This is a genomic window from Actinoplanes sp. TFC3, from assembly GCF_001553785.1.
In the GTDB taxonomy this organism is placed as follows: Bacteria; Actinomycetota; Actinomycetes; order Mycobacteriales; family Micromonosporaceae; genus Actinoplanes.
In genome coordinates this window covers 2885961-2996632 of record NZ_LOJP01000001.1, presented here as the reverse complement: position 1 = coordinate 2996632, position 110672 = coordinate 2885961, and the positions used below count along the sequence as shown (strand labels likewise).

115 protein-coding genes, 3 pseudogenes and 1 riboswitch (1 of these 119 only partly in view) are annotated in these 110672 nt (G+C 69.7%); of the genes and pseudogenes, 72 read left to right on the top strand and 46 right to left on the bottom strand.

Annotated features, from left to right (window positions below; translation table 11 throughout):
- Nucleotides 1-182, bottom strand: the beginning of a protein-coding gene (locus TFC3_RS13325; protein WP_067499631.1) for an alpha/beta fold hydrolase. The gene continues 619 nt to the left of window position 1, outside the view; the window shows 182 of its 801 coding nt (coding positions 1-182); it begins with the start codon at nt 180-182; the stop codon falls past the left edge of the window.
- 145 nt (nt 183-327) lie between these two features.
- Here TFC3_RS13325 and TFC3_RS13320 point away from each other — a divergent pair, with 145 nt between their 5' ends.
- Nucleotides 328-1419: an AI-2E family transporter gene (locus TFC3_RS13320; protein ID WP_067506580.1), complete on the top strand. Its 1092-nt coding sequence runs from the start codon at nt 328-330 to the stop codon at nt 1417-1419.
- 50 nt (nt 1420-1469) lie between these two features.
- Here TFC3_RS13320 and TFC3_RS13315 read toward each other — a convergent pair whose 3' ends face one another.
- A complete protein-coding gene (locus TFC3_RS13315; RefSeq protein ID WP_067499629.1) occupies nt 1470-2216 on the bottom strand; it encodes a DUF2382 domain-containing protein in 747 nt (248 codons plus the stop codon).
- 96 nt (nt 2217-2312) lie between these two features.
- Between TFC3_RS13315 and TFC3_RS37035 the strand changes: the two genes are divergently transcribed.
- Nucleotides 2313-2528 (top strand): hypothetical protein, encoded by a 216-nt coding sequence (locus TFC3_RS37035; protein ID WP_153040220.1) that lies wholly within the window; start codon nt 2313-2315, stop codon nt 2526-2528.
- Nucleotides 2515-2814, top strand: coding sequence for a hypothetical protein (locus TFC3_RS13310; RefSeq protein ID WP_082772026.1), 300 nt, complete (start codon nt 2515-2517; stop codon nt 2812-2814). The genes TFC3_RS37035 and TFC3_RS13310 overlap by 14 nt, the downstream gene beginning before the upstream one ends.
- Before the next feature lie 65 nt (nt 2815-2879).
- On the opposite strand, the gene TFC3_RS13305 is transcribed toward TFC3_RS13310, so the two are convergent.
- The 3 genes from TFC3_RS13305 to TFC3_RS13295 form a co-directional block, all read right to left on the bottom strand.
- Nucleotides 2880-3623, bottom strand: coding sequence for a PRC and DUF2382 domain-containing protein (locus tag TFC3_RS13305; RefSeq protein WP_067499625.1), 744 nt, complete (start codon nt 3621-3623; stop codon nt 2880-2882).
- A 15-nt stretch (nt 3624-3638) separates the two neighbouring features.
- Nucleotides 3639-4307: a hypothetical protein gene (locus tag TFC3_RS13300; RefSeq protein ID WP_067499623.1), complete on the bottom strand. Its 669-nt coding sequence runs from the start codon at nt 4305-4307 to the stop codon at nt 3639-3641.
- A 226-nt stretch (nt 4308-4533) separates the two neighbouring features.
- Nucleotides 4534-5430, bottom strand: coding sequence for a LysR family transcriptional regulator (locus TFC3_RS13295; protein WP_067499621.1), 897 nt, complete (start codon nt 5428-5430; stop codon nt 4534-4536).
- Between the two features lie 66 nt (nt 5431-5496).
- Between TFC3_RS13295 and TFC3_RS13290 the strand changes: the two genes are divergently transcribed.
- On the top strand, nt 5497-6279 hold the full coding sequence (locus TFC3_RS13290; RefSeq protein WP_067499618.1) for an inositol monophosphatase family protein: 783 nt from the start codon (nt 5497-5499) through the stop codon (nt 6277-6279).
- A gap of 1 nt (nt 6280) precedes the next feature.
- Entirely contained in the window at nt 6281-6913 is a 633-nt protein-coding gene (locus TFC3_RS13285) for an NAD(P)-dependent oxidoreductase (protein WP_067499616.1), read from the top strand.
- Here the strand turns inward: TFC3_RS13285 and TFC3_RS13280 are convergent.
- Complete coding sequence (locus TFC3_RS13280) at nt 6892-8139, bottom strand: Ig-like domain-containing protein (RefSeq protein ID WP_067499614.1); 1248 nt, start codon at nt 8137-8139, stop codon at nt 6892-6894. The two genes, TFC3_RS13285 and TFC3_RS13280, sit on opposite strands and share 22 nt — an antisense overlap.
- 163 nt (nt 8140-8302) lie before the next feature.
- On the opposite strand from TFC3_RS13280, the gene TFC3_RS13275 reads away from it, so the two are divergent.
- Complete coding sequence (locus TFC3_RS13275) at nt 8303-8863, top strand: hypothetical protein (protein ID WP_255363760.1); 561 nt, start codon at nt 8303-8305, stop codon at nt 8861-8863.
- Here TFC3_RS13275 and TFC3_RS13270 read toward each other — a convergent pair.
- Nucleotides 8860-9405: a hypothetical protein gene (locus tag TFC3_RS13270; RefSeq protein ID WP_067499612.1), complete on the bottom strand. Its 546-nt coding sequence runs from the start codon at nt 9403-9405 to the stop codon at nt 8860-8862. The two genes, TFC3_RS13275 and TFC3_RS13270, sit on opposite strands and share 4 nt — an antisense overlap.
- Before the next feature lie 178 nt (nt 9406-9583).
- On the opposite strand from TFC3_RS13270, the gene TFC3_RS13265 reads away from it, so the two are divergent.
- The 5 genes from TFC3_RS13265 (at nt 9584) to TFC3_RS13245 (ending at nt 14421) form a co-directional block, all read left to right on the top strand.
- The gene (locus tag TFC3_RS13265) at nt 9584-10411 is read left to right on the top strand and encodes a transporter substrate-binding domain-containing protein (RefSeq protein WP_067499610.1); all 828 of its coding nucleotides are present in this window, start codon (nt 9584-9586) and stop codon (nt 10409-10411) included.
- A gap of 1 nt (nt 10412) precedes the next feature.
- Nucleotides 10413-11207 carry an amino acid ABC transporter permease gene (locus tag TFC3_RS13260; RefSeq protein WP_067499608.1) on the top strand — a complete coding sequence of 265 codons (795 nt, stop codon included), beginning with the start codon at nt 10413-10415 and terminating at the stop codon, nt 11205-11207.
- 5 nt (nt 11208-11212) lie between these two features.
- Nucleotides 11213-11989 carry an amino acid ABC transporter ATP-binding protein gene (locus TFC3_RS13255; protein WP_067499606.1) on the top strand — a complete coding sequence of 259 codons (777 nt, stop codon included), beginning with the start codon at nt 11213-11215 and terminating at the stop codon, nt 11987-11989.
- 174 nt (nt 11990-12163) lie between these two features.
- Nucleotides 12164-13447, top strand: a complete 1284-nt coding sequence (locus TFC3_RS13250) for a PHB depolymerase family esterase (RefSeq protein ID WP_067499604.1) — start codon at nt 12164-12166, stop codon at nt 13445-13447.
- A gap of 29 nt (nt 13448-13476) precedes the next feature.
- Nucleotides 13477-14421, top strand: a complete 945-nt coding sequence (locus tag TFC3_RS13245; protein ID WP_067506577.1) for an N-acetylglucosamine kinase — start codon at nt 13477-13479, stop codon at nt 14419-14421.
- Here TFC3_RS13245 and TFC3_RS13240 read toward each other — a convergent pair.
- Nucleotides 14407-15294, bottom strand: a complete 888-nt coding sequence (locus TFC3_RS13240; RefSeq protein WP_067499602.1) for a MurR/RpiR family transcriptional regulator — start codon at nt 15292-15294, stop codon at nt 14407-14409. The two genes, TFC3_RS13245 and TFC3_RS13240, sit on opposite strands and share 15 nt — an antisense overlap.
- A 248-nt stretch (nt 15295-15542) precedes the next feature.
- Between TFC3_RS13240 and TFC3_RS13235 the strand changes: the two genes are divergently transcribed.
- From TFC3_RS13235 to TFC3_RS13220, 4 genes are read left to right on the top strand one after another with little or no spacing between them, the layout of a single operon-like run.
- Nucleotides 15543-16451 carry an N-acetylmuramic acid 6-phosphate etherase gene (locus TFC3_RS13235; RefSeq protein ID WP_082772024.1) on the top strand — a complete coding sequence of 303 codons (909 nt, stop codon included), beginning with the start codon at nt 15543-15545 and terminating at the stop codon, nt 16449-16451.
- Between the two features lie 39 nt (nt 16452-16490).
- Complete coding sequence (locus TFC3_RS13230; RefSeq protein ID WP_067499600.1) at nt 16491-17759, top strand: ABC transporter substrate-binding protein; 1269 nt, start codon at nt 16491-16493, stop codon at nt 17757-17759.
- Nucleotides 17756-18664, top strand: a complete 909-nt coding sequence (locus TFC3_RS13225; RefSeq protein WP_067499598.1) for a carbohydrate ABC transporter permease — start codon at nt 17756-17758, stop codon at nt 18662-18664. Before TFC3_RS13230 ends, TFC3_RS13225 begins: the two co-directional genes overlap by 4 nt.
- Nucleotides 18661-19476, top strand: coding sequence for a carbohydrate ABC transporter permease (locus tag TFC3_RS13220; protein WP_067499596.1), 816 nt, complete (start codon nt 18661-18663; stop codon nt 19474-19476). Before TFC3_RS13225 ends, TFC3_RS13220 begins: the two co-directional genes overlap by 4 nt.
- A 3-nt stretch (nt 19477-19479) precedes the next feature.
- On the opposite strand, the gene TFC3_RS37030 is transcribed toward TFC3_RS13220, so the two are convergent.
- Genes TFC3_RS37030 through TFC3_RS13205 form a run of 4 tightly spaced genes read right to left on the bottom strand, consistent with a single transcriptional unit; the run spans nt 19480 to nt 22700 of the window.
- Nucleotides 19480-19704, bottom strand: a complete 225-nt coding sequence (locus tag TFC3_RS37030) for a hypothetical protein (protein ID WP_201787157.1) — start codon at nt 19702-19704, stop codon at nt 19480-19482.
- Entirely contained in the window at nt 19688-20968 is a 1281-nt protein-coding gene (locus tag TFC3_RS13215) for an LLM class flavin-dependent oxidoreductase (RefSeq protein ID WP_067499594.1), read from the bottom strand. The genes TFC3_RS37030 and TFC3_RS13215 overlap by 17 nt, the downstream gene beginning before the upstream one ends.
- A 2-nt stretch (nt 20969-20970) precedes the next feature.
- The gene (locus tag TFC3_RS13210) at nt 20971-21900 is read right to left on the bottom strand and encodes an LLM class flavin-dependent oxidoreductase (protein ID WP_067499592.1); all 930 of its coding nucleotides are present in this window, start codon (nt 21898-21900) and stop codon (nt 20971-20973) included.
- Complete coding sequence (locus TFC3_RS13205; protein ID WP_067499589.1) at nt 21900-22700, bottom strand: DUF1684 domain-containing protein; 801 nt, start codon at nt 22698-22700, stop codon at nt 21900-21902. The genes TFC3_RS13210 and TFC3_RS13205 overlap by 1 nt, the downstream gene beginning before the upstream one ends.
- 249 nt (nt 22701-22949) lie before the next feature.
- Here TFC3_RS13205 and TFC3_RS13200 point away from each other — a divergent pair, with 249 nt between their 5' ends.
- The 5 genes from TFC3_RS13200 (at nt 22950) to TFC3_RS40460 (ending at nt 26043) form a co-directional block, all read left to right on the top strand.
- Complete coding sequence (locus tag TFC3_RS13200; RefSeq protein WP_067499586.1) at nt 22950-23807, top strand: endo alpha-1,4 polygalactosaminidase; 858 nt, start codon at nt 22950-22952, stop codon at nt 23805-23807.
- Nucleotides 23808-23813: 6 nt separating this feature from the next.
- A complete protein-coding gene (locus TFC3_RS13195) occupies nt 23814-24323 on the top strand; it encodes a SigE family RNA polymerase sigma factor (RefSeq protein ID WP_067499584.1) in 510 nt (169 codons plus the stop codon).
- Nucleotides 24316-25257, top strand: coding sequence for a hypothetical protein (locus TFC3_RS13190; RefSeq protein ID WP_067499582.1), 942 nt, complete (start codon nt 24316-24318; stop codon nt 25255-25257). The genes TFC3_RS13195 and TFC3_RS13190 overlap by 8 nt, the downstream gene beginning before the upstream one ends.
- A gap of 141 nt (nt 25258-25398) precedes the next feature.
- Entirely contained in the window at nt 25399-25866 is a 468-nt protein-coding gene (locus TFC3_RS13185; protein ID WP_067499581.1) for a hypothetical protein, read from the top strand.
- Between the two features lie 12 nt (nt 25867-25878).
- Complete coding sequence (locus TFC3_RS40460; RefSeq protein WP_153040219.1) at nt 25879-26043, top strand: BTAD domain-containing putative transcriptional regulator; 165 nt, start codon at nt 25879-25881, stop codon at nt 26041-26043.
- A 3-nt stretch (nt 26044-26046) separates the two neighbouring features.
- On the opposite strand, the gene TFC3_RS13180 is transcribed toward TFC3_RS40460, so the two are convergent.
- The 4 genes and pseudogenes from TFC3_RS13180 to TFC3_RS13170 all read right to left on the bottom strand — a co-directional run bounded on the left by TFC3_RS13180 (nt 26047) and on the right by TFC3_RS13170 (nt 28515).
- Entirely contained in the window at nt 26047-26283 is a 237-nt protein-coding gene (locus TFC3_RS13180; RefSeq protein WP_067499579.1) for a hypothetical protein, read from the bottom strand.
- A 183-nt stretch (nt 26284-26466) separates the two neighbouring features.
- Nucleotides 26467-26568: pseudogene (locus tag TFC3_RS38525) on the bottom strand (AraC family transcriptional regulator); the annotation flags it as partial.
- 68 nt (nt 26569-26636) lie between these two features.
- Nucleotides 26637-27851: an MFS transporter gene (locus TFC3_RS13175; RefSeq protein WP_153040218.1), complete on the bottom strand. Its 1215-nt coding sequence runs from the start codon at nt 27849-27851 to the stop codon at nt 26637-26639.
- Nucleotides 27841-28515: a FadR/GntR family transcriptional regulator gene (locus TFC3_RS13170; protein WP_067506571.1), complete on the bottom strand. Its 675-nt coding sequence runs from the start codon at nt 28513-28515 to the stop codon at nt 27841-27843. The genes TFC3_RS13175 and TFC3_RS13170 overlap by 11 nt, the downstream gene beginning before the upstream one ends.
- A gap of 134 nt (nt 28516-28649) precedes the next feature.
- On the opposite strand from TFC3_RS13170, the gene TFC3_RS13165 reads away from it, so the two are divergent.
- Complete coding sequence (locus TFC3_RS13165; RefSeq protein WP_067499577.1) at nt 28650-29537, top strand: aldo/keto reductase; 888 nt, start codon at nt 28650-28652, stop codon at nt 29535-29537.
- A 73-nt stretch (nt 29538-29610) separates the two neighbouring features.
- On the opposite strand, the gene TFC3_RS13160 is transcribed toward TFC3_RS13165, so the two are convergent.
- Nucleotides 29611-32349, bottom strand: a complete 2739-nt coding sequence (locus tag TFC3_RS13160) for a transglycosylase domain-containing protein (protein ID WP_067499575.1) — start codon at nt 32347-32349, stop codon at nt 29611-29613.
- A 264-nt stretch (nt 32350-32613) separates the two neighbouring features.
- On the opposite strand from TFC3_RS13160, the gene TFC3_RS38710 reads away from it, so the two are divergent.
- The 4 genes from TFC3_RS38710 (at nt 32614) to TFC3_RS13140 (ending at nt 37092) form a co-directional block, all read left to right on the top strand.
- A complete protein-coding gene (locus TFC3_RS38710; RefSeq protein ID WP_201787156.1) occupies nt 32614-32997 on the top strand; it encodes a hypothetical protein in 384 nt (127 codons plus the stop codon).
- Complete coding sequence (locus tag TFC3_RS13150) at nt 32994-34745, top strand: hypothetical protein (RefSeq protein ID WP_067499573.1); 1752 nt, start codon at nt 32994-32996, stop codon at nt 34743-34745. Before TFC3_RS38710 ends, TFC3_RS13150 begins: the two co-directional genes overlap by 4 nt.
- A 47-nt stretch (nt 34746-34792) precedes the next feature.
- The gene (locus TFC3_RS13145) at nt 34793-35890 is read left to right on the top strand and encodes an ADP-ribosylglycohydrolase family protein (RefSeq protein ID WP_082772432.1); all 1098 of its coding nucleotides are present in this window, start codon (nt 34793-34795) and stop codon (nt 35888-35890) included.
- A gap of 131 nt (nt 35891-36021) precedes the next feature.
- Complete coding sequence (locus tag TFC3_RS13140; RefSeq protein WP_067499569.1) at nt 36022-37092, top strand: M15 family metallopeptidase; 1071 nt, start codon at nt 36022-36024, stop codon at nt 37090-37092.
- A gap of 33 nt (nt 37093-37125) precedes the next feature.
- On the opposite strand, the gene TFC3_RS13135 is transcribed toward TFC3_RS13140, so the two are convergent.
- Nucleotides 37126-37716, bottom strand: a complete 591-nt coding sequence (locus TFC3_RS13135) for a glycerophosphodiester phosphodiesterase (protein WP_067499568.1) — start codon at nt 37714-37716, stop codon at nt 37126-37128.
- 82 nt (nt 37717-37798) lie between these two features.
- Between TFC3_RS13135 and TFC3_RS13130 the strand changes: the two genes are divergently transcribed.
- A complete protein-coding gene (locus TFC3_RS13130) occupies nt 37799-39058 on the top strand; it encodes an alkaline phosphatase (RefSeq protein ID WP_067499566.1) in 1260 nt (419 codons plus the stop codon).
- Here the strand turns inward: TFC3_RS13130 and TFC3_RS13125 are convergent.
- Complete coding sequence (locus TFC3_RS13125) at nt 39016-43368, bottom strand: AAA domain-containing protein (protein WP_153040217.1); 4353 nt, start codon at nt 43366-43368, stop codon at nt 39016-39018. The two genes, TFC3_RS13130 and TFC3_RS13125, sit on opposite strands and share 43 nt — an antisense overlap.
- Nucleotides 43369-43570: 202 nt before the next feature.
- On the opposite strand from TFC3_RS13125, the gene TFC3_RS13120 reads away from it, so the two are divergent.
- Nucleotides 43571-45226, top strand: coding sequence for a beta-1,3-glucanase family protein (locus tag TFC3_RS13120; protein ID WP_067499562.1), 1656 nt, complete (start codon nt 43571-43573; stop codon nt 45224-45226).
- 116 nt (nt 45227-45342) lie between these two features.
- Here the strand turns inward: TFC3_RS13120 and TFC3_RS13115 are convergent, their stop codons facing one another.
- Nucleotides 45343-45720, bottom strand: coding sequence for a nitroreductase family deazaflavin-dependent oxidoreductase (locus TFC3_RS13115; RefSeq protein ID WP_067499560.1), 378 nt, complete (start codon nt 45718-45720; stop codon nt 45343-45345).
- A gap of 95 nt (nt 45721-45815) precedes the next feature.
- On the opposite strand from TFC3_RS13115, the gene TFC3_RS39280 reads away from it, so the two are divergent.
- From TFC3_RS39280 to TFC3_RS13095, 4 genes are all read left to right on the top strand, one after another.
- A complete protein-coding gene (locus TFC3_RS39280) occupies nt 45816-46067 on the top strand; it encodes an alpha/beta hydrolase (RefSeq protein ID WP_236718104.1) in 252 nt (83 codons plus the stop codon).
- On the top strand, nt 46064-49936 hold the full coding sequence (locus TFC3_RS13105) for a Pls/PosA family non-ribosomal peptide synthetase (protein ID WP_067499556.1): 3873 nt from the start codon (nt 46064-46066) through the stop codon (nt 49934-49936). The genes TFC3_RS39280 and TFC3_RS13105 overlap by 4 nt, the downstream gene beginning before the upstream one ends.
- Nucleotides 49933-51285, top strand: coding sequence for a M1 family metallopeptidase (locus tag TFC3_RS13100; protein WP_067499554.1), 1353 nt, complete (start codon nt 49933-49935; stop codon nt 51283-51285). The genes TFC3_RS13105 and TFC3_RS13100 overlap by 4 nt, the downstream gene beginning before the upstream one ends.
- An 854-nt stretch (nt 51286-52139) precedes the next feature.
- The gene (locus TFC3_RS13095; RefSeq protein WP_161952588.1) at nt 52140-52997 is read left to right on the top strand and encodes a trypsin-like serine protease; all 858 of its coding nucleotides are present in this window, start codon (nt 52140-52142) and stop codon (nt 52995-52997) included.
- A 37-nt stretch (nt 52998-53034) separates the two neighbouring features.
- Here the strand turns inward: TFC3_RS13095 and TFC3_RS13090 are convergent, their stop codons facing one another.
- Nucleotides 53035-54066, bottom strand: a complete 1032-nt coding sequence (locus TFC3_RS13090; RefSeq protein WP_369819618.1) for a LacI family DNA-binding transcriptional regulator — start codon at nt 54064-54066, stop codon at nt 53035-53037.
- 30 nt (nt 54067-54096) lie between these two features.
- Here TFC3_RS13090 and TFC3_RS13085 point away from each other — a divergent pair, with 30 nt between their 5' ends.
- From TFC3_RS13085 to TFC3_RS13040, 10 genes are all read left to right on the top strand, one after another.
- Nucleotides 54097-54948 (top strand): phytanoyl-CoA dioxygenase family protein, encoded by an 852-nt coding sequence (locus TFC3_RS13085; protein WP_067506565.1) that lies wholly within the window; start codon nt 54097-54099, stop codon nt 54946-54948.
- 183 nt (nt 54949-55131) lie between these two features.
- Entirely contained in the window at nt 55132-56454 is a 1323-nt protein-coding gene (locus TFC3_RS13080) for a radical SAM protein (RefSeq protein WP_067499548.1), read from the top strand.
- 37 nt (nt 56455-56491) lie between these two features.
- Complete coding sequence (locus tag TFC3_RS13075; protein ID WP_067499546.1) at nt 56492-56707, top strand: hypothetical protein; 216 nt, start codon at nt 56492-56494, stop codon at nt 56705-56707.
- Nucleotides 56704-57099: a hypothetical protein gene (locus TFC3_RS13070; RefSeq protein WP_153040215.1), complete on the top strand. Its 396-nt coding sequence runs from the start codon at nt 56704-56706 to the stop codon at nt 57097-57099. The genes TFC3_RS13075 and TFC3_RS13070 overlap by 4 nt, the downstream gene beginning before the upstream one ends.
- 45 nt (nt 57100-57144) lie before the next feature.
- Nucleotides 57145-57585 carry a DUF2243 domain-containing protein gene (locus TFC3_RS13065; RefSeq protein ID WP_067499542.1) on the top strand — a complete coding sequence of 147 codons (441 nt, stop codon included), beginning with the start codon at nt 57145-57147 and terminating at the stop codon, nt 57583-57585.
- Nucleotides 57582-58343 carry a cytochrome c oxidase assembly protein gene (locus tag TFC3_RS13060; RefSeq protein WP_067499540.1) on the top strand — a complete coding sequence of 254 codons (762 nt, stop codon included), beginning with the start codon at nt 57582-57584 and terminating at the stop codon, nt 58341-58343. Before TFC3_RS13065 ends, TFC3_RS13060 begins: the two co-directional genes overlap by 4 nt.
- A 99-nt stretch (nt 58344-58442) precedes the next feature.
- Nucleotides 58443-59486 carry an iron-siderophore ABC transporter substrate-binding protein gene (locus TFC3_RS13055; RefSeq protein ID WP_067499538.1) on the top strand — a complete coding sequence of 348 codons (1044 nt, stop codon included), beginning with the start codon at nt 58443-58445 and terminating at the stop codon, nt 59484-59486.
- Nucleotides 59483-60517: an iron ABC transporter permease gene (locus TFC3_RS13050; protein WP_067499536.1), complete on the top strand. Its 1035-nt coding sequence runs from the start codon at nt 59483-59485 to the stop codon at nt 60515-60517. Before TFC3_RS13055 ends, TFC3_RS13050 begins: the two co-directional genes overlap by 4 nt.
- Before the next feature lie 5 nt (nt 60518-60522).
- A complete protein-coding gene (locus TFC3_RS13045; RefSeq protein WP_236718391.1) occupies nt 60523-61599 on the top strand; it encodes an iron chelate uptake ABC transporter family permease subunit in 1077 nt (358 codons plus the stop codon).
- Nucleotides 61596-62411: an ABC transporter ATP-binding protein gene (locus TFC3_RS13040; RefSeq protein WP_067499534.1), complete on the top strand. Its 816-nt coding sequence runs from the start codon at nt 61596-61598 to the stop codon at nt 62409-62411. Before TFC3_RS13045 ends, TFC3_RS13040 begins: the two co-directional genes overlap by 4 nt.
- A 15-nt stretch (nt 62412-62426) precedes the next feature.
- Here the strand turns inward: TFC3_RS13040 and TFC3_RS13035 are convergent, their stop codons facing one another.
- The 4 genes from TFC3_RS13035 to TFC3_RS13020 are packed head-to-tail and all read right to left on the bottom strand — an operon-like array spanning nt 62427 to nt 66329.
- Complete coding sequence (locus TFC3_RS13035) at nt 62427-62900, bottom strand: inorganic diphosphatase (RefSeq protein WP_067499532.1); 474 nt, start codon at nt 62898-62900, stop codon at nt 62427-62429.
- Between the two features lie 2 nt (nt 62901-62902).
- On the bottom strand, nt 62903-63679 hold the full coding sequence (locus TFC3_RS13030; protein ID WP_067499530.1) for an HlyD family efflux transporter periplasmic adaptor subunit: 777 nt from the start codon (nt 63677-63679) through the stop codon (nt 62903-62905).
- Between the two features lie 4 nt (nt 63680-63683).
- Nucleotides 63684-65330, bottom strand: a complete 1647-nt coding sequence (locus tag TFC3_RS13025) for a glycosyltransferase family 2 protein (protein WP_067499528.1) — start codon at nt 65328-65330, stop codon at nt 63684-63686.
- 54 nt (nt 65331-65384) lie between these two features.
- Entirely contained in the window at nt 65385-66329 is a 945-nt protein-coding gene (locus TFC3_RS13020) for a glycoside hydrolase family 16 protein (RefSeq protein ID WP_082772022.1), read from the bottom strand.
- A 140-nt stretch (nt 66330-66469) separates the two neighbouring features.
- Between TFC3_RS13020 and TFC3_RS13015 the strand changes: the two genes are divergently transcribed.
- On the top strand, nt 66470-67759 hold the full coding sequence (locus TFC3_RS13015; protein WP_067499526.1) for an alpha-hydroxy-acid oxidizing protein: 1290 nt from the start codon (nt 66470-66472) through the stop codon (nt 67757-67759).
- On the opposite strand, the gene TFC3_RS13010 is transcribed toward TFC3_RS13015, so the two are convergent.
- From TFC3_RS13010 to TFC3_RS13005, 3 genes are all read right to left on the bottom strand, one after another.
- A complete protein-coding gene (locus TFC3_RS13010; protein ID WP_201787155.1) occupies nt 67729-71085 on the bottom strand; it encodes a family 16 glycoside hydrolase in 3357 nt (1118 codons plus the stop codon). The genes TFC3_RS13015 and TFC3_RS13010 overlap by 31 nt on opposite strands.
- 89 nt (nt 71086-71174) lie before the next feature.
- Nucleotides 71175-71360 carry a hypothetical protein gene (locus TFC3_RS37015; protein ID WP_153040214.1) on the bottom strand — a complete coding sequence of 62 codons (186 nt, stop codon included), beginning with the start codon at nt 71358-71360 and terminating at the stop codon, nt 71175-71177.
- Between the two features lie 67 nt (nt 71361-71427).
- Nucleotides 71428-71877, bottom strand: a complete 450-nt coding sequence (locus tag TFC3_RS13005; protein WP_067499524.1) for a nuclear transport factor 2 family protein — start codon at nt 71875-71877, stop codon at nt 71428-71430.
- 225 nt (nt 71878-72102) lie between these two features.
- Here TFC3_RS13005 and TFC3_RS13000 point away from each other — a divergent pair, with 225 nt between their 5' ends.
- The 8 genes from TFC3_RS13000 (at nt 72103) to TFC3_RS12965 (ending at nt 77759) form a co-directional block, all read left to right on the top strand.
- On the top strand, nt 72103-73344 hold the full coding sequence (locus TFC3_RS13000) for a glycoside hydrolase family protein (protein ID WP_067499522.1): 1242 nt from the start codon (nt 72103-72105) through the stop codon (nt 73342-73344).
- A gap of 76 nt (nt 73345-73420) precedes the next feature.
- On the top strand, nt 73421-74116 hold the full coding sequence (locus TFC3_RS12995) for a TetR/AcrR family transcriptional regulator (RefSeq protein WP_201787154.1): 696 nt from the start codon (nt 73421-73423) through the stop codon (nt 74114-74116).
- A 63-nt stretch (nt 74117-74179) separates the two neighbouring features.
- The gene (locus tag TFC3_RS12990; protein ID WP_067499520.1) at nt 74180-75328 is read left to right on the top strand and encodes an NAD(P)/FAD-dependent oxidoreductase; all 1149 of its coding nucleotides are present in this window, start codon (nt 74180-74182) and stop codon (nt 75326-75328) included.
- 27 nt (nt 75329-75355) lie between these two features.
- Nucleotides 75356-75535 carry a hypothetical protein gene (locus TFC3_RS12985; RefSeq protein ID WP_067499518.1) on the top strand — a complete coding sequence of 60 codons (180 nt, stop codon included), beginning with the start codon at nt 75356-75358 and terminating at the stop codon, nt 75533-75535.
- Nucleotides 75536-75595: 60 nt separating this feature from the next.
- On the top strand, nt 75596-75907 hold the full coding sequence (locus TFC3_RS12980; protein WP_067499516.1) for a type VII secretion target: 312 nt from the start codon (nt 75596-75598) through the stop codon (nt 75905-75907).
- A complete protein-coding gene (locus TFC3_RS12975) occupies nt 75904-76605 on the top strand; it encodes a hypothetical protein (RefSeq protein WP_067499514.1) in 702 nt (233 codons plus the stop codon). The genes TFC3_RS12980 and TFC3_RS12975 overlap by 4 nt, the downstream gene beginning before the upstream one ends.
- 9 nt (nt 76606-76614) lie before the next feature.
- Nucleotides 76615-77286, top strand: coding sequence for a hypothetical protein (locus TFC3_RS12970; RefSeq protein WP_153040213.1), 672 nt, complete (start codon nt 76615-76617; stop codon nt 77284-77286).
- Nucleotides 77287-77297: 11 nt separating this feature from the next.
- Complete coding sequence (locus TFC3_RS12965; protein WP_082772020.1) at nt 77298-77759, top strand: hypothetical protein; 462 nt, start codon at nt 77298-77300, stop codon at nt 77757-77759.
- A 47-nt stretch (nt 77760-77806) separates the two neighbouring features.
- Here TFC3_RS12965 and TFC3_RS12960 read toward each other — a convergent pair whose 3' ends face one another.
- The gene (locus TFC3_RS12960) at nt 77807-77995 is read right to left on the bottom strand and encodes a DUF1918 domain-containing protein (RefSeq protein WP_067499510.1); all 189 of its coding nucleotides are present in this window, start codon (nt 77993-77995) and stop codon (nt 77807-77809) included.
- Between the two features lie 71 nt (nt 77996-78066).
- Here TFC3_RS12960 and TFC3_RS12955 point away from each other — a divergent pair, with 71 nt between their 5' ends.
- Together TFC3_RS12955 and TFC3_RS12950 are read left to right on the top strand one after the other, a co-directional pair.
- A complete protein-coding gene (locus tag TFC3_RS12955; RefSeq protein ID WP_067499508.1) occupies nt 78067-79212 on the top strand; it encodes an MFS transporter in 1146 nt (381 codons plus the stop codon).
- A gap of 39 nt (nt 79213-79251) precedes the next feature.
- Nucleotides 79252-79314, top strand: a riboswitch (guanidine-III (ykkC-III) riboswitch).
- Nucleotides 79315-79324: 10 nt separating this feature from the next.
- Nucleotides 79325-79639, top strand: coding sequence for a multidrug efflux SMR transporter (locus TFC3_RS12950; RefSeq protein ID WP_067499506.1), 315 nt, complete (start codon nt 79325-79327; stop codon nt 79637-79639).
- 7 nt (nt 79640-79646) lie between these two features.
- Here the strand turns inward: TFC3_RS12950 and TFC3_RS39275 are convergent, their stop codons facing one another.
- From TFC3_RS39275 to pcaH, 10 genes and pseudogenes are all read right to left on the bottom strand, one after another.
- On the bottom strand, nt 79647-79949 hold the full coding sequence (locus TFC3_RS39275) for an RICIN domain-containing protein (protein WP_067499504.1): 303 nt from the start codon (nt 79947-79949) through the stop codon (nt 79647-79649).
- Between the two features lie 292 nt (nt 79950-80241).
- A pseudogene (locus TFC3_RS39980) lies at nt 80242-80415 on the bottom strand (hypothetical protein); the annotation flags it as partial.
- Between the two features lie 871 nt (nt 80416-81286).
- On the bottom strand, nt 81287-81652 hold the full coding sequence (locus TFC3_RS39265; RefSeq protein ID WP_067499500.1) for a hypothetical protein: 366 nt from the start codon (nt 81650-81652) through the stop codon (nt 81287-81289).
- A 220-nt stretch (nt 81653-81872) separates the two neighbouring features.
- Complete coding sequence (locus TFC3_RS12930) at nt 81873-82883, bottom strand: LacI family DNA-binding transcriptional regulator (protein ID WP_067499498.1); 1011 nt, start codon at nt 82881-82883, stop codon at nt 81873-81875.
- Entirely contained in the window at nt 82880-83671 is a 792-nt protein-coding gene (locus TFC3_RS12925; protein WP_067499496.1) for a DeoR/GlpR family DNA-binding transcription regulator, read from the bottom strand. The genes TFC3_RS12930 and TFC3_RS12925 overlap by 4 nt, the downstream gene beginning before the upstream one ends.
- 100 nt (nt 83672-83771) lie before the next feature.
- Nucleotides 83772-84152, bottom strand: coding sequence for a 4-carboxymuconolactone decarboxylase (gene pcaC, locus TFC3_RS40455; protein ID WP_369819672.1), 381 nt, complete (start codon nt 84150-84152; stop codon nt 83772-83774).
- A 30-nt stretch (nt 84153-84182) separates the two neighbouring features.
- Nucleotides 84183-84764 (bottom strand): annotated as a pseudogene (locus TFC3_RS40450) (alpha/beta fold hydrolase); the annotation flags it as partial.
- 125 nt (nt 84765-84889) lie between these two features.
- Nucleotides 84890-86050 (bottom strand): lyase family protein, encoded by a 1161-nt coding sequence (locus TFC3_RS12915; protein ID WP_067499492.1) that lies wholly within the window; start codon nt 86048-86050, stop codon nt 84890-84892.
- Nucleotides 86043-86564: a protocatechuate 3,4-dioxygenase subunit alpha gene (gene pcaG / locus TFC3_RS12910; RefSeq protein WP_067499490.1), complete on the bottom strand. Its 522-nt coding sequence runs from the start codon at nt 86562-86564 to the stop codon at nt 86043-86045. Before pcaG ends, TFC3_RS12915 begins: the two co-directional genes overlap by 8 nt.
- The gene (gene pcaH / locus TFC3_RS12905; RefSeq protein ID WP_067499488.1) at nt 86561-87295 is read right to left on the bottom strand and encodes a protocatechuate 3,4-dioxygenase subunit beta; all 735 of its coding nucleotides are present in this window, start codon (nt 87293-87295) and stop codon (nt 86561-86563) included. Before pcaH ends, pcaG begins: the two co-directional genes overlap by 4 nt.
- A 68-nt stretch (nt 87296-87363) precedes the next feature.
- On the opposite strand from pcaH, the gene TFC3_RS12900 reads away from it, so the two are divergent.
- The 7 genes from TFC3_RS12900 to iolD all read left to right on the top strand — a co-directional run bounded on the left by TFC3_RS12900 (nt 87364) and on the right by iolD (nt 93552).
- Complete coding sequence (locus TFC3_RS12900; RefSeq protein WP_067499486.1) at nt 87364-88110, top strand: IclR family transcriptional regulator; 747 nt, start codon at nt 87364-87366, stop codon at nt 88108-88110.
- Nucleotides 88111-88154: 44 nt separating this feature from the next.
- On the top strand, nt 88155-89297 hold the full coding sequence (locus tag TFC3_RS12895; RefSeq protein WP_067499484.1) for a 4-hydroxybenzoate 3-monooxygenase: 1143 nt from the start codon (nt 88155-88157) through the stop codon (nt 89295-89297).
- A gap of 8 nt (nt 89298-89305) precedes the next feature.
- Nucleotides 89306-89860, top strand: a complete 555-nt coding sequence (locus tag TFC3_RS12890) for a nuclear transport factor 2 family protein (protein ID WP_236718103.1) — start codon at nt 89306-89308, stop codon at nt 89858-89860.
- Between the two features lie 224 nt (nt 89861-90084).
- Nucleotides 90085-90327, top strand: a complete 243-nt coding sequence (locus TFC3_RS12885) for an MFS transporter (RefSeq protein WP_067499481.1) — start codon at nt 90085-90087, stop codon at nt 90325-90327.
- Entirely contained in the window at nt 90324-91277 is a 954-nt protein-coding gene (iolC, locus tag TFC3_RS12880; RefSeq protein WP_067506551.1) for a 5-dehydro-2-deoxygluconokinase, read from the top strand. Before TFC3_RS12885 ends, iolC begins: the two co-directional genes overlap by 4 nt.
- Nucleotides 91274-91657 (top strand): aldehyde dehydrogenase family protein, encoded by a 384-nt coding sequence (locus tag TFC3_RS37010; RefSeq protein ID WP_067499479.1) that lies wholly within the window; start codon nt 91274-91276, stop codon nt 91655-91657. Before iolC ends, TFC3_RS37010 begins: the two co-directional genes overlap by 4 nt.
- A 2-nt stretch (nt 91658-91659) precedes the next feature.
- Entirely contained in the window at nt 91660-93552 is a 1893-nt protein-coding gene (iolD, locus tag TFC3_RS12870) for a 3D-(3,5/4)-trihydroxycyclohexane-1,2-dione acylhydrolase (decyclizing) (protein ID WP_067499477.1), read from the top strand.
- A 117-nt stretch (nt 93553-93669) separates the two neighbouring features.
- Here iolD and TFC3_RS12865 read toward each other — a convergent pair whose 3' ends face one another.
- Nucleotides 93670-94524, bottom strand: a complete 855-nt coding sequence (locus TFC3_RS12865; RefSeq protein WP_067499475.1) for a hypothetical protein — start codon at nt 94522-94524, stop codon at nt 93670-93672.
- A gap of 91 nt (nt 94525-94615) precedes the next feature.
- Between TFC3_RS12865 and TFC3_RS12860 the strand changes: the two genes are divergently transcribed.
- Nucleotides 94616-95770, top strand: coding sequence for an endonuclease (locus TFC3_RS12860; RefSeq protein ID WP_201787153.1), 1155 nt, complete (start codon nt 94616-94618; stop codon nt 95768-95770).
- Nucleotides 95771-95805: 35 nt separating this feature from the next.
- Here TFC3_RS12860 and TFC3_RS12855 read toward each other — a convergent pair whose 3' ends face one another.
- On the bottom strand, nt 95806-96222 hold the full coding sequence (locus TFC3_RS12855) for a DUF2255 family protein (RefSeq protein WP_082772019.1): 417 nt from the start codon (nt 96220-96222) through the stop codon (nt 95806-95808).
- Between the two features lie 107 nt (nt 96223-96329).
- On the opposite strand from TFC3_RS12855, the gene TFC3_RS12850 reads away from it, so the two are divergent.
- Complete coding sequence (locus TFC3_RS12850; protein WP_067499471.1) at nt 96330-98159, top strand: arabinofuranosidase catalytic domain-containing protein; 1830 nt, start codon at nt 96330-96332, stop codon at nt 98157-98159.
- Between the two features lie 252 nt (nt 98160-98411).
- Here TFC3_RS12850 and TFC3_RS12845 read toward each other — a convergent pair whose 3' ends face one another.
- Complete coding sequence (locus TFC3_RS12845) at nt 98412-98603, bottom strand: hypothetical protein (RefSeq protein ID WP_067499469.1); 192 nt, start codon at nt 98601-98603, stop codon at nt 98412-98414.
- 94 nt (nt 98604-98697) lie between these two features.
- Here TFC3_RS12845 and TFC3_RS12840 point away from each other — a divergent pair, with 94 nt between their 5' ends.
- A complete protein-coding gene (locus tag TFC3_RS12840) occupies nt 98698-99144 on the top strand; it encodes a DUF4383 domain-containing protein (RefSeq protein ID WP_067499468.1) in 447 nt (148 codons plus the stop codon).
- Between the two features lie 69 nt (nt 99145-99213).
- Here the strand turns inward: TFC3_RS12840 and TFC3_RS12835 are convergent, their stop codons facing one another.
- Together TFC3_RS12835 and manD are read right to left on the bottom strand one after the other, a co-directional pair.
- Nucleotides 99214-100551: a mannitol dehydrogenase family protein gene (locus tag TFC3_RS12835; RefSeq protein WP_082772018.1), complete on the bottom strand. Its 1338-nt coding sequence runs from the start codon at nt 100549-100551 to the stop codon at nt 99214-99216.
- Between the two features lie 5 nt (nt 100552-100556).
- Nucleotides 100557-101804: a D-mannonate dehydratase ManD gene (gene manD, locus TFC3_RS12830; RefSeq protein ID WP_067499466.1), complete on the bottom strand. Its 1248-nt coding sequence runs from the start codon at nt 101802-101804 to the stop codon at nt 100557-100559.
- Nucleotides 101805-101867: 63 nt separating this feature from the next.
- On the opposite strand from manD, the gene TFC3_RS12825 reads away from it, so the two are divergent.
- On the top strand, nt 101868-102581 hold the full coding sequence (locus TFC3_RS12825) for a GntR family transcriptional regulator (RefSeq protein ID WP_067499464.1): 714 nt from the start codon (nt 101868-101870) through the stop codon (nt 102579-102581).
- Nucleotides 102582-102593: 12 nt separating this feature from the next.
- Here the strand turns inward: TFC3_RS12825 and TFC3_RS12820 are convergent, their stop codons facing one another.
- The gene (locus TFC3_RS12820; protein WP_067499462.1) at nt 102594-103178 is read right to left on the bottom strand and encodes a DoxX family membrane protein; all 585 of its coding nucleotides are present in this window, start codon (nt 103176-103178) and stop codon (nt 102594-102596) included.
- Between the two features lie 187 nt (nt 103179-103365).
- On the opposite strand from TFC3_RS12820, the gene TFC3_RS12815 reads away from it, so the two are divergent.
- From TFC3_RS12815 to TFC3_RS40445, 4 genes are read left to right on the top strand one after another with little or no spacing between them, the layout of a single operon-like run.
- A complete protein-coding gene (locus TFC3_RS12815) occupies nt 103366-105774 on the top strand; it encodes a phosphoketolase (RefSeq protein WP_067499459.1) in 2409 nt (802 codons plus the stop codon).
- Nucleotides 105775-105813: 39 nt separating this feature from the next.
- Nucleotides 105814-105984: a hypothetical protein gene (locus tag TFC3_RS38705; protein ID WP_201787152.1), complete on the top strand. Its 171-nt coding sequence runs from the start codon at nt 105814-105816 to the stop codon at nt 105982-105984.
- Nucleotides 105985-106025: 41 nt separating this feature from the next.
- A complete protein-coding gene (locus tag TFC3_RS12810; protein ID WP_067499458.1) occupies nt 106026-106295 on the top strand; it encodes a hypothetical protein in 270 nt (89 codons plus the stop codon).
- A 43-nt stretch (nt 106296-106338) separates the two neighbouring features.
- A complete protein-coding gene (locus TFC3_RS40445; RefSeq protein WP_067499456.1) occupies nt 106339-106962 on the top strand; it encodes a metalloregulator ArsR/SmtB family transcription factor in 624 nt (207 codons plus the stop codon).
- A gap of 19 nt (nt 106963-106981) precedes the next feature.
- On the opposite strand, the gene TFC3_RS12800 is transcribed toward TFC3_RS40445, so the two are convergent.
- Complete coding sequence (locus TFC3_RS12800) at nt 106982-107200, bottom strand: hypothetical protein (RefSeq protein WP_153040212.1); 219 nt, start codon at nt 107198-107200, stop codon at nt 106982-106984.
- 173 nt (nt 107201-107373) lie between these two features.
- Here TFC3_RS12800 and TFC3_RS12795 point away from each other — a divergent pair, with 173 nt between their 5' ends.
- From TFC3_RS12795 to TFC3_RS12775, 5 genes are read left to right on the top strand one after another with little or no spacing between them, the layout of a single operon-like run.
- Nucleotides 107374-108417 (top strand): NAD(P)-dependent alcohol dehydrogenase, encoded by a 1044-nt coding sequence (locus TFC3_RS12795; RefSeq protein WP_067499452.1) that lies wholly within the window; start codon nt 107374-107376, stop codon nt 108415-108417.
- Between the two features lie 2 nt (nt 108418-108419).
- Complete coding sequence (locus TFC3_RS36995) at nt 108420-108998, top strand: HD domain-containing protein (protein ID WP_067499451.1); 579 nt, start codon at nt 108420-108422, stop codon at nt 108996-108998.
- An 18-nt stretch (nt 108999-109016) separates the two neighbouring features.
- On the top strand, nt 109017-109451 hold the full coding sequence (locus TFC3_RS12785; protein ID WP_369819617.1) for a helix-turn-helix transcriptional regulator: 435 nt from the start codon (nt 109017-109019) through the stop codon (nt 109449-109451).
- Nucleotides 109452-109460: 9 nt separating this feature from the next.
- Entirely contained in the window at nt 109461-109871 is a 411-nt protein-coding gene (locus TFC3_RS12780; protein WP_067499446.1) for a VOC family protein, read from the top strand.
- A 9-nt stretch (nt 109872-109880) separates the two neighbouring features.
- Nucleotides 109881-110666: a M15 family metallopeptidase gene (locus tag TFC3_RS12775; RefSeq protein WP_067499445.1), complete on the top strand. Its 786-nt coding sequence runs from the start codon at nt 109881-109883 to the stop codon at nt 110664-110666.
- Nucleotides 110667-110672: the final 6 nt, after the last annotated feature.

Below are 110672 nucleotides of genomic sequence, written 5' to 3'. Positions count from 1 at the left end.
GAGCGCAGGTCCGACTTGCCCACGCCGACATGGTCGAAGAGCACCACCCGGTGGGTGGCCGTGAATGCGGGGGCGACCAGGCGCCACATGTTCTGGTCGCAGCCGTAGCCATGCGCGAACAGCATCGGCTGGCCCTGCGCAAGGCCGCCGACGTGGATGGCGTGTTTGTCTACCGTGTTCATCCGCGGATCACCATCACGCCACCATAGAAGCACGCTTCGTGAAAAGCCCACACATTCTGGCCGTCATCGGTTGCCGCCTTCGCTTGCGTTTGGTGCAGGTACCAGCGGGTAGCTCTGCGCGGTGAACAACCGTGACAATGCCGTCGTGGCCCGGCGGACCTTGATCGTGATAGGTCTGGTCCTCGCCACGATGCTTCTTCTCCTGCTGATCCGCGCCACCAGTCAGGTTCTGACGTGGATTGTGGTGGCGGCCTTCTTCGCCGTGGCGTTGCACCCCGCGGTCAACTGGGTGGAGCGCCGTGCCGCCTTCGGTAAGCGCTGGCTGGCTACCCTGCTGGTCTTCCTCCTGGCGCTGGTCCTGCTCGGTGGCCTGGCAACATTGTTCATCGTGCCGCTGATCCACGAGGGATCCCAGGTCATTGCCGATTTCCCGAAGATCGTCCAGGATGCCCGCTCCGGACGCGGTCCGGTCGGCGGCCTGATCGAGCGCTACAACCTGCTCGAGTACGCCCAGAACAACGCCGACCGCTTCCGTCAGTACGCCTCCGGGCTTGGCGGCTCGACCCTGTCGCTGTTGCGCGGGGCCGCAACCAGCGTGGCCGGGGTGGTCACGATCTTCGTGCTGGCGTACCTCATGGTTCTGGAAGCCCCCAAGGTGGTGCACGGTTTCCTCGCTCTGTTCGACGAGCAGCGTGCCGAGCGCATCCGCCGAGTCGGTCACGACTGCGCCAAGACCATCACCGGCTACATCACCGGCAACCTGCTGATCAGCGTCATCTGCGGGGCGCTAACCTACGCCGTGCTGGCGATTCTGGGCGTGCCGTACGCCGGTCTGATTGCCTTGTTCGTCGGGCTCGTCGACCTCATTCCCCTGGTCGGAGCCACGCTGGGAGCCGTGGTCGCCACGCTCGCGGCGTTCGTCGAATCCACCACGGCCGGCATCGTCGTCATCATCTTCTTCGTGCTGTACCAGCAACTGGAGAACCACCTGCTGCAGCCGTTGATCTTCGCGCGTACGGTCAAGGTGAACCCGCTGACCGTGCTGATTGCCATCCTGATCGCCGTGGAGGTGGCCGGCATCCTCGGCGCGCTGCTCGCGATCCCCGTGGCCGGCATCCTGCAGATCATCGCCCGCGACATCTGGGACACCCGGCGCGGCCGGTTGAAGAAGGAGCCGACGGTGGGCGAGGACCGGACCCCGGTCGACGGCCGCCCGGCTGCCTCCACCGGCCTCTGACGACCCCTCGGGGAGGCTGCCGCGGGGTGCGGAGCCTCCCTGGTGGGGGGTCAGCGGGTTCGGTCGTCGAACTCGATCTGCTCCTTGCGCACTTCGCCGCTGACCGTCTCCTGCTCGGTGACGGTTTGCTTGTTGAGCCGCACGCGCTCGACCGGCACGGCCTCGGTGTCCACGACGGGCCGCTCTGCGTGCAAGGTGAGTTCGTGCTCCTCCTCGGAGATCTCCGGGCCGTCCAGTGCCTTGCCGATGGTGGCGTCGGTGATCGGCTCACGCTCCAAGGTCGCCTCTTCGTGCATGACCGGTACGGTGGCCGACTGCTGCTCGGTGACTACGTACTTACGCAACCGGGCCTTGCCGGCCTGCTCGGAGCGGGTGCCCGCGACAAGGTGCTCCTCCGAGCGGGTCATCGCGGTGTCGGTCGAGGGCCCCGAGGTGTCGTGCCCGGTGCCGGTGCTGCTGAAGTCCTGCCGGCCGGACGTGGAACCGGAGTTCTCGCCGTAGTACGTGTACAGCTCCTGCTCCTGGGCCGGGCTCAGGTCGCCATCCACGTCGATTCGCGGTGCGTCCTTCACCTGCGCCTTGCTGAACGGCACATCGAGCCGGTCGCCCGAGAGGCTGGCCCGCTGCAGGGGCGCGAAGGACTCCTTGGTTCCGAACAGGCCGGTCCTGATCGAGACCCAGGCGGGGGAGTTGTCCTGGCTGTCCAGGTAGACCTGGCCAACAGAGCCGATCTTGTCGCCGTCGTTGTCGTACGCGTCGGCGTTGAAGATCCGCTGAAGGTCGTTCTGGGTGATCATGAGGTCTTCCTTCGTGGCTGCGTCCGGCCGCTGCGGGCAGGTGACGGCACCGCCGGCCAGACGTGGAAAGGGGGAGTGGACCGTTTCTTGATCCGGATGACGCATGTTGTCGTCAGCGTGCCCGGACGTTTAGCTCATAAACGTGAGGCGCCGAATATCGGGGTGAAAACCGATAAACAAGCGCCGGAAATCACGCGAAGTGGCGATATCCAGTCTATTCATGATTGGCTCCTGCCGGACTGGAAACACATTCCCCGACAGGTTGTCCCAGCGATGATGACGATGTGGAGCTATTCCGATGCGTATTCGTAAGAGCATGGCCGCCCTGACCCTGACCGCCGCGGCTGCCCTTGGTGGTTTGACGCTTGCCGGGCCTGCCGCGGCGACGACCCCGCAGGGTGGACTGGTCAACGTGTACGCCCAGGACGTCCTGAGCGGCAACCAGATCATTCTGCTGCAGAACGTCCCGGTCAGCGCGGCCGCCACCGTGTGCGGCCTGACGACCAATGTGCTGAGCAACGAAGTGCTTTCCGGCAACCACGCCGTTTGCCTTGCGAAGAACACCCCGGTCACGACGTCGTGGGTGTCCTTCAGCTGATCACCGGCACCGGATTGCACCGGCAGGCCCGCTCACCGATGAGGTGGCGGGCCTGCCGGTGCAATTTATTTGGTGTCGTCCTGCAACTCGATGCGTTCCTGGCGCACCGGGCGGCTTACCGTTTCCTCGCCGGAAACGGTTTCCTTGCGCATCCGCACCCGTTCCACGGGGACGGACCTGGTTGTCACCACGGGCTCCTCGGCCCACAGAATCATTGCGGAATCGTCGTCGTCGTCGGCTGGGCGGCGATCGTCGGTGGCGGCGACGCGGTTCTCGCCATCGTGCGCGGGCTCGTGCTCCAGCCGTACCTCTTCACGGGTGACCGGAACGGTGACCTGCTTCTCCTCGGTGACCACATACTTGCGCAGCCGCGCCTTGCCGATCTCCTCGGTGCGGGTGCCGCGCGGCACCAGCCTTTCCTCCGAGCGGGTCATGGCGTCGTGGTCGTGTTCGTCGTCGTGGTCCTCCGAGCCTGAGCCCGAGCCGGCCGCTGTGTCGGAGCCGGGGCGGTAGTAGCGGTACAGCTCGTCCTCGTCGGCCGGGCTGAGTTCGCCGTCCTGGTCGATGCGCGGGGCTTGCTTGACCTTGTCCTTGGCGAAGGGCACTTCGAGCCGATCGCCGTCCAGGGTGGCATCCTGCAGCGGCACGAACGATTCCTTCTTGCCGAACAGCCCGGTGCGCACGGCCACCCACGCCGGGGCGCCGGTGTCGTTGTCGAGATACACCTGCCCGGCCGAGCCGATCTTGTCGCCGTCAGTGCTGTAGACGTCGGTGCCGTACACGTGGCGCACGGAATCTCGGTTGATCATGGGTTTGCCTCCTCCTCAGCGTCCGAGCCCGGCCTGGTCGACCCGGCGGTGGTAGCGCATGCCGGCCAGCCCGCCCAGGATCGCGCCCACCAGCGCGGCGATCAGGGCGATGATCACGGCCACGACACTGCCGGTGGTGACGTTGCCGCCGCCGATCGGCAACCGCGGGAACCCGCCGATGCGGTCCAGCAGGTCGTACTTGTCGCCCAGGGCAGCCCCGGCGACGGCCACGATCACTGCGATCACGATCGCCCAGATCCAGACGGCGATGCCCTGCTTGACGCCGCTGAAGCGGGCCATGCGCCCGGCGACGTAGCCGCCGCAGAAGTAGGCCACCAGGATCACCGCCAACAGCGTGAGCCCACCGGCGATGCCGATGGTTTTGGCATTGTTCTGCGCATCGCTGCTGTCGGCGCCGGTGGCGATGCCCACGGTGGCGCCGGCCGCCACGAGCACGGCGGTGAGGATGACGGCGGTGCCGGTGGCGGTCAGCCAGCCGAAGAACGCCGAACCCCACTTGATGCCGCCGAAGCGGTCCTTCTCGCGAGCCAGCACCTCACGGCGGTCACTGGAGGCGACGCTCGCGCCGCTGCGCTGCGCCGGGGCTGGCTGGTCGGCCGCCCGGGCCCCAGGAGCCTCGGGAGCCGTGGTCGCGGGATCCTTGCGCGCTGGCGATGTACTCATGACAACTCCGACCCGGTCGTAGCGCCGGCTCGCGTGAGCCGTGTGGCTGACAAGGTGCCCGGTGCCTATGCCGGTAAACGCCCCGATCGTCGCGGCCGCCGGGCTGGCCCCGCGGGGCCACAGGCCCGGGTGAAGCCAAGGTGCGGCAGAAAAGTTCGTGCAAGGGTGTAACAGCTTCCCGTCTTCGTACAGGTAGAGGATCTGAGCCCCGCCGGACAACGCACGCTCAGGTCAGGGTTGCTTGCAGGGCGGCCCCGACCTGGCTGCGCAGCCACGCGTGGGCGGTGTCGGTGTCGTAGCGCTGGTGCCAGCTGCACACGATCGGCGGCTGCGGGACCTCGACCGGCAGCGGCTCGGTGACCAGGCCGAACGCGTCGATCAGCGGTCGCCAGGTGGCCTGCGGCACGGTCAGCAGGCTGTCGCTGCGGTTGATCAGGTGCATGGCGGTGGCGGCGGTGGCCACGGCGGCGAGGACCCGGCGGCGCAGGCCGTGCGCGGCGAGGATGTCATCGACGGCGTCGGTCAGCCGGCCGCGACGCGAGACCAGGACGTGCGGATGCGCTGCGTAGGCGGCGAGATCGAGCTTCCCGCCGTACGGATGATTGCCGCGCCGGACCACGACGACGCGATCGCGGCCCACGGTCTCGGTCCGGAACTCCGGCTGGCTGGGCCCCGAGGCGCCAATCTCCAGGTCGGTGCGGCCGTGGCGCAGGTCGTCGGTGTCGAACGCCGGCTCGGCCAGGAACCGCACCCGCACCCCGGGCGCCACCCGCATGATCGTGGCCAGCAGCGGCGGGGCGAGCGACGTGGCGAGCGCGTCGTGGCACTGCAGCGTGAAGGTGCGTTCGAGATCGGCCAGGTTCAGCTCCCGGCTGGGGGCGAGCACCGTGGCGGCCTGCCGGACGAGATCACCCACCTGCTCCCGGACGGCCAGCGCGTACGGCGTGGGGGTCATCGTCCGCCCGGTGCGCACCAGGATGTCGTCGCCGGTGAGCCGCCTGATGCGCCCGAGCGAGCGGCTCACCGCGGGCGAGGACAGCCGCAACCGGTCCGCAGCACCCTGCACGCTGCCCTCTTCCAGCAGCGCGTCGAGTACGGTCAGCAGGTTCAAGTCCAGTTGCATGTCAGTAAATTGTAGCCTGACAAGGATGCACTGGACTTAGTCGCCGGGCGGCTCGAAGCTTGGTTCATGAGCAACAAAATCCTCGACACCGTGACCGAAGCAGTACGCCAGGCGGCGCTGCGCGTCGTGCAGAACACCCGGCCAACCACCGCGGCCGCTCTGATGTCCGCGCTGCAGGCCAACGACCGGGCCGTTGCCGATGTGCTGCGGTCCGCGCTGAGCGCCGCGCTGCCCGGCGCCGGCTGGACCACCGACGAGCACGCGAGCGGCCCGATGCCCGCCGGCGACTGGTGGGTCATCGACCCGGTCGGCGGCAACCTCAACGCGGTGCACGGGATGCCCGACTGGAACATCGGGGTCAGCCTGGTCCGCGACGGCCGTCCCACGCTCGCCGTGGTGCATGCCCCGGCCGCGGGCGAAGTGTTCACGGCGGTTGCCGGCGGTGGCGCGTTCCTCAACGGCGTACCCGTGCACGTGTCGGGCAAGACCGACCTGACCGTCGCGCTGACCGGCACCGGCCAGGCCAAGCCCAACCGCGACGCCACGCACGCCCACCACGTCGGCGCGGCCATCGCGGCGATGATGGAGAACGCCCTCTACGTACGCCAGTCCGTGCCGGTCAGCCACCAGCTGACCCAGGTCGCCGCCGGGCGCATGGACCTGCACTGGCAGTTCGAAAACCTGCGCTCGCACATCGCCCCCATCCTCATCGCCCAAGAGGCGGGCGCCACGGTCACCGACCTCGACGGCAAGCCGTGGCAGGTCGCCAGCGACGGGTACCTGGCCGCTGCCCCGGGCCTGCACGCCGCCGCGCTGGCCGTGCTCTCCTGCGCCGCTGGGGAGCGCTGACATGCAAATCACTGTGCTGGCCGCCTCGGGGGCGACCGGGCTGGAACTGACCCGTGAGGCGCTGCGGCGCGGGCACACCGTCGCCGCAGTCGCCCGCACGCCCGAGCGCATCACCGTTCCCGACTCGCCGCGGCTGATCCGGGTGGCCGCCGACGTGCGCGATCGCGGTGCCATCGCCGAGGCGCTGGACGCTCAGGAGGTGGTGCTGTCCGGGCTGGGCAACGTGCGGGGAGCCGCGCCCGGCGTGCTGACGGCCGGCGCGCGGGCGGTGATCGCGGCCAAGCCGCAGCGCATCATCTGGCTCGGCGCGTTCGGGACCGGACCGTCGGCGGCAGCCGCCGGAGCCGTCACCCGGCTGCTGCTGAAGATGCTGGGCGACGAGGTGGCGGACAAGGTCGCCGCGGATCGGGCGGTGCTGGACGCCGGGGGCACGGTGTTCCACGCCGGGCCGCTGTTCAACGGGCCGCTCAGTTCCACCGTGCACACGGTCGGGTTGGCCGCCGCCCCCAAGCGGCTGATCCCGGCGCGGATCAGCCGGGCCAGCGTGGCGGCGGCGATGCTTACCGAAGCCGAGGAACCGGCGTTTGCGGGTGCTGTGGCCGTACCGGTGAATCAGCTTCCGTATTTGTCGTAGGAGACGGTCCAGTCGCCCAGGCCGTTGTCGATGGACAGCGATTTGGGGGTGTTGCGCACGTCGACGACGTCGCCGAGAATGACGTTGTCGTAGACCCACTGCGCGTCGGCGTTGCTCAGGTTGATGCAGCCGTGCGACAGGTTGGCCCGGCCGAGCGAGTTGTTCCAGGGCGCCGCGTGCAGGAATTCCCCGGAGTAGCTGATCCGGGTGCACAGCTTGACTTCCTCGGGGTCGTAGTAGTTGGGGTCGTTCTTGTCGGTCAGGCCGTAGCTGGCCGAGCTCATGGTGTGCGTGGCTTCCTTGCTCAGCACCACGTGCGGGCCCTCGTTGGTCCAGAAGTGCAGCTGCCGGCCGTCCTTGTCCCGGCTGTAGCCGCCGCGGCCGTTGCTGCACGCCATGTCACGCACCAGCTTGCCGTCGATGTACACCCTGGTGCGGTGGGCGGCGTTGTCGGAGACCGCGAGCAGCTGACGACCGATGGTGAAGTGGGTCTTCTCGGCCACCGCACCGTAGACGCCGTTGCCGAGGTGCACCCCAAAGGCATCGACGCTCACCGAGATCTTGGTGCCCTTCTTCCAGTACCTGGCCGGGCGCCAGTGCACGATCGAGTCGCTCACCCAGTGGAACTTGCCCTCCACCGCGGGGGTCGTCTCGATGGTGATCGCCTTCTCCGCCGCGGCCTTCTTGCTGATCGAGCGGCCGAAGGCCACGATGACCGGCTGGCCCATGCCGTACGTGCCGCCGGTGCGCAGCGCCACCATCCCGTTGGCCTGGAACGTGGTCCCCGCGACCCGCTCCGGCTTGAGGGTGCTGAACGTGGAGGTCTTCTTGACCTCCGCACCCAGGCTGTCCACGACCGTCGCGGTCACCGTGTACTTCTTGCTGTAGGCGAGCTGCCCGGTCGAGCGCCACGAGGTCCCGTCGGCCTGCACCTCGCCGATGACCTTCTTGCCGCCGGTGGTCACGGCAACCGACGTGAGCTTGCCGCCGCCGACGGCCACCGTGACCGGCTCCGTCGGCGACACCTTCGTGGTGCCCGCCTTGGGGCTCACGGTCAGGCTGATCGGCTCGGGGGCGGCCGAGGGCGAACTCCACGTGCCAAGTGCGGCGTCGTCGCTGACCGGCTGGGGGCTGTTACCGGGGCTGCTGGGTGAGGAGCAAGCCGCGCTCGCCAGGCCGGCCGCTGCACCGAACGCGCCGAGAATGACGCTACGTCGCTGAACCATGACTCGCTCTCCGGCTGGGGGATGGGATCCGCTACCAAGACGCTTGCGGGGGCCGAGCGGTTGCACGCGATACCAGGCTTTCTCGGCTCACTAGTCTCTATGCATGGCGCTTCTTCACAAGGCACACATCACCCCGACCAAGCTCGAACTGCTCGCCGCCTAGTTGCCCACCCGTAGCTGGTACGACGGACCGGACGACGTGGCCCCGGTGCGCGTCGCGGCGGGCCGGTTCGACGACCCGGCCGGGGCTGTCGGCATCGAAACCATGCTGGTGAGCGTGGGCGACGGGCCGGTGTGGCACGTACCGCTCACCTACCGTGACGCCCCACTTGACGGTGCGCAGGAGTGGCTCATCGGCACCACCGAGCACTCGGTGCTCGGCCGGCGCTGGGTGTACGACGCCATCGGCGACCCGGTGTACGCCGCCCAGGTGACCGCGGTGATTCGCGAGGCCGGTCACGAGGCCGACGAGGAATTCGAGATCGACGGGCAGCGGGTTCCCCGGGAGAGCGACCTCAAGCTGTCCGGCAGCGGCGCCGAAGTGCCCGCCTTCGCCACGATCACCGAGGTGCGCGACGGCGACCCGGCGGTCATCGGCACCGACACCGTGACCATCACCGTCAACCGGGTGCCCACGGTGGCCGTCGACCCGGCCGACGCCGGGGTGCTGACCGCCTGCTGGTCCGGCCAGGAGACCCCGGTCGTCGCCGCGCGCCTGCGTTAGCTCAGCTGCATCCGCACATCGTCCACATCGAACGCGGTGACGCCGCCGCCGGCCGTTTCACTGGCGGCGAAGCTGACGGTGGCGGTGCGGGACGTGCCGGCCGCGGCGGCCGAGTTGCTGTGCTCGGTCCACTGCTGCGGGTGATCGAACGCGAAGGAGAACACGGTCTTCGGGGGAGTGCCGTCGACGTACAACCCGACGTTGAGGTAGTCGCCGCGGGCGGTCGCGGTGCTGGTTGCGCGCGCCCAGAAGCTGACAGTGAGCTTGCAGCCGGCCGGCACCGTGACGCTGGCGCGCAGCAGGTCGGTGTGGTCGAGGTCCAGCCCGGCGAACGTGGCGTAGGCGCGGCCGGTGTGCGCGGGCCGGGCCTGGTCGCCGAGCACGACGATGCGGGGCCCGGCGGTCCAGCCCGCGGTGCCGCGTTCGAAGCTGGGATTGGGGTGCAGTTGCCCGGTGCAGGGCGCTGCGGCTGAGGCTTGATCGGCGACCAGCACTGCGCCCGCGGACAACGCCAGCGCGGCTACGGCAATGGCAACTCTCATGATTCTCCCCGTTTCTTGGCGTGAACCGTATTAAACACCATCGATGCCTACCGGAATCCCGCACGGCGTCAGGTCACGATCCGCTGCCGCATCGCATGGCGCTTCAACGATGTCGTTGACGTGCAAGTACGCTGTTCTGGCCCGCGGTGAGTGCGGGCGAGAGGGCAGGGAGAGGCACATGGTCGCGCGGCGACGTACCCGGAAGGCGGCTGCGCTGGCGGCTGCCGCAGTGATGATGATCGGCGGCGTGACCGGCTGCGCCAAGAAGGACACCGGTGGCACCACGGCGAGCGGCGTGGCGCTGGTGAAGTCCGGGGTGCTGACCACGTGCACGCACCTGCCCTACGCGCCGTTCCAGTCCAAGGACCAGACCGGCAAGGTGGTTGGCTTCGACGTCGCGCTGATCGACCTGGTCGCCACCAAGCTGGGCGTGACCCAGGCTATCGTCGACACCCCGTTCGAGGGCATCAAGTCCGGCTCCGACCTCAACTCCGGCAAGTGCGACGTGGCCGCGGCCGGCATGACCATCACCGACGAGCGCAAGAAGGTGCTCGACTTCTCCGAGCCGTACTTCGACGCCACCCAGGCGCTGTCGGTGGTCACCGGGCACGAGGTCAAGACCCTCGAGGAGCTCAAGGGTAAGCGCCTGGGCGTGCAGGGCGGCACGACCGGCGAGGAGTACATCAACGCGCAGGTCAAGGAGAAGAACCTCGGCATCACGGTGGTCTCGTACAAGGACCTGGCCGCGGTGCAGCAGGCGCTGTCGACCAACCAGATCGCCGCCGCCGTGGGTGACCTGCCGGTCTGGAACGAGTACGTGAAGGCCAACCCCGGCAAGATCGTCGTCGCGGCCGGCTTCAACACCGGCGAGCAGTACGGCTTCGCGGTCAAGAAGGGCAACGCCGAGCTGCAGAAGGCCATCAACGAGGCCATCGCCGCCGCGCGCACCGACGGCACCTACGACAAGCTGTACTCGACCTGGATCGGCGAGAAGCCGGCCAGCTGAGATGAAGCTGAGCCGCCGCCGGCGACAGCGGATCCTGCGCGTCGCCGGCTACGTCGTCTTCGGCCTGCTGATCCTGGCCGTGGCTGGTGCCGCGGACTGGGGTCAGCTCTCCGACGCGTTCTTCCGCACCGATGTTGCCGGGAGCATGTTCCCCGAGGCGATCACCGTCGCGCTGCGCAACACGATCCTGTACACCCTGCTGGCGTTCGTCTTCGGGCTGACGCTGGGGCTCATCCTGGCGCTGATGCGGCTGTCGTCGATCCTGCCGTACCGGTGGTTCGCCACGGGCTACATCGAGCTGTTCCGCGGTCTGCCCGCGCTGCTGGTGCTGTTCATGGTCGGCTATGGCGTGCCGCTGGCGTTCCCGGCCCGTGAGATCCCCGGCGGGCTGTACGGCTCGGTCACCGTGGGTCTCGGCCTGACGGCGGCGGCCTACATGGCGGAGACCATCCGGGCCGGCATCCAGGCGGTGCCCAAGGGCCAGCTCGAGGCGGCCCGCACGCTGGGCATGTCGCACCTCCGGGCGATGATCTCCATCGTGCTGCCCCAGGCGTTCCGGATCGTGATCCCGCCGCTGACCAACGAGATCATCCTGCTGACCAAGGACACCTCGCTGGTGTACGTGCTCGGCGTGACCCCGGCGACCATCGAGCTGACCAAGTTCGCCGGCGATGCGCTCAACCAGCGGGTCAACCCGACGCCGCTGGTCGTGGCCGGGCTGCTCTACCTGGTGATCACCCTGCCGCTGTCGCAGGTGGTCCGCCGGCTGGAGCACCGCGCGGCGAGGGAGAGGTGACCGGGATGGCGAGCATCGAGATCGCCGGCTTGCACAAGAGCTTCGGCGAGCTGGAAGTGTTGCGCGGCATCGACCTGGCGGTGGAACCCGGCGAGGTCGTCTGCGTGATCGGCCCCTCCGGCTCCGGCAAGTCCACCCTGCTGCGCTGCGTCAACCTGCTGGAACAACCGGCCTCGGGCACGATCCGGGTGGCCGGCGTCGAGGTCACCGATCCGGACTGCGACATCGACGCCGTACGCCGGGGCATCGGCATGGTGTTCCAGCAGTTCAACCTGTTCGGCCACCTGAGCGTGCGTGACAACATCACCATCGCCCAGCGCCGCGTCCTCAAGCGCAGCCGTGCCGAAGCGAACCGGGTCGCCTCGGAGAACCTCGACCGGGTGGGCCTGGCCGGCAAGGCGAACTCCTATCCCGCGCAGCTGTCCGGCGGTCAGCAGCAGCGTGTCGCCATCGCCCGCGCTCTGGCGATGGACCCGCAGCTGATGCTCTTCGACGAGCCGACCAGCGCGCTGGACCCCGAGCTGGTCGGCGAGGTCCTCGCGGTCATGCGGCGGCTGGCCGCCGAGGGCATGACCATGCTGGTGGTCACGCACGAGATGGCCTTCGCCCGCGAGGTGGCTTCCCGGGTGGTGTTCATGGACGGCGGCACCATCGTCGAGCAGGGCTCACCGGCCGAGGTCTTCGGTAACCCGCGCGAGGCCCGCACCCGCGAGTTCCTGCACCGGGTCCTGGAACCCACCCGCGTCGACGAGTCCGAGATCGGCGCTCACCCCGGCGAGTAATCGTTCCGCGACGCGTCTGTGTCCGTCTGGACAACGATGGCGCTCGCCGTGGGGCGGCGCCGCGACTTTACCGGGAAACGCCGGGCTCTGGGCGCACCTCTTGACGTTGCGCTTATGTTGCCGCGACGTTACGTTACCTCTGCATCGATATCCTTCTCTTCTTGAGGTGGCCTGATGTCAGTCCCGGTCAGTCGTCGCAGCGTTCTGGTTGCCGGTACGGGTGCCGCCGCCGGCTTGGCCGTGCCCGGTGTGGCCGGCGCGCATCAGGGCGTGAGCGAAAGGGCGAGCAGCGGCGGCGGGCAGCACGACACCACCGTGCGGTTTGTCCTCAACGCCGTCACCCTCGACGGCGGCGAGCAGGTCGTCTCGCTCACCCTGGACACCAGCAGGCTCGGCCACCTCGACCCGGCCGGGCTGACCCCGGGCACGTTCAGCGTGCACGCCAAGGCCACCAGCCCGATACCCCTGGCACCCGGCGATCAGATCTTCAGCGAGTACGACCTCGACCGCGTGGTCACCGGCGTGCGGCTCGACCGGCACGGCGACATCGTGGTCGACCTGCAGCACGGCGAGGGCCAGGCCGGCGCGGCCACCCTGGGTTACATCGCCGGCCGCGGCCGCAACGTCCGGCTCGATCTGGTCTACACCCTTACGCAGAACACGCCGATCCGGCTGCGTAACGGCCGTCCGGTGACGATCACCGATTTCCGGCAGGGGAGGCTGCGCAACCCCGAGGTGGACGCGTTCAGCTACCACGAATCGGGCTCGGGGCTGAAATATCGGCTGTACTCTCCCGAGCGCTCGCGCCGGGGACGTCCGCTTGTCGTCTGGTTGCACGGCGGGGGCGAGGGGGCCTCGCTGCCGGACAACTACTACGACAACGAGACCACGTTGCGCGCCAACCGGGGCGCGCTGGGCTTTGCCACGGCCGAGGCTCAGCGCATCTTCGGAGGCGCATACGTGGTGGCGCCGCAGAGCACCTCCTTCTGGATCGAGGACGGACCCCGGTTCGCCCCGCTGATCCGCGAGATCGTGCGCGATCTGGTTCGCAAGCACCACATCGACACCGACCGGATCTACGTGGCCGGGGCCAGCAACGGTGGCTACATGAGCCTGGAGCTGACGGTCACGTACCCGCGCCTGTTCGCCGCGTCGGTGCCCATCTGCGGGGTCGTCGAGGGCACGCCGCCGCTGATCACCGACGCCGAGCTGACCCGCATCAGCACCCCGACCTGGCTGGTTGCCTCCCGCGACGATGACACGGTGGACCCGCTGGCCAACACGGAACACGCCCACGACCTCATTCCACGATCCCTTCTCAGCCTGTACGACCAGGTGATCTGGAACGGCTACCAGTTCCCGGGCCACTGGTCCTGGATCTACGTGGCCCGCAACGACCCCAGCTACCGTGGCACCCACATCTGGCAGTGGATGTCACGGCAGCATCGCCGGACCTGAACGGCCTACCGGCGGTGATGTGGCGGCAGATGGCCGGCCTCGTCCTCGGCGCCGACTTGGGCGCCACGTCGACGCGGATCCTGGTGGCGACGGTGGCTGGGCGGCGCCTTGCCTCGGTGACGGGCGGCGGTGGCAACCCGACCACCCATGGCGTGCAGCGGGCTGCCGTCGAGCTGGGTGCCACGGTTCGGCGGGCTCTGGACGGACTCCCGGCGGATGAGGTCCGGGCGGTCGTGATCGGGGCGGCGGGACGGGCCACTCTGGATGATCCCCGGGCCTCGCGGGCGTTTTCGGACAGCCTCGCCGACGTGGGCATCATGGCCCGGCCGCAGTACGTGGGCGACGCCGAGGTCGCGTTCTGCTCGGCCACCTCCGTGCCGGACGGGACAGTGCTGCTGGCCGGCACCGGCGCGATGGCCGTCCAGATCCGCGACCGGCGCACCGCGAGGGCGTCCGACGGGCTCGGGTGGCTGCTCGGCGACGAGGGATCGTCGTTCTGGATCGGTCGTGAGGCGGTGCGCGCGAGCATCGCGGCGATCACCGGCACGGGACCGGCGACGGTGCTGACCGCCTCGGTGGCCGGGCGGCTGCTGAGCGAACCGGTGCACCGGTCCGCCCTCATCCGCGCTGTTGCCGCCCGGCCGCCGATCGAGCTGGCCGCGCTGGCGCCCCTGGTCACCGAGGCGGAAGCGGCGGGTGACCAGGTCGCAGCGGCCATCTGTGAGGATGCGGCGGATCGGCTTGCCGGCTCGGTGGCTCAGGTGCGAGAGCCCGGGGAGCGGACGCCCCTGGTGTTCAGTGGCAGCTTGGTGCGCACGCCGGTCGGGCGGCGGGTCGTTCAGCGCATCGGCGGCGAGGTGCTGACGCCGGCCGATGGTGTCGTGGGCGCGGCGTGGCTGGCCGTACGGCATCTTCGATCGGGGTGGACCGAGTCCCAGCTGGCGCACGTGCACGCTGTCCTAGCGGCGCGTTGAGGTGTGCCGGGTGCCCACGGCGGTGCGGGTGGCGTCCAGGGCGGCCAGGGTTTTGCCGTACGTCCGCTGGGCCACCCCGACGAACAGGCAGTCGACGACGGTGAGCTGGGCCAGCCGGCTGGCCATGGCGCCGGAGCGGAAGGTGGTTTCGCGCGCCGCGGTGGTCAGCACGTGCTCGGCGGTCAGCGCCAGCGGGGAGAGCGGGAAGTTGGTGAGCGCAACAGTGGTGGCGCCGTGCGAACCGGCCTCGGTCAGGGAGTCGATGGTGTCGGTGGTGGTGCCGGTGTGCGATATGCCGATCGCCACGTCGCCCGGACGCAGCAGGGCGGCGCTGGTCAGCGCGACGTGGGTGTCGGCGGAGTGGAACGTGACGCGCCCGATGCGCAGCAGCTTGTGCTGGAAGTCCAAGGCGACGAAGGCGCTGGCGCCCACGCCGTACAGGTCGACGCGCTGGGCCTGGACCATCGCTTCGATCACCCGGGCCAGCGCGGCCAGGTCGAGCTGGGATCCGGTCTCCTCGACCGCACGCGCGTCGGCGAAGGTGATCTTCTCGACGATGCGGGCCAGGTTGTCGCCGGGCTCGATGTCGCCGGGCACGCTCTTGCGATCGGCGCCCTCGGCCCGGCCCGCCTCGGCGGCCAGCGCCAGGCGCAGCTGGGGGTAGCCGGCGAAGCCGATCGCCTTGCAGAAGCGGATGACCGTGGCCTCGGAGACCCCGGAGGCGACCGCGAGCTCGGTGACCGTCAGGGTGGCGGTGGCGGTGGTGTCGGCCAGCACCTGCTCGGCTACCTGGCGCATCGAGGGTTGCAAGCTCGGCAGCAGCGCGCGGATGTGCACGGCGGTCGCGGTTGCCGCCTTACGGGTTCGTGCCATGGCGCTCAACCTAAGGGATGGCACGGGAGGGCCCACGCGGCTGGGCGCCCTCGGCGTCCCCGTCGAAGACACCCATCCGCGGGCCCCCGTTGCAAGCTGGCGACAGGAAGAAAGCTGGTCGACCGGAAAAAAGATTACCGACCTGGTTTTTACCGAGTCAAGAAGTTTCGTGAAATGATCGACGACAGTCGCTGGATTGGGTTGGTAGACGATTGACGGGATCAGGGCCCAGGTGGAAAGTTCCTTACGTGCTTCCTGAGACGCCGTTCTGGGTGATCGCTCCCACCGAGGAACGCAACGCCACCACCGTGGACATCGACCTGGCCGGGACCCTCGACATGCTGTGCCTGATCAACGACGAGGACGCCAAGGTCGCGCCGGCGGTCCGGGCCGTGCTGCCCGACCTGGCCGCGGCGGTCGACCTGGCCGTCGCTGCGCTGTGCGTCGGTCGTCGCGTGCATTACTTCGGCGCCGGTACGTCGGGACGGCTCGCGCTGATGGACGCGGCTGAGCTGGTTCCCACCTTCGGCACCGACTCGGATCAGGTGGTCGCCCACCATGCCGGTGGCACCGATGCGGTGCGGGCGCCGGTCGAGAACATCGAGGACGACGAGCCTGCCGGGGCAGCCGAGGCGGCGGTGCTGCAAGCCGGTGACGTTGCGGTGGGGCTGGCGGCGAGCGGACGGACGCCGTACGTGGTCGGTGCGCTGCGTGAGGCCCGGGTGCGCGGGGCTCGTACAGTAATGATGTCGGCCAATCCCCAGGCGAGCTTTGGCGCCGAGGTCGATGTGCACGTCGGCGTGGCCACCGGGGCCGAGGTGATCGCCGGATCGACCCGGATGAAGGCCGGGACCGCCCAGAAGATGCTGCTGAACGCGTTCTCGACCGCGCTGATGGTGCGGACGGGACACACCTATTCGAACTTGATGGTGGCCGTGGGCGCCCGCAACGCCAAGCTGCGGGGCCGGGTTGTGCGGATCCTGGTCGAGGCGACCGGGCTCGACCCGCAGGTGTGCGCCGAGGCGGCCGCGCGGGCCGGGGGTGACTGCCGGATCGCGCTGGTGTCGCTGCTGGCCGCGGTGCCGGTCGACGCCGCCCGGCACGCCCTCGCCGAAGCCGGGGGAGCGGTGCGGCAGGCGCTGGCGATCGCTGGCTGAGACGGCTTTTACCACTGGAACGATCGAAGGGGCTCGGATGTGAGACCACACAGGGGTTTCGCGGTTCTCGCGGTCGCGGCGAGCCTGGCTGCCACTGCTGCCTGCACCGCGACGGGATCTTCGGGCACCGGCGATGTCACGCTGTCGCTGTGGTCGTGGCGGCCGGAGGACACGGCCGCGTACCGGCAGATCTTCGCTGCCTTCGAGAAATCGCATCCCGGCATCAAAGTGGACTTCAAGGCGTACAAGTCGACGGAATACAACACTGTTCTGTCCACCGGTCTGACCCAATCGGGCGGTCCGGACGTCATGCAGTTGAGGGCTTACGGCGGGCTGCAACCGCTCATCGAAGCAGGCGAACTCGTGGCGCTGGACGGCAAAGTCGCCGGGCTGTCGAATTTCGAGACCACCTCGCTGGAGGGCGCCCGCGGCAAGAAGGACAGCAAGGTCTACGGCGTCCCCCTGGAAATGTCGACGTTCCAGATCTACTACAACAAGGACCTCTTTTCCCGGTACGGAGTGCAGCCCCCGGTCACGTGGGAGCAAATGCTCACCGGCGCCCGCACCTTGCTGGACAACAACGTCACGCCCTTCGCCACCGCAGGCAAGGACACCTGGCTCCTGCCGCTGTACGACGACACGTTCGCCGCCACCCGGTACGGCGGACCGGCCTTCGAGAAGAAGGTGCTGGCTGGGCAGGCCACGTTCACCGATCCGGACTTCGTGGCGGCTCTGGACGTACTGAATCAACTGAAGCCCTATTTCCCCAAGGACATGATGGGGCTTGGCGAAACCGAAGCGCAGACGCTGTTCGCCACCGGCAAGGCGGCCATGATTCCGGAGGGCTCGTTCGCGCTCGGCCCGCTTCAGGCCATCAATCCGGAGCTTGAGCTGGGGGTGTTCAACGCGCCACCCGCTCCTGGTGCCGTGGTGACCAAGCCGTTGCAGGTCGGCTGGGTGGACGCCTCCTACGGGCTGAATGCCAAGTCCGGGCACCAGAAAGAGGCCCTCGAGTTACTGCAGTGGATGACCACAACGGAATTCGGGCAGTTGGTGGCCGACACCTTGAAACAGGTGTCCTTGGTCAAAGGCGTGCAGCCCGGTGACCCTCTGCTCGGCCAGATGGTGCAGGCCTACCGCAGCAATCCGACGCCCTATCTGATGCTCGTCAACTTCCGGTACGGCACCCCGCTGGGCAGCGATCTGCAAGCGGCCGGTCTGCAGAAGATGTTGCTCGGTCAGCAGAATCCCACCCAGGTTGCCGGCGACATCCAAGCCGGTGTCTCGCAGTGGTTCAAGCCGCAATGAGATGGCGCATTGCCGTCTGGTTCGTGCTGCCCGCCTTTCTGCTGTACACCCTTTTCACCGTCTATCCGCTGCTCTCCGCCCTGGCCAACAGTTTCTGGCGCTGGCAGGGCACCGCCCGCGGCGAATTCGCCGGTGCTGACAACTTCACCAGCCTGTTCACCACGTTTCCGCTCAACCAGCAATTGTGGCCGGCCCTCTGGCACACCATGGCGTTCTTCGCCGGGACCATGCTGGTGCAGAACACGGTTGGCCTGCTGATCGCGGTGCTGCTGGTCGAGTTGCCGGTGGCACGGCGCCTGCTGCGCACCGTCTATACCGTGCCGTACCTGATCGGCGGGCTGGTCGTCGGCTATCTGTGGAGCCTGCTGCTGAGCCCGGTGTTCGGCCCGGTCAACGCGAGCCTGCGGGCCGTCGGGCTGGACTCGCTGGCCCGGGCCTGGCTCGGTGACCCGGCGACCGCGCTGCCGGTGGTCATTCTGGTCAACGCGTGGCAGTACCTCGGTTTTCCCATTCTGCTGTTCGGCGCCGCGCTGGCCGGGCTGGCCCCGGAATACACCGAGGCGGCCAAGGTGGATGGCGCGAATGCCCGGCAGCGGTTCTTGCGGGTCACGCTGCCGTTGCTGCTGCCCGCGATCGGTGTGGTGTCGATCCTGACGTTCATCGGCTCGATGAATACGTTCGAGCTGGTGTATTCCCTGGAAGGCGCGCAAGGCAATCAGCCCACCGGGCCGGGCGGTGCCACCGACGTTCTCGGGCTCATCTTCTACCGGGTTGCGTTCCAGGAGGGTGGGTCGAACGCGATCGGGCAGTCCTCGGCGCTGGCGGTGTTGTTGTTCGCGGCCACCTTCGCTGTTGCCGTGGTGGCCAACTGGCTCATCCGGCGCCGGGAAATCACGCTGACATGAGGTGGGGGCGCTTCGCGGGCTATGCGATGTTGTGGGCGTACGCGGCGGTGGCGCTGGCTCCCATCGTGGTGATGCTGCTCAACTCTTTGCGCCCGAACACCGAGGTGCTGTCCGAGCCGTTGAGGTTGCCGGCCACCCTCGACTTCTCCAGCTATGCGACCGCGTGGAGCGAGGCTTCTTTTTCCTCGTACGTCCGCAACTCTCTCGTGGTGACCATAAGCGCTGTGGCCTTGGACGTCGCGGTTTCGTTGCCCGCCGCCTATGTGCTGGGCCGTTATCGGCTCCGGGCCGGCGGGATGCTCACCGCGTACTTTCTGGCCGGGCTGATGCTGCCGGTCCGGCTGGGCATTCTGCCGGTCTTCTACCTGCTGGGCACCCTGAACCTGGTCGATTCCCGGCTCGGCCTGGTGCTCGTCTACGCGTCCAGCGGCGTGCCGTTCTCGGTGTTCATCATGGCGGCGTTCTTCCGGGGATTGCCGCGCGAACTGCAAGACGCAGCCCGGATCGACGGCGCGGGGGAGCTGCGCATCTTTTCGCGGGTCATGGTGCCCCTGGTGAAGCCGGCCATCGCTACGGTGGTGGTGTTCCGGTTCGTACCGTTGTGGAACGACTTTTTCTTTCCGCTCGTGCTGATGCGCACGACCGGTCGCTACACCTTGCCGGTCGGTCTCACGCAGTTCTTCGGCGAATTCCAGACGAACTGGTCGGCCCTGTTCGCCGGGCTCGTCATCGCCGCACTTCCGCTGATCGTGCTGTTCGTGGTGGCCACCAAGCAGATCGTCGAGGGCCTGACCGCGGGAATGGGCCGATGATCGTCAGGACCGCGGCGTGACGGCTCGCAGCGCGATGTCCACCGAGGCCTGCAAACATTCCTCGCTCGCCCCGGCTGCGGGGTGCACGGCGTGACCCTCGCTGAGGACCATCACGAAACGAGCCAACGCGACCGGGTCGATACCCTCCGGAAGGTCGGCAGCGCGGGTCAGCCGCTCCACGAGCGCGGCCCGCCCGGCGTTGAACCGTCGATCAGGCGCCTGCCTCAAAGAGATGGTCGCGCAACGTCCGGCCGGTGTACTCGCTGCGGTACACGCCCCGGGTTTGCAGCTCCGGCACGAGTTTGTCGACGATGTCCTCGACCGTGCCGGGCAGCAACTGCGGCAGGATGTTGAAGCCGTCGACCGCGCCGGTGCTGACGTACCGCGTCCACTCGTCGGCGATCTGGCCGGGCGTACCGACGAAGGTGTTGTGCCGGGGGTTGACCTCGATCACCAGGTCGCGGATGGAGTAGTCGCGTTCCTCGGCCAGGCGCCGCCACGCCGCCACCCGTTCGAGTTTGCCGGTGCGGTGCTCGATCGAGATGGTGCCCCGCGACGGATCCAGTTCACCCTCGGCCGGTTCGATGGCGGGAAGAGGGCCTTCGGGGTCGTACCCGGAAAGGTCTTTGCCCCAGTACTGTTCGAGGAAAGCCAGGGCGCGCGGGCCGTTGGTCTGTTCCCGCTGGATCCACTCGGCCTTCTCGGCGGCCTCGCGCGGCGTGTCGCCCAGCACCACCGACGCCCCGGGCAGAATCTTCAGCGACCCGGGGGAACGGCCATAGGTTTTGAGCCGGGACCGCAGATCGGCGGCGTAGGCAACGGCCTTGTCATAGTCGGTGTTGGCCGAGAAAACAACATCGGCATGCCGGGCCGCCAGATCACGCCCGCCCTCGGAATCACCGGCTTGAAAGAGCACAGGACGGCCCTGCGGGCTTGCCGGTACGCTCGCAGCAGCCCGAAGCTCCACCAGATCGCTGTGCCGTTCCACCGTCTCGCCGTCCCCGGCCCACAGGGCCTTGGCGGCAGCCACGAACTGTCCGGCCCGCTCATACCGCCGCTCGTGGGCGAGCCACCCGCCGTACCGGAAATTCTCGCCGGTCCAGGCATTGTCGGTGGTCACGATGTTCCACCCGGCGCGCCCACCGGACACGAAGTCCAGGCTGGCCAGCCGGCGCGCGAGGTCGGCGGGGAAGTTGTAGGTGGTGTTCTGCGTCGCGACGAGTCCGATGTGCTCGGTCTCCGCGGCCAGCGCGGCCAACTGGGTGATCGCGTCGGGACGCCCGGCCACGTCGAGATCGTGGATGCGCCCCCGATTTTCCCGTACCCGTAAGCCTTCGCCGAGGAAGAAGGCGTCGAACAGGCCCCGCTCCAACGTCTTGGCGGTGGCGATGAACGTGTCGATGTGGGTGTGCGCGGCAAAGTCCGGCTCGGTCCACAGCAATTGCGGTCCGACGCCGGTGAAGAACACACCCAGGTGCAAGCGAGGCGCCATGGTCACTCCTGTCCGGCGGTGGCGAACCGGTTGGCGGGCCTCGGCAATCCGAGGGCCTCGCGCAACGTGGGCTTACCGCTGCGACGCGGTCCGGCCACCGCAATCACGTGCGGCAGATCAACAGCAAGATCAGCCGGGTGTACGCGCACACCGTCGACAATCGCGTCCAACCGAGCCAGCAGCGCCTGCCAGCCGTCCGCATCGCCGTTGTGCCGCAACCGGTGCGAGGGCTCGCCCGCTCCGAGATCGAGCTCGGCGAAGACCAGCGGGGCGCCCTGCTCGCGAGCCCGGCGCGCCCGGTCCTCGATCTCCTCAAGCGTCGCCGCGGCGATCAGGGCAACATCGAGCTGCCCGGTGACGCCCAGCGTGTCGGAGCCGAGCACCACCACCTGACCCTGCGGCGGGCGCGGGGTGATCAGCGGGCCGGTCACCGAGAAGCGGGCGCCGGTGTAGTTGACGTGGTGCACCCGGTCGGCGTCGAGGAACCGGCTGGTTGTCACGTCCCGGATGACCGCGTCGTCCTCCCACGAGTCCCACAGCAGCCGAGCCACCTCGACCACGTCGGCAACCTCGCGGCGCAACGCGTCGGCGGACAGGGGCCGGCTACCGATGGTGGCGTGCGCGGCCTCGCTGTTGTCCGCGCCGATCACCCAACCGGCCCGGCCGAGCGAGGCGTGGTCGAGCGAGGCGAGCTGGGTGGCCAGGTGGAACGGTTCGGTGACGGTGACGTGCAGGGTGGGTGCGATCCCGATATCCGTGGTACGCCGGGCCAGGTACGCCGCACGCACCCCAGCTTCGATACGCGGGGCGCCGCCGGGCGCGGGCGTCGGGGAGTCGTCGATGGTGACCAGGGCGAACCCGGCCTGCTCGGCGGTCCGGGCGGCCGTGATCCCGGCCGCCGGGTCGCAGCCGATCTCCACTGCCAGCAGCATCAGGCCACCTGCGCCGCGAGCCGCTCGTACGGGATCTTCTCGCCGGCCTCGACCGCGATCGGCAACCGGTTCTCCGCCGGCGGCAGCGGGCAGGTGGCGTAATCGGTGTACGCGCACACCAGGTTGGTCGCCCGGGTGAAGTCGATGACCACGGTGCCGTCGGCCGTCGGCGCGTCGATGGCCAGGCTGCGGTTGGCCGCGTACGTGGTGACCCCGGAGGTCTCGTCGGTGAACAGCGCGAACAGCGAACCCGGGGCCGAGCCGTTGAACACGGTCAGCGCGAGCGGCGTGCCGGCCACCTCGAACTCGACCCGGCCGGGCGACTCGTACACGTGCTCCAGGCCCGCCACCGCCGCGCCGACGGTGACGTCCTTGGGCTGGTCGAAGGGCACAAACCGTCCGGTGACCACCCACTTGTCCGCCGGTTCGTACGCCGGCACGCCCCGGAACCCCAGCCGCAGCGGGTTCTGCGGGTGCCGCGGCCGGATGATGTCGAAGCCGCCGCGCTTGGCCACCTCGATCACCGCGTCCCCGGCTCCGGCGTCGACCCCGGTGCGCTCGCCGAGCACCCCGAACGCGTACCGCCCGGTCACCGTCTCCCCGCTGATGCTCAGGTTCTCGCCGCCGGCCAAATCGACGACCACGCCGTCCGGGCCGGTGGACCACTCGCCGGGCGCATCGGGGAAGCGCTGCGGACTGCCGGTGAGAAAGTTCAGGCTGGTGATGGCCAGGAAGCCGTGCGGGTCGGCCAGCTTGCGTTCGTGCTCGGTGTGCCACTGCGCCCACGTCTGTGCGGTCATGCCCCGAGCCTATCCCTACAAAGCCCATAGGTTATAAGTCGCATGTGTGAAGGACTGTGAACGGCAGGCCGCCTGCCCCGGGCGGACGGCGGCTCGGGGCAGGCGCGGAACGTTGCCGGCAAGCGGTTGACTCTTCGCATTCTCTGCGTATCGGTAAAGTTACCTGAAGTAGTTGTGCCCCGGCGGCAGCAGCCGGGGCAGGCCGGCGCGTTCAACGGGTGGAGTTCCCCCACGCTCAAGGAGTTATCGATGGCGTCTCCCCGCAAACGCACCCGCATCGTCGTCGCCGCCGCGGTGACCGCCGCTGCCGTCGCCGCCCTGGTGGCCGGCATCGGCACCGCGGACGCCGGCACGAAGCCCAAGCCCGCCGCCGCCCCGGCCGCCACCTGGACCGCCCCGCCGGCCAACGCAGGCTTCGACTACCAGATCGGCCAGCCCTACACCCCGCCATCCGGCGTCACCGTGGTCAGCCGCGACTACACCGCCAGCCCGGCGGCCGGGCTGTACAGTATCTGCTACGTCAACGCTTTCCAGACCCAGCCCGACGCCGCGTCCTGGTGGCAGACCAACCACCCCGACCTGCTGCTGCGCGACGCCGACGGCAACGAGGTCATCGACGAGGACTGGAACGAGATCCTGCTGGACTACTCGACCGCCGCGAAGCGGACCGCGCTGACCGCGATCGTCGGCCAGTGGATCGACACGTGCGCCACCAAGGGATTCAAGGCCGTCGAGCCGGACAACCTGGACTCCTACACCCGCTCGGGCAATCTGCTCACCGCGTCCCAGGCGGTGGCCTATGCCACCTCGCTGAGCACCCGGGCGCACACCAAGGGGCTGGCCATCGCCCAGAAGAACGACGCCGACCTGAGCACCGCCAACGCCAAGAAGGCCGGCTTCGACTTCGCGGTCGCCGAGGAGTGCGCCGACTGGAACGAATGTGACGCGTACACGGCGACGTACGGCAACCGCGTGTTCGTGATCGAGTACGACGCGGCCAACTTCAAGAAGGCATGCGCCTCGCACGGCAGCAAGCTGTCGATCGTGCAGCGCGACCGTGACGTCACCGCCCCGGGCTCCCGCACGTACGTGTTCAAGAGCTGCTGAGCGCCTGTGTCCCAGCGCCGCGACACCGCGTTCGACGACTTCGTGCAGGCCCGGGGCTGGGCGCTGCTGCGATTCGCGTACGTGCTGTCCGGTGACGCCCACCTCAGCGAGGACCTCGTGCAGGAGGTGCTGGCCCGGATGCACCGGCGCTGGGACAAGGTGACGGCCCTGCAACACCCTGAGGCGTACGTCCGCACCGCGATCGTGCGCCAATATGTGTCCTGGCGGCGCCGGCGCTCGGCCGGGGAGACCATCCTGGCCGAGTTGCCCGAGCCGCCGGGGCTGAGCGAGCCGCAGCAGCGGGTGCTGGCCCGCGACCAGATGTGGCGGCTGATGGCCGGGCTGCCCCGCGCCCAGCGGGCGGTGCTGGTGCTGCGCTTCTACTGCGACCTGCCCGACGACGACATCGCCCAGTTGCTCGGCTGTGGGCAGTCCACGGTCCGCTCCCAGGCAGCGCGGGCGCTCGCCCGGATGCGGACCCTACTGGCCGACGAGGAGGTGCACAGCGATGGATGAGCTGGACCGGCTGCTCGCCGAGACGATGCACGACGCCGCCAGCCGCGCCCCCGCCGCCGACCGGCTGCTGAGCACGGTGCACCACCGCTCCGACCGGCTGCGGCGGCGGCGCCTGGCCACCGGGCTGGCCGCGGTGGCGGCGGTGCTGGCCGTGGGCATCCCGGCCGCTGGGGCGCTGGTGGCTCGTGCCCCCACCGACAATGCTCCGGTTGCCGGCTCCATCCAGCTTGTCGGGACCTATCCGGCGCCGGTCTTTCCCTACACGCTGCCGGCCACCGACGGCCTGAGCGCTCCCGTCGCCTCGATGCGCGACGGCGCGCTGAGCGCTTTCTTCGAGGCCACCGAGCTGCAGCAGCACTCGGACATCACGGTCACCGTGACGAGCAGCGAGCCCGCCTCCACGGCGGCGGCAACCGAGAAGACCGTGCGGGTGCGCGGGCACTCGGCAACGCTGCGGACCGTCAAGGTGCAACCGGCCAAGCAGCTCATCCTCACCTGGCAGGAGTCCCCGGGCCGCTGGATCCGGCTCGCCACCGACGACACCTACAGCCAGCAGCAGGTCATCGCGTTCGCCGAGGCGCTCACCCCTGCCTCGGTCGAGGTGCTGCCCCCGTTCCAGCTCGACCTGAGCCCTGCCGGTTTCACGCTCGACACGGTCACTGCCTCAACCATGCGATTCCGTACGTCCCCAGCCGCCCCGCCCATCACTGTCGTGCTGCGTAAGCGCTACCAGCTGGACGGCAGTAACCGCAATGTCGGGTCGTACCGGGCACTGCTGGCCACCGGCACCGGCGGCACCAAGCTCAGCATCGACGTCACCGACTGGAATGCCACCCTTGAGGTGAGCGTCGGCACCGGGCTCGCCCTCAGCGACGCCGACCTGATCCGCTTCGCCGCCGGCATCCACATCCTCAACCGCTCCGACCCTCAGTAGCACCGAGCTGCGCGCCCGCCCGAGCCTGCCGCCGGAGCATGTGGAGCTGGCCCTGCTGCGCTCCACGATCACCGGCCGGCATCCGCGCCACCGAAGCGGGCTGGGTCCGATAGCTCAGACGCATCGGCTACCGTACGGTTCGTGCAGCTCATCCGCGTTTCCCCGGTCGTTCTCGCGCTGGCCTCGATGGTCCTGCTGGGTGCGTGCAGCGACTCCCCGTCCACCTCGTCCGCCCCGCCCGCGCCCGCGACGGCCACCGGTGCATCGCCGGCTCCGAACCGGGCCGGTGACGCAAAACTGTGCTCGGCCGTGCAGAAAATTGGTCAGGACTTGAAGGACGAGCTGGTCGGCATTTCGCAGTCCGGGAAGGAGCCGACCCGGGATCTGTTCACCGGCATTCTCCAGAAAATGGCGGAGAAGGTAACCGCGGAGGCCTTTGCCGCCGGGGACAGTGCCGTTGCAGTGGCTGCTCGCCAGCTCGGCGAGCAAGCCAGCCAGGCCGCCAAGGAGCAGGATCCCGTGGCCGCGGCCAGCTCCCCGGGATTCGAAAAGGCCGGTTCCGATCTCACCGCTGCCTGCCAGGCCGCGGGCGTTGCCGTCACCTTCTGATGAACCAGGACGGTGACTGGCACTGTCCTTCAGCCGATTCGCCCCGGAACGGCGTCAACCCGCGCCTTGCTGCAGCATCGGGCTTGCGTCAGCGTCCTCAGAAGCGATCTGGGCGTGGATCCCAGCCCCGGGACGCAGGGTCTGCACCTGCGGATCCGCCGGCATGAGGCGGTGTGATCGTCAGTCCCAGACGATGCCGATCTCGCTGAGCCACAGCTTCTCGAACTCGGTGATCGCAGTGAGCGACGCCGCCTCGGCGCGGCCACCCACATGCACCACCTGATCGTCGCCCGGGTGCAGGACGACCCTTTCGTAGCGCGGCGGCCACCGCAGCAGGAGCCGGCGCCCGCACCGGGGGCACCATTCCTCGGTTCCGGTGTCCCTGCAGGTCTTGACCACCATCTCGTGCAGGCTCACAGTGTTGCTCCTCATCGCACGCCAGGCGAGCATCGCCCGCCTGGCGAAACATCTCCCGCCGGTGAGACCCGTGCGGCCGGCCATGGATGCCCACCGCAAATGGCGCCAAACGACAACCTCGTGCCGGTTCGCTCAACGACCGGCCCGGGGTGCCGCTGAGCCGGGTGACCACGCCGGTTGAGCGGGCCGGCCGCCGGTGGCCAGGGCCTGGCCGAGCACTTCGATCGGCGTGGCGAGGTCGAACGCGATCGTGTCCGGCAGGGCCAGGACGGAAACCGTGTGCATGATGACCTCTCGGGAAGCAAGCGGCAAGAAAGGTCAGAGGATCGCAATCTTGCCACTCAGTTCCCGGTCTACTGGATGACCTTGTTGCGGCCGGCGAAGTAACCCACACCGGCCAGCACAAGTTCCAGCGCCAGGATCGTGACCAGCGCAGGCTTCCACGTGCCGGTGGCGTCGTGCAGCGCCCCCACCGCGATCGGCCCGGCCGCTGCCACCAGGTAGCCCACGGACTGCGCCATGCCCGACAATGCCGCCGCCTGGGTGTGATTACGGGTGCGCAAGCCGAAGAAGGACAACGCCAGCACGATGCTCGCCCCGCCGCCCACACCGGCGAAGGTGGTCCAGATCGCGCTGTAGGTGGGAGCGACCAGCACGCCCACGACGGCAACCACGAACAGCAGGGGAGCCAGCACGCCGATCAGGCGCTGATCGCGCAGGCGGGGGATGAGCGCGGAACACGCGATGCTGCCGGCGATGCCCAAACCGTTGAGCAGCAACTGGTGGACGCCCGCAGCGGTAGCACTGACACCGGCCGATTCCTCGATGGACGGCAGCCAGGTGATGAAGACGTAGTAGCCGGTCGACTGCAGCGCCATGTAGGCCGTGACCTGCCAGCCGACCGCAGACCGCCACGGACTCTTCACCGAAGCCACGCTCGGGGCCGCAACCGGCGCCGCAACCGTGTGCCGGCGCAGTTGCGGCGCCAGCACGCCCAGCGCGATCACCGCCAGCCCGGCCCACATGCCCAGCGGCAGCCGCCACCCCGCCGACGTCAGGCCCGCCATCGGCACGGCAACACCGGCGGCGGTCGCGGCGAACACGGACTGCACAGCCGAATACCTACCGGTGATCTGCCCGATCCGGGTCGGGAAATCGCGCTTGACCAGAGCGGGGAGCACAACGTTGACCACCGCGATGGCCACGCCCAGCAGCGCGGTGCCCAGCCACAACAGCGGCTGCCCGGGCAGCGAGCGAACAACCAGACCCAGGGCCAGACCCGCCAGCCCAAGGCCGAGGGTACGTTCCAAGCCCAGCCGGCGCGAAACCGCAGGCGCCACCGGGGAAATCACCGCGAACGCCACCAGCGGCAGGCTGATCAGCGCCGACGCGGTGAACGAGGCAAGACCCAGATCCCGGCGTAACTCCTCGAGTACCGGGCCGACCGTGGTGATTCCGGCGCGCAGGTTCGCGGCCACCAGCAGCAGCCCGGCCAGCACCAGGGCCGGGCTCAACGCGCGGGTGGCCGGGCCGGCTGCAGGCCGTTCGGTCAGGCTGTCAGTCACCATCGGGCAGTGCTCCTTCTTGAACCAGCCGGACCATGTGATCGGCAGCGGCGGCGGCTGCCTGCGGATCGCGTGCCGTGATCGCCGCCACCAGGTCGTCGTGTGCGGCGTCGATGTCCCGCGTGTCGCGCTCGCCCGGGCTCCAGCGCAGCAGGTCCTGCTCGTTGCCGCCGGTCCCGCGGTACAGCTCGGCCAGCAGCGCGTTTCCCGAGCATTCGAGCAGCAACCGGTGGAAGGCGAGGTCCGCCTCGGCGTATCCCGGTCCGTCGGTTGCCGTTCGTCGCCGGGCCAGCGCTTCGGTCAGCGCGTGCAACTGCTCGCCGGTGGCGCGGGTGGCGGCGAGGCGCGCCCCTTCGCGTTCCAGCAGCAGCCGGACCTCGGCCACATCGTCGGCGCGGTCGTGTTCGAGGCGGCGGGCCAGGGCGGGGGCGAGGTCGCTGGTGGCGATGACGAACGTGCCGTACCCGGCTCGGGCGCCCAGCAGGCCCGCGTGCACCAGCGAGCGCACGCCCTCGCGCACGCTGTTGCGGCTGACGCCCAGCTCGCGGGTCAGCTCATGTTCGGTGGGCAACAGCGAGCCGACCGGGAACTCACCGTCGGCGATGCGGCGGCGCAACTGGTCGGCGACTTGTTCGGCCAGGGAAGCGGGCCGCTCGAGGCGAGGCACCGGCCCAGCGTAGGGATAAGCCAAATGTAGGACAAGATGAAGTGGGAGGACTCACCACCCGGTCCGACCGGCTGCAGAACAGGGGCAGTGGTGGTTCCCCTCAGCGCGGGGACCGGGGGACTACCGTCGTACCTATGATCCAGCACGTCACCCTCAACAACGGCGTCACGATGCCCTCGCTGGGCCTCGGCGTCTTCCAGAGCCCACCCGAGGAGACCGCCGCCGCGGTGGAGACCGCCCTCGAGCTCGGCTACCGGCACATCGACACCGCGGCCGCCTACGGCAACGAGCGGCAGGTCGGCGAGGGGATCCGCCGCTCCGGCATCGACCGCGGCGAGGTGTTCATCGAGACCAAGGTGTGGGTCAGCGACTACGGCTTCGACGAGACGCTGCACGCCTTCGACAAGGCCACCCGCAAGCTCGGGGTGGACCGGCTCGACCTGCTGATCCTGCACCAGCCGGCGACGGACCGCTTCGAGCGTACGATCGCTGCTTATCAAGCCTTGGAGAAGTTGCTGGCCGACGGCAGGGTGCGCGCGATCGGGGTCAGCAACTTCATGCGCCACCACCTCGATGACCTGCTGAAGCAGACCCGGATCGTGCCCGCTGTCAACCAGATCGAGCTGCACCCGTACTTCAGCCAGCCGGACGTGCAGAAGGCCGGCGCCGAGCACGGGATCCTGACCCAGGCCTGGTCGCCGATCGGGGGCATCACGTTCTACCCGGGCTGGGGCGAGGACCGCAGGAGCGTCATCGAGGACCCTGCCATCGGTGCCATCGCGGAGGACCTCGGTAGATCTCCGGCTCAGGTGATGCTGCGCTGGCAGTTGCAGCACGGCCGCTCGGCGATCCCGAAGTCGACGAACCCGAAGCGCATCGCGGAGAACTTCGACGTGTTCGGCTTCGAGCTGACCGGCGAGCAGATGGCCGCGATCGACGCCCTCGACACCGGGGTGCGCAGCGGACCCGACCCTGATGTGCCACGCCTGGAGCGCTTCAACATGGTCATCCCGGAGGACTGATCCCCGCCGGCCGCGCGGGGCCACGATGGGCCCCGCGCGGTGGACCGCGGGCAGAGCCCGGACCGGATGCGCGTCACCAGCCCAGGTAGCTGCGGGTCAGGGCGGCGATGTGCTCGACGATGGCGATGCCTTCCGGCTGGCCGGTGTGGCCGTGGGAGAGCACCGACAGTGACACGTCGACCTTGTCGTTGGAGATGCGGCCGGTGCTGTTGATGATCCAGTGCTGGTCCTCGGTGGAGCGGGCCAGCCAGCCGTTCTTCAGCGCCACCCGCTCGCCGCTGAAGGAGGCCGCGCTGATGCCCCACGTCTGGTCGGCGTTCACCGAGGTCATGAGCTGCAGCAGGTATTCCTTGGAGTTCTTGCTCAGCGGGCTGTCGCCGTCGGTGAGCGCGTCCACCATGCGGACCTGGTCGTTGGCCGTGGTGGTGCTCAACCCGAACGACTCGGCTGGCGCGGTTCCGGTCAGGCCGAGGCGTCGCAGGGCGTCGCGCAGCCCGCTCGGGCCGCCGATGGCGTTGTAGACCTTGGATGCCGACGCGTTGTCGCTGGCCCGGATCATCGCGGTGACCCGGGTCCGCTCGGTCTTGCTGAGCTTGCGCTGCTCGTCCTGCACCTTGAGCAGCAGGGCGGCCAGCAGCTCGACCTTGATGACGCTGGCCGCCTCGAGGCGGGCGTCGCCGTGGAAGTCGTAGGTGTGCCCGGACTTACGGTCGTGGAGGGACACCGAGAATTCCGGCACCTTGGCGGCGTACTCCTCCAGCGCCGCGGTGAGCCGGTTGACCCGCTCGTCCCAGGAGCCGGAGGCCAGCGACTTGTCGACCTGGTCGCCGCGCTGCGGTCCCGGGTAGACCAGGCCGGGAACCATCTTGACCGTTTCGTCGAGCGTGCGCAGGTCGGCTTTCGACGCCTCGCCGACCGAGTGCGCGGCGTCCAGGGTGCGCGCCGGTTGGCCGTGCAAGGCATCACCCAGGAAGGTCTTCCAGATGTCGTACGGCATCCCGTCGCCGTTGATGGTCTTGCCGTTCTGCGTCCGGATCGGGCCGGGCTTCTCGCGGCCCACCCAGACCACAGCGGCCAGCCCCGGCGCCCACCCGGCGGTCCAGGCGTCGGAGGAGTCACCGGTATCGGCCCACTGCTGCGAGCCGGTTTTCGCCGCGGCCTGCAGACCGGGCACCGGGCCGTCGTGCTCCACCACCTTGGCCAGCACGGCGCCCACATCCGCGGCTACCGCGCCCGACAGCACCTGGTCGGAGACGCCCTTGTGCTGGTGCACGCCGGTGCCGTTGACCGTGACCACCGACTGCACGAAGTGCCGCTCGGTACGCACCCCGCCCCCGGCCAGCGTGGCGTAGAGGGTGGCCATGTCGGCCGGGGTGACCGGGTAACGGCCCAGCGCGATGTCGGAGCGGGTCTTGCCCGGGGCCAGCTCTCCCTTGAGGTCGACAAGGGTTTCCTGCTTGCCGTACTTCTCCGGCACGCCCAGGCGGTGCGCGAGTTTGCTGACCGCCTCCGCGCCGATCTGCTGGGCCAGCGCGTAGTACGGCGTGTTCAGCGAGTACACCATCGCGGTGTCCAGCGGGCAGACCGGGCACTGCAGGTTCTCCTGGTTGTACAGCGGGGCTCCGCCGCGGTCCTCGAACAGCCGCGGTGAGGTGCCGTTGTACAGCGATTCGAAGCCGATGCCCCGCTCCTCGGCCGCCGCCAGCACCACCGGCTTGAACGTGGAGGCGGGCGGCCGGGCGGCCAGTGCGTCATCGAAATAGCCGCGCCCGCGGTCCCCGCCGTAGTAGGCGCGCACCCCGCCGTCGTGGGGGTCGATGGCCACCAGCGCGGTCCGCAGCTCCTTGGGCTGACCCTTCAACGCCTTCTGGATGCGCGAGGCGGCCGCCTTCTGCGCGGTGGCGTCGATGGTGGTCGTGACGTGCAGACCCCCGGTGCGGATCTGCTGGCGGCTGAAGCCGGCCTCGAGCAGCTCGTCCTCGACCCGGTCCGCGATCAGCCCCACCGGGCCGCTGATGGTGCTGGAGGTGACGTTCGCCGGGGCTACCTTCGGGTACGTCGTCTGCTCGGCCTCACCGGTGGACAACCACCCGGCCTCGGTCATCGCCCGCAGAATCCATGTCCACCGGTTCTGCGCCCATCGCAGGTTGACCGCCGGGTCACCCTGGGACGGGTCCTTGACCATCGCCGCGAGTACGGCGCCCTGGGCCGCGTTCAGCCGGTCGACCCCGGTGCCGAAGTAGGCGCGGGCGGCCGCTTCGATGCCGTAGGCGCCCCGGCCGAAGTAGATGGTGTTGAGGTACCGCTCGAGGATCTCGTCCTTGGACCAGCGGTGTTCCACCTTGAGCGCGAGCGCGGCTTCCTTGGATTTGCGGCTGACCGTGCGTTCCTGGGTCAGGTAGGCGTTGCGCACGTACTGCTGGGTGATGGTGGAGGCGCCCTGCCCGTCGTCGTTGACGATGTTGGACCACAGCGCGCGGGCCAGCCCCTTCACCGAGATGCCGAAGTGGTCGTAGAAGCCCCGGTCCTCGGCGGCCAGGAACGCGTGCCGGACCGCCTCGGGCACCCGGTCGAGGGTGACGTCGGTGCGGTCGGTGGTGCCGATGCGTGCCAGCACCGTGCGCCCGTCGCGGTAGTAGAGCACCGAGGCCTGCGGCGGAACCGGGTCGGGGGGCAGGGTGACGCTGGCGACGTAGCCCGCTGCGGCGATGACCAGCGCCACCAGCACCGCGGTGAGTGCCGCCAGGCTGCGCCGGCCCCACCGGGGGATCCGCCGCACCAGCCGGGGGAACCACCGAAGCCGGCTGCTCACCGCGCCTGCTCGGCGATGTCTGACCAGATCGGTGTCTGCGGCCACCGGCCCCATGTATCTCCCATCGCCGTCGGTCTCTGACGTTGATGTAGACGTCCCTGACTGCGTCCGGGGTGGCATGGATACGATATTTTTCCCCTGGAACTTTGTGTCACGAAAGCATGACGGCTCCGCCTCCGAGGGCGAGATCACGGTCGGTGGCCCCGTGGCTACGCTGCACCGGCGTCCTGGGCGGCCTTGATCGAGTTATCTAGAGTTTTCGCCATGCCCCGAGTGCCGCACACCTCACCGCAGACCTTGCGCCTGTTCGAGGCTCTGCTCACCGAGCCGATGGCCTGGCGGTACGGCCACGAGCTCAGCAAGCAGACGGCGCTGGCCTCCGGCACGCTCTACCCGATCCTGATGCGGCTGACCGGCCAGTTCATGGTGGAAACAGCAGACAGCCGCATCACCGCGCCCCCGGCGGAAACGCGGAACCTCCTCCGGCGCCGGCAACCGGTGCAGTGGCGGGCTTCGGGCTTCGCGGTCAGCGCGGTGGTCGCGGCCGGGGCCGGCACCTTCGCCGGCCAGCAGGCGCAGGGCTCCTGGGGCCGCTGGGCCGCGAGCGGCTACCTGCTGGGCGCGCTGACCCTGGCCGGCGCGCGATGACCACAACTCAGCAGCAGCGCCGGCCCCGCACCCCCGACCCGGCCGGACCCGGGCCCCGCCGCTGGGTGTGGATCACCGTGGCGACCCTGTTCTATGTGGGCCTGGCCGCCCTGGTGGCCGCCAAGTTCCTCGGTGCCCCGGCGATCGCGCTGTCCCCGCACCTGCCCGGCGACCAGACGTGGTTCGAGTGGCTGCTCGCGCACGGCGCGTACACCTTGCAGCACCTGTCGAACCCGCTGTTCTCGGCCCAGCAGAACGCGCCCGACGGCGTGAACATGATGGCGAACACCTCGGTGCTCGGCGTGACCCTCCCGCTGGCCCCGGTGACCCTGCTCGCCGGTCCCCGGGTCACCTACGTGATCTGGCTGATGGGTGCGCTGGCGGCGACGGCGGCCACCACGGCCTGGGTGCTGCGCCGCCACGCCGGGGCCTCCCCGGTCGGATCCCTGCTGGGCGGGGCGTTCGCCGGGTTCGCGCCGGGCGTCATCCACCACGCGAACGGCCAGCCCAACTTCGTGTCGAACTTCCTGCTCCCGTTGATCGTGGCCGCGGCGCTGCGGCTGGGGCGCACCGGGCGGTGGCTGCGCGACGGGGTCCTGCTCGGGTTGCTGGTGACCTGGCAACTGTTCATCAACGAGGAGATGCTTCTCATCACCGCGCTGGCCTGTGCGGTTGCGGTGCTGGCCAGGTGGAGGAAGTTCTGGGAGCGGGGTGCCGGCTTCCTGCGGGGGCTGGGGGTTACTGCTGCGGTGGCCGGGGTGCTGTGTGCGTACCCCATCTTCTTCCAGTTCCATGGTCCTGGGTCCTTCCGCGGCATGCCCGCGTTCAACAAGTGGGGCGAGGACCCGGTGGCCTACCTGACGTTCTCGCGCGACACGCTGGCCGGCACCAGCGCCGCGGAGGCCGAGATCGGGCACACCGAGATGAACAGCTGGTTCGGGTGGCCGCTGACCCTGCTGGTGATCGTGCTCGCCATCGTTGCGGTGCGCCGGCGCCGATCGTGGGGGAAACCGGTTGCCGTGCTGCTGGGCGTGTTCGGGATTCTGTCGCTGGGACCGGTGCTGCGGCTGGGCGGCACGCTGACCACGCTGCCGGGTCCGCTGGCGGTGCTGCCCGAGGTGGCGCCGCTGGACATGCTGATGCCCGCGCGGTTCACGTTCGTGGTGGTCGGTGTGACGGCGGTGCTGCTGGCGCACGGCTGGGATCTGCTGCCCCCGCTGTGGACTGCCGGGGCCCGGGTGGCCACAATCGCGGCGTTGGTGCCGATCATCCCCACCCCGGTGCCGGCCGGGCATCGCCTGCCGCCGCCGGACTTCATCGCCAGCGGCGCCTGGCAGTCGTACGTGACACCGGGTTCCACGCTGGTGCCGTTGCCGCTGCCCGACAACGGGGCCGGCATCGATTCGCTGTCCTGGAACGCCACGGCCCTGCACGGCTTCCGGGTGCCCGAGGGCTACTTCCTGGGACCCGATGCCAGCGGCGCCGGGCATGCCGGACCGGTCCAGCTCAGCGCCACCACCCAGCTGATCTCAGCCGCCTCGGCGGCCGGGGTGGCCCCGGCGGTGACCGACGCCGACCGTGCGGCGGCCCGGGCCGACCTGTGCCGCTGGCATGCCTCGGCGGTGGTCGTGCGCAGCGAGCCCGGCTACGACCTGGTCCGCCAGCTCGCCACCGGCCTGTACGGGCCGCCCGAACTGGTGCGCGACGTCTGGTTGTGGCGCGTGCCGCCCACCGCCTGCCCGGCCTGATCGTCCCCGCCGGCATGCGATCCTTGCGGCGGGGAAAGAAGGTGTTGATGAGCAGTCAGAACGTGCACCGCAGCGATCGCGCCGCGGGAGTCCTCCTCACGGCCGCCTGCGGCGATGCGCTGGGGGTGCCCTACGAGTTCGCCGCGCCGCCCCCGCCCGGTCAGCCCCCACGGATGACCGGCGGCGGGCTGGGGGACTACGCGCCGGGGGAGTACAGCGATGACACCCAGATGGCGGTGTGCATCGCCGAGGTCGCTGCGACCGGTGCCGACCTGCGCGAGCCAGCGGCCCTGGACAAGATCGCGGCCGGCTTCGTGCGCTGGCGCATCGAGGGTGCCACCGACATCGGGATTCAGACCAAGAACGTCATTGCGCGGGTACGCTCACACGCTCAGCCCGGCCTCGGCGCCGCCATGACCGCGGCCGCCCGCGCGTTGCACGAGGAGACCGGGCGCAGCGCCGGCAACGGGTCGTTGATGCGCACCGGCATCATCGCGTTGGCCTACCTGGACGATCCGGTGGCGATGGCCGAGGCCGCGCGGGCGGTCAGCGAGCTGACCCACTACGACCCGTTGGCGGCGGAAGCCTGCGTGCTGTGGTGTGAGGGCGTGCGGCAGGCGGTCCTGGACGCCACCTTCGATGGGGTACGCCACGGCTTGGCGTTGCTGCCGGCCGAGCGCCGCGCGCAGTGGGCAGCCTGGCTGGACGAGGCGGAACACCACCCGCCCGCCCACTTCCCGGACAACGGGTTCGTGGTCACTGCGTTGCAGGCGGCCTGGTCGGCCATCGTGCGCACGCCGGTGCCGGCCGAGGATCCGGCGGCTTCCTCGTTCGCATGCGACCACCTGCGCGACGCCTTGTACGCCGCGGTCGGGGCGGGCAACGACACCGACACCGTGGCCGCGATCGCCGGGGCGTTGCTGGGAGCGCGGTGGGGGGCTTCGGCCGTACCGGTGCAGTGGCAGCGGGCGGTGCACGGCTGGGAGCGCAAGCACGCCGCCGACCTGGTGCAGCTCGGGTTGCTGACCGCCGCCGCGATCCACACCACGATCACCGGCGTCTCGCCGGACCTGACCAGCGCCCGGACCGCCAGCGGCGCCTTCGACCCCTCGGTTCAGGAGCAGGCGAGCAACGAACCGCCATAGCCCACCACCGCGGCGACCGCCGGCGGCAGCACCCGCAACCTGCCCGCTCCCGGCAACCCGCCCAGGCTGCACCTGGCGCGCTCAAAACTCATCGGGACCCCTGACCGATTGAGGCCGAGGAGCCACGCCAGATGACCACTCGATCCGCCGCCCGACTTGCCCGTAGGAGCCGCATCGCGGCAGCCGTAGCCGCACTCGCCACGGCTGTGACGGTCGCCGGCCCCAGCGCTCCGGCGTCGGCGGCCCTGCCGAAGGTCGCGAACACGTGGGCCTCGCTCATGCACCGCAGCCTCACCCCGACCCCGGCCTACGTGGCGCTGCGCCAGCGGCTGGCCACCCAACGCGGCACGCTGGCCACCCGAGCCGCGCAGATCACCACGTTGACCGCCGCGCACACCACCGCCCAGAACACGCTGACCACGGCCATCGCCGCCGACGCCGCAGCCCGCACCCGCTACGCCCTGGCCCGCGAGGACCTGGCCACCGCCCGCAACACCCTCGCCGTGGTGCAGCAGCAGCGCCCGGTCAAGGCCACCGCGGTGGCCACGGCCAAGACCACCGTCACCAGCACGGCCAGGACCACCGCCACGCTGCGCACCCGGGCCGGGCAGACCGCCGCGACGCTGAAGAGCGCCCAGGCCACCGCCACCACCGCCACCACCAGCCTGGACTCCACGGTCACTGCCTGGCAGAACCTCAACACCGCCATCGCCACCAACCAGCAGCGCCTGATCGCCCTGGACACCGAGGCCGCCGCTCTGGCCACCCAGGCCACCGCGCTCAGCCGCGACGTGGTCAACCAGGTCCGCGGCAGCTTCACCACCGCCGACTCGACCACCGTGTACGGCATCCGGGTGAACAAAACCATCGCGTACGCGTTCCAGCAGATGCTCGACGACGCCAAGGCCGACGGCGTCCCCCTGTCCGGTGGCGGTTTCCGCACCCGCGAAAGCCAGATCGAACTTCGCAAGATCAACGGCTGCCCGGACATCTACACCGCCCCGGCCTCGTCCTGCCGGGTCCCCACCGCCATCCCGGGCCGCTCGCTGCACGAACTCGGCCTGGCCATTGACATCACCTCGGGCGGGCGCACGCTGACCTCGGGCAGCGCGGGCTTCAAGTGGCTCTCGGCCAACGCCGCCCGCTACGGCTTCCAGAACCTGCCCTCCGAGGCCTGGCACTGGTCAATCAGCGGCGCCTGAGCCACCGCTGGCCTGCTGGGTCTGGCAACCTCGCTAACGGGAGGTGGCCAGGCCCTGCAGCAGCGGCAGGCTCTTGCTGACCACCCCGGTGACGCCGATGCTCCCGGCGCGGGCCAGGGCGGTCTCCGTGTCGACCGGCCAGGCCAGCACCAGCTCCGTGGCCTCCCGTAATTCCGCCACCAGCGAAGTGGTGAGCAGCCGCAACCGGATCGACACCCCGTCCACCCGCCCCCGGCGCAGGCGTCGGCGCAAGCGGGCCACCTGGACCCGGTTCGCGGCGGACCAGATCTTGAGCACCGTGCCGTCGTCGGGGAAGGCGTCGAGCATCGCCCACTGCTTGGTGCACACCGCCACCGCCATCCCCGGCGCCTGCACCCGCAACGTCTCCGCGACCCGGGCCGCCACCGCCGGTGACCGGCCCTTCAGGTCCAGCAGCAACCGCGGCCCACCAGCGGCAACGGCCAGGATGTCCGGTAGGAGCACGTCTGCGTGGCCGCGGCCGTGCCGGACTTCGAGGGCTTCCCGGCGCAGGTGGACGTCAGTCTCAACCAGGTCTACGCCGGCCGCCTGGGCCGCTCGCAGGCCGGCGATCGTGTTCCCGGCCCGGTGGGCGACAGTCAGCATGCTCCCAAGCTAACCCGGCGGTAACGTCCGCTCATCTGCGAGTATCGATGCGTTGAGCATTGCTGGAAGCAGAGGAGGAGCAATGGCCGACCGATTCACCCGGTGGCTGGCACCGGTGCTTGCCGGGGCCGTGGCCACCGCGGGGCTCGCCGGGAGCCACTCGTCCGGGCATCCGGCCAACCGGCCCGAAGCCGTCCGCAACGTCATCTTCATCAACGGCGACGGCATGGCCGCCGCCCATCGCGAAGCCGCGCGGCTGTTCTACGCCGGCCTCGACGGTCAGCTGGTGATGGACTCGCTGCCGGTGTCGGGGCAGCTGACCACCAGCCCGCACGACCCCAGGTCGGCGGTCACCGACTCCGCGGCGGGGGCCAGCGCCTGGGCCACCGGGGTGCGCACCTACAACGGCGCGATCAGCGTGGACGTCGACGGCACCCCGCTGCCCACGCTGGGCACTCAGGCCAAGGCCGCGGGCAAGGCGACCGGGCTGGTCACCACTGCCCAGGTGACTGACGCCAGCCCGGCGGCGTTCTTCTCCACCAGCGTGGACCGGGCCGCGCAGGACGACATCGCGCGGCAGTTCCTGCAGGTCAGCAAGCCTGATGTGATTCTCGGGGGCGGCGAGGACTGGTGGCTGCCGGCCGGCCGGCCGGGGGCGTACCCGGATCAACCTGCCCAGGACCCCACCGAGGGCAGCCGCGGCACCCAGGGTGATCTGATCGCCCAGGCCCGCGCCGACGGCTACCAGTACGTCTCGACCGCCGCCCAGCTCGCCGCGGCCCGCAACGGCAAACTGCTCGGGCTGTTCGCCAACGAGGAGTTGTTCCAGCAGCGCCCCGAGGGCCAGGGCGACGTGTACGACCCGCCGGTCAGCCTGGCCACCATGACCAGCAAGGCGCTCAGCACGCTGGCCCCGGCCCGGCGCGGCTTCTTCCTGTTCGTCGAGGAGGAAGCGGTCGACGAGTTCGCGCACAACAACAACGGCCGGCGCACCCTGCAGGCGATGGGGGAGCTGGAGAAGACCGTCGCGATCGCCCGGGACTTCGCCGCCTCGCACCGCGGCACCCTGGTCGTCGTGACCGGTGACCACGAGACCGGCGGGCTGGCCGTCGAGGACCCCGCGGTGACCACCGACGAGTCCGGTGTCGGGGTGTCCGCCGAGGACGGGCCGTTCCCGGTCAAGGACAGCACGCTCAGCTTCGCCATCGACTGGACCACCGGCCAGCACACCGGTCAGGACGTGCCGGTGACCGCGTACGGCCCGCAGGCCACCCGGTTCACCGGCAAGCACCCCAACACCTATGTCCACGACGTGCTCGCACCGATGCTGACCACCCGCTGAACAGTGTCGCGGGGCCTGATCCCACGGCGGTCCAACGCCGCGGACAGGTCCCGCAGCACCGCCGCCTCGTCCAGCACCCACGCCGACTGGGCGATCCGGAAGAACTCCCACCCGCACCGGCTCAGCTCGCGCTGGCGGGTCATGTCGGCCTCGTAGCGGTCCGGCCCGGACCAGGTGTCGCCGTCGCAGACCAGCGCCAGCCGGCTGTCCGAGCCGACCACGACCAGGTTGTCGTGCTGGCGCAGCACGCTGAAGCCGCGCGCGGTGAGCCGGTCGCAGATCTCGCGTTCGAACGAGGAACGGGCCTCCACCGCGCAGCTCTGGTCAGCACCCGGCCCGGCGGCCACCTCGTAGGAGTATTCGAGTAGCTGCAGGCGCAGGTCCTCGGGGTCCTCCAGGTCCTCCGGGCGGATCGAGTGGAACACCCACATCTGGTCCTTGGCCCGCGACGCCGCCACGTTGTAGCGCTGCAGGTAGGTTTCGGCGGTGGCCGGGCTGAGCCGCTGACCGGGCACCACGGCGGTGACCATGCTCAGGAACATCACGTCGCGCTCGGAGCCCTGGAAGTCGGCCGAGTCACCGCAGCGCAGGTCGCGGCGGGCCCACTCGGCCCGGTCCAGGCGCTGCAGCAGCAGGCTTTCGATCAGCTTGGCCTGGTGCGGGCCACGCAGCGAGATCACCCCGAAGGTCAACCCGTCATAGCGCGGGTCGGCGGTGCAGGCCACAATCCGGTCGGCAACGGCCTGCGCCTCGGGCGGGTTGGTCTTGTCGGTCGTGCCGCGCACCGTGCCGTCCGCGACGAACACCGGGCGCACCGGTTCGAGGCGGTCGGCGCCGTACTGGCGGACCGGGGTCAGCCGGATGCGTTCGGGTTCGTAGGCGATCCGGTTGGAGAACTCGATGATCTCCGGCACGCACCGGCGGTGCTCGACCAGCGGGATGTGCCCACTGAAGCGCATCTTGGCCTCGTCGAACAGGCTGCGCTGGGGATCCTGCCAGGACGCGCGGTACGGGTCGTCGAACAGGTACTGCGCGGCCAGGTTGCGCAGATCCTGCTGGTCCACGCCGACCGCGGAGGGCGACACCTGCCGGTCATCGCCGATCACCACGATCGTCGGGGCCAGATACTGCAGGAAGGTGGCGGACAGCCCGGCCTGCGACGCCTCGTCCACGATCACCACGTCGAACATGTCCGGCTGCACCCGCAACTGCTCGGCGACCCGGTAGATCGGCATGATCCACACCGGTACGGACGGGCGGCACCGGTCCATCGCCTGGCGGATCTCCGCGCGGCGCTGCGCGGCGTACTTCGCGGTGCCCTTGCCGAGCCGGCGCACCAGTTGGCCGTACTGCTGCAGGTTTGCCCGCGCCGAACCGGTGATCCGCTCGGGTGCCGCAGCGTGGCGCCACGCCCGCGCGGCCGCGAGTTCCTCGACGTGGCTGCGGATGGCGGATTCGGTTTCGGCGGCCTCGGCCTGCAGCCGGTTGAGGTCGGCGGGGCGCTGCCGGGCCAGCCACCCCCCGGTGACCAGCCACGCCCACGCCTGCGCCCACCCGGCGAGGCGCTCGTCCCAGACCGGGTCGGCCGGGGTGGCCGCGATGGCGTCGCGTAGGGCCGGGGCCCGGTAGCCCAGCGTCGCGGCCAGTTCGTCGCGGTGCGTCACCACCGCGCGTACCTCGATGAGCCGGACCAGCCGGTGGGTCGCCGCGCTGTAGGCCACTGCGTTGCGCTCGCGCACCGCGGTGGCTGCTTCGTGCAGGGCGGGTGCGGGGCTGGGCTCGTGCAGCAACGCATTGATCGGAGCCGCTGCGGCTTCGACGGCGGTACGCGCGGCTTCGACGCGGTCCTCCGCCGCGGCGGCGTCCACCAGCGCGGCGTAGGCCCGTACCCCGTCGAGGTCGGCGGCCGGCAGGTCCAGCTGGGTCAGCGCGGATCCCAGGGCCAGCATCCGTTCCAGGTGTTCCAGCGTGGCGCGGTGCTCGTCGAGTGTCTTCGGGGTCGTGCCCGGCCACGCATGGTTCAGGTTCTTGAGCAACGGCTGGAGCTTGGCCCACGCGAGGAAAACCTCAACGGCTTCCACCGTTTCGGGGGCGGTGCCGTCAATGCGTACCAGGGACAGCAGGTCCCTGGCGGCTTTGACCGGCTTGGCCGCGAGCAGCCCGGTCGTCACCCGGCCGCCGGTGTCGAGGTGTTTGCGCAGGTGCTGGGCCTGCGACACCAGCGCCGCGAGATCCGGTCCGGGCGCCTCGACGCTGGTGCTGCCGAGCAACGCAGCCAGCGGTCCGGCCTGCTCGATCAGGTCACGTACCTGATGCGCCTTGTCGCGCCAGCCGCGCCCGTCCGTCAACGCCTTCGACAGCCACGACGGACATTCCTGCGCGAGCTTTGCCGCGATGCCGGCCAGGCGGTGCAGTTGCTGCTTCTCAGTCGCGGACAACTTCCGGATCAGCCGGTACGACGGTAGCTGCCGTTGCTCGGAAAACGCCTGACCCGCCGCCCATGCATCCGCCTCGGCGGCCAGCGCAGCGGCAAAGGCCGCCGGGGACACCAGCGTGGCCGGGTCGGGCAGCGCGTCGTACGCCGGGCCCTCATCGGCGGTGAGCCGGGCATCGCGCAGCAGCCGCAGCCATTCGGCCATCTTCGCCGCGGACAACGGCGGCTCATCCTCGGTCACCGCCGGCGACCACGCCCGGATCCAGCCGTAACGCGGCTCGTCCACGCGGTGCGCTGCGGCGATCGCGGCCAGCGTGCCCCGGTACGGCTCTCGCTCGTGCCGGCTGATCTCAGCGGTGCGCACGTCGACCATCCGCCGCTTCACGCCCGCGAGGTGCCGGCGCAGCTTGTCGATGGCCATCAGGTGATGCTCGACCGTACGGGTGTAGCGCTGCTCGTCGTAGTCCACGGCCCGCTGCGAGATCGTGTCCACCGCGACCTTGAGGTCGGTCAGGTCCTCGCGTGAGGCCCCGACCACCGCCACCGACAGCGGGCGGATGGCCTCGGGCAGCTTGGCTCGTACCTCCTTGAGCGCCCGCTCGGTCTGCGCCGTGACCAGCACCCGCTTGCCCTGCGCGAGCAGGTGGCTGAGCAGCGCGGCCGCGGTGTGCGTCTTGCCGGTGCCAGGCGGGCCCTGCACCAGCGTCTGGGCGTGCCGGTCGACTTGCCGCAGGATCTCCAGCTGCTGCTCGTTGACCGGCAGCGGCAGGAACACTTCGTCGTCGACCGTCACGATCGCGCCGGGCGTCGGATCGGCGCGCACCCGCGGCCGGTGATCCGGGTCGACCAGCGGCAGGATGCCGTCCGGCACGCTCTGCGATTCCAGCAGCTGCCCACGGATCGTCTCGAGCAGCTCGACCACACCCTGCCGGTCGCGCCGGCGCAGCACGATGGCCGGCGACAGGCTGACCTCGGCGGTGGCGGTGGTCTGCGCCGCCGGCGGGCCCGACTCGCGAAAGACCGCCTCGGAGTCCAGGCTGTTGGCGATGTGGTGCAGCAGCTCGCCGATCGCTTTGCGGTGCAACGGATGCTCGGCGTACGCGCGGGCGACGTCGCGGGCCTCGGTGAGGTGCCGCGAACCGGTCAGTTCCGAGTCGAGCATGTCGAGTTCGATGCGCAGCGGGTCGGTGGCCTCGGCGGCGTACACGCGCAGGGTGCCGCTGACCGGCTCCAGTTCGATGGCCACCGGGGTGGTGATCAGGTGCCGGCGCACCGGGTCGTGCTCGCCCGGGTGCCAGACCAGACACCCCACGGCCAGGACGAGTTCCTGCTCCTCCGGGTTGGTCGCGGCTTCGGCCTGCATCGCGAACAGCATGGCGTACGCGTCGCGCACCGGCTTTTCGATCCGCTCGCGATCGGCCCAGTCGTGCCAGGCGGCCAGCCACCGTTGCGCCGCGCCATCATCGGGGGTCACGCCCGGCGCCCGATCGGGGTCGTCGACCGACCCGGTGCTCAGGTGCGCGGGCGGCTCGGGCGGCGGCACCCGGTCGAGCCGATCGATGTGCGCGATCTCGTCGCCCGGACCGGGGGCGTCCGACCAGTGCGCGAAGTGCACGGCGGCGTGCCGGGGCAGGTCATCGGCCCAGGCCAGGCGATAGCCGTCGTACGTGCGCGGGGCGGCCGCGGTGGCCTGCTGCGCCCGGGCCAGGAACTCGAACAACCGGACCGCGCGGTCCAGCTGGGCCGACTGCTGCGCCTGACGTTCGTGCTGAGCCGGCCGTTCGTGGGTCACCGTCCGCTCGGGCGGTGCCTGGCCATGTTGTGCTTGCCGCTCGTGCTTGGCTTGCCGCGCTTGCGGGGTGGTCGCTGCTTGCACCGGCCCGGCTCCCGGTTCTGTAGCCCGTCGCTGTCCTTTTCGACCTTAATGCCCCGCTCTCGGCTGTGCGGGCGTGATCGTCCAGTTGTCCTGCTCCGGAAGCCAGGATTGGCTATCGATCTTGACTTGAGCGGCTCGGACGCGGAGGCTGGGCGAGCTCTGCGGTTTGTCGAACACACTTTCCCCCCAAAGGTGTATCCCCTTGCGTTCAAAAAAGAAGATGCTCAGCATCGCGGCGGCCTTCGCCGTGGTGCTGGCCGGCGGCACCTACGCCGCCATCGGGCAGGCCTCCGCGGCCACCGGCCCCAACCTGCTCCCCGTCTCCGTGGCCAACCAGACCGGCCGCGGCGAAGCTGTCTACCTGTACGTCATCGGCACCAACCTGAGCACCGGCAAGCTCGGCTATGTCAACGCCGGCGGCACGTTCACCAACTGGCCGGCCGGGGCCAACCCGCCCTCCGCCGCTCCCGACGTGGCGATCGGCGGCCCCGGTAACGGCGGGCGCACCACGCTGCAGGTGCCCAAGAACGTCTCCGGGCGGCTCTACTTCTCGCTGGGCCAGAAGCTCAAGTTCTTCCTCACCCCTGACGGGCTCGTGCAGCCCGCCCCGTGGGCCGGTGGCGACGCCAACCGCGACATCCTGTTCGACTGGAGCGAGTTCACCTACAACGACGCGGGCATCTGGCTCAACAGCTCGCAGGTGGACATGTTCGCGGTGCCGCACACCGTGTCGACCACCGGTTCCGAGGGCACCCACTCGACCGGCACGCTGGTCGCCAACGGCCGGACCAATGTCATCAACGGCATGAAATCGGCGGGGCTGACAGGCTCGGTGTACACCCGCTCCGACGGCACGGTGCTGCGCGTGCTCGCCCCGGGCAAGGCGGCCGACACCGGCGGTCTGAGCACCACGTACCTGGACCCGTACATCACCAGCGCGTGGAACGCCTACGCGAACAAGACACTGACGGTGGTTCCGTTCGGGGACCAGCCCAACCTCAAATACTTCGGCCGTACGTCCGGAGCGGTCATGAAGTTCACGAACGCCGCCGGTCAGCAGGTGGCGTCGTTCAACAAGCCCAGCTCGGCCAACGTGTGGGGCTGCGACGGGGCCCTGGGCGCCCCGAACGACCAGGTCGTCGGGCCGATCGCCCGCACCCTGTGCGCGGCGCTCAACCGCGGCACGCTGGGCACCATCGACACCCAGCCCAGCACCAACGCCGGGGACTTCTACAAGAGCAACCCGACCAATCAGTACGCCAAGCTGGTGCACCAGAACATGGCCGATGGCAAGGCGTACGCGTTCGCGTTCGACGACGTCGGCAACTTCGAATCGCTGGTGCACGACGGTGCGCCCACCTCGGCTGCGATCACGCTGAACCCCTTCACCGGCGGTGGCGGCGGCAGCGCGCCCACCACCCAGCCGACCACGCAGGCCCCGACCCAGCAGCCGACCCAGCCTCCGGCCACCTCCACGGGTACGTCGCTGATCAGCAACTGGAACGGCAAGTGCATCGACGTCCCGGCCGGCAACTACGCCGACGGCGTCCAGGTGCAGATGTGGCCCTGCAACAACCAGGTCCCGCAGAAGTGGACGGCCACCGGCGGCACCCTCAAGACCCAGAACAACAAGTGCCTCGACGTGGCCGGCGCCGGCACGGCCAACGGCACGCCCATCCAGATCGCCAACTGCTCGGGCAACGCGGCGCAGCAGTGGGTGCTCTCGGGCGCCGGTGACCTGGTCAACCCGCAGGCCAACAAGTGCATCGACATCAAGGACTGGAACACCGCTGATCACGCGAAGCTCCAGCTCTGGGACTGCGCGGGCACGGCCAACCAGAAGTGGCACAAGGGCTGATCACCGCTTGCTGAGGGCCGGCCCCCGCTGGGGTGCCGGCCCGCAGTGCGTCTTGGCAATCCTCACCATCCCGTGCATGCGACGAAGACCAGTCGAGGCCCCGGAACCGGTGCAGGTCAGGCGAAGGTGACCTCGACGAGCGGGCTGGTCGCCACCCAGACGCCGGGCTCGTGGCCGGGCCTGCTGGTGAACTCGCTGAGCAGGGCGAGGAGGCCGGCGAAGACCTTCTCCCGCTCGGCCTGCTCGGTGACCGGCCGGGCGGTCGCCGCGAGGTCGGCGGTCGCGGACTCCTTGAGGTGGAACGTGAAACCCGGGTGTGCGACCAGGTTGGCATACCAGTCGCGCGGCCGGCCGGGGGAGCCGGTGATGTAGTACCGGCCGTCCAGGCGATGGAACCAGATCTCGATCCGGCGCGGCTCGCCGGTCCTGCGGCCGGTGGTGGTGATGTCGATGACCCGGTCCTGCGCCAGCGCGGTGGCGGTCTCGTCGCTCATGTCCGCAGCCTTCCTCGTCGCGATCTTTCCGTCCTTGAACGAGAACCCCCGGCGCGGAGCCACTATTTCCCTCCCGCGCAACCGACGTGGGCACTGTGGACCTGTTCCGCGACGAGGACATCGCGTTCGCGCAGCGGTTGATGGCCGCGGTCGTGCCGACGGAGCTGCACGTGCACCCGGGCAGCTACCACGCGGCTGAGATGTTCGCCCCCGTCGTGTCATTGCGGGTACGGACGTCGTGGCGTGAGCATCGACACGAATTTGCCAACCAGCCGCCATTTTATCGTGATCGCGACGTAGCGTTGATCGCTGCCCAACCGTTGCGGGAAGTGGAGCGCGCCTGGTGACTGTGACGACTGATCAGCGATTCGTCACTCTGCCTGACCTACTCAAGACCGACGACCGGGTCCCGGCGGTTTACCGCACCCCGTCCGCCCCGGTACGCCGCACGCTCCTCGACATTCTCGAGGCCACCACAAGCGCGCACCCGCACGCCACCGCGATCGATGACGGCACCCGCACTCTCACCTACCGCCAGCTCTCCGCGGAGATCGACACGCTGCGCGCCACGCTCGCCGGTCACGGCGTCGGCATCGGCGACCGGGTCGGCGTACGGATCTCGTCGGGTTCGGTCGATTTGTATCTGGCCATCCTGGCGGTCCTCGCGGCCGGCGCGGCTTATGTCCCCGTTGATGCCGACGACCCGGACGAGCGCGCCGAGTTGGTCTTCGGCGAAGCCGCCGTCTGCGCGGTGCTCGGCGACGGTCTCACCGTAACCCCGCGCCCGAAGCCCGCTCCCGTCGAAGACGCGCCGAGGACCGGCCGCCCCACCCCGGACGACGACGCCTGGATCATCTTCACCTCCGGCTCGACCGGCACCCCCAAGGGCGTAGCCGTCAGCCACGGCGCCGCAGCCGCGTTTGTCGACGCCGAGGCCGCGTTGTTCCTCACCGGCGAGCCGATCGGCCCCGAGGACCGCGTTCTGGCCGGCCTGTCCGTGGCGTTCGACGCGTCCTGTGAAGAGATGTGGCTGGCGTGGCGCCACGGTGCCTGCCTGGTGCCCGCCGCCCGCGCGCTCGTGCGCAGCGGCGTCGACCTGGGCCCGTGGCTGGCCGGCCAGCGCATCACCGTCGTTTCCACCGTCCCCACGCTCGCCGCGTTGTGGCCGGTCGAGGCGCTCGATGAGGTGCGGCTGCTCATTTTCGGCGGCGAGGCGTGCCCGCCCGAGCTGGCCGAGCGGCTGGCCGTCGAGGGCCGCGAGGTCTGGAACACCTACGGCCCGACCGAGGCGACAGTGGTGGCCTGCGCGGCCCAGCTGACCGGGGACGGCCCGGTGCGCATCGGGCTGCCGCTGCTGGGCTGGGAGCTTGTCGTGGCCGGCCCCTCCGGCGAACCCGTGGCGATGGGGGAGACCGGCGAGCTGGTCATCGGCGGGGTGGGCCTCGCGCGCTACCTCGACGCTGGCAAGGACGCGGCAAAGTTCGCGCCGCTGCCCTCGATGGGGTGGCAGCGGGCGTACCGCAGCGGTGACATCGTCAAGGCCGAACCCGAGGGGCTGCTGTTCGTCGGGCGTGGTGACGAGCAGATCAAGCTGGGCGGGCGTCGCATCGAGCTGGGTGAGGTCGACGCCGCGCTGCAGGCGTTGCCCGGGATCGCCGGTGCGGCAGCGGCGGTGCGCAAGACGGCGGCCGGCAACCAGTTGCTCGTGGGCTACGTGGTGGTGCGCGAGGGCGAGGACTTCGATGCGACCGGGGCGGCGTTGCTGCTGCGCGAGCAACTGCCGGCTGCGCTCGTACCCCTGATCGCTGTGGTTGCTTATCTGCCCACGCGCACGTCGGGCAAGGTCGACCGGGCCGCCCTGCCCTGGCCGTTGGCGTCCGGGCAGCAGACGGCCGGGCTGAGCGCGACCGAGCAGTGGCTGGCCGGCGGATGGGAAGAGATTCTAGGGATTCGTCCAGGGTCCGCCGACGCCGATTTCTTCACCAACGGCGGTGGCAGCTTGACCGCCGCGCAGCTCGTGGGCTGGGTCCGCCGCAGCCACCCGCAGGTCTCGGTCGCCGACATCTACCAGAACCCCAGCCTGGCCGGCCTGGCCGCGGTGATCGACGCTCTCGACACCACCGCTGCCGTACGCCCCGACGTGCGCCCCACGCCCCGGCGCGCCGGCTTCGTGCAGGCCCTGCTTCTGCTGCCGATGCTCGTGCTCGTCGGCCTGCGCTGGCTGACCATCCTGGCCGCGCTCGGCAGGATTGTCGCGCTGGCGGTCCCGGCACCCTGGGCCCCGCCCGTCTCGTGGTGGTGGATCGCGGCCGGCTGGGTGCTGCTGTTCAGCCCGCCCGCGCGCATCGGCATGGCCGCCGGAGCCGCCCGGCTGCTGCTGCGCGGCGTGCGTCCCGGCGCCTACCCGCGCGGGGGCAGCGTGCACCTGCGGCTCTGGGCCGCCGAACGCTTCGCCGAGCTCAGCGGAGCCACCGGCGTGGCCGCGGCAGCCTGGATGACCACCTACGCCCGCGCCCTGGGCGCGCAGATCGGCCCCGGCGTCGACCTGCACTCCGCCCCGCCGGTCACCGGCAAGCTGAAGCTGGGCCGCGGCGCCGCCATCGAACCCGAGGTCGACCTGTCCGGCCACTGGGTCGACGGCGACGTTGTGCACATCGGCAACATCCGCGTCGGTGCGGGCGCCCGCGTGGGTTCTCGCAGCACCCTCATGCCCGGTGCGCGCGTCGGCAAGGGTGCCCGGATCGCCGCCGGGACCACCGTGACCGGTGCCGTGCGCAGTGCCAAGGGAACCACCGGCTGGCCCGCCGAGCGTCCCCCTCGCTCCCGGTTCCGGTCCGGCTTCTGGATCTTCCTGTACGGTCTGAGCGCCCAGCTCATCGCCTCGGTCCCCGTCCTGGCCACCCTGCCCGGACTGGCCCTGCTCGCCTGGACGCTCACCGACCGCCCCGGTCCGGGCGAACTGATCGCGGCCGTCGCGCTCGCCGCCGTGGCGTACGTGCTGGTCTACGCCCTGCTCGTGCTCGCCGCCGTCCGCGCACTCAGCTTCGGCCTGCGCGAGGGCTTCCACCCCGTGCAGGGGCGGGTGGCGTGGCAGGCCTGGGCCACCGAACGGCTGATGGGGCTGGCCCGCGTCGGGTTGTTCCCGCTGTACGCCAGCCTGTTCACCCCGGTGTGGCTGCGGCTGCTCGGGGCCAAGGTGGGCCGCAACGTCGAGGCGTCCACCGTGCTGGCCGTGCCCGCGATGACCACTGTCGCCGACGGTGCCTTCCTGGCCGACGACACCATGGTCGCCACGTACGAGCTGAGCCACGGCTGGCTGCGGCTCGCCCCGGCGCGCATCGGTAAGCAGGCATTCCTCGGCAACTCCGGGATGACCGCGCCGGGCCGGTCCGTACCCAAGCGGGGTCTGGTCGGGGTGTTGTCCTCGGCCCCGCGCAAGGCCAAGAAAGGCTCGTCGTGGCTTGGTGCCCCGCCGATGCCGTTGCGCCGCACGGTCGAGGCGGCCGACACCAGCCGCACCTTCGAGCCCCCGCTGCGCCTCAAGGCCGCCCGCGCGCTGATCGAGCTGTGCCGCATCGTCCCGGTGATCTGCGCCGCCGCGCTGGCTGTGTCCGTGCTCGCCCTGCTCGCCCTGATCTGGCACACCGCCGGCGGCTGGGTCACCGCGCTGGCCGCCGGACCGGTCATGCTCGGTGCCGCGCTGGTCGCCGCCGTGCTCGCCACCGCCGCGAAGTGGCTGCTCGTGGGCCGCTTCCGGGTCACCGATCACGCACTGTGGACCTCGTTCGTCTGGCGCAACGAGCTCGCCGACACCTTCGTCGAGGTGCTCGCCGCGCCCTGGCTGGTCCGTTTCGCCACCGGCACGCCCCTGCTCCCCGCCTGGCTGCGCACCCTCGGGGCGAAGATCGGCCGTGGCGTGTGGCTGGAGACCTACTGGCTGCCCGAGTACGACCTGGTCAGCCTGGGCGACGGCGCCACGGTGAACCGCGGTTGCGTGGTCCAGACCCACTTGTTCCATGATCGTGTCATGAGCATGGACACTGTGACGCTCGAAGCGGGTGCGGCCCTGGGCCCGCACGGCATCGTGCTGCCCGGCGCGAGCATCGGCACGCGCACCACCGTCGGCCCCGGCTCGCTGGTCACGCGCGGTGACGCCGTCCCCAGCGACAGCCGCTGGCTGGGCAACCCGATCGCGAGCTGGCCGGCCCGGGCGTGACACCTCAGAAGGCACCGGGGCCGCCCGGGGCCCGGCCGGGCTTCGAGTTCTCCACCGACTCGTACCTGCCCGGCCACGGCAACGGCGGCTACCGCATCACCCACTACGACCTGGACCTCGACTACCGGATCGCGTCGAACCGCCTCGGCGGTAAGGCGGCCATCACCGCGGTTGCCGGCCAGGCGCTGTCCCGCTTCTCCCTGGATCTGGGCGCCTTTCAGATCCAGGACGTCCGCGTCGACGGCTGGCCGGTCAAATACACCCACCGCGGGCACAAGCTGTCCGTCAAGCCCCGCACGCCGCTGGCGCACGGCGAGACCTTCCGCATCGACATCCGGTACGCCGGCAAGCCCCGCCCGATCCCGGGACGCTGGGGTGACATCGGCTGGGACGAGCTCACCGACGGGGTGCTGGTGGCCAGCCAGCCCAACGGCGCACCGTCGTGGTTCCCCTGCAACGACCACCCCGCCGACAAGGCCACGTTCCGGGTGGCGGTGACCGCGGCGTCGCCGTACACCGTGCTGGTGACCGGTGACCTGGTCTCCAAGTGGCGCGGGGCCGGCACGACCAAGTGGGTGTACGAACGCCGCGAGCCGACCTCGCCGTACCTGATGGGCGTGCAGATCGGCCGCTACGAGATGGTGAACCTGGTCCCTCCCGCGGCAGGCGAGCTCGTGCAACGCGCCGCCATCCCACCGCGCGTACGGGCGAACTTCGCGCACGACTTCGGCCGCCACGGCGAGATCATGGCGGCGCTGCAACGGTTCTTCGGCCCGTACCCGTTCCAGGAGTACGTGGTCGTGGTCACCGACGACGACCTCGACGACCCGGTCGAAGCCCAGGGCATGGCGGTGTTCGGCGCCAACCACGTCGACGGCCGGCGCACCCATGAGCGGCTGGTCGCCCACGAACTCGCGCACCAGTGGTTCGGCAACAGCCTGACGGTCGCGGACTGGCGTCACATCTGGCTGAACGAGGGCTTTGCCACGTACGCGGAATGGCTCTGGTCCGAAGAAAGCGGCGGCGACCCGGTAGCCTCACTCGCCGCGCGCTGGCATGCCCATCTGCGGGTGCGTCCGAGCTTCATCACGGTGGCCAACCCCGGCGTGGACCGCATGTTCGACCCGCTGGTGTACAAGCGCGGAGCGCTGACGCTGTACGCCCTGCACAAGAAAATCGGCAGCGGCTCGTTCTTTCCCCTGCTGCGCGGCTGGGTCGCCGAGCACCAGCACGCAACGGTGACGGACGCGGACTTCCGGGCCCACGCCCAGCGGTTCGCCCGGGAACCGCTGGACGAGCTGTTCACGACTTGGCTCGACCGGCCGGCCCTGCCGCCGCTGCCCCGCTGAGCTGCGGGCTGTCAAGCAGGTGAGCGGTGGCGCTGCGCAGAACCATTCGTAGCCGGGTCAGCCAAGACGCCGTCGCCGCCTTGCGGTCGGGGACGCTGCCGCTTCCCCTACTGTCCAGCGGTCGCACCCAGACGACATCCGGCCCGGCTGACCCTCAAGTCTGTTCGACCGATCGCACCCCGACGTCACCGCGGCCCCGCGCATCGCCCCATCCCAAGACTAGGTTCCTAGGATGCTGCACGAGATGTAGCGGGTTCGGGTGACGCGGTGTGGCGGGTTCGGGTGACGCGGTGTGATGGGTTCGGGCGACGGGATGCAGCGGAAGCCGGACTGCTGGGGTTGATCGGCCTCGAGCTTCAAATATTTATCATCATCGACATCTAGAAACATTGTTAAGGGAGGGTTAGCGTGGTTCACGCATAGGCCAACGTCTATGTAGATCCTCTCGGAGTCCCCACCCGAAGGAGTTGATCGATGTGCTGACATCGATGTCAACACGAGCCACGGCAGTCCTCGCAGCCGCATTCCTGACCGCTGCTGCCCCCTCCGGCCCGGCGGGCGCAGCCCCGGCGAACGCGGTCCCGGAGTCAGCGGGAGCAGCGCAAGCGAATGCGACCTCGGTGAACGCTGCCGCAGTCCCCAGCGACAGCGCCACCGCACAGGCCATCCCCAAGCTGGCCTCGAGCGTCCTGTCCGCCCCCGACCTGGCCCGCATCAACCAGCAGCGCCCTTTCGTAGCGGCAGCCTCGGTCATCCGCTGGGAAGTCGAGCGTCACCCGTACGCCGGCTACACCAACCTCGTCCTCGAAGACGCGCAAGTAGCCCTCTACTGGAAAGGCGCAGTCCCGCCGGCCATGGCGAAAGTAATCGCCAACGCTGCACAGAAAGCGCCGGTGAAGGTTCGGCCGGCGGATTATTCGTTGCAGGAATTGCGAGCTGCGGCCGTACGGGTAAGGAAAGCGCAACCGGCTCTTGACAGCGTCAAATTCAAGGCCGACGGCAGCGGGTTGATCGCCGGCACCAGCGCGAAGACCACCGCGCTCACGAAGAGCAATGCGGGCGTGCCGGTCACCGTGGTCCAGGAAGCGCGGCTGCAACCGGTGAGCCGTGACGACGACTGGCCGGCGTGGAAGGGCGGCGCGACCTTCGTGGACACCAATCAGGGAACGGCGTGCACCACCGGCTTCGGTGTTCGTAACGGCGGTGCCAGCTACATTCTGACCGCAGCTCATTGTGGCCAGGTGGGCGACCGTATTGTCGACCCGACCGGCGAGTTCATCGGCAATGTCGGTCCGCGCAACCAGGCCCATGACGTCGAGCTTGTTCCCACCAGCAGCGTCGACGGTTACGTGTATATCGGAACGCCGACCGACAACGTTGTTGGGCTTGTCGAGGGCTGGGGCTGGACGTTTACCGGCGAATACCTGTGCCAGTCCGGGGTCACCAGTTCGCGTGAGCTGGGCCGGCCTGTGTGCAATTTGAAGGTGCTGTTCTACTACGACGACGAGCAGGATCTCGTCGAGGCCGAGCAGACCGAGGGGCAAACTGCGGCGCGGCCGGGGGACAGCGGCGGGCCGATCTACTCCGTTTCGGGAAGCGGCAAGCTCATTGCCAAGGGTACGACCACACGGGTCGCCGGTGCGCGACTTGGTTTCCAGGATTACGGTACGGCCTGGCGCGACTTCGGCGGCATCACCCCCGCCACCCGCTGATGATTCGGGGCGGGCCATCAATGGCCCGCCCCCTTTTTCAGCTGCTGTCGCGCACGAGCAATTGGTGGCCGACCACAATGCGCCGGGCCGGCACCTGGCCGTTCGCCCCGACGCGGTCGTCCAGACAGGCCAGGGCCTCGCGGGCAATCGCTTCCTTATCCGGTGAAATAGTGGTGAGTGACGGCGTGCTGAATCTCCCGTCCTCCACGTCGTCGAAGCCGACCACGGCAATATCGCCGGGGATGGTCAGGCCGTGCTGCAGCGCCGTGCGCATCGCGCCGAGCGCCAGTTGGTCGCTGAAACAGAACACCGCGTCGATCTGGACCGGACCACTCAGGAGTTGCGCCAGGGCGTCCGCGCCGTCGCGGCGGTGCAGCCGGTCGACCGGGATCTCCAGCACCGGATCGGCGGGCAGTCCGGCCTCGGAGAGCGCTTGCCGATAGCCCTCGAGGCGGCGGGCCGCGGTGCCGTTTTCCAGGTGGGGCTGCAGGCCGATGGCCGCGATCCGGGTGCGGCCGCGCTCGATGAGGTGCCGGGTCGCCTCGCGGGCCGCGGCGATGCTGTCGACGGTCACATGGTCGAGCATTCCGCCGGCATCCTGCTCGCCCAGCAGAACCAACGGAACGGCTTCCGGGCGCCGGGTCAAGTCGCCGGGGGACAGCGCCCACGGGCTCAGAATCACGCCATCGACGACTTGGCCTCGTACCCCGTCAAGCAGTGCCCTTTCGTCCCTGGCGTTTCCGCCCGTCTGCTGAATCAGCGTGAGCCAGGACCGGCGCTCGGCCTCCTCGGCCAAGAGTCCGGCCAATTCCCCAAAGTATGGAGACGCGATTTCCGGTACGGCCAGGGCCACCAACCCCGACCGTCCGCCGCGCAAATGGCGGGCAGCCGCGTTGGGCCGGTACTGCAGCTCGTCGATGGCCGCTTGCACGCGGGTACGCGTTTCCGGCGCCACCAATGCGAAGCCGCTGACGACGTTCGAGACAGTTCGGACAGAAACTCCAGCTCGCTCGGCAACCTGCCGCAGAGTCGCGCTCATGGTGAAAACTCTACCGAACTCCTCTTGCAACGTGGCATGCAACGTTGCAACATGGATGACATGACGACTGCTACGGACTCCGCCGCTGCCAGCACCGACTACGCCGCCATCGGCGCTGCGGCCCGCGAGGCGATCTACACCGACGGCATCACGGCGTGCAAGGGCGCCTTCACCCCCGAGTGGGCCGACGTCATGCGTGAGGACATCGAGACGGCGTTCGCCGAAGCCATCGCCCGCCCGGACGGTGCGGTCGGCCGCGGCCCGAAGCGGTACTACGTCGAGATCCACCCCGAGCAGATGCGCGGCTTCGTCGACCTCGTCACGCACCCGTGGGTCACCGCGGTGTGCGAGGCGGTGCTGGGCCCGGACTACCAGATCGTCGAACTCGGCTTCGACATCCCGTTCGCCGGCGCCATCAACCAGCCCTGGCACCGCGACTTCCCGATGCCCGGGATCACCCGCACCGAGGGCAAGCTGAACTCGCTGGCCTTCAACCTCACCGGCGTCGACACCGCCGAGGACATGGGCCCGTTCGAGATCGCCCCGGGCACCCAGTTCGACGACGACCCGGCGTTCGGCCACGACATGTTCCCGCCCAAGAGCAGGTACGACCGCTACAACGAGCGTGCCGTGCGCAAGTACCCCAAGCGCGGCGACATCTCGGCCCGCTCCGCGCTGACCATCCACCGCGGCACGCGCAACGAGTCGGAGAAGTCCCGCCCGGTCCTGGTGCTCGGCGTCGACGGTCCCGGTGCCATCAACGGCGACAAGCACGACCTGGCCGTCACCCATGGGTACTGGGCGACCCTGCCCGAGGAGCTCAAGAAGCACCTGAGCTGCCCGGTGGTCGACAAGCTCACCCCCATCACCCAGAAACACACCATCGAGGGCCTGGTGATGGGCGAGGCCTGAGCCGCACCGCACAGCGCGCCTTCGAGGCCTGTTTCCTGAGGGATGGCCGGTCCGTCCCCCAGGAAACGGGCCTCCGCCGTTACGGCAACCAGGCCTTAGTGTCGAAGGTCTCCCTTCGCCGGGGGCAGTTCACCTCCCGGACGTGATGACATGGAATGGACGGAGCCGTTGACAGGAGGACGCATGCAGTCGCGCACCGATCTGGTCGAGGACCTGATGGCCCGCTTCCCGCACGTGCCGCGTGAGGCGGTCATCAAGGAAGACCTGCTCCGCGGCGGGATGGCGTTCGACGACTCGGCGCTGACCGACAACGAGAACGGCGACGTCAAGCCCAAGAGCTACTTCATCTTCTCGTTCGACCACCGCACGCTGCCCGAACTCGGCGAGGCCGCCCTGCGCCGCCCGCCGGAGGAGATCGTGCTGCTCGGCGGCCCGTACGGCCTGCGCCGCACAGTTGTCTCGGTGCGCACCAACCCCGACTCGCCCTACCGGGTCAAGCCCGACGCCGACGGCCGGCTCATGCTTTTCTTGGACGGCAAGCCGATCGCCGAGGTGGGCCTGCCGCCAATGCCGGACTACTACCGGCACACCCTGGAAAACGGGAAATCGGTGATGGAGGTCGCCCCCACCATTCAGTGGGGCTACCTCATCTACCTGACGGCGTTCCGGGTCTGCCAGTACTTCGGCGCCAAGGAAGAGTGCCAGTACTGCGACATCAACCACAACTGGCGCCAGCACAAGCAGGCCGGCCGCCCGTACACCGGGGTCAAGCCCGTCGACGAGATCCTCGAAGCCATGGCGATCATCGACAAGTACGACACGGCCAAGACCTCGCAGGCCTACACCCTGACCGGCGGCAGCATTACCTCGAAGGTCGATGGTCTGGCCGAGGCCGACTTCTATGGCCGCTACGCCCAGGCCATCGAGGAGCGCTTCCCCGGCCGCTGGATCGGCAAGGTGGTCGCCCAGGCCCTGCCGCGTGAGGATGTGCAACGCTTCCACGACTACGGCATCCGCATCTACCACCCCAACTTCGAGGTGTGGGACAAGCGCCTGTTCGAGCTCTACTGCCCCGGTAAGGAACGTTACGTGGGCCGCGCCGAATGGCACCGCCGCATCCTGGAGTCCGCCGAGGTCTTCGGCCCCCGCAACGTCATCCCCAACTTCGTAGCCGGCGTCGAAATGGCAGCGCCCTACGGCTTCACCACCGTCAACGAGGCGATCGACTCGACTATCGAGGGCCTGCAGTACTTCATGTCCCGCGGCATCCTGCCCCGCTTCACCACCTGGTGCCCGGAGCCAACCACGCCGCTGGGCCGCACCAACCCGCAGGGCGCGCCGCTGGAATACCACATCCGGCTGCTGGAGGCCTACCGCGCGACGATGCAGGAGAACGGCCTGTCAACGCCGCCGGGGTACGGGCCTCCCGGGGCGGGGAACGCGGTGTTCTCGGTGAGCTCGTTCATGGACAGCCTGCCGGCGGAGGAGCCGGTGGCGGCCGGCTGAGGTAATCGTGCGGAGGCGGGCCGGGGCTGACCCGTCGATGAGTGCGGCGCAGAGCCGGGCGCATCTGCGGGCGAGCAACAAGCATGACGCGTGGGATGTGCTGCCGTTCATTACGGCGCCGACGCTGGTGCCGCAGGACGCGCTGGTGCCGTCGGCGAATGCGCCTTGGCAGCAGGACGGGCGGCACGGCTTGTTCGACGAGTTCGCCCGGGAGGCCGCGTCCGTACTCACGTCGTTCGGGGGAACGCCATGAACGTGGATGGACATCTGGCCGCAGCGCTGGAGTCGTCGGGTAGCTGGACCGAATCGGCGGCTGTCGAGAATGCTTGCCGAGCCGGCGAACTGGTCGGCGCTGTCCTCGAGCGGGACGAGGGTGCGGGGGAATGGTGGGTTCGACTGCTGAGGGGGGAGGCGGTAATTGCCTACGTTTGCGTCGGCCTTCCGCTCGCCATTGTTGCTCGCGACTCGGGTGCCGCTGATGGATTCGAAGCTGAGATGCAGATGATCCGGGTGGAATCAATGGCGTCTGCTGAACTTTCCGGCGGCGAGGCGATGCTCAAGGCTGCTTTCGGCGATTCCCCAAGACTTGACTCGCTTATGGGAACGCCCTTCTCCGCCGACGACCTTTGGTACGCGACGGTCTGACCAGAGCAACGGTTTACCGCGTTGCCGGGCGGGTAGCCGCGCTGGATGTCCGTCACTGGTCGTAACGTGCTGTCCGGGGTGCTGCTCGGCGTGGGGGTCGCCGGCTTCGTCGACGAAACGGTGTTCCACCAGTTGCTGCACTGGCACCATTTCTACGACAAGTCGACGCCGGCGGCAGGGTTGGTGTCCGACGGGCTGTTCCACGCGTTCAGCTGGTTCTGCACGGTCGCGGCGCTGTTCCTGCTCGCGGATCTGCGGCGGCGGCACGCGTTCGGTGCGCGGGCGTGGTGGGGTGGGCTGCTGGCCGGGGCCGGGGCGTTTCAACTGTACGACGGGACCATCCAGCACAAGCTACTGAAACTGCATCAGATCCGGTATGCCGTTGACCTGACCGCGTACGACTGGGCCTGGAACGTCATTGCCGTGCTCCTCGTTGTGGCCGGTGCCGTGGTGCTGGTGCGGACGCGGCGAACAACAGCGGCATGAGCCCAGCGCTTTTTGTGGTTCCGGCGGCTGTCTACCTGGCCGGAGTCGTTGCCGTGCAACGCCGGGGAGGTTGGTGGCCCTTTGTTCGTACCGTGTGCTGGGTTGCTGGTTGGGCCGTTGCCGCGACGGCCGTGACCGGGCCGATCGCCGCGACCGCCCACCACGGTGCCACCGCGCACATGGCCGGTCACCTGCTGCTCGGCATGCTGGCGCCGCTGTTGCTGGCGCTTGGCGCGCCGGTCACCCTTGCGTTGCGTGCTTTGCCGGTACGCCGGGCGCGTTCGGTGTCGCGTGTCCTTGCCGGCTGGCCGCTGCGTATTCTCACGCATCCGTTGACTGCGGCGGTGCTCGACGCCGGGGGATTGTGGCTGCTCTACACCACGGATCTGCATGAGGCTGCCGCCTCGCTTCCGTGGCTCAACGTCCTCGTTCAGGTTCATATTCTCGGGGCCGGATATTTGTTCACCGCCTCGATCATCGGCCGTGATCCGGCGCCGCACCGGCCGGGCCGGTTGGCTCGGGCCGCTGTGCTTGTCGCGTTTCTGGCGGCGCATTCAATTCTGGCCAAGTACTTGTATGCCGAGGTGGGTGCTGCGGCGGAAGTCATGTATTACGGCGGGGATCTGATTGATCTGGCGGTCGTCGTCGTCTTCTGTCATCAGTGGTACCGGGCTACCGGCCCTGATCGGCGGTCCAGGCCGGCGGCGGTGCGTGAGGTACGGCGGTGGCGGTTGCCGGAAGAGATGCGAGACGGGTGATCATCCCCCCTCCAGGTGGAGGTGTTAGGTTAGGCGCACCTAACCGAGGTTAGGCATGCCTTACTTAAGAACACCCCCTCAGGTCTGGAGTACAGCGCTATGCGCGCACACCGTTTGCTGGCGGCCGCGGTCGCCACGGCCACCGCACTGGCGCTTGCTGCCTGCGGCGGCGGGTCCGACGATGACGCCGGTCAGAGCGCCGCCCCCGGCAGCTCCGCCTCCGCTGCGCAGTTCCCGGTCACCATCAAGCACGCCCTCGGCACCACCACCATCGCCAAAAAGCCCGAACGCGTCGCCACCGTTGCCTGGGAGAACCAGGAGATTCCGCTGGCCCTGGGCATCGTGCCGGTGGGTATGGCCAAGGCCAACTTCGGCGACGACGACGGCGACGGCATGTTGCCGTGGGTCGGGGAGAAGCTCAAGGCCCTCGGCGGTACGGCGCCGGTCATGTTCGACGAGACCGATGGCATCGCGTTCGAGGCGGTGGCCAACACCAAGCCTGACCTGATTCTCGCCACCTACTCCGGGCTCACGCAGCAGGACTACGACACGCTCAGCAAGATCGCCCCGACCATCGCTTATCCGGATGCGCCGTGGGCGACGCCGTGGCGCGACATCGTCAAGCTGTCCAGCCAGGCGCTCGGGCTGGGGGCGCAGGGCGACGCGCTGATCGCCGGCACCGAGCAGCAGATGACCGAAGCGGCCGCCAAGTATCCGCAGTTGGCCGGGAAGTCGACGATGTTCATGACGCACATCGACCAGACCAATTTGAGCAAGGTCGGCTACTACACCGCCCATGACACGCGCACCCAGTTCTTCGCCGACCTGGGCATGAAGATCGCCGGCAACGTCACCAAGGCCTCCGAGGGCACCGACGCGTTCACCCTGGAGCAGAGCGCCGAGCAGATCCAGGCATTCGACGACGTCGACGTGATCGTCAGCTACGGCGACGACAAGCTGCTCGCCCAGTTGCAGAGCGACCCGCTGCTGAGCAAGGTCCCCGCGGTCAAGCGCGGTTCGGTGGTCGTGCTGGTCGGCAGCACCCCGCTGGCCACGGCGGCCAACCCGACCGTGCTGGCCATCCCGTACGTGCTCGACGACTACGTGAAGATGCTGGCCGGCGCGGCCGACAAGGTGTCATGACGCAGGTCGAAACGATGCCGGGGGCCGCGGTGCGGCGCCCGGCATCGGCGCGCACGCTGTGGCTGCTGGCTGGGCTGGGCGTGCTGGCCGCGCTGATGGTGGCCTCGGTGGCGTTCGGCTCGCGGATCGTGGGCTGGCACGACATCGTGGCCGGGGTGCAGGGCCACGACGCCAATCTCGGGCAGGCGGCGGTGCTCAAGCGCGTCCCGCGTACCTTGCTGGCCATTGTGGTGGGCGCGGCCCTCGGCGTGGCCGGCGGCGTCATGCAGGGCGTGACCCGCAACCCGCTCGCCGATCCCGGCATCCTGGGCGTCAACATGGGCGCCTCGCTGGCGGTGGTCACGGGCATCGTAACCTTCGGGCTCACCTCGGCGTCCAGCTTCATCTGGGTGGCCGTCCTGGGAGCTTCGGTCGCGGCGATGTTCGTGTACGCCGTGGGCTCACTCGGTCGCGGCGGCGCCACCCCGCTCAAGCTTGCCCTGGCCGGAGCGGCCATCTCGGCGGCCCTGGCCTCGCTCATCAGCGCGTTCGTGCTGCCCCGCAGCGACATCGCCGGCGGCTTCCAGTCCTGGCAGGTCGGCGGGGTCGGCGGGGCCAGCTACCACAGCATCCGGCAGGTCCTGCCGTTCCTCGCGGTCGGGTTCGTGGTCTCGCTGCTGTCCGCGCGTTCGCTGAACTCCCTCGCGCTGGGCGACGACATGGCCGCCGGGCTGGGCGAGAACGTTGTCCGGGCCAGGGCTCTCGCCGCGCTGGGGGCCGTGCTGCTGTGCGGCGCCTCGACCGCGGTGTGCGGGCCGATTGCGTTCGTGGGGCTGATCGTGCCGCACGTCTGCCGACTGCTGCTGGGCCCGGACTACCGGTGGCTGCTGCCCGGCTCGGCGCTGGCCGGCGCGGCCCTGCTCACCGGGGCCGATGTGCTCGGCCGGGTGGTGTCGCGCCCGGCGGAGATCGAGGTCGGCATCATCACCGCCTTCATCGGCGCCCCCTTCTTCATCTACATCGTCCGACGCCAGAAGGTGCGCGAGCTGTGACAACCATGCCCGCCAGCGGCCCCATGAAAAGGGCCGGCGGCAGAACGGACACCACCCTGACGCTGCACCGCGTCACCAGCAGCAGGGTCAAGCGTGATCTGCGCCGCCGAGCTGTCATAGCGGTCCTGGCCGTGCTGGTCCTCGCCGCGTTCGCCGTGACCTTGATGGTGGGCGAGAGGTTCTACTCCGCCGGCGAGGTCATCCGGGTGATCCTCGGTGAGACGGTGCCGGGGGCGTCCTTCACGGTCGGTGAGCTGCGGCTGCCGCGAGCGGTGCTGGCCGTGCTGGCCGGGTTCTGCTTCGGCGCCGGCGGGGTCACCTTCCAGAGCATGCTGCGCAACCCGCTGGCCAGCCCGGACATCATCGGCATCACTTCCGGCGCCGGAGCTGCGGCTTCGTTCGCGATCGCGGTGCTGGGGCTGGGCGGGACCGGCGTCTCGGTGTTCGCCATCGCGGCCGGGCTGGGCGTGGCGCTCGTGATCTACACGCTGTCGTTCAAGGACGGCGTGGCCGGCACCCGGCTCATCCTGATCGGCATCGGGATGGCGGCCATGCTCGACAGCGCCACCGCCTACGTGCTGAGCCGGGCCGCCCAGTGGGACCTGCAGCAGGCGCAGCGCTGGCTGACCGGCAGCCTCAACGGCACCACCTGGGGCGAGGTGCTGCCGGTGGTGATCGCGCTGGCCGTGCTCGCGCCGGTGCTGCTGAGCCAGACGCGCAACCTGAGCATGCTGCAACTCGGCGATGATGCCGCCGCGGCGCTGGGGGTGCGCCTTGAACGTACCCGGATCATGGTCATTGTCGCGGCAGTGGGTCTCATCGCCTTCGCCACCGCGGCCACCGGGCCGATCGCGTTCGTCGCCTTCCTGGCCGGACCGATCGCCGAGCGCATCACCGGACCCGCCGGCTCGCTGCTCGTGCCCTCCGGATTGGTCGGTGCGCTGCTGGTGCTGCTGGCCGATCTGGTGGGCCAATTCGCCTTCGACATCCGGTATCCGGTCGGCGTCGTGACCGGCGTGCTGGGCGCCCCGTACCTCGTCCATCTGCTCATCCGCACCAACCGCGCGGGAGGCTCGCTATGACCAGGACCCATTCGCTTGAGGTCGAGAAGCTGTCGTTGGGCTACGGCGACCGCGTCGTCATCGAGCAGCTCGACCTGATCCTGCCGCCGGGCCGGATCACCGCCATCGTCGGGGCCAATGCGTGCGGCAAGTCGACGCTGCTGCGCTCGATGTCGCGGCTGCTGGCCCCACGCACTGGTCAGGTGCTGCTCGACGGGCGCGCGGTGCACCGGATGCCGGCCAAGGAGCTGGCCCGCACGCTGGGTCTGTTGCCGCAGTCGCCCATCGCGCCGGAGGGCATCACAGTGTCCGACCTGGTCGGCAGGGGCCGGCATCCGCACCAGCGCGTGCTGTCGCGCTGGAACAAGCAGGACGATGCCGCCGTAGCCGAGGCGCTGGACGCGACCCACACCGCCGACCTGGCCGATCGGGCCGTGGACGAGCTGTCGGGCGGCCAGCGCCAGCGGGTGTGGATCGCCATGGCCCTGGCCCAGCAGACCGATCTGCTGCTGCTCGACGAGCCGACCACCTTCCTCGACGTCAGCCACCAGGTCGAGGTGCTCGACCTGCTCACCGACCTCAACCGCACGCGCGGCACGACCATCGTGATGGTTCTGCACGACCTCAACCTGGCCGCCCGCTACGCCGACCAGCTGATCGCGCTGGCCGGCGGAAAGCTGCACGCGGCGGGAGAGCCGGATCAAGTGCTGACCGAGGATTGCGTACGGGCGGTGTTCGGCCTGGACAGCCAGGTCATTGTGGACCCGACGTCAGGCAAGCCGCTGATGCTGCCACTGGGCCGCCACCACGTCAGCAGCCGTAGCGGCTCGTGAGGTGGCGTACCCCGTTCACACGCAGCTGCGCGTGATCTCCGCCTCGGCCTCCTCCCGGCCCACCCACGGCTGGTCGTCGATGCGCACGAGCTTGCCGGGCTCGACCGTCTTGTACACCTCGAAGAAGTGCCGGATCTCCAGCAGCAGGAACGGATCCAGGTCGGTGATCGTGCGCAGGCCTGCTTGGCGCTGGTCGTGGGCTGGCACGCACAGCACCTTCGGGGTCGGGCCCTGCTCGTCGCGCATCCGGAACAATCCCAGCGCCCGGCTCAGCACCAGGCACCCCGGAAAGGTGGGCTCCTGCACGAGCACCATCGCGTCCAGCGCCGTGCCGTCCCCGGAGATCGTGTTCTCGATGTAGCCGTAGTCCGCCGGGTACTGCGTCGCGGTGAACAGCGTGCGGTCCAGGTGCAGCCGGTGCGTCACCGGGTCCACCTCGAACTTGTTGCGCGTGCCCCGGGGAATCTCCACCGTCACGTCGAACTCCATGCTCAGATCCCTCCCATCGAGACCAAACGGGGGCTGCCGGGTTTGCCGGTGAGCAACTCGACGTACCCGGTGAAGCGCATGCCGGGCACGAGCCCGCGCACGTCGTCGGCGGAGGCCGGCACCAGCACGACGGTCATCTCGTCCGGGTCGGCGCCGGTGTTGGCCAGCAGGGCCGGGTCACCGACGCGCGGCACGATGCGCTGCACCACCGCGTGGACCTTGCGGGTGATGCCCTCGGCCTCCAGCCGCGCGTCCATGCTGGTGCCGATCTCGGGCAGGTCCGCCAGCTTGACCTGCGCCTCGAAGCGCAGCTGGGCCGGGTCGTACAGCTCGACGAAGGGCTGGCCCGGGCCGATGGTGCTGCCCACCGTGACCGGCAGGTCGACCACCGTGCCGGCGCGCGGGGCGCTCACGGTGACCTTGGTGATCTTCGGGTCGCCGTCGGAGTCGGTGGTAGCAACCTCGACCGTGCCCAGCTGCTGACCGGCGCGCACCTGCTGCTGGGCGGTCACCGACACCACCGACACCCGCCCGGCCTGCGCCACCTCGACCGGCACGGGCTGGGCGGTCAGGGTGACGGTGCCCAGGTCGAGCCGGGAGGCGTCATCGGCCCGGTCGTTGCGGATCAGCCAGAACAGCAGGGCGGCACCCGCCAGCAGCAGCAGCACGGTGAAGCGGGCCCGCCATTTGCGCCAGCGGTTACCCGGCGGCTTGGGCGCGCGGGGCGCCTCGATGGGATCGGCGTCTTCGGGGGAGGTCGTAGTCGTCGGCAGCACCATGGCGTTATCCCTTCGACGGTGCCGGGTTGGTGTCGGCCACGGTGGCGCTGACCATGGCGTCGTCCTCGTCCGCGCGGTCGGGCCACGGCAGCGCGCGGGCGAGCAGGGCACCGGCCTTGCGCCGTTCGAGGCGCTGCCGGATGACCTGCGGGGCGATGACCGCCTCGGCGACCACCCGCCCGAGCACGAGCACGTAGATCACCGCCCACCCGATGGACAGCCCGACCGCGGCGACGTCGGTGCCGCGCAGGGGCAGCATGCTGATCCCGACGGCCACCGCCACGATGTTGAGCAGCAGTAGCGCGACATGCGGGAGCACCAGTTCCACACCGGGCAGTCCGGACGGCCCCGCATTGGTCACCGTCCACCGGACCTTGCGCCGGAAAATGGCCATGACCAGGGCTTTGACGTGTACGGGCGCAGCCCCCAAACTTGTCACGATCGCCGACACCTTGAGCCCGCCGAGCTGGATGATCGTGACCAGCATGATGAGCATGTAGAACGGCACGTAGTGCACCAGCCACGTGCTGATGTCCGAGCGGATCGGGCTGATACCGAACAGCAGGTACACCGCGGGCAGGCACATCAGGATCAGGGCGGCCACCGACAGCATGTAGTTCACGCCGGCGAGCAGGTACTGGAAGCGCTGATCGAGCGTCAGATTGCGCCGGCGCCACAGCGCCGGGCTGATCATTACCTCGAAGGCGCCGTAGGCCCAGCGGAACTGCTGCTTGAAGTAGGACAGCAAACTGTCCGGGGCCAGCCCGCGGGCCAGCACCTCGGGGATGAACCAGGACCGCCAGCCGCGGCTGTGCAGCTCGATGGAGGTCCAGATGTCCTCGGAGTTGCTGGCGATGTACATGCCGCCGATCTGCTCCAGCGCGGCGCGGCGGAAAATGACGTTGGTGCCCACGCAGAAGACCGCGTTGAAGTAGTTGCGCCCGGGCAGCACCAGCTCGTAGAAGATCTTCTGCGATTCGGAGGCGCCCTCGGCCACCAGCCCGCGGGCGCTGGGGAAGGCCTGCGGTGTCTGCACGAACGCCACCCCACGGTCCTGCATGTGTGGCAGCGCACGGACCAGGAAGTCCGGGCTGGGCACGTGGTCGGCGTCGAGGATCACCACGAATTCGCCATCGGTACGGCGCAGCGCGGAGTTGATGTTGCCGGCCTTGGCGTGCATGTGTTCCTTGCGGCGCAGGTAACCGACGCCTTCGCGCTCAGCCGCGTCGCGTACCTCGTCGCTGCTGCCGTCGTCGAGCACCCAGGTGCGGTGCTCGACGCTCATGTCGCGGGCGGCGCGGATGGTCACCAGCACGATCTCCAGCGGTTCGCCGTACACCGTGATGAACACGTCGACAGTGGGCGTGAGCTCGCCGGTCAGCAGCCGCCGGCGCCAGGCGTACACCTCGGGCGGATCGGGTTGCGGGGTGTACACGAGCACGGTCCACCACATCGCCAGCGCGTTGAAGATGGTGATGCCCTCGGCGAACAGCACCAGGATCCACACCCAGGTGGTGCCCCGGTACGCGGGGTTGAGCAGGAAGATCATGTAGAAAAGCGTCACGGCCAGCGCGAGGAACACCACGACCCGCGTGGAGCGCTGCATCGGCCGCCAGCTCAGGTTGTCATGGTCGGGGACGGGGGAGGCCATGCGGCGGCGTTCCCCGGCCCGACCCAGGGATAACTGTCGATCTCATGCGAGTTTTTACCGTGTAGATACGGCCACCCGGTCGACCAGCATCGGCACGCCCGGCTTGGTCGCGGCGGTCGGTCCACCGCCGAACGGGGCCGGGAAAGCGCCGCCGATCGCCACGTTGAGGATCACGAAGAAGCCATGCTGGTTGGCGGCTGTCCAAATTGTTTGCTCGAGGCGGTCCGCGCGGATGGTGAACGTATTGCGGTCGTCGACGTACCAGCGCAGCTGCTCGGGGGTGACACTGCGGTCGTACTCCAGCGCGTAGGTGTGGAACGCGGTGCGGCAACCCGGGCAGGGCAGCTCGCCGCTGCTGACGCCGGTGGGCTCGTTGCAGGGCCCGCCCACGGGAACACCGCAGTGCAGGGTGTGCCACACCGAGTCGTGGCCGTTGACGTTCTCCATGATGTCCCACTCGCCGATGACCGGCCAGTTCGTGGCGCCCACCGGGCGGGCCGGGGCGCCGAGCGCCCAGAACGCCGACCAGTACCCGGCGGACTGCGCACCGCTGACGTCGGGCATCTTCAGGGTCGCCTCGAGGCGCACCGCCCCACCGGGGGGCGCGGCGAAGTCGGTGCGGCGCGTCTCCACCCGCCCCGAGGTCCACGTCCCGGCGCCCGGGCCGCTGCGCAGCGGGATGATCGCGAGGTGACCGGCACCGTCGTGATGCACGTTGGCGAGGTTGTTGGTCATCGTCTCGATCTCGTTGGTGCCCCACTGCGGTGCGCCGCCGCGGTACCCCGTGCCGGTGCTGTAGATCCAGTCGCTCGGGGACACCCCGGTGTTGGCTTTGCCGTCGAAGTCGTCGCTCCACACCAGCCGCCAGGCCTGACGCGGCTGACGCGACGACGACGAGGCGGACTCGGACGGGCCGGGTGAATTGTCGGTGCACGCGGCAAGCGTCGCAACGAGTGCCGCCAGGGTGATCGCGATGGTGCCCTGCCGGAGGGAAGTCATGCGGCGGCTTACCCTCCGGCACCCGCGATCATGCGGTCGGTATCCACACCCGCATCACAGCGCGACTCGTGGTGCTCGACGTTTCGCTTCACGCACCGCCAGCAGGTGGGGAGCCTCGTGGCGGGCCCTACCGTTAGGGCGTGACCATTACCTCGGGGGCCGGGCTCAGCCGGCAAAGCTTTCTCTACCGTCAGGGCGCCCTGGGCCGCCGTCCGCGGGTGCCCACCGATTTCGCCGAGCTGGAACGCCGGGCGCGGCGGGTCAGCAGCACCGCCGCTTGGGCCTACGTGGCCGGTGGGGCGGGGGAGGGGCGCACGATGCGGCGCAACCGGGAGGCTTTCGAGCGGTGGGCCATCGTGCCGCGGATGGCGTCGGGGGCGGCGCAGCGGGACCTGAGCGTCGAGGTGCTCGGCCGGCGGCATGCCACGCCGGTGCTGCTGGCGCCGGTGGGGGCCGCGGCGCTGATGGGCAAGGACAGCGACCTGCAGATCGCGCGGGCGGCGGCGCAGACGGCGACGACCTACATCTTCTCCAACCAGGGCTGCAATCCGATGGAGGACTGCGCGGCGGCCATGGGACCGGCTTCGCGGTGGTTCCAGCTGTACTGGAGCAAGGACGAGGCGCTGGTGGACAGCCTCATCGCGCGGGCCGAGGCCATCGAGGCGCAGGCGCTGGTGGTCACCCTCGACACCACCGTGCTGGGCTGGCGGCCGCAGGACCTCAACCTGGGTTCGCTGCCGTTCGCCCGGGGGCTGGGCATTGCGCAGTACACCTCGGATCGCCGTTTCCAGGAGCTTGTGGCCCAACGCCAGGTGCAGCCCGCGGCCGAGGTGACGACCGGGGCGATCCGGACCCTGCTGGCGATGTCGCGCAACCATCCGGGTTCGTTCTGGCGCAACCTGCGCTCGCCGGTGCCGCGCGCGGCGGTGGAGACGTTCCTCGACATCTACTCCAACCCGGCGCTGAGCTGGGAACACCTGGCCACGTTGCGCAACCGGACGCGGCTGCCGGTGGTGCTCAAGGGAATCGTGGACCCGGCCGACGCGCGGCGGGCCTTCGACCTCGGGGTGGACGCGATCGTGGTGTCGAACCACGGTGGGCGCCAGATCGACAACGCGGTCGCCTCGCTGGACGCGCTCGTGGCGGTCCGGGAAGCGGTGGGGGCCGAGCCGGCGGTGCTGGTTGACAGCGGTGTTCGTACCGGTGCGGATGTGTTTGTGGCTCTTGCTCTGGGGGCTGATGCCGTCCTGCTGGGGCGGCCTTATCTGTACGGATTGGCGCTGGCCGGCCAGCGCGGTGTCGAGGACGTCATCCGCAACGTGATCGCGGAGCTGGACCTGACGATGGCGCTGGCCGGCAGCAAGGATGTTGCGTCGATCAGCCGGGACCGGCTGGTGGATCAGGCCGGTTCGACCCAGAGGTTGCGGTAGCGCACGTTGGCCCCGGGGTCACCGTGATCCTGCAGACGGATCGGCAGCAGCTCCGGGCCTTCCGCGGCACCGGCGCCGGTCGGGCCGTCGATGGCCACGTTGTCCTGCACGGTGACGCCGTTCCAGACCACCGTTACCCGGGCGTTCTCGACCTTCGTGCCGCCCTGGTAGCGGGCCGCGCGGAACGTGATGTCGTAGCTCTGCCACGTTTCCGGAGCGGTTCCCGCGTTCGTGGACGGGGCCTTCTTGAGATAGATGGCCGCGCAGTCGTTGTCGGCCAGCGGCGATTTGCCGTACGAGTCGAGCACCTGCACCTCGTAGCGGTCCTGCAGGTAGATGCCGCTGTTCGCGCGCTGCTGGCCGGTCACGTCGGCGGGCAGGTTGGGCAGCCAGAACTCGGCGTGCAGCTTGAAGTCGCCGAAGGTCTGCTTGGTGCGCAGGTCACCGCCGAGCACCTCGGCCGAGCCGCCGGACACCGGCCACGTGGGCGCGCTGCCATCGGCGTTGCGGAACGCGCCCAGGGTGCCGCCGTTGAACAGGGTGACCCGGCTGGTGCCGTTGTGGGTCCACTTCTGCTGCGCGACGTCCGACCATTCCCAGATCTGCACCGCGGTGCCATCCGTGCTGGCACCGCCGGCCGCGTCGAGCACCTTGCCGGACGCCGGGTTGAGCAGCGAGCCGTTGGCCTGGGTCTGCCAGACCTGGGCGGTGCTGCCATTGCAGGTCCACAGCTGCACCTTGGTGCCGTTCGCCGTACCGGCGTTGTCGATGTCGAGGCACTTGCCCAGCGCCTGCAGGGTGTCGCCGTTGCGGGTCCAGCTCTGCGCCGAGGAGCTGTTGCACGTCCACAGCTGCACCTTGGCGCCGTCGGTGATGCTGGCGTTGTCGATGTCCAGGCACTTGGCGCCGATGCCGGTGATCGTGCCGGTGCGCGGGGCCGGGGTGCCGGTGCCGCCCCCGCCGATCGTCAGGTTGTCCAGGTTGACGTGCCCGGCGTCGCCGCTGTCGACCCGGTACGAGACTGTGTTCCCACCGGCCCGCAAGGTCACCGTGTCCGCCGCGTTGGCCCAGGTTTCCCAGTCGGTGGTGCTGGCCAGGCTCACCTGCTTGATCTTGATGCCGTTGACGTACAGGCTGACGGTTTTGGTGCCCGCAGCCGGGTTGGGACCGTTGCTGTAGCGCAGGTTGATGCCGTACGAACCGGCGGACGGCACGTTGACACTGAACGTGGTGGCCGCGCCCACCGAACCGAACCCGGCGACGAAGCCGCTGCCGGTGTAGTTCGCGTGATCGGTGGCCACGCCCGCACTGCCGCTCAGGCCGGCGTTCTCAGCCTCGGCCTGCTCGGTGCGCAGCGTCGTACCGTCGGCCAGGCTGTTGAGGGTGTACCAGGCCTCGGTGCTCCACAGCGAGTCACCGGTGGTGGAGGAGAACGGCCGCGGCGAGCGGACGTGCACCACCCGGCCCGGCTTGAGCCCGTTGAGCTTGAGCGTCACCTTGAGCCGGTCCGCGGACAACGTCGCCGAGGCCACCGACAGGGTCTCCTCGTCGACCTTGGGACCGCCGTAGGCCGGGGTCGGCACGTAACGCCACTGCTCGGCGTGGTAGCGGGCGGCAAGCTGGGCGGCAGTGTCGGTGGACACCGGCTTGGTGTACTCGAGCTCGAAGCCGCCCGAGATCGCGCGCATCGCCTTGATGTCGAACACGCTCGTGCCGTTCGGGGTGATCTTCTGCAGCCCGTACGTCAGCTTGCCCTCCTGCCCCCAGTTGCCCCCGGCGCCGAGCCCACCGGCGTAGATGGCGCCGTCCGGGCCCTGGCTCAGCCGGTGCACACCCATCTCGAGGCCCTGCGTCAGGCGGAACACCGCGCCCTGGTACTCGCCGTTCACCTTCTCCAGGAAGGCGCGCTGGATGCCGCCGTAGGTGACGTCGCCGATGAGCATCTGACCGGCGTACGGCCCCGAGTCCAGCAGTAGCGGTGTGCTCGGCGAGTTGGCGATCTCGTTCTGCGGCAGCCACAGCACCGGCTGGGTGACCGGCTGGTTGTCGAACGGGCCGTCCGGGTTGGTGTAGTGGTTGAAGAAGCGGTCCTGCTTGATCTGCACCAGCTTCGAGGCGGGCAGCCAGCCGCCCTGGTTGTCGGTGACGAAGATGCCGCCCTCGGGGCCCCAGCCGATGCCGTCCGGGGTGCGCAGCCCGCCGGCGACGTACTGCACCTCACCGGTCGTGCGGTTGATCTTCAGGCTGGTGCCGCGGTTGGGCGAGCCCTGCGGGTCGGTGGTCGCGCCGCCCAGGTTGATGGAGACGGACAGGTTCGCGTAGAAATAGCCGTCCTTGTAGAGCAGGCCGAACGCGAACTCGTGGAAGTTGCCGTCGAAGGGCCAGGTGGCGACCCGGCGGAACTGGTCCATGACCCCGTCGTTGTTGGTGTCGTTGAGCTCGGTCAGCTCGGTCTTCTGCGAGACGTAGATCTTCCCGTCGACGATCTTCAGCCCCATCGGCTCACGCAGCCCGCTGGCCACCTTGCGGGTGGTGACCTGGCTGGGTGAGGTGGCGCCGGTGACCCCGCTGAGGATGTAGACCTCGCCCGCCACGGTGTCGCTGCCGCCCCAGGTCGCCACGGCCAGGCGCCCGTCGGGGAACCAGTCCATCGCGGTCACCTGCGGCTGGAAGCCAGCCGGGCGCAGGTTGGTCAGCGTGTAACCGGGGTGCACCGAGTTCAGCGGCAGGCCGTCGCCGGGGCTGTCCGAGGAGCCCTCGCACTCCTTGCGACCCGGGGCGGTCACCCGCACCACGCCGGAGTCGGTGCTGAGCACCGAGTTCGGGACCACCGCGTACGCGGTCGAGCCGGGCGGTCGCCACTCCAGGGTCAGCTGCTGACCGCCGTCGCGTTCGAAGTAGTCGATGTGCAGCGCGTGGTAGCCGGGGGTGAGGGCGACGCTGCCCTCCACCGCGAAGGCCCCGTGCGCCCCGTCGTTGTTGATCACTGTGGCGCCGTCGATCAGCAGCCGCGAGCCGTCGTCGCTGGTCAGCCGGAAGGCGTAGGTGCCCGCCGCGGCGATGGTGAGGTTGGCGATGACCTGCGACTGGAAGTGGTCCTCGAGGCCGAAGTCGGCGGCGGTGGTCCAGTTGATCGTGGGCAGCAGCTTGTCGACGTTGGGGGTCTGGCCGGATTTCAGCGTGCAGATCGTGTCCCGCGAGGTTTGCAGGTCGAACGTGCGCAACGTGACGCCGGGTTCTTGCGGCGGGACGTCGGCGGCGCTTGCGGGAAGGGCCGGTAGCAGGCTCGCGACCAGCGCGGCCGTGCAGAACAATGTTCTCCTCATCGAGCGCTCCATCCAGACGTCGATGACCGTCAATGAGCAATGACGCTAAGCCGCTTCTGCTCGTAAGTCCATAACTTTTGTTTCGTGGATCAAAAGTTATTAACCAGTGGTTTACCTGGCGCGGCCTCGCGCCATCGAGCGGCGAGCGGTGCGATGCTCGCTTGCACGCTGCTGTCCAGCGGTGGCTTCGCGCTGACGGCCCCGCCGGCGACTCTCTGCGCGTCCTTGGCGTCGGCGGCCGTGACCCCCGGCCGCGCCTGTTCCTGCAGCGCCACTCCCGCAACCTTGTGGCGCTGGGCGTGGCCCCGCCGGCATCGCGCGGGCGACGAAGCTGACCGGCCCTTACTGCAGCGGGATCGTCGTCTGATCGCCCGGTTCGCGCGGGCCGAAGAGGCGGCGGTCGCGCTCGGTGATGCGCAGGTCGTTGATGCTGGCCTCGCGGCGGCGCATCAGGCCCTGGTCGTCGAACTCCCACAGCTCGTTGCCGTAGCTGCGCCACCACTGGCCGGTCGCGTCGCGGCACTCGTACTGGAAACGTACGGCGATGCGGTCGTCGGTGACCGCCCACAAGGACTTGCGCAGGGCGTACTCCAGCTCGCGTTCCCACTTGGCGGTCAGGAACGCGACGATCGCCGGGCGGCCGGTGACGAACGTGTCGCGGTTACGCCAGACCGAGTCCTCGGTGTAGGCCAAGGACACCCGGTGCGGATCGCACGTGTTCCACGCATCCTCGGCGGCTTGCACCTTGGCGAGGGCGGTTTCCTGGGTGAACGGCGGCAACGGTGGGCGCATGCTGCCAACATATCGAAGGCGCCGGTCCGGGCGGCGAACGCCTGCTCGCTGCCGCCGGGGAGGCCGGCAGGCGAGCGGTGCGGGACTGCTGCCGGTGGCTCGGGACCGGGAGGCGAACGAGGGCTGTGGCCGTACCGGATAACGGGTTTTTCCTAGATCTGACTGTTCGGGCCGACTCTTCGCGCAGGCTTTCGCGGGGGGTTCATCCATCGATACTGTTAAATTATGTCCTCATCTCGCAAGCGGCGGAGAACATTGGCTGTTGCGCTGTCCGGCACGGTTGTGGCGGCGTTCGGCGTCCTTGGCATCACCAACGCGCTGGCCGCTACGGGCGGCCCGATCACCGGCATCGGCGGCAAATGTGTCGACGTGGCCGGATCGAACTCGGCAAATGGCACAGCGGTGCAGTTGTGGGACTGCAACGGCACCGGCGCCCAGGCGTGGACGATCGACGGCGCGGCGTTCAAAGCGCTCGGCAAGTGCCTGGACGTGACCGCCGCCTCGAGCGCCGACGGCGCGCAGGTGCAGCTGTACGACTGCAACGGCACCGGCGCCCAGCAGTGGTCCGTGCGCGGCAGCCAGCTCGTCAACACCGGTTCGGGCAAGTGCCTCGACGCCGCCGGGATGAGCTCGGCCTCCGGCACCCGCCTGCAGATCTGGACCTGCGCGGGCACCGCGAACCAGGCCTGGACGGTGCCCGGCGGGACCACGCCGCCGACGACGCCGCCCGCCGGCGGTGGCACCAAGAAGGGCGTCAGCACCTGGCAGTTCACCGGGCTGGCCGGGGCCATGAAGGACGTCAAGGCCAGCTGGTACTACAACTGGGCCACCAACAACGACAGCATGCCCGCCGACGCCGAGTTCGTGCCGATGATCTGGGACGAAACCTTTGACACCCCGGCGAACCTGGCCAAGGTCAAGTCCGAGGGCAGCACGCTGCTGGGCTTCAACGAGCCGGACATGTCCGGACAGGCCAACATGAGCGTCGAGCAGGCCCTGCAGCTCTGGCCCGACCTGCAGAACACGGGCATGCGCCTGGGCAGCCCGGCGGTCGCGTTCGGCGGGGACACCGCCGGCGGCTGGCTCGACCGGTTCATGACCGGCGTGCGGCAGAAAGGCCTGCGGGTCGATTTCATCACGCTGCACTGGTACGGCTCGGACTTCAGCAGTGCAGCGGCGGGGCAGTTCATGGGGTACGTCAAAGCGGTGCACGACCGCTACAACCTGCCGATCTGGATCACCGAGTACGGCCTGATGAACTTCACCGGCTCGCCGAAGTACCCGAACACCCAGCAGATCACCTCGTTCATCACCAACTCCACGGCGCAACTGCAGGCGGCCTCGTACGTGGAGCGCTACGCCTGGTTCTCGCTGCCCGCGGTGGGCGACTCGGTGGACTACGGCCTGTACCGCGATGCCACCACGCCGACCGAGGCGGGCAAGGCCTACCGGGCGGCCGGGTCCTGATCCGCTGAGCCGGGCGCTGGTCAACGCCCTGGCCCTGGCCCGGCTCGGCCCGGTCGCCGCCGATATCGTTGGCAGCGTGGAAACCGGAACGACGACACGGCAGAAGGTCATCGCGGCCGCGGCGAACCTGCTCGCGACCGCGGGCCGGGACGCGGTGACCACCCGGGCGGTGGCCACTGCGGCAGGGGTGCAGCCGCCGGTCATCTACCGGTTCTTCACCGACAAGGACGGCCTGCTCGACGCGGTCGCCGAGCACACCTACGCCGCCTTCGTGGCCGGCAAACAGGCCATCACGCCGCTGAGCGATCCGATCGACGACCTGCGCGCGGGCTGGGACCTGGCGGTGGAGTTCGGACTGAGCAACCCAGCGCTCTACGCGATGATGTACGGCGAACCCCGGCGCGGCATCGACTCACCGGCGGTGCAGGCCGGCATGCAGGTGCTGGCCGAGCGGATCCGCCGGCTGGCGGCGGCCGGGCGGCTCGCGGTGGACCAGGAGCTGGCCGCCTCGATCATCCAGGCCACCGCCCGGGGCGCCGTGCTGACCTGGCTGTCGCTGCCCGAGCCGCGGCGCGACCGGGCCCTGCTCGACTCCCTGCGCGAGGTGATGGTCACCGCCGTCACCAGCGACAAGCCGGCGGTTCAGCAGCCGGGCCCCGCCGGGGCGGCCCGCGCTCTGCTCGCCACGCTGCCGGAGCAGGATGTGCTCAGTCAGGCCGAGCAGGTCCTGCTCCACGAGTGGCTCGGCCGCCTCTCCGCCGGCCACTCGTGAGGTTGTCGCCCCCCCCCAGGATGAGACGGCCGCACGAGGTGGGACGGAGATAGATTGGGGTGTATGACCTTGGATCGCATCGTCGTTGTCGGGGCCTCGGCCGCCGGGCTCACGGCCGCGGAGACCCTGCGACGCGAGGGCTTCGCCGGCACGCTCACGCTGATCGGGGAGGAGATCGATCCTCCGTACGATCGCCCGCCGCTGTCCAAGCAGATCCTCTCCTCCGCGTGGGATGCCGGCCGGCTCGCGCTGCGGACCCTCGACCAGCTCACCGCACTGCGCCTGGACCTGCGGCTGGGGGTGCGCGCCGAGAGCCTGGACGTCGCCGGGCGCCTGGTGCGGCTGACCGACGGGACGGCGGTTCCCTACGACGGGCTGATCGTGGCAACCGGGGTGCGTCCCCGCCGCCTGCCCGGCCAGGGCGCACACGTACTGCGCACCCTGGACGACGCGCTGAAGCTGCGGGATCGGCTCCAGCCCGGCCGGCGGCTGGTGGTCGTGGGCGCCGGGTTCCTGGGGGCCGAGTCCGCCGCGGTGGCCCGGGGGCTGGGCTGCGAGGTGGTGATGCTCGAACCGGCACCGGTGCCGCTGGCTCACGCGGTCGGCGAGCAGATCGGGCGGGTGCTGTCCCTGGCGCACCGCGAACACGGGGTGCAACTGCGCACCGGGGTGGCGGTCGCCGAGGTGGCCGACGGGGGAGTGCGGCTGGTGGACGGGACGCTGGTCGAGGCCGACGAGGTGCTGGTGGCGATCGGTTCGCACCCCAACACCGAGTGGCTGGAGGGCAGCGGGCTCGAGGTCGCTGACGGGGTGGTGTGCGACGAGTACAGCGCCGCCGCGCCCGAGATCTACGCGGCCGGGGATGTGGCCCGCTGGTTCAACCCGCTGTTCGGCGTGGCGATGCGCATCGAGCACCGCACCAACGCCGCCGAGCAGGGCCTGGCCGCCGCCCGCAATTTGCTCAACCCGGCCGCCCGCAAGCCGTTCGCCCCGGTGCCCTACTTCTGGTCGGACCAGTACGACATGAAGATTCACGCGTACGGCTACCTGCGCGGCCACGACACCGTCGAGATCGTCGAAGGTGACCTCCAGGAACGCACGTTCGTCGCGGCGTACCGGAACAATGATCGGCTGGTCGGGGTGCTCGCGGTGGGCGTCTCGCCGAAGGTGCTCCGGCCCTGGCGCCAGGCCGTCGCGACCGGCGGCGTTTAATCCCCTCAGCTGGGGAATCTTGACACCATGAGCGACGTCAACCCTGAGCAGTACGCCGAGTTCGTCACCGAGGACGGGCCCGGCTCGGCCGATGCCGACGAGATGAGCCAGGTCCCGCAGCCGCCGGAACAGGCCCAGGCCGCCACCGACCTGCAAACCGGCGAGCAGCATGAACGCCAGGACCGCCGCGCCCAGGCCACCAAGTAGCGCCGTTGGGGCAAGGGTGGGTGCCCCCACGGGAATCGGGTTCGTTGCTAGGCTCCGGCGATGGCCGACGGGTTTACTGTCGATGCGAGTCAGCTGCGTTCCCACGCGGCGCGACTTGATGGGTTGCGAGGTCAGTTCGGGGCCGTCAAGGGGGCCAGCGCCTGCATCACCGGCGACGCCGCGGCTTACGGGCTGCTCTGTGGCTGGATCTCCGACATTCTCGAGGGGCGCCACCGGCGGCAGGACGAGCTGGTCTCGTACGCGGAAGAAAACTTGTCCTTGCTCGCCGAAGCCTTGCGCGCGACCGCGGCGGACTATGAGCTGACCGATTCTGCCGCCGCCGAGAATGTGCACAAGGCGGGGGGCTTGTGAGCGACCACTCGCTGGTGGCCGATGAGGTCTCCACCCGCCACGCCTGGACCGGGTCGTCCATCGCCGACAACATGCAGGGGCTCTATCAGGCGATCGACAGCGGTAGCTGGGTCGGCCAGGCCCTGGCCGGCGGGTCGCTCGGGGTCGACCTGGCGGCGTCGGCGCTCGACCCGTTCAGCGCGTTGCTGTCCAACGGGCTCGGCTGGGCGATGGAGTATTTCGACCCGCTGCGCGAGATGCTCGACAAGCTCGCGGGCATGCCCGACCGGGTCCGCCAGCACGCCGAGACGTGGGGCAACATGGCCGACGCCCTGGAGAACCTCGCCACCGACCTGGCCGGGGCCGTCGCGTCCGACCTGGGTGACTGGGCCGGGGCGGGTGCCGAGGCATACGGGGGCATGGCGGTCGGCAACGCCGACGGCATCAGCGGTCTGGCCAGCGCGGCGGCGGCCCTGGCCAGCGCCACCATGGCCGCGGGCAACCTTGTCGAGTTCACCCGGGGGCTGGTCCGCGACCTCATCGCCGACCTGGTCGCCCGGGTCATCGTGTGGGCCGCCGAGGCGATCTTCGTGGTGACGATCCCGGTGATCGCCGAGCAGATCGTGGCGGCGGTGGTCAAATGGTCCGCGCGGATCCTGACCTACACCACCGCGCTGATCACCAGCCTGCAGAACCTCACCCGGCTGCTGAACGGCTGAGGGGTCGTCATGCCGCGCACACCCCACAGCCACGGGCATTCCGAGGACGGCGGCGGCCCGGCACCCCATCAGCGCGGCGGGGGACGCTCCGTGCATCCGGCGAGCAGCGTCGGCGACGTGCACGAGATGGCCGCCAGCGCGCTGCAGGCCAACCGCCCCGGCGGCGGGGGCAACCCACGCTCCGGATCCACCCCGGCAAGCCCCCAGCGCGCCCTGCCACCGGGCCGCGCCTCGCAAACCCTGGCCCAGGTCCGCAACGCCCGCGCGGGGCCCAGCCGCGGCCGGATCGGCGAGGACTACGCCCGCGAGATGTACGACGGCGGCCCGCAGCGCAACTTCCCGGTGACCCCCACCGACGACCCGCAGTTCCCGGTCACCGGCCCCGGCGGCCGCAACGTCGACGTACCGGTGGACCTGGGCAACGGGCGCACCCTGGCGGTCGAGGTCAAGCACTACAAGGACTGGAAGACCGTGACGCTGCCCAGCGGTCAGAAACAGGCGGTGCCCAGCGACGGGGTGCCGCTCGACAGCCGCATGCACGAGGAGATCAACAAGGACGTGCAACGGCGCAGGCAGGATCCGGGGTACGACCCGCGCTGGGTGTTCCTGCAGGCCGGCCCGAGTCCGGCGCTGCGTAAACGGCTCGGCGAGGCCGGTATCATCTTCGTCGAGCACCAGTAGGAAGTGAGCCCGTGACTGACCCCGACCGTCTCGATGCTGCCCGGGAAACCCTCGCCACCTGGAGCGAGGAGCACCGCAACAACTACGACTCGGTCGTCGAGGTCACCCACGCGCCCTTCGGTGATGCCGAACGCGACCCGGCCACGGTGATCCCCTACTTGCAGCAGTACGTCGACGAGCTGCCGCTGGACGAGTTCGAGGACGAGGACTGGTTCACCCTGCACAACGACCTCGTCTCGTTCGTCGCCCGCCTGCAAGCCGTGCGCCGCAACGCGATCTGGCAGATCCGCGAGGACACCAACGCCCCCCGCGGCTACCGCTACGTGCTGGTTGCCGCCGACGCGCAGGACACGGTCCACTTCGTCGACCCGTACGACGTGGTGGCCCTGGAATTCCAGCAGGACCAGATCGACGTGGTCCGCCTGGCCGCCACCATCGAAGCCACCCTGGATGCCGCGAACACCGCCTGGTGAGCGGTGTGCTTCACCGCAGCTCGTCCACGGTGGCGGTCGAAGCGTCCTCAGTCCCGGGATTCGATGTGGGCCTCGGCGCCCGGGAAGATCAGCGTTTTGCGGTCCGAGTCAGCCCAGGTCACCTCGTACGGCGGGGCGCCGTCGGGGTGCTCGATCTGCGTGATGACCCCGACGCGCCGGCGATAACCGGTGTGCGTGCCCTCAATGACGACCCGGTCCCCGATGCGTGCCCTCATGGCAACCTCCTGACGACCCGCCTATCCTCACCCCTGCACCACTTTGATCGACAGGGGTTACATTCATTTCGATGAACATGCGCTGGCGGGTGGCGACCTCTGTCATTTTTCTGCTGTTCGGCGCGGTGCTCGGGGCGTGGACCGCGCGGGTGCCGGCTGTCAAGCACGACCTGGGGCTCAGCGACCGTGCCCTGAGCATCGCGCTGCTCGGGCTCGCGGCCGGAGCGATCACCGGGATGCAGCTGTCCGGGCGGCTTGTCGACCGGTTCGGAGCGCGGGCGGTGCTGCTACCGGCGGCGCTGGCCGAGGGTGTGCTGCTGGTGCCCACTGCGTACGTACCCGGAATGCTCGCTCTGGCTCTGGCCCTGTTCGTCTTCGGGGTGGGGCACGGGATGCTGAACATCGCGATGAACGCCGAGGCTCTGGTGGTGCAACGGGCGTGGGGGCGGCCGATCATCTCGTCGTTCCACGCGGTCTACAGCATCGGCGGTCTGCTGGGTGCGGCGATCGGCGGGTTGTTCGCCTCTGCTGCGGTCAGTGCCCGCGTCACGTTCCTGTGCGTCGGTGCGACGGTGGTGCTCGTGGCGGCCGTCGCCCTGCACACGATCCACAGTGCACCCTCGCAACCGGCGCTGGAGGTAACGGAAACGCCGGCCGGGCCGTTGCGCGGGGTGGTGGCGCTCGGGTTGCTGGCGTTCTGTGTGCTGGTGGGTGAGGGCGCGGCCGCCGACTGGAGTGCTGTGTATCTGCGCGACAACCTGCACGCGGGTGCGGGAACGGCAGCGGTGGGCTACGCGGCGTTCGCGGGTGCGATGACGGCGGGCCGGCTGGTGGGGGACCGGTTCGTGGCGCGCTGGGGTGCGGTACGGGTGGTGCAGGCCAGCGGGCTGCTCGCAACCGTGGGGCTGGGCGGGGCTTTGCTGGTCGGCGAGCCGTGGGCGGCGGCGATCGGGTGGGGCTGCTTCGGGCTGGGGTTGTCCTGCATCGCGCCGCAGGTCTTCTCCGTGGCCGGGGATCGCAACCCGGGGCAGGAGGGGCGGGCGTTGGCTCGTGTGGTGGGGCTGGGCTACGCCGGGTTCCTGGCCGGTCCGCTGCTGATCGGGCTGGCCAGCGGGCCGGTCGGGCTGCCGGGGGCGCTGGCTGTCCCGGTCCTGCTCGCGGCGGCGGTGGCCGGCTCGGCTCGCATCCTGCGCACCCCGGCCCGCGTGGTGAGCTGAGCAACGTTGTGTAACCGGGTGGCGTGTGCGACCTTGGTAGCAGAGCCAGTGATGGCTCCCGGACGAGGGTGCCGTACCCGGTCAGCGACAAGACGGCACGCGGGAGACTGTCATGTCGTGGTTCGTTCTCGTGCTGTCGGGCGTGCTGGAAGCCGTATGGGCCACCGCCCTGGGCAAGGCGCAGGGCTTCACCCGGCTCACCCCGTCGCTGATCTTCTTCACCGCCATCCTGGCGAGCATGGCCGGTCTGGCCTACGCCATGCGCGCGCTGCCCGTCGGCACGGCCTACGCGGTCTGGGTGGGCATCGGTGCCGTCCTCACCGTCACGTACGCGATGGCGACCGGCACCGAGTCCATCTCAGCGTCGAAGGTGCTGTTCCTGGTGCTGATCATCGGCGGGGTGATCGGGCTCAAGGCCAGCCACTGAGCCTCGCTCACCACTTCCATTTCTGCAGCGCGATGCCGTTGCAGGTGGCGATCACGTTGGCCGCCTTGTTCGCCGAGGACGCGGCGGCCAGGCACAGGGCCGTGCTGCCGGCCGGCCGGATCGTGGCATCGGTGCCGAACTGCCACAGCTGGGCGCCGGTCTTGTTGCACGTGTAGGTCCAGATCGCCTGCCCGGACGTGAACCTGCTCGACGGTACGTCCACGCAGTTGCCCATCACCCGCAGTGACCGGTCATCCGGCAGCCGGGTCGGCGCCTGCGCCTTGCTGCCGTTGCAGGTGTAGCTCTGCACGAAGGTCTTGATGGCGATCGCGGACGACGGCATGTCGATGCAGTGGCTGCCCGTCGTGCTGACCGGGCTCATCAGCGGGTTGGGACCCTTGCCCACCTGCACGATCTTGGCGACCGACGGCACACCGGCGGCGGCAATGACGAACAGCAGGTAATAGCCGGGCGGGGCCACGCCGCCGTTGGGCGGGCCGGTCACGGTCAGCGTGGTGCCGGCCGTGGTGAAGCGCAACGGGTACGTACCGCTGCCCCTGATTCACGCTGTGCGTCACGTCGCTGAGCCCGGCGAGCGCGACCTTCTTGATGCTCGCCGCTTGGGCGGTGGACACGGTGACAGTGGCGCCGATACCGATGCTGGCCGGGGCCGTGCCGATGACCGGCCGGGCGGCGAGTTCGCCGCTGCCGTCCTTCTTGTACAGGTACGGCGGCGTGAAGTACTCGACGTTCTTCTCCAGATAGCCCGCTGTCATGCAGATGCCGCAGATCCCGCCGCCACCGGTCATCACCCGGCCGTCGGGCAGCAGCGAGGCCGTCGAGTGGTACTGCCGGATGCGGCTCGCGCTGGCCAGCACGGTCCAGGCGCCGGTGGCCGGATCCCAGCGTTCCGCAGCGGTCATCGGGTGGTCCAGATCGACCAAATCCGAGGACGCCGCGCTGGTCATACCGCCGGTCGCCAGCACCGAGCCGTCGGCGAGCAGCGTCGCGTTGAACTGCCGCCGCCCGGCCGACATCGATCCGGTAGCCGCCACGGTGGCGGTCGGCCCCGCCCCGCTGCTGATGACCGTGCCGGTCTTGGTGGGCACGCTCGCCGCGCCGCCTTCGGTGACCGATCCGCCGCCGGCGACAAGAGATTTCCCGATGTCGTACGTGGCAAAGCTCCCGTAGTCCCGGTGGATGGCATCGCGGGTGATGGTCGCAGTGATCGCCCCGTTTCCCGCGGTGTTGATCGTGTATCCGGTGGTGTACGGGCCGAACAGGCCGAGCTGGGTGTCCGGCCGCGAACCCAGGAACGGGTACAACCGCCCGCCCGCCTTGGTGAAGCTGGTCAGCGCCCGGATCGCGCCGTTCGTCTGGTACACCTCGGCCGTAGCCGGTCCACCGCCGATGATCACTTCCTCGCCGTTCGCGGTCTGCGCCACGGAGGGGTACCAGCGCGGGGCGGCCATGTCCTTGCCGCGGGTCCAGGTTTCGGTGCGCCAGTCGAAGATGCGGGTTTGCACGGTGCCGTCGAGGGCCGCGCCGGCATTTCCGCCGGCCACCAGGATCCGGCCGTCGCTCAGCTGCGCAAAGCCCGCGCAGAAGATGTTCGACCCCATCAGATCGACGCGCTTGAGGGTACTGTCAACCGCAAATGGCGCTCCACGAGCCCGACAGCCCCGGATCGCCGGGCGCCGCGAACGTCGTCCGAGGCGTTCCCGGCCGCAGCCCGGTCGAGCGCTGGATCCGCGCCGCGTTGGCGGCCGTCTGCTGCTCGATGGTGCGCATCGGCGTCCCGGCCAGGTCCTGGGCCCGGTGTTCGGCGCTGTCCTCGTCCTCGCTCTCAGGTCCGTGCTCGTGGACGTGGACGTGGACGTGCTGATGATGGTGCTCGGTGGCTTCCACGCGCCGGGTGGCTTCTGCGGGGCCGGTGGCTGAGGCCGCGCCGGCGATGAGCAGAAAAGCGGACGAAAGGACAATGGAATCGAACAGGCGGCGTCGTACGGTCATGAAAGAATCCCTTTCGCCGACGAAAGGCAACACCCCTGGCCCATTGTCGGAAAACCGACGGGAATGGGCCGTCTACTATGGGCAATGCGGTGATGGTAAACCGCCGGCAAAAGACTTATCGGTCGCACGCCCCGGTCGAAAGGCGCCCCATTCGGCACACAGCCCTGACCGAACGGATAGGACGGCTACACCTGGTCGCGCACTCGTCGTGCGCGCGTGCTCACCGGGAGGGCTTGGGTGCCGCGGTGGTGCTGCGGATGACCAGCGAAGGGTCCAGCACGATGCGGCGGGTGCCGGTGCGGCCCTGTTCCAGCCGTTCGACGATGGCGTCCAGGGCTGCTTCGGCCATGCCGGCGACGTCCTGGCGTACCGTTGTCAGGTCGATGAACGACAGCTGGGCCACGCCGCTGTCGTCGAAGCCCACCACCGCCACGTCGCCGGGCACTGCCGAGCCGGTCCGGATCAACGTGTCGAGCACCCCGTGGGCGCACCGGTCGTTGCTGGTGAAAATGGCGGTCGGCAAAACCTTTTCCCCCATCAGCCGCCGTACGGCCGCAGCCCCCGATTCCTCCGTGTGATCGCCGCCCAGTACGCGCACGAAGTCCCCGAGCCCGTTGCGCCGCATCGCCCGCTCATACCCGCGCCGACGATGTTGTGACCCGGTCCGATCCCCGCCGTCCACGTGCAGGATGTCGCGGTGCCCCAGCCCGGCGAGGTGCTCGACGGCCAGCCGCGCACCCCGCTCGTCGGCCGCCCGCACCACGTCCACCCCCTCGCCGGACGAACGCCATCCGATGGCGACGATCGGTACCCGTTCCGCGGCCACCGCCAGCTCCGCCGCCGTGGTCGCCGGCCCGAGCAGGATCATTGCCTCACACCGGTACGCCAGCAGCTCCTCCACCGCGTGCCGCTCGTCGCGTCCGGGTCCCAGCGCTCCCAGCACCACGTGATAGCCCCGCTGTTGCGCGCCCGGGTAGATCGCCTCGACCAGGTCCACGTCGAAGGGCTGGCGCATCGTGAACAGCACCCCGATGTGCCGGCTGCGGTGCCGGCGCAGCACCTGGGCGGCCAGGTTGGGACGGTATCCGATCTCCTCGGCGGTGCGGAACACCCGCTCGCGGGTGGCCGGGCTGGCACCGGGCGCGTTGCGGAACACCAGCGACACCAACGCCTGCGACACCCCGGCCCGCGCGGCCACATCGCGCATGGTCGGTCGCACCGGGCGGGTCATGCCGATCGCTCGGCCGGTACCGCGGTGTTCTCCCCGGCGAGTAGCACCCGCACCCCGGCCGCGTGCAGCGCCCGTTCCATCCGGCTCGGCGGCCGGGCGTCGGTGACCAGGGTGTCGATGCGCCCGAGCAGGCCGAGCAACAGCGGGGCCGAGTCGGTGAAACACCCGTGGGAAGCCAGCACGACGCTGCGAGCGGCGACCGTGAGCAGGGCGCGTTTCACCGAGGCTTCGGCGTCGGATTGAGCATAGGCCCCTCGCGGATCAAGGGCATCAACGGACAGGAAGAACAGCCCCACCCGTACGGTCTGAGCGGCAGCCACGGTCCCCGCGCCGACAAAGGCCGAGATGCTCGGGCACAGTTCGCCGCCCAGCCCCACGACCCGTGGCCCGGGCCGGCTCATCAGCATCTGGATCACCGGCACGGAATGGGTCACCACCGTGCCGGAGAACTTCTCCGGTAGCGCCCGCGCCAGCTCGTAGCCCAGGATGCCGGCGTCGATGGCGATGGTGTCAGCGCCGCCGACCAGCGCCGCCGCCCGCCGCCCGATCTCCACCTGACCGGCCACATCCGGCCCGGCACACCGTCCCGCCTCCCGCAAGGTCGGCGCGGCCAAGCTGGCTCCCCCGTACACCCGGCGGACGTGCCCGTCCTGCTCAAGGCTGCGCAGGTCCCGGCGGATCGTCATGTGCGAGACGCCGTACGCCCGCGTCAGATCGGCGATCGACAGGAACCCCTCAGCCCGCAACGCGGAGACGATCGACTCGCGCCGCTCGGTTGTACTCTCCATCAGCCCTCCACTAGTACGTTGCACTAGTACGAACCAGGGCTCAGTCTGCTGAGGGCTCGCCAACCCGGTCAATCGCCGTGGCTGATGGTGCGAAAGACGCCTACTCCGGCCCCTCGAGAACGCGCTGGGCGATCCGGAAAGCGGTGTTCGCGGCCGGTACGCCACAGTAGATCGCGGTTTGCAGCAACACTTCCTTGATCTCCTCGGTGCTCAGACCGTTGGTGCGCGCCGCGCGTACGTGCATCGCCAGCTCCTCCTGATGCCCGAGCGCGACCAGCGCCGTCAGCGTGATCATCGAGCGGCTGCGGCGATCCAGTCCCGGGCGGTTCCAGATGCCGTCCCACGCGTACGTGGTGATCAGGTCCTGGAAGTCGCGGGTGAAGGCGGTGGTGCCGGCCTCGGCCCGGTCGACGTGGGCGTCACCGAGCACCTCGCGCCGTACGGCCGGCCCGGGGGAGTCGCCGAAGTGGTCGTCGAGCAGTGCGGCCACCGCGTCCGGTCGCTCGGCCGGGGCCAGGTGCGCCACGTCGGCCAGCACGACCAGCCGGCCCTGGGCCACTTCGCCGGCGATCAGCGCAAGACCGTCGGCTGGGGTGGGTCTGTCGTCGGCCCCGGCGATCGCGAGCACCGGCACGGTGATCCCGGCGAGCCGGTCGCGGACGTCGAAGCCGGCCAGCGCCTCGCACGAGCGGGCATAGCTTTCCGGGTCGGTGGCCCGCAGTGCGGCGATCAACGGTTGGGTGACCTCGGGGTGGCGCTGCGGGAACCCGGGAGCGAACCAGCGTTCGATCGACCCCGCGACCACCGTTTCGAGCCCGGCGCTGCGCACCAGGGCGGCCCGGTCGTGCCAGCCGGCCGGTTCGCCGATCTTCGCGCCGGTGCAGATCAGCGCGGCCGACTCGACCCGGTCCGGGGCATCCAGCAGCAGTTGCAGGCCGACCGTGCCGCCAAGCGACACCCCGGCGTACCGGAACCGCTCGCCCGGCCGTAACTGATCAGCCAGCGCAAGCACCTTCCGGGCCAGGACGGGCACGCCGGCCGTCTCGGCGTCGGGGGCGCTGCGGCCCTGGCCGGGTAGATCCCAGCCGACCACGTGGAAATTGCCGCGCAGCCGGTCGGCGCAGGCACCCCACAGGGCTTCGGCGGTAGTGCCGACAGAGGGCCCGAGCAGCAGCAACGGCTGGCCCGGACGGTCGTGGAAGACGGTTGCTGCGATGCTCACCTGGGTCCCGCCCGTTGAAGGATGGCGTCGATGATGGCGTCGGTGGCACCCCGGTAGGGTCCCGCGACATGGTGCCGGCGCTGCTCCGCGTCGATGCCGGGCCGGGCGGCGCTCAGCGTAGCGGCCATCCGGGCGGCGTCGACGTGCAGCTCGGCGCAGAGCTCGGCGGCCTGCGACACCGCGACCACGGTACGCCGCCCGAGCGTGCGTAACGTCGCCCACTCGACGTGCCACGCGCCGTCGGGCCGCTCGTCGACCACTCCGGCGGCGGCCGCGTGCAAGGTGGTGGCCAGCGGTGGCCCGGCGATCGCTGCGCGGTGCACGAGCACGGCCAGCACCGGGTTCTGCTTGTTGGGCATGGCCGATGAACCGCCGCGCCCCGGGCCGGCCCCTTCGACGAGTTCATGGATCTCGGGGCGGCTTCCGATGAGGATGTCGTTGGCGATGCGGCCTACCGCGTCGGTGCAACCGACCAGCGCATCCCCGGCCAGGGTCACCGGCGCGCGGCTGGTGTGCCACTGTGGACGTACCGGCAACGCAAGCTCGTGGGCCGCGGCCTGGACCCAGGCGTGCGCCTTGCCGACGGAACCGGCCAGGGCGACGGGCGCGGCCAGGCTGCCCGCCGCGCCGCCCACCTGGATCGGCAGCCGCGCCGAGGTCAGACGATCGCGGGCATCGAGCACACCCTGCAGCCAGCCGGCCGCCTTCAGCCCGAAAGTGATCGGTACGGCATGCTGGGTCAGGGTGCGCCCGGCCATCGACGTGTCGCGGTGCCGGTCGGCCAGCCCGGCCAGCGTCGCGACCAGCGCATCCACATCCTCGGACAGCCGGTTCACCGTGTCGCGCAGGCACACCGCCAGCGCCGTGTCCAGAACATCCTGGCTGGTCAGCCCGGCATGAAGGTGCTCGCGCAGGGACGGATCGGCGCGCTCGCGCAGCACAGCCAGCATCGCGGTGACCGGATTCCCGCCCTTCTCCGCCTCCTCGGCCAGCCGCGGAAGGTCATCGGGACCGGTAAGCCCGGCGAGGGTGGCGGTGGTGCCCGGGTGCTGAGCGGTCAGCCAGGCTTGTTCGACGCGCAGCATGGCGTGCAGGAACGCGGCGTCGGTGAACAGGTCGCCAGCACGGTGATCGCCGGGCCACAGCAGATCAGCCATGGCTCAGGAACACGGTTTCGCCCTCGCCCTGCAAGCGGATGTCGAAGCGCAGGCCACGCGGTTCGGCTTGGGCGATCAGGGTGGCGCGGCGCTGTGCGGACAACGAGGTCAGCAGTGCGTCGGCCGGGTCGGGCGACGGCAGGTAGGCGCGGGTGAACAGGCGGTCGAGCAGGCCGCGGGCGAACACGGTGACCGCGAAAAACGGGGCCGAGCCGCCGGGAGCGCAGGTGGAGAACCAGTAGTGGCCGTCGGCGTCGGTGGCGGCGCGCCCCCAGCCGGTGAAGGTCCAGCCGTCGCGGTGAAAGGAACCGGGTTCCTGCACGACCGAACCGTCGGGGCCGGGCTGCCAGATCTCGATCAGGGCATCGGGAACGGGATTGCCGTCGCCGTCGGCGACGTTGCCGTGCAACCGGATCGCCGCGGGATCAGCCGGTGGCACCAGCTCGTTACCGCCGTCGAAGGGCAGGCCGAGGTGGAAGAACGGGCCGACGGTCTGCCCGGGTGCGGGGATCACGCGTTTCCCTCCGCCTCGAACGGGGTGCGGTGGCTGCCGGTCAGCACGATGTCCCACCGGTATCCGGTGCTGTGTTCGGGAGTCGTGATGCTGTGGTCGTACCGGGAAAGCAAAGCCTGCCGGGCCTTGGGGTCGGTGATCGACTGGTAGATCGGGTCCAGGTCGAACAATGGATCGCCGGGAAAGTACATCTGGGTCACGAGCCGCTGGGTGAAGGCGGTGCCGAACACCGAGAAGTGAATGTGCGCCGGGCGCCAGGCATTGAGATGATTACGCCACGGGTACGGTCCCGGCTTGACGGTCAGGAACCGGTACGTTCCGTCTGCCCCGGTCAGGCATCGCCCGGCCCCGGTGAAATGGGGATCCAGCGGCGCCGGGTGCTGGTCGCGCTGATGCCAGTACCGGCCCGCCGCGTTTGCCTGCCAGATCTCCACCAGCTGATGCGCCACCGGACGCCCACCGCTGTCCACCACGCGCCCGGTCACCACCATCCGCTCGCCGATCGGCTCCCCGGCATGCCGCCGGGTCAGATCGGCCTCGGCGTCGTCCACATCGCGCCGGCCGAAGCAAGGCGCCCACAACTCCACGCCCTCCGGATCGGCGGGTACCGGATCCAGCTCGGGATGCCGCGCCGAACTGCTGCGGTACGCGGGATAGTCGAGCCGCGGCTGCCGGCCGGACAGCCCGGCCACCGCGCCGATCTGCGCGCTGATGTCCGCCTGAGTGCTCACGTTCGAGACGCTAGGCTCCGCGGCTTTCCGGCGCGATACTTGCCTTCCGCTGACCGGAAGGGGCCGCTGTGGCTGTCAGTGTCACCTCCCGCGCACTGGATCTGCTCGGCGCCTTCGACACCGGGCACCGCCGCCTCACCCTCAGCGCAATGGCCCGCCGCGCCGGGCTGCCGCTGGCCACCGCGCATCGCCTGGCCGGGGAACTGCACCGCTGGGGAGCCCTGGACCGCGCCGCCTCGGGGGAGTACGTGATCGGCCGCCGTTTGTGGGACCTTGGACTGCTCGCCCCGGTGCAGTCGGGTCTGCGCCACGCCGCTTCGCCGTTCCTGCACGACCTGTACGCCGCCACGCTCGCCACCGTGCACCTGGCGGTCCGCGACGACGCCGAGGTGCTCTACGTCGACCGGCTGGCCGGGCACGTCTCGGTGCCGGTGGTCAGCGAGGCCGGCACCCGGTTGCCGATGCACGCCACCGGCGTCGGCAAGGTGCTGCTGGCGTACGCGCCGGAGAACGTGGTCGTGCGGGTGCTCGCCGGGCTGACCCGGGTCACCCCCTACACCGTCACCGAGCCGGCCCGGCTGCTGACCCAGCTGCGCCGGGTGTGGGCCGAGGGCTACGCGACCACGGGGGAGGAGATGAGCCTGGGCGCGTGCTCGGTGGCGGTGCCGGTGCGCGGGCCGGGTGGGAGCGTGGTGGCCGCGCTGGGCATCGTGGTGCCCGACCTGCGCCGCGGGCGGGCCCGGTTGGTGGCGGCGCTGCAGGTGGCGGCGAGTGGCATCGGCCGTACCTTGTCCTGCACGTCTTCCGTTCAGTGAAACGGTTCCTTGCCGTTGTCTGCGGCTGCGCGTTGGCTGAGCCGATGAGGACCCAGGTCGCGATCATCGGCGCCGGCCCGGCCGGTCTGCTGCTCGCCCATCTGCTGGCCCGCGGCGGGGTGGCGGCGATCGTGGTGGAGACCCGCTCGCAGCAGTACGTGGCCGCGCGTATCCGGGCCGGCATCCTCGAGCAATCCAGCGTCTCGCTGCTCACCGAGGCCGGGCTGGGCGACCGGCTGCACGCGCAGGGCCAGGAGCACCGGGGGATCTACCTGCAATGGCCGGGGCAGCGGCACCACCTGGACTTCATGGACCTGGCCGGGCGCAGCGTGTGGGTTTATGGCCAGACCGAGGTGCAGAAGGACCTCGTGGCGGCGGGGACGGCCGAGGTCATCTACGAAGTGTCGGGCACCGCACTGCACGACGTGACCACCGATCGGCCGTATGTGACATTCACTGAATCGGACGGCAAGCCCGGGCGCATCGACGCCGACGTGATCGCCGGCTGCGACGGGTCGTTCGGTCCGAGCCGCCATGCGGTGCCGTCGCGGGCCTTTGAGCGGACGTACCCGTATTCCTGGCTCGGAATCTTGGCAGAGGTTGCCCCCTCAACCGACGAGCTGATCTACGCCTGGCACCCCGGCGGTTTCGCCCTGCACTCGATGCGCTCGCCCACGGTGAGCCGGCTCTACCTGCAGGTCCCGAACGGCACCGACCCGTCCGCCTGGTCCGACCGGCAGATCTGGGACGAGCTGGCCAAGCGCCTCGGGCACGGCCAGGACGGCTGGAAGCTGACCCCCGGCCCGATCACCGGCAAGAGCGTCCTGCCGATGCGCAGCTATGTGCAGACCCCCATGCGCCACGGCCGGCTGTTCCTGGCCGGGGACGCCGCGCACATCGTGCCGCCCACCGGCGCCAAGGGGTTGAACCTGGCGATCCGGGACGTGGCGTTGCTGAGCCGTGCCCTGGTGGCGTTGCTGCGCTCGAAGGACCCACGGCTGGCCGGCGCGTATTCGGATACAGCGCTGCAACGGGTGTGGCGGTGTACGCATTTCTCATGGTGGATGACCACGATGCTGCACACCTCCGGCGACCCGTTCGACGCGCAGTTGCAGTTGTCGCAGCTACGGTGGGTGGTGTCCAGCCGGGCGGGCGCGGCCGGGCTCGCCGAGAACTATGCGGGATAGTGTCGGGTATGGATGTCATTGCCCTCCGCGACGCAGGGCACGTAAGCGCGGACTTCGTCATCGTGGCGTCCGGCTCCCTCCCCGATGACGGTCTGCTGCCTATCGAGAAAACGGACCCGGTACCACACCGTTGTGGGTCTCCGAGCGATAACCGCACCGCAGACAGGAGAGACATGACCGAGTTTCGCAAGGCTGTGGAGGCGCGCGACTCCGAGGCGATCGCCGCAACTCTCGCGGACACTGTGGTGTTTCGCAGCCCCGTGGCGTTTCGGCCGTACGAGGGAAAACCCATCACCGCCGCGATCCTGCGTGGCGTCCTGCGGGTCTTCGAGGACTTTCAGTATGTCCGCGAGATGAGCAGTGATGGCGGCCGGGATCACGCCCTGGTCTTCCGCACGCGCATCGGGGACACCGCCGTTGAGGGGTGCGATTTCCTGCACCTCGATGAGGACGGCTTGATCGATGAGTTGACCGTCATGGTGCGTCCGTTGTCGGCTGCGCAGACCTTGGCCGCGGCGATGGCGGCTCAGTTCGAGCGGATCAAGGGCGACGCGGGGTCCTGAGTCCGAGCGTCGGCCGCCCGGACACCGCAGGTCAGCGAATGCCACCGGATCTCCGGCGAGGACGCCTGCAGTGTTAAGGCTGCATCACCGCGAGCCTCTCACTGTGCGGGCTGGCACGCCCCCGCGTTAGCAGTGCACCACTTCCGCGCCGCACCTTGAAATGCCCGTCGCGACCCGGGGATTGTCACGGTGTTCGATGGGTGCCGCGCGGACGGAGGCGTTTGATGGCGGGTTTCAGGCGCTCCAGATTCCTGGTCAAGCTGACGATCATCTCCACGCTGGGGGCGACGCTCACGTTCGGGTTGTTCGCTGTCGTCAACGCCTGCTCGTTCCTGTTCGTGCTGCGCTTCTGCCCGGAGACCCGGGGCCGCTCGCTGGAGGAGCTGGAGGACGACTTCCGCGAGCATGACCCGGCCCGCTTCGTCCGGGCGGCGCCGGCCGGCGTCACCGGGTCGTGCACACCATGACCGCCGGGTTCGACGTGGTGACCATGGGCCGGATCGGTGTCGACATCTACCCGCTGCAGATCGGGGTCTCGCTGCGCCAGGTCGAGACGTTCGGCAAGTACCTGGGCGGCAGCGCCACCAACGTCGCGGTCGCCGCGGCCCGCTACGGCCGGCGCACCGCGGTGATCACCCGCACCGGCGCCGACCCGTTCGGCGAGTTCCTGCACGACGCGCTGCGCGGCTACGGCGTTGACGACCGGTACGTCACCGCGGTCCCCGGCCTGCCGACGCCGGTGACCTTCTGCGAGATTTTCCCGCCGGACGATTTCCCGTTGTACTTCTACCGTTTTCCCAAGGCACCGGACCTGGAGATCCGCCCCGGGGAACTCGACTTGGACGCGATCCGAGCCGCCAAGGTCTTCTGGGTAACCGTTACCGGGCTCAGCCAGGAGCCCAGCCGCAGCGCCACGCTGGCCGCGCTCCGGGCCCGTGACCGCGCCGGCATCACCGTGCTGGATCTGGACTACCGGCCGATGTTCTGGTCCTCACGCGCCGAGGCCCGATCCTGGGTCGAGCAGGCGCTGCCGCTGGCCACGGTCGTGGCCGGCAACCGCGACGAGTGGGAAACCGCGGTGGGGGACCGGCCACCGGAAGCGGCGGCGCAGGCCGCCCTCGACATCGGTGCCGACCTGGCGATTGTCAAGCAGGGCCCGCGCGGGGTGCTCGGGCGCGACGCCAAGCACACCGTGGAAGTGCCGCCGGTTCCGGTCGACGTGGTCAACGGGCTCGGCGCGGGCGACGCGTTCGGCGGGGCGCTGTGCCACAGCCTGCTCGCCGGCTGGGATCTCGAACGGACACTGCGGTTCTGCAACGCCGCCGGGGCTATCGTCGCGAGCCAGCTGTCCTGCTCCGACGCCATGCCCGAGGTCGATGCCGTGGAACGCAAGCTAGGCGGAGGAGAACTTTCATGAGCACCGTTCAGCGTTGGATCAACGGGGCCGGCGTGGCCGGGGCGTCGGTGCTGCCCGACGCCAACCTGGAGTTCGCCGCGAACCACATCACCGCGGCGGCCCACGGTCCGGCCGGTCGGCGTTGCATGGCGATCTCGGTGGCCGTGGTGGTGGACAGCATCGGCGATGAGCTGGTCGACCTGCTCAAGCGAAGGGCGCTGGTGGTGGACGGGCGATCCGAGATCAAGGGGGGCATCGACCTGATCAACCGCAACCCGTACGGCAACGGCACCTGCTTGTTCACCGGCATCCGGTTCTGCACCCTCGGCAAGGTCGTCACCGCGCGGTGGCCCGAACTCGACGAACCCGCCGCGCACCTGCACTTCCCGGTGGCGGTGTGAGCATGGCTACCGTCCGGCTCACCGTCGCCCAGGCGGTCGTACGGTTCCTGGGCTGCCAGTACAGCGAACGCGACGGCGCCGAGCACCGGCTGATCCCGGGCTGCTTCGGCATCTTCGGGCACGGCAACGTCGCCGGGATGGCTCAGGCGTTGCTCGAAGCCCAGGTCACCGGCTCGGCCGACCTGCCGTACTACCTTGCGCGCAACGAGCAGGGCATGGTGCACGCGGCGGCCGGGTACGCCAAGACGCTGAACCGGTTGCAGACGCTGGCCTGCACGGCCTCGATCGGGCCGGGTTCGACCAACATGCTCACCGGCGCGGCGCTCGCCACCGTCAACCGGCTGCCGGTGCTGCTGCTGCCCAGCGACATCTTCGCCACCCGGGCCGCGGTGCCGGTGCTGCAGGAACTGGAGAACCCGGGCAGCTACGACGTGTCGGTTAACGATGCGTTCCGGCCGCTGTCGCGTTTCTTCGACCGGGTGTGGCGTCCCGAGCAACTGCCGCAGGCCCTGCTCGGCGCGATGCGGGTGCTGACCGACCCGGCCCGGACCGGCGCGGTGACCGTGGCGCTGCCGCAGGACGTGCAGGCCGAGGCGTACGACTGGCCGGTCGAACTGTTCGCCCGGCGCGTCTGGCCCATCGCGCGCCCGGTCCCCGAACCGGCAGCCCTGGACCGGGCCGTCGCGGTGCTGCGCGCGGCCCGCCGCCCTCTCATCGTGGCCGGTGGCGGGGTCATCTACGCCGAGGCGACCGAGGCGCTGCGCCGGTTCGCGCAGAGCACCGGGATACCGGTCTGCGACACCCAGGCCGGCAAGGGCAGCCTGCTCTGGGACCACCCGCAGGCCGTCGGCGGCGTGGGTTCCACCGGCTCGCAAGCAGCGAACGCGCTGGCCCGTGACGCCGATGTCGTGCTCGGCATCGGCACCCGCTACAGCGACTTCACGACCGCCTCGCGGACGGCTTTCCAGGATCCCGGGGTGCGCTTCGTCAACCTCAACGTCGCCGGGTTCGACGCCGCCAAGCACACCGGCGTCATGCTCGTCGCCGACGCGCGCACCGGGCTGGACGCGTTGACCGAGGCCCTGTCCAGCTATCGGGTCGGCGACGGCTACCGCACGCGATACCGGCAGTTGACCGACGACTGGAACCAGGTGGTCGACCGGGCTGTGCACCTGGGCCATCAGCCGCTGCCGGCGCAGAGCGAGGTGCTCGGCGCGCTCAACGAGATGATGAGCCCGCGCGACATCGTGGTGCAGGCGGCCGGAAGCATGCCCGGGGACCTGCAGATGCTGTGGCGCGCCGGCGATGCGAAGCAGTACAGCGTCGAGTACGGCTTCTCCTGCATGGGTTTCGAGATCGCCGGGGCGCTGGGGGTCAAGCTGGCCGCCCCCGACCGGGATGTGTTCGCGCTGGTCGGCGATGGCTCGTACCTGATGATGGCGCAGGAGATCGTCACCTCGGTCGCCGAGGGGCTCAAGCTGATCGTCATCATCGTGCAGAACCACGGTTTCGCGTCGATCGGGGAGTTGTCGGAGAAGCTGGGATCGCAGCGCTTCGGCACCGCCTACCGCTACCGCAACGCCGGAACCGGGCAGCTCGACGGCGCCAAGCTGCCCATCGACCTGGCCGCCAACGCGCAGAGCCTGGGCGCCGAGGTGATCCGGGTGCGCACGATCGACGGGTTCCGCGACGCCATCAAGCACGCCAAGGCCGCCGCGAGCACCACGGCCATCCACATCGAAACCGACCCGCTCGCCCCGGTGCCATCCTCGGGTGGCTGGTGGGACGTGCCGGTGTCGCAGGTCAGCGAGCTGGCCAGCACCCGGGCGGCGTACCAGGACTACGCGCAGCACAAGGCCGGGCAGCGCCCGCTGATCGAGGGAGGAACACCATGACCGATCTGTCCCAGCTACGGCCGGCGCGGGCCCGTCCACTGCGTGTTCGGCTGGGAGGAGGACGCCGACGCCCTCCATCGCCGCATGCTCGACCGGGTCCGCGCCGAGCCGGGCTGATCAGCGCACGGCGTTCAGATGCCCCAGCAGCGTCGTGGTCGCCGGGCCGGCCGGGACAGGGAAGGCCAGCGAGGCGTTGCCGGCGTCGACAGCGATCACGTTGACATCACGGAACCGCTCGTGTGCGAACGTCCGGACCTGGTTGATCCGGGCGTGCGGCAGCACCGTGCGGCCCATGGAGAGCACCTTGTCGTTGCCGTAGCTGAACCATTCGCGGCGGTGCAGCACCTGGGTCTCGCGGTGGTCGGCGAGCCAGAGGCTGGCGTGCAGCGTGGTGCGGCGCACGTGGCGTTGCACCACCCGGCGCGCGATGTCGCACACCAGCCGCATGCCCGGTTCCGCGGCCACCGTGTTCGCGTACGCGGTGAGCAGCCCGGTGTCCTCGACGTCCAGGGCCGGGGCGCCGGGCACCGGGAAGCTGTCCGCGGGCACGCTGGACGGCAGGTACAGCCCGCGGACCAGCTCGATCAGGGTGGCCATGGGCTTGGGGTCGGCGGCGTTGTAGGGCACGAGCGCCACGGCGCCGTCGACGGTGAACACGCCCAGATGCCCGTCGAGCAGGTTGGTGGTGTCCACCAGCGCGGCGATGCGGTCGAGGGGCACGTCAACGGTGTGGTACCTGTCGTCGTGGCGGCTCAGGATGGTCAGGTTCGCCGCGCCGACCGCGATCAGGTGGTCGTACAGGTGCGTGTCGGGGGTGGCGTTGCGGCGTTCGATCAAGCGGGGGAGCTTGAGCACCAGACGCTGCGCCTCGGGAATGATCCCGGCGCCGCGGAAGAGCCGCGGGAGATCCTCCGAGGAGGTCACCTGCTGGATCCAGGGCCCGAAGGCGTCGTACTCGCTCACGCGTCGCATGGGGCGAAGTATGACGAAGCTGGTATGCCCGCGTGCGGCCCGGGTTCTCTAGAGTGATCATCATCTATGAAGGCTGGTGGACGGAGTTTCGATGCCCGCACCGATGCGCTTTCGCCGTACCGTGGCACTTGCCGCACCTGTTTTCCTGGCCCTTGTTGTTACGGTTCTGCGGATTCCGGCCGGCTCGGCGGCGGCCACGCTGACGGTCGCCCAGGCCATTGCCAACCAGAGCGGCACGGGCACGGTGCGCGGCTACGTCGTCGGTGAGCCGACCGCGACCGCCACGGTGCGCACCAGCGGCTTCACCGGCGACACCGCCATCGCCCTGGCCGACAGCAGCGCCGAGACCAGCACCGCGAAGATGCTCTACGTGCAGGTGACCAGCACGTACCGGGCCTCGTTCGGGTTGCAGACCAACCCGGGGCTGATGGGCTCGGCGGTCACCGTGACCGGGACGCTGGCCGCGTACTTCACCCACCCGGGTCTCAAGTCGCCCACCGCGATGACCGGCTCAACCTCGCCGACGCCCACACCCCCGCCCCCGCCGACCGGCGGCACCGACGCCTACTATGCCGCGGCCGCCGGGAAGTCCGGGACCGCGCTGCGCACCTCGCTGCACACGATCATCTCCACCGGGGTGACCAAGCTGTCGTACGACGCGGTCTGGAACGCCCTGAAGGTCACCGACCAGGACCCGGCCAACTCGGCAAACGTCATCCTGCTGTACTCGGGCAAGAGCCGGGCCAAGACCCTCAACGGCGGCGACACCGGCGACTGGAACCGCGAGCACGTCTGGGCCAAATCCCACGGCGACTTCGGCACCAGCGCCGGCCCCGGCACCGACCTGCACCACCTGCGCCCCGAGGACGTCGCCGTCAACTCGCTGCGCGACAATAAGGACTTCGACGACGGCGGTACGGCGGTCAGCGGCGCCACCGGCAACTACACCGACGCCGACTCCTGGGAGCCCCGCAACGCCGTCAAGGGCGACGTGGCCCGCATGATCTTCTACATGGCCATCCGCTACGAAGGCGGTGACGGCTACCCCAACCTCGAGGTCGACAACGCCACGAGCGGCGGCACCGCGCCCCGCCTCGGCCGGCTGTCAACCCTGCTGGAATGGAACGCCGAGGACCCGCCGGACGCCTTCGAACGCAACCGCAACCAGGTCATCTACGCCACCTACCAGCACAACCGCAACCCGTTCATCGACCACCCGGAATGGGTGGCCTCGGTCTTCGGCTGACCCCGTTCCCGGCGAGGACCCGCCCGGCATCCTGCTCAGGATGCCGGGTCGAGTCGCATGGTGGTGCCGGTGGCCGGCGGCCTGGTCATCGCTGCCGCGTAGGGCGAATCGGCGTACTTGCCCAGCAACGCGTCATCGATCTTGGCGTCCAGTTCCGGCTCGTCGATCGGCACGAAGCGCACCGCTCGCTCGATCCCTTCCGCGCTGATCGAGCCCACGCCGTACCGCTGCGCCCGCCGGTACCAGAGGCCGCCCGCGCCCTTCCAGGACCGCACATACAGCGCCCCCTCGACGGCCACGACCCAGATCGGGGTACGCACCACGGGCCGCTCCGGCGCCGTAAGGATCACCTCGATCTCGTGCGCCTCGCTCAGCCGGGCCACGGTCTTCTCATCCCACATCTGGCGATCTACCCCCTTCGACAACGAGATGAACTGAACAAATTCGAACATGCATCACCGGACATTGACCTGTTCGCTCAGCGGGCGTAACTTTCGAAACATGTGGACCACCATCGATGTCCACGCGGCTCCATCCCCCTTGTAAGGAGCGCTTCCCCATGCACAGACCCCGCTCCGTCCTGCTCTCGCTAGCCGCGTCTCTCCTGCTCGTCATCGGCGCCCTGGCCGGGTTCTCCGGACCCGCGCAGGCCGCCGCGTCGCTGCCCTGCGACATCTACGGCGCGGCCGGGACGCCCTGCGTGGCCGCGCACAGCAGCACGCGCGCCCTGTTCGGCACCTACAACGGCCCGCTCTACCAGTTGCAGCGTAAGTCCGACGGCGCCTTGCACGACATCGGGCTGCTCGCCGTCGGTGGTTACGCCAACGCCGCCGATCAGGACGCGTTCTGCAACGGCACGACCTGCAGCATCACCAAGGTGTACGACCAGAGCGCGCGGCACAACGATCTGACCGTCTCGCCGGCGGGCACCGCAGGCCCGGCCGACTACCCGGCGGATGCCAGCGAACTCGCAGTCACCGCTGGCGGTCACAAGGTGTACGGCATCTGGATCTCGCCGCAGCACGGTTACCGGCGCACAGCCGGCTCCGGGGTCGCCACCGCCGGTCAGCCCGAGGGCATGTACATGGTGGCCAGTGGCACCCACGTCGGCTCGGACTGCTGCTTCGACTACGGCAACGCCGAGATCCAGGTCGCCGACACCGGCAACGGTCACATGGACGCGGTCAGCATCGCCACCACGTGCTACTTCCCGCCGTGCACCGGTTCGGGCCCGTGGGTGGAGGCCGACCTGGAGAACGGCATGTTCCAGGGCGCCAACGGCTCGAACACCGCCAACCTGGGCAACAACAGCACCTACGTCACGGCGCTGCTGAAGAACAACGGGCAGACGACGTACGCCCTCAAGGGTGGCAACTCGCAGTCCGGTGGCCTGAGCACGTGGTGGAACGGCGCGTTGCCCAACCGCGGCGGGTACAAGCCGATGCAGCAGGAGGGCTCGATCATCCTGGGCACCGGCGGCGACAACAGCAACCGCAACATGGGAACGTTCTTCGAGGGCGTGATGACCTCGGGCTACCCGACCGACGCGGCGGACAACGCGGTGCAGGCCAACATCGTCACGGTCGGCTACTCCGGGCAGACCAACGTGCCGAACGGGCCGAAGGGCACTATCACCGGTCCCGGCGGCAAGTGCGTCGACGTGGCCGGCAATGACACCGGCATCAACGGCACCGGCGTGCAGTTGTGGGACTGCCAGGGTTACGCCTCGGACCAGCACTGGCAGCACTTCGCCGACAACACGCTGCGCACGCTGGGCCGCTGCCTGGACATCAACGGCAACGGCACCGGCAACGGCACGCAGGTCGAGCTGTGGGACTGCAACGGTGCCGGCGGCCAGAAGTGGGTGCAGCAGGCCGACGGTTCGCTGCGCAACCCGCAGTCGGGGCGGTGCTTGGACTCACCCAGCGGCGCCACCGGTAACGGCACCCGGCTGCAGATCTATGACTGCAACGGCGCAGCCGCCCAGAAGTTCGCGGCCAATGGTGGCGGCGCGGTGGTCGGCCCCGGCAGCAAGTGCATCGATGTCGCGGCTGATGACTCCGGGGTCAACGGCACCGCCGTGCAGCTGTGGGACTGCCAGTCGTACGCGTCCGACCAGCACTGGTTCCACCAGTCGAACGGTGCGCTGCGCACGCTGGGCCGTTGCCTCGACATCAACGGCAACGGCACGGCCAACGGCACCCAGGTCGAGCTGTGGGACTGCAACGGCGTCGGCGGTCAGGTCTGGCAGCAGCAGGCCGACGGCTCGCTGCGCAACCCGCAATCCGGGCGGTGCCTGGACTCGCCCAGCGGCGCCACCACCAACGGCACCCGGCTGCAGATCTTCGACTGCAACGGCGCTGCCGCGCAGAAGTTCGCGTTGAGCTGACCGCGGATCGCCGGGAGTAGCGTGCCGGCCCTGAAGTCGCTGCTCGCCGGTCTCACCTCACCGCAGTCCGGGCGCGGGGCCCTCAAGCCCCGCGCCCACCTGCGCACTGACGCTCCCCGGCAAGTGCCCGACGGCGCGTGGCAGGTGCGGCTGCATCCGTCGCCGCGGCACGTCAGCGACTCCGCCGATCGGGCTCAGTGGGCCAGGGTGCCCCGCCGTCTGCGCAGCGGCTGCAAATCGTGCTGCAGGCGCTCAGAAGCCGAGCCCGTTGAGGATGCGCTGGACCATGTCGGCCTTGTCGGTGCGGCGCTCGGCGGCGGGTATCCGGTCGGCGCCCAGCAGCAGAATGATGTCCTCGGCCTTCGCGGCCACGTCCGGGCGGTCGGCCTGCACCGCCGTCTCACGTAGCTGCGCCGCCAGCTTGACCAGGGAATCGTCGCTCACGACCCGAGAATAGGCGGTTCATGCCATCGGGGGACCCATCCGGCGTACCGGCCGCGCCGAATCTTGGGGGTAAGCGCCCTTCAAGGAGGTTCCCATGGTCAGCTCCCGGGCTCAGGCCGCCACCGGCCGCTCGCTCGTGCAAACCGCGGCTCTTGCCGTCGGCATCGTTTTCCTGCTTGTTGGCCTGCTCGGCTTCGTTCCCGGCGTCACCAGCGACTACAGCGCGCTGAGCTTCGCCGGGCATCACTCCGGCGCCAAGCTGCTCGGCATCTTTGAGGTGTCGGTGCTGCACAACATCGTGCACCTGTTGTTCGGTGTTGCGGGGCTCGCACTGGCCCGCACCGCCGCCAACGCCCGGCTGTACCTCATCGGCGGCGGCGCGATCTACCTCGTCCTCTGGCTGTACGGCTTGGTCATCGACCACGACAGCGCGGCCAACTTCGTGCCGGTCAACGGCGCCGACAACTGGCTGCACTTCGCGCTGGGGATCGGCATGATCGGCCTCGGCCTGGTCACCTCGCGCCGACCGGTGACCGCCTGACGTGCCGGGATGATGCTCACCGTGGCGGCGTGAGCATCATCCCGGCAGCTTCGCCCCGGGGCAGCCTCGCTAGCGGGGGAGGTCAACGCGTTGCGAGCGCAGGGCAGGCAGATGCGCGGCCACGCTCGCGGCGTGGTCGGCGAGATCGGGGGCCCCGGCCAGCCGCAGCTGGGCGGCGACCAGGTCGGTGGGGTTGCGGTGCTCGTGCTGATTGCGGGCGAACTCGTCGCGCAACGGGTCGTCGGCCTGCGCGGCGGCCAGGATCCAGCCGGCCAGGCCCAGTTCAATGATCGGGGAGCTGGCCTCGCGCAGCACGGAGAACCAGCGTTCGGGCAGTTTGCGCGAGCCGTCCGTGGCGATCTGACGTAGTGAGTGCCGGATCGAGGGGTTGCGGTAGCGCTCGATGAGCTGCTCGGCGTACCGGGCCGGGTCGGGGCCACCGGGCGGAAGCGTGGGGGCGACCTCGGCAGCCAGGTGGCGAACCAGGGCCGGACCCCAGTCGGTGTCCATCGTCGCGGCCACGGTGTCCAGGCCCAGGGCGAGCCCGAGGTAGGCCAGCGCCGAGTGCGAGCCGTTGAGCAGCCGCAACTTCGTCAGCTGGTACGGCGTCACGTCAGGCACTATCAGGGCGCCGGTCTGCTCCCACTGCGGGCGATCCGCGGCAAACGTGTCCTGCAGAACCCACTGCCGGTACGGCTCGGCGGCCACCGGCATCTCGTCGCGCCGGCCCAGCACGGCCGAGGCGGCATCGGCGTCACCCGCTGCGGTGGCAGGCACGATCCGGTCGACCACGGTGTCGGGCCACGCGACGCCGTGGTCCAGCCACTGCAGCATGGCGTCCGGGGCGCGCAACGCGATGGCGAAGTCGCGGACCACCCCGTGCAGGGCAGCGCCGTTGGCGGCCATGTTGTCGCACGAGATCACGCTCAGCGGCGCGCCGCTGGCTCGGTGCCGGGCCGCCAAACCCCGGGTCACAGCGCCGATGACGGTACGATCAGAGCCCCCGTTCAGGTCCCCGGCAAGGTCCGGCGCGGCGAGGTCGAGGCGGCCTGCGGGCGTACGGTAATAGCCTTTTTCGGTGATCGTGAGCGTGACCACCGTGATCTCCGGCGCGCTCAACAGCTTCTCCACCGTGGCTGAATCGTCAGTCAGGTGCAGGATTTTGGACAGTGCGCCGCACACCGTGGTCACCGGCTCGCCCGACCCGCGCACGGTCACCGAGTAGAGGCCCTCCTGCTCGCGCAGCTTGCTCACCGTGTCCCGCGATCGGGGCGCCACCGCGGCAATGCCCCAGGACGGGTCCACTTCCTCGGTCCAGACGGCCTGATGGGCCCGGTGGAAGTTGCCCAACCCGAAGTGCAGGCTGCGCGCCGGTGCGGCAGCGGTTGTCCGGTTCAGACGCTGCATCCCGGTCACCAGTCGTGCACGGAGCCGTCGAGCCGGCGCGCGACCGGCAGGTACTTCGGGTCGTACGGGTAGCGCGCGGCCACCTCGTCGTCGTAGGTGACCCCGAGACCCGGCTCCTCGCTCGGGTAGAGCATGCCGTCCTTGAGCACCGGGCTGCCACGGAAGACCTCGAGCGTTTCCGGGGTGTGACCCATGTGCTCCTGGATGCCGAAGTTGGGCACCGTGAGGTCCAGGCTCACGGCTGCGGCCGTGGACACGGGGGACAGGTCGGTGGCGCCGTGCGAGCCGGTCCGTACCTGGTAAAGCGCTGCCAGGTCGAAGATGCGCCGCAGGTGGGTGATGCCGCCGGCGTGCACAACGGTGGTGCGCACGTAGTCGATGAGCTGCTCGGTGATCAGTTGCTGGACGTCCCAGATCGAGGAGAGCACCTCACCGGTCGCGATCGGGGTGGTGGTGTGCTGGCGGATCAGCCGGAACGCGTCCTGATTCTCCGCCGGGGTCGGATCCTCCATCCAGAACAGCCGGAGGTCCTCGACGCTCTTGCCGAAACGGGCGGCCTCGATGGGGGTGAGGCGGTGGTGCACGTCGTGCAGCAGGTGCACACCAAACCCGAGGTGCTCGCGGACCTTGGCCAGGTAGGTGGGCGCGAAGTCGAGGTAGGCCTCGGTGTTCCATGCTTGTTCATCGGGCAGCGCGGTGGCCGCGGGTTCGTACAGCTTTCCCTTGCGCACGCCGTAACTGCCACTCAGCCCCGGCACTGCGGCTTGCGCGCGGATCGCCAGGAAACCCTTTTCCCGGTACGCATCCACGTCGGCGAGCAGCGAGGGTACATCAGTGCCGCTGGCGTGGCAGTAGACCATGACACCGTCACGTGAGCGCCCGCCGAGCAACTGGTACACCGGCAGCCCCGCCACCTTGCCCTTGATGTCCCACAGCGCCACGTCCACCGCGGCGATCGCGGTCATCGTCACCGGCCCGCGCCGCCAGTACGCCCCGCGGTACAGGTACTGCCAGGTGTCCTCGATGCGGGCCGGGTCGCGCCCGATCAGCAGCGGCGCGAGGTGGTCCTGAAGGTAGGAGGCAACGGCCAGCTCGCGGCCGTTGAGCGTGGCATCGCCGAGCCCGCTCACCCCGTCCGACGTGGTGATCCGCAGGGTCACGAAGTTGCGGCCCGGCGATGAGACCAGCACCTCGGCGCGTTCGATCGTCGCCACCGGATCACTCCTCGTTTCGCCTCGACAACTTGTAAGCATTTGCTTGTATACAAGTTGCGGTCGCGGGGAAAGTCAAGAGGGCGATTCGCTTATGCTGGAACAGTGGCTGAGGAACGGCGTAAAAGGACAAACCGCCAGACGGTGTACGAGACCCTGCGCCGCCAGGTCCTCACCATGCAGCTCCAGCCCGGCGCTGCCCTGAGCGAGAACGAGCTGGCCGCAACGCTGGGAGTGAGCCGCACCCCGGTCCGCGAAAGCCTGATCCTGCTGGCCGAGGAGGGCCTGGTCCAGGTCTTCCCCCAGGTCGGCTCGTTCGTCTCCCGCGTGGACCCGGTGCGCGTGGCCGACGCCCAGTTCCTGCGCGAGGCGGTCGAGCTGACCGCCCTGGACGAGCTACCCGCCGAGCTGGACGAAACGCTGCTGGCCGACCTCGACGAGAACCTGCGCCGTCAGGACGTCCCCGGCATCGAGGTTGAGGACTTCTTCACCCTCGACGAGGAGTTCCACCTCGGCCTGCTGCGCCTGAGTGGTCACGCCGCAGCCTGGGCCACGGTCAGCGCCGCCAAGGGCCACCTCGACCGCGCCCGCCGCCTCGGCCTGCACGACGCCACCCCGCCGGCCATCAACGCCACCCAGCACCGAGCCATCCTGACAGCGGTCCGCTCCGGCGACCTGCCCGCCGCCCGATCCGCTATGCGCCTGCACCTGCGCGCTGTCTTCGCCGACGTCGAACGCATCCGCGAGCGCTCCCCGGAGCTGTTCGCCTCCAACGGCGCCACCACCCCGGTCCGCCGCAACATCGTGGTCTGGGACTGACGCTGTGCGGAACTAGAACAGCCAGCGGTGCTCGCGCACGAACGGCAGGCCCGCCCACCATCGGCCCAGCCCCCACGTGTGCCCGGCGTTGACCAGTGCCAGCGCAATGACGGCGACCGCGTACACGACGTGATAGTCGATCACCGGATTGCTCGATCCGCTGGGGTCCGCGGTGCTGGTGTGCTGGGCGAGCGGCCATTCGGCGGCCCACATGAAGGCCATCATGGCGGTGGCGGCTGCGGCAGTGATGCGCAGGCCGATGCCCAGGATCAGGGCCACGCCGATGCCGAGCAGGCCGAGCATGAACGCCCAGTCGGCCCAGGCGGCACCGGCGATGCTGTGGAAGAAGCCCTGCAGCGGGCCCACGTCCACCGAGGACAGGAAGCCCTTGGTGGGCGAGCCACCGTTGATCCAGGCCCGGGCGCCCGGGGTGGCGTAGCCGAGGCCGAACGCCTTGTCCACAAACGCCCACAGGAAGACGAACCCGGTGGCGATGCGCAGGACAGCGAGCATCCGGGCGGCGGTGCTGGGAAGCGGGGAGCCGGGGGCCTCGACGTGTTCGAGGTGGCTCGCAGGGCTGCGGCCGATGGTGGTCATCGTTCCTCCTCGTTCGCGGTGGTTCCGGCTCCGACTCTGCTCCGGGACGTGTCCCGGTGCCCGGGTGCAAGGTCCCGTACCGGTCGGGACCTAAGTCCTGTCCCCCCGGGGCCTTCTTGACCCTGGGGCGAGCGCCAATCGGGGTTTAGCGTCGGGGGCGACACTGAGACCTGCGGAAGGATCACCCGTGACCACGGTTGCCCCCGGCCTGCTGCGTACGCTCGCCGAGCCCGACGACACCGATCTGGCCCGGCTGGACGCGTGGTGGCGCGCCGCGAACTACCTCACGATCGGCCAGATCTATCTGCAGTCGAACCCGCTGCTGCGCGAGAAGCTGACGCCCGAGGACATCAAGCCGCGGCTGCTCGGGCACTGGGGCACCAGCCCGGGGCTGTCCTTCGTTTACGCCCACCTGTCCCGGCTCATCCGGCACACCGGCCAGGAAGCCATCTACCTCGCCGGTCCCGGGCATGGCGGGCCCGCGCTGGTTGCGGCCGGTTACCTCGAGGGCACCTACACCGGCATCTACCCGGACGTGACCCAGGACGAGGAAGGCCTGCGGCGGCTGTTCCGGCAGTTCTCCGCGCCGGGCGGCATCCCGAGCCACGTGTCGGTGACCACGCCGGGTTCGATCCACGAGGGCGGCGAGCTGGGCTACGTGCTGGTGCACGCGTTCGGGGCGGTGATGGACAACCCGGATCTGCTGGTGCTGGCGGTCGTGGGTGACGGTGAGGCAGAAACCGGGCCGCTGGAAGGCTCGTGGAAGGGCGTGTCGTTCCTCAACCCGGCCCGCGACGGCGCGGTGCTGCCGGTCCTGCACCTCAACGACGCGAAGATCTCCGGGCCGACGGTGCTGGGCCGCAAGGATCCCGCCGAGGTACGACAGTTGCTGCGCGGGCATGGCTACGACGTCATCGAGGTGGAAGGCGACGACCTGCCGGGCATGCACCACCGGTTCGCCGCCGCGCTGTCCCAGGCGTGGGGCCGGATCCGCGAGATCCAGGAGGAAGCCCGTTCGGCCGGCAATTCCGGCGGCGGCCGTCCGGTGTGGCCGATGATCGTGCTGCGCTCACCCAAGGGGTGGACCGGGCCGGCCGAGGTGGACGGGGTGCGGGTCACCGGGACATGGCGGTCGCATCAGGTGCCGCTGTCCGGGGTCAAGGACAACCCGGAGCATCTGGAGCTGCTGGAACGCTGGCTGCGGTCGTACCGTCCGGAGGAGCTTTTCGATGCCAGCGGCGCGCCCGTCCCGCTGGTGCGGGACCAGGCACCCGAGGGTGAGCTGCGGATGAGCGCGTCCCCGCACGCCAACGGTGGGGTGCTGACCGCGGAGCTGGACCTGCCGGAATTCCGCGAGTATGCCGTTGAGGTGAAGGAGCCGGGTGGCGGGCGTGCGGAGTCCACCCGCCGGCTCGGGGAGCTGATGCGCGACATCTACCGGCGCAACCCCTCCAATTTCCGGTTGTTCTGCCCCGACGAGACCAACAGCAACCGGCTCGGCGCGGTTTTCGAGGCCTCCGACCGAGCGTTCATGGAGCGCGTCACCGGCGACGACATGCAGATCGGGCCCGGCGGACGGGTCATGGAGGTGCTCAGCGAGCACAACTGCCACGGCTGGCTCGAGGGGTACACGCTGACGGGGCGGCACGGCATGTTCGCCACCTACGAGGCGTTCGCGATGGTCAGCGCGTCGCAGACGGTGCAGCACGGCAAGTGGCTGCAGGAGGCCAGCAAGTTGCCGTGGCGCGCGAAGGTGCCGAGTCTCAATGTGCTGCTCACCTCGACGGCGTGGCGCAACGACCACAACGGCTTCTCGCACCAGGGGCCCGGCCTGATCCAGGTGGTGCTGACCCAGCGCGGTGACGTGGCCCGGGTGTATCTGCCGCCGGACGCGAACACATTGCTGTCGGTGGCCGACCACTGCTTGCGCTCGCGGTCGTACATCAATCTGATCGTCATCGACAAACAGCCGCAGCTGCAGTGGCTGACCATGGAAGAAGCGATCGCGCACTGCGCGCGGGGTGCCGGCATCTGGGACTGGGCCGGCACGGATGACGGCACCGCCGACCCCGACATCGTGCTGGCGTGCGCGGGCGACGTGGTCACCATGGAAACCGTCGCGGCCGCGCAGATCCTCAAGGAGAAGCTGCCCGGCTTGCGCGTGCGGGTGGTCAATGTCGTGGACCTGATGACCCTGGTACGTCCCAAGGATCACCCGCACGGCATGGGCGCGACGATGTTCACCGAGCTGTTCACCGACTCGGTCGACGTCGTGTTCTCCTTCCACGGCTACCCCGGGGCGATCCACCAGCTCGTGCACGGGCGCCCGGACGCCGACCGGTTCCGGGTGCGCGGGTTCATCGAGCAGGGCACCACCACAACCCCGTTCGACATGACCGTGCGCAACAAGGCCTCCCGCTACCACCTCGTCATCGACGCGATGAACAACAGCCGGCGCCTGCCGCGCGGGGCCTCGGACCTGAAGCACTGGTGCGAGCAGCAGCTCGAACGCCACGATCGGTACGTCGTCGAGCACCTGGAGGACCTGCCCGAGGTGCGGGACTGGTCGCTGGGGGACTGGGCCGCCCGGGGCTGACCCCCGTCCGTCGCGGCGCGCAAGTCGGGCACGGCCGTCGTGCTGGTCACCCACGACTCGCGCGTTGCGGCGTACGCCGGCCGGGGGATCGTGATGCGCGAAACCCCGGATTGCCGGTGGGGCGGCGCCTCGCTGACGTTGCTCAGCCTGCTGGTCAGTCTCCCGGCCGTCCGGAGGCTGATGCGCACCGAGGAACTGCGTTACGAATGACGAGTACGTTAGCGTTGCTGGAGACTCGCCAGGAGGCCGCGATGGGAACCGATGACAAGCAGCGGCAGTTCGATGAGATCGTCGCGCATCTGACCCGGGATTACCCTTCGCTCGCTGGCCGGCGGCGCTGGCCGCGCCGCCTGCTGGTGACGGTTTCGATCGTCGCCGGGGTGCTCTGGGGTTTGCTGTCGGTGGCGATGGTCGCGTGGGGTGCGGCAGGGGTGGTGCTGACCTGCGCCGTGGTGACCGGCGCGGGTGCCGCGGTGGTTTACACCCACCGCGATCGCCGGGCACCGCGATGGCGGCGCTGACCGCCGCTTTGCATCTCGCCTAGACACCTGTCAAGGTGTGCTCATGGCGGCTCTTCCGGTGGCGGGACGCCCGGCGGCGCCGCCGGGGGCGCTCGCGCCGCAGGTCGCTGCCGAGTTCGCGGCGCTGTTCAAGGCGCTCGGCGACCCGGTCCGCCTGCGGCTGCTGTCGCTCATCGCCGCCACCGACGAGATCTGCGTGTGCCAGCTGACCGGTGCCTTCGAGCTCACCGGAGCCACGATTTCGCACCATCTGCGGGTGCTGCGCGACGCCGGGCTGGTGGCCGGGGACAAGCGCGGCACCTCGGTTTATTACCGGGTCCGGCGGCCCGCGCTGGAGGTGCTCGGCGGCCTGCTCACCACCGGCTCGGCCGCCGCGCCCGCAGTATCAGCGCATCCTGATGTGGTGCGGGTGCTGGGCGACCCGTTGCGGGCGCAGATCGTGCGCCTGCTCGCCGACGGGCCGGCCACCACCTCGCACCTGGTCGCCTGCACCGGAGCCAAGCAACCGAACATCTCGGGCCACTTGAAGTTGCTGCGCGAGGCCGGGGTGGTGACGACAGAGCCGCGCGGCCGGTTCACCTTCTACCGGCTCGTGCCCGAGGCCCTGCAGGGGGCGGCCCTGCACCTGGCCGAGTTGGCCGCGCAGGCCCGTGCCCACGGGCACTGACCCGGGGACGCGATGCTGCTCACTCCTCGGTGATCGGCGACCACCACGGCCGGGTGTACACCTCGCGGATGCCGGGCTGCGGGGGTCGGTGCCGAGCGATGGCGGAGGTGCTGAGACGGCTGCCGGCCAGGCACCGGATGACCGCTTCGGCCTGCGCGGCCAGGGCGCGTTCCCGCAGGTGGCGAGCCGCTTCCCGGACGCGGCGAGCTGCTGCGACAGCCGGCATTTCGGTAGTCATCGGTGCGCACCCTCCTCTGCATCATGCACTGTCTATCGACGCACTAAACGACGCAACTGCCTCCATGGTTCCCCTCGACCGCGCCGATCATGCCTGATTCGGGACGCGCTGCCCGCCCCCGGCCCGGCGAGTAGCGTGGGAGCCGCAACAGCCGTACGTCAACGGAGGACGTCATCTCTACTGTCAACGCCATCGCCGCGCCCTCTGCCACCGACCCGCTCGTGCGCACCACGATCGAGCGGCGCGAAGTGGGCCCGCGCGATGTTCTCATCGAGATCAGCTACGCCGGCATCTGCCACTCCGACATCCACACCGTCAAGGAGGAGTGGGGCAGCGTGCCGTTCCCGCTCACCGTCGGTCACGAGATCGTCGGGCGGGTTGCCGAGGCTGGCTCCGAGGTGACCAGGCACGCGGTGGGCGACCGGGTGGGTGTGGGTTGCATGGTCAACTCCTGCCGGGAATGCGACAACTGCAAGGCCGGGCAGGAGCAGTACTGCCTGCAGGGCAACACCGGAACGTACGCAGCGGTCGACCGGGACGGCACGATCACCCAGGGCGGCTACTCCACGCACGTTGTGGTCGACCAGGACTTTGTGCTGCGGGTGCCCGAGTCGATCCCGCACGAGAAAGCCGCGCCGCTGCTGTGCGCGGGCATCACCACGTACTCGCCGCTGTCGCACTGGAACGCCGGGCCCGGCAAGAAGGTCGCCGTGGTCGGCATGGGCGGGCTGGGCCACATGGCCGTCAAGATCGCCGTGGCGATGGGCGCCGAGGTCACCGTGCTGTCACAGACGCTGGGCAAGAAGGACGACGGGCTCGCCTTCGGTGCCGAGCACTACTACGCCACCAAGGACGCGTCGACGTTCGAGACGCTCAAGAACACCTTCGACCTGATCATCAACACGGTCAGCGCGCCGATCGACATGTCGTCGTACCTGTCGCTGCTACGCCTGGACGGCACGCTGGTCAGCGTGGGCGCGCCGCCGCAGCCGCTGCCCGTGCCGGTGTTCTCGCTGTTCAACAACCGGCGCTCGTTCGCCGGGTCGAGCATCGGCGGCATCGCCGAGACCCAGGAGATGCTCGACTTCTGCGCCGAGCGCGGGATCGCCCCCGAGGTCGAGGTCATCACCGCCGACCAGGTGAACGAGGCGTACGAGCGGGTGCTCAACTCCGACGTGCGCTACCGCTTCGTCATCGACATCGACACCCTGCGCTGACAGTGCACATCCCGTCCGACGACGAGATCCGCAGCCTGCACCGGCGGCACGCTCCGAACCCCGAGGCGTTCGAGCTGGTGTACACCCACTGCGAGATCGTTGCCCGGATCGCCGCGCAGCTTGCCGGCCCCGACCCGCTGGTGCGGGCCGGGGCCCTGCTGCACGACATCGGGGTCTACCGCCTTTACCGGCCCTCCGGCGAACCCGACTTCACCTCCTACATCCGGCACGGCCTGCTGGGACACGAGCTGCTGCGCGAGGCCGGCCTGCCGGAAACGCTGTGCCGGTTCTGCTCCTGCCACACCGGCGTCGGCATCACCCGCGAGGACATCGAGCGCCAAGAGCTTCCGCTGCCCCCGGGCGACTATGTGGCAGTCACCAGCGAAGAGCAGATCGTGATGTACGCCGACAAGTTCCACAGCAAGAAAAGCCCCCCGATTTTCGTGTCGGCAGCCACCTACACGGCCGGCGTCAAACGTTTCGGCGAGGACAAGGCGGCTGCCTTCACCGCGATGGTCGATCGTTACGGCGAGCCCGGCCTGCACGACCTGGCCGCCGAGTACGGGCACGCCATCACGTGATGTGGCACGATGCGGCAGGTGAGCAGCAGTGACCAGCGCCTGCGCGACCTCGCCCGGCTGCGGCGGGTCAAGGACCGCATCGACCGCGAGTACGCCCAGCCGCTCGACGTCGAAGCGCTGGCCCGCGGCGCTCACATGTCCGCCGGGCATCTGAGCCGCGAGTTCCGTCAGGCGTACGGGGAATCGCCGTATTCGTACCTGATGACCCGCCGCATCGAACGGGCGATGGCCCTGCTGCGCCGCGGCGATCTGAGCGTGACCGACGTGTGCTTCGCCGTCGGCTGTTCCTCGCTGGCCACGTTCAGTACCCGCTTCACCGAGCTGGTCGGCGTGCCCCCCAGCGTCTACCGGCGCGAGGCGGCCAACACCACCGCCGGGTTGCCGCCGTGCGTGTCGAAACAGGTCAGCCGACCGGTCAGGAATCGAGAAGCACCCGCCGCGCTGCACACGTAGCGTGACCACATGACGCTCACCATTCAGAACACGTTCCTGGCCCATGACAACCCGGAGGAATCCCTCGCGTTCTACCGCGACACCCTCGGCTTCGAGGTCCGCGGCGACGTCGGTCAGGGCACGATGCGCTGGATCACCATCGGCTCCCCGGACAAGCCGGGCGTCTCCATCGTCCTGCACCCGCCGGCCGCCGACCCCGGCGTCACCGAGGACGAACGCCGGGTGATCGCCGAGATGATGGCCAAGGGCACCTACGGCGCCATCATCCTGGCCACCAAGAACCTCGACGCCACCTTCGAACGCCTGCAAGCCGGCGATGTGGAGGTCGTGCAGGAGCCGGCCGACCAGCCGTACGGCGTGCGTGACTGTGCTTTGCGCGACCCGGCCGGAAACATGGTCCGGATTCAGCAATTGCCCTAGATTGAGGCCATGGCTGTCAATGTCGTCACCGCGGTGTGCCTGGCCGCGTCCTTGGCCGCGCAAGCAATCCCGGCCGGTGTGCTACCCGCCCCGGCCGGGAGCGCCCACCGCGATTTCGTGGCCGTCTCGCGCACCGACCCCACGATCATCTCTGACATCCGGTACGCCACCAGCCACAACTTCGTCGGCCGGCGCATCGACGGCTACCGCGAACCGCTCTGCATCCTGACCGAACAGGCGGCCACAGCCTTGGGGAAAGCGCAGCGAGCGGTACGCAAACAGGGCTACAGCCTCAAGGTGTACGACTGCTACCGCCCCCAACGCGCGGTCAACGACTTCGTCAAGTGGGCCGGCGACCCGGGCGACCAGCGGATGAAACGCGAGTTCTACCCGAAGGTCAACAAGGAGGTGTTGTTCGAGGAGGGCTACATAGCGGAGAAGTCCGGTCACAGCCGGGGCAGCACCCTGGACCTGACGCTGGTCAAGCTTCCGCCGAAACCGCAGCCGGCGTACCGGCCGGGACAGCCGCTCGTGCCCTGCACAGCGTCGGTGCGCAAGCGCTTCCCGGACAACACGATCGACATGGGTACGGGGTACGACTGCTTCGACCCGCTGGCGCACACCCTCGACCCGCGGATCACCGGGGTACCGCTGGCGAACCGGCTGCTGCTCAAGCGGGCGATGACGGCGGCCGGGTTCACCAACTATGAACTGGAGTGGTGGCACTACACGCTGGCCGGCGAGCCGTTCCCGGACCGCTATTTCGATTTCCCGGTGGCCGGGTCGTCGCTCTGACGGCGT

What these genes read in the sequence shown, in the direction of transcription:
- TFC3_RS13315 (WP_067499629.1), bottom strand. Translation starts at nt 2,216, where the DNA reads ATGATCACCCAGAACGACCTTCAGCGGATCTTCAACGCCGACGCGTAC.
- TFC3_RS13045 (WP_236718391.1), top strand. Translation starts at nt 60,523, where the DNA reads ATGCCCGCCAGCGGCCCCATGAAAAGGGCCGGCGGCAGAACGGACACC.
- TFC3_RS13010 (WP_201787155.1), bottom strand. Translation starts at nt 71,085, where the DNA reads ATGAGGAGAACATTGTTCTGCACGGCCGCGCTGGTCGCGAGCCTGCTA.
- TFC3_RS13175 (WP_153040218.1), bottom strand. Translation starts at nt 27,851, where the DNA reads ATGGTGACTGACAGCCTGACCGAACGGCCTGCAGCCGGCCCGGCCACC.
- manD (WP_067499466.1), bottom strand. Translation starts at nt 101,804, where the DNA reads ATGCTTACAAGTTGTCGAGGCGAAACGAGGAGTGATCCGGTGGCGACG.
- TFC3_RS13215 (WP_067499594.1), bottom strand. Translation starts at nt 20,968, where the DNA reads ATGGCGCCTCGCTTGCACCTGGGTGTGTTCTTCACCGGCGTCGGACCG.
- TFC3_RS12960 (WP_067499510.1), bottom strand. Translation starts at nt 77,995, where the DNA reads ATGAGGGCACGCATCGGGGACCGGGTCGTCATTGAGGGCACGCACACC.
- TFC3_RS12780 (WP_067499446.1), top strand. Translation starts at nt 109,461, where the DNA reads ATGACGCTCACCATTCAGAACACGTTCCTGGCCCATGACAACCCGGAG.
- TFC3_RS12800 (WP_153040212.1), bottom strand. Translation starts at nt 107,200, where the DNA reads ATGACTACCGAAATGCCGGCTGTCGCAGCAGCTCGCCGCGTCCGGGAA.
- TFC3_RS13020 (WP_082772022.1), bottom strand. Translation starts at nt 66,329, where the DNA reads ATGACTTCCCTCCGGCAGGGCACCATCGCGATCACCCTGGCGGCACTC.
- TFC3_RS13295 (WP_067499621.1), bottom strand. Translation starts at nt 5,430, where the DNA reads ATGCAACTGGACTTGAACCTGCTGACCGTACTCGACGCGCTGCTGGAA.
- TFC3_RS13190 (WP_067499582.1), top strand. Translation starts at nt 24,316, where the DNA reads ATGGATGAGCTGGACCGGCTGCTCGCCGAGACGATGCACGACGCCGCC.
- TFC3_RS13220 (WP_067499596.1), top strand. Translation starts at nt 18,661, where the DNA reads ATGAGGTGGGGGCGCTTCGCGGGCTATGCGATGTTGTGGGCGTACGCG.
- TFC3_RS12810 (WP_067499458.1), top strand. Translation starts at nt 106,026, where the DNA reads ATGGGAACCGATGACAAGCAGCGGCAGTTCGATGAGATCGTCGCGCAT.
- TFC3_RS12850 (WP_067499471.1), top strand. Translation starts at nt 96,330, where the DNA reads ATGCACAGACCCCGCTCCGTCCTGCTCTCGCTAGCCGCGTCTCTCCTG.
- TFC3_RS12985 (WP_067499518.1), top strand. Translation starts at nt 75,356, where the DNA reads ATGAGCGACGTCAACCCTGAGCAGTACGCCGAGTTCGTCACCGAGGAC.
- TFC3_RS12895 (WP_067499484.1), top strand. Translation starts at nt 88,155, where the DNA reads ATGAGGACCCAGGTCGCGATCATCGGCGCCGGCCCGGCCGGTCTGCTG.
- iolD (WP_067499477.1), top strand. Translation starts at nt 91,660, where the DNA reads ATGGCTACCGTCCGGCTCACCGTCGCCCAGGCGGTCGTACGGTTCCTG.
- TFC3_RS12970 (WP_153040213.1), top strand. Translation starts at nt 76,615, where the DNA reads ATGCCGCGCACACCCCACAGCCACGGGCATTCCGAGGACGGCGGCGGC.
- TFC3_RS13250 (WP_067499604.1), top strand. Translation starts at nt 12,164, where the DNA reads ATGTCAGTCCCGGTCAGTCGTCGCAGCGTTCTGGTTGCCGGTACGGGT.
- TFC3_RS13070 (WP_153040215.1), top strand. Translation starts at nt 56,704, where the DNA reads ATGAACGTGGATGGACATCTGGCCGCAGCGCTGGAGTCGTCGGGTAGC.
- TFC3_RS13065 (WP_067499542.1), top strand. Translation starts at nt 57,145, where the DNA reads ATGTCCGTCACTGGTCGTAACGTGCTGTCCGGGGTGCTGCTCGGCGTG.
- TFC3_RS12955 (WP_067499508.1), top strand. Translation starts at nt 78,067, where the DNA reads ATGAACATGCGCTGGCGGGTGGCGACCTCTGTCATTTTTCTGCTGTTC.
- TFC3_RS12840 (WP_067499468.1), top strand. Translation starts at nt 98,698, where the DNA reads ATGGTCAGCTCCCGGGCTCAGGCCGCCACCGGCCGCTCGCTCGTGCAA.
- TFC3_RS12930 (WP_067499498.1), bottom strand. Translation starts at nt 82,883, where the DNA reads ATGACCCGCCCGGTGCGACCGACCATGCGCGATGTGGCCGCGCGGGCC.
- TFC3_RS13210 (WP_067499592.1), bottom strand. Translation starts at nt 21,900, where the DNA reads ATGCTGCTGGCAGTGGAGATCGGCTGCGACCCGGCGGCCGGGATCACG.
- TFC3_RS12820 (WP_067499462.1), bottom strand. Translation starts at nt 103,178, where the DNA reads ATGACCACCATCGGCCGCAGCCCTGCGAGCCACCTCGAACACGTCGAG.
- TFC3_RS13025 (WP_067499528.1), bottom strand. Translation starts at nt 65,330, where the DNA reads ATGGCCTCCCCCGTCCCCGACCATGACAACCTGAGCTGGCGGCCGATG.
- TFC3_RS12925 (WP_067499496.1), bottom strand. Translation starts at nt 83,671, where the DNA reads ATGGAGAGTACAACCGAGCGGCGCGAGTCGATCGTCTCCGCGTTGCGG.
- TFC3_RS13035 (WP_067499532.1), bottom strand. Translation starts at nt 62,900, where the DNA reads ATGGAGTTCGACGTGACGGTGGAGATTCCCCGGGGCACGCGCAACAAG.
- TFC3_RS12980 (WP_067499516.1), top strand. Translation starts at nt 75,596, where the DNA reads ATGGCCGACGGGTTTACTGTCGATGCGAGTCAGCTGCGTTCCCACGCG.
- TFC3_RS37010 (WP_067499479.1), top strand. Translation starts at nt 91,274, where the DNA reads ATGAGCACCGTTCAGCGTTGGATCAACGGGGCCGGCGTGGCCGGGGCG.
- TFC3_RS12885 (WP_067499481.1), top strand. Translation starts at nt 90,085, where the DNA reads ATGGCGGGTTTCAGGCGCTCCAGATTCCTGGTCAAGCTGACGATCATC.
- TFC3_RS13115 (WP_067499560.1), bottom strand. Translation starts at nt 45,720, where the DNA reads ATGAGCGACGAGACCGCCACCGCGCTGGCGCAGGACCGGGTCATCGAC.
- TFC3_RS13280 (WP_067499614.1), bottom strand. Translation starts at nt 8,139, where the DNA reads ATGGTTCAGCGACGTAGCGTCATTCTCGGCGCGTTCGGTGCAGCGGCC.
- TFC3_RS13205 (WP_067499589.1), bottom strand. Translation starts at nt 22,700, where the DNA reads ATGACCGCACAGACGTGGGCGCAGTGGCACACCGAGCACGAACGCAAG.
- TFC3_RS13225 (WP_067499598.1), top strand. Translation starts at nt 17,756, where the DNA reads ATGAGATGGCGCATTGCCGTCTGGTTCGTGCTGCCCGCCTTTCTGCTG.
- TFC3_RS13290 (WP_067499618.1), top strand. Translation starts at nt 5,497, where the DNA reads ATGAGCAACAAAATCCTCGACACCGTGACCGAAGCAGTACGCCAGGCG.
- TFC3_RS13245 (WP_067506577.1), top strand. Translation starts at nt 13,477, where the DNA reads ATGGCCGGCCTCGTCCTCGGCGCCGACTTGGGCGCCACGTCGACGCGG.
- TFC3_RS13075 (WP_067499546.1), top strand. Translation starts at nt 56,492, where the DNA reads ATGAGTGCGGCGCAGAGCCGGGCGCATCTGCGGGCGAGCAACAAGCAT.
- TFC3_RS39265 (WP_067499500.1), bottom strand. Translation starts at nt 81,652, where the DNA reads ATGACCGTACGACGCCGCCTGTTCGATTCCATTGTCCTTTCGTCCGCT.
- TFC3_RS13095 (WP_161952588.1), top strand. Translation starts at nt 52,140, where the DNA reads ATGGCGAAAGTAATCGCCAACGCTGCACAGAAAGCGCCGGTGAAGGTT.
- TFC3_RS13130 (WP_067499566.1), top strand. Translation starts at nt 37,799, where the DNA reads ATGGCCGACCGATTCACCCGGTGGCTGGCACCGGTGCTTGCCGGGGCC.
- TFC3_RS13270 (WP_067499612.1), bottom strand. Translation starts at nt 9,405, where the DNA reads ATGAGAGTTGCCATTGCCGTAGCCGCGCTGGCGTTGTCCGCGGGCGCA.
- TFC3_RS13145 (WP_082772432.1), top strand. Translation starts at nt 34,793, where the DNA reads ATGAGCAGTCAGAACGTGCACCGCAGCGATCGCGCCGCGGGAGTCCTC.
- TFC3_RS13055 (WP_067499538.1), top strand. Translation starts at nt 58,443, where the DNA reads ATGCGCGCACACCGTTTGCTGGCGGCCGCGGTCGCCACGGCCACCGCA.
- TFC3_RS13300 (WP_067499623.1), bottom strand. Translation starts at nt 4,307, where the DNA reads ATGAGTACATCGCCAGCGCGCAAGGATCCCGCGACCACGGCTCCCGAG.
- TFC3_RS37035 (WP_153040220.1), top strand. Translation starts at nt 2,313, where the DNA reads ATGACGCATGTTGTCGTCAGCGTGCCCGGACGTTTAGCTCATAAACGT.
- TFC3_RS13040 (WP_067499534.1), top strand. Translation starts at nt 61,596, where the DNA reads ATGACCAGGACCCATTCGCTTGAGGTCGAGAAGCTGTCGTTGGGCTAC.
- TFC3_RS12855 (WP_082772019.1), bottom strand. Translation starts at nt 96,222, where the DNA reads ATGTTCGAATTTGTTCAGTTCATCTCGTTGTCGAAGGGGGTAGATCGC.
- TFC3_RS13150 (WP_067499573.1), top strand. Translation starts at nt 32,994, where the DNA reads ATGACCACAACTCAGCAGCAGCGCCGGCCCCGCACCCCCGACCCGGCC.
- TFC3_RS13085 (WP_067506565.1), top strand. Translation starts at nt 54,097, where the DNA reads ATGACGACTGCTACGGACTCCGCCGCTGCCAGCACCGACTACGCCGCC.
- TFC3_RS13080 (WP_067499548.1), top strand. Translation starts at nt 55,132, where the DNA reads ATGCAGTCGCGCACCGATCTGGTCGAGGACCTGATGGCCCGCTTCCCG.
- TFC3_RS12950 (WP_067499506.1), top strand. Translation starts at nt 79,325, where the DNA reads ATGTCGTGGTTCGTTCTCGTGCTGTCGGGCGTGCTGGAAGCCGTATGG.
- TFC3_RS12990 (WP_067499520.1), top strand. Translation starts at nt 74,180, where the DNA reads ATGACCTTGGATCGCATCGTCGTTGTCGGGGCCTCGGCCGCCGGGCTC.
- TFC3_RS13265 (WP_067499610.1), top strand. Translation starts at nt 9,584, where the DNA reads ATGGTCGCGCGGCGACGTACCCGGAAGGCGGCTGCGCTGGCGGCTGCC.
- TFC3_RS12865 (WP_067499475.1), bottom strand. Translation starts at nt 94,524, where the DNA reads ATGCGACGCGTGAGCGAGTACGACGCCTTCGGGCCCTGGATCCAGCAG.
- TFC3_RS13060 (WP_067499540.1), top strand. Translation starts at nt 57,582, where the DNA reads ATGAGCCCAGCGCTTTTTGTGGTTCCGGCGGCTGTCTACCTGGCCGGA.
- TFC3_RS13255 (WP_067499606.1), top strand. Translation starts at nt 11,213, where the DNA reads ATGGCGAGCATCGAGATCGCCGGCTTGCACAAGAGCTTCGGCGAGCTG.
- TFC3_RS13260 (WP_067499608.1), top strand. Translation starts at nt 10,413, where the DNA reads ATGAAGCTGAGCCGCCGCCGGCGACAGCGGATCCTGCGCGTCGCCGGC.
- iolC (WP_067506551.1), top strand. Translation starts at nt 90,324, where the DNA reads ATGACCGCCGGGTTCGACGTGGTGACCATGGGCCGGATCGGTGTCGAC.
- TFC3_RS13285 (WP_067499616.1), top strand. Translation starts at nt 6,281, where the DNA reads ATGCAAATCACTGTGCTGGCCGCCTCGGGGGCGACCGGGCTGGAACTG.
- TFC3_RS12775 (WP_067499445.1), top strand. Translation starts at nt 109,881, where the DNA reads ATGGCTGTCAATGTCGTCACCGCGGTGTGCCTGGCCGCGTCCTTGGCC.
- TFC3_RS13310 (WP_082772026.1), top strand. Translation starts at nt 2,515, where the DNA reads ATGCGTATTCGTAAGAGCATGGCCGCCCTGACCCTGACCGCCGCGGCT.
- TFC3_RS40445 (WP_067499456.1), top strand. Translation starts at nt 106,339, where the DNA reads ATGGCGGCTCTTCCGGTGGCGGGACGCCCGGCGGCGCCGCCGGGGGCG.
- TFC3_RS13165 (WP_067499577.1), top strand. Translation starts at nt 28,650, where the DNA reads ATGATCCAGCACGTCACCCTCAACAACGGCGTCACGATGCCCTCGCTG.
- TFC3_RS12890 (WP_236718103.1), top strand. Translation starts at nt 89,306, where the DNA reads ATGGATGTCATTGCCCTCCGCGACGCAGGGCACGTAAGCGCGGACTTC.
- TFC3_RS13200 (WP_067499586.1), top strand. Translation starts at nt 22,950, where the DNA reads ATGGCGTCTCCCCGCAAACGCACCCGCATCGTCGTCGCCGCCGCGGTG.
- TFC3_RS13030 (WP_067499530.1), bottom strand. Translation starts at nt 63,679, where the DNA reads ATGGTGCTGCCGACGACTACGACCTCCCCCGAAGACGCCGATCCCATC.
- TFC3_RS13050 (WP_067499536.1), top strand. Translation starts at nt 59,483, where the DNA reads ATGACGCAGGTCGAAACGATGCCGGGGGCCGCGGTGCGGCGCCCGGCA.
- TFC3_RS13140 (WP_067499569.1), top strand. Translation starts at nt 36,022, where the DNA reads ATGACCACTCGATCCGCCGCCCGACTTGCCCGTAGGAGCCGCATCGCG.
- TFC3_RS13005 (WP_067499524.1), bottom strand. Translation starts at nt 71,877, where the DNA reads ATGCGCCCACCGTTGCCGCCGTTCACCCAGGAAACCGCCCTCGCCAAG.
- TFC3_RS38710 (WP_201787156.1), top strand. Translation starts at nt 32,614, where the DNA reads ATGCCCCGAGTGCCGCACACCTCACCGCAGACCTTGCGCCTGTTCGAG.
- TFC3_RS12915 (WP_067499492.1), bottom strand. Translation starts at nt 86,050, where the DNA reads ATGGCTGATCTGCTGTGGCCCGGCGATCACCGTGCTGGCGACCTGTTC.
- TFC3_RS13305 (WP_067499625.1), bottom strand. Translation starts at nt 3,623, where the DNA reads ATGATCAACCGAGATTCCGTGCGCCACGTGTACGGCACCGACGTCTAC.
- TFC3_RS12860 (WP_201787153.1), top strand. Translation starts at nt 94,616, where the DNA reads ATGCCCGCACCGATGCGCTTTCGCCGTACCGTGGCACTTGCCGCACCT.
- TFC3_RS13135 (WP_067499568.1), bottom strand. Translation starts at nt 37,716, where the DNA reads ATGCTGACTGTCGCCCACCGGGCCGGGAACACGATCGCCGGCCTGCGA.
- TFC3_RS12835 (WP_082772018.1), bottom strand. Translation starts at nt 100,551, where the DNA reads ATGCAGCGTCTGAACCGGACAACCGCTGCCGCACCGGCGCGCAGCCTG.
- TFC3_RS13240 (WP_067499602.1), bottom strand. Translation starts at nt 15,294, where the DNA reads ATGGCACGAACCCGTAAGGCGGCAACCGCGACCGCCGTGCACATCCGC.
- TFC3_RS13000 (WP_067499522.1), top strand. Translation starts at nt 72,103, where the DNA reads ATGTCCTCATCTCGCAAGCGGCGGAGAACATTGGCTGTTGCGCTGTCC.